This window comes from Aeribacillus sp. SP014 (assembly GCF_054055575.1).
On the sequence record NZ_JBSRXI010000001.1, the window covers coordinates 1,046,713 to 1,162,055 of the forward strand.

Below are 115,343 nucleotides of genomic sequence, written 5' to 3' on the forward strand. Positions count from 1 at the left end.
ACCGGGTGATCCCATTGGACAAAACAAGCTGGAAATTATCTCAAATTGTTCCTGACGCCCAACTTCATGTCTTTCCAAATTGCGGCCATTGGGTGCAAATCGAAAAAACAGAATTTTTTGCAGGTCAAGTAATAGAATTTTTGAATAAATAAGCGGATTTTTTACGTACTGCTTCCTGCTTTCAATATGTGCAAAAACCATTTTTTCTTTTCTTAACGTAATCAGAATTCGTTTAATTTAGCGAGGGGATGCTGATGATCACCGTTTGTAAAAAACATATTAAGAACGGAATAAACTTACTCAACACACCGCACGTACAAAAATTATCGCAGAAATATTGGGAGCATGAATGTATTTTTTGTGATGAACCAGCTCATTTTAAACTTTTTTATAGTACGCCTTACAGTACGTCCTATCGAAAATTCCTTTCCTTAAACAAAAATCATTCGTCGCTTACTGGTTAATTCTGAATTTAAAATAGAATCTTTTTGTTTTTAAGCCCGCGCCGGGTTTCGTTTGCTGGCCGCCCTCTGCCTATGGCAGTTTGGCTAGAGCATTCGAAGTCCGGCGTTTTAATTTATCTAAAAAACTCAATACAGGCTGAGCAGTTAATTTAAGTAAGAGAGAAGCTTTTATTTTTTAATAAAATTTTAATCTCCGTTCGATATATGAATTTGGAGATAAGCGAGATTCCCTTTTGCAGTGTCTCTGCAATATAACCCCAAATATACGCAGAGCGATTAGCCTCATCTATTTCCATTTCCATATGCGTTTACATCAGTTGAGATTAAGAAAATATGATGTCAAAAACGGTACAGTGCGCTTTTAACATTTGGAAAGAAAAATAAATTACAAACTCTGAATTAACTAGTGTTACTCTAATGGCTTCAAGCAACAACAGAGTTTTTAATAAATTCATAGTTTTCAATTGATTAGGTTTTCTTAACAACAACAAGATAGGCTGTAATCTTATTTTCCATAATGATTTTAAAAATCTATTTCTCAATTTGAGCCTGTCGGCTTTAAATATTTCTATAATAATTATTATAATTTCTATTGATTTTATGGGTATTTGCTGTTATATTATTAAAAAATGAAAATTAATTATCAATTATTGATAATTATCGAGTTTCAAATGAAGTAAGGGGGGATGAAAATGGAAGCCATACGAGCTGCAAGGGGTCCCCAGCTTCGTTGTAAAGGATGGCGGCAGGAAGCCCTATTGCGATTATTAGAAAATGTGCTAGAGAATGGGGAAAATCCTAAAGAGCTTGTCGTATATGCCGCATTAGGAAAAGCTGCTCGAAATAGGGGATCATATCAAGCGATTGTCGAGGCATTAAAAAATTTAGAGGAAGATGAAACTTTAGTAATTCAGTCTGGTAAACCGATTGGTATTTTCAAGACACATGCTTATGCTCCGCTAGTCGTTATGGCGAACTGTAATTTAGTAGGGAAATGGGCAAATAGCGAAAATTTCTATGAACTTCAAGAGAAAGGATTGATTGCCTGGGGAGGTTTAACGGCTGGAGCCTGGCAGTATATCGGTTCTCAAGGGGTTATTCAAGGAACTTATGAAATATTCGCCACTATTGCTCGCAAGTATTTTCACGGCAGTTTGGCTGGCCGCTTTATTTTAACGGCTGGTTTAGGAGGAATGGGAGGTGCACAGCCGCTCGCAGGTGTAATGGCCAACGCAGCCATCTTGTGTGTAGAAGTGGATGAAGATCGAATTGATAGACGAATAGAAACAGGATATTTGCAAAAGAAAACACACAGTTTGGATGAAGCGCTGCAATGGATTGACCAAGCGAAAAGAGATAAAAAGAGTTTATCTGTTGGATTGGTTGGCAATGCCGCCCAAGTGTATCCGGAAATTTTAAAACGGGGAATCATCCCTGATATTGTGACTGATCAAACTTCCGCTCACGATCTTGTTTATGGCTATATCCCGGAAAACTATACGATCGAGGAAGTACATGAAGCAAGAAAGCTAAACCCGAAAAAGCTGGCTGCTGATGCTCGCAAATCTATAGCAAAAGAAGTTCGGGCTATGCTGGAATTTAAGCGGCGCGGCGCCATTGTTTTTGATAACGGGAATAACATCCGGACACAGGCATCACAAGAAGGTGTACATGATGCGTTCGAAATTGACATTTTCACCGAAGCATTTTTACGTCCATTATTTAGTCGAGCAATTGGACCATTTCGTTGGATTGCTTTGTCGGGGGATCCAGAAGACATTTACAAAATAGATGACTATATTCTTGAACACTTTCCTGACAATGAAATTGCGACCAATTGGATTAGGCTGGCCAAAGAGTATGTTCCATTTCAAGGATTGCCGGCGCGTATCGGTTGGTTTGGTCACGGAGATCGTACAAAACTGGCAACAGCAGTCAATGAAATGGTGCAAAAAGGCCAATTGAGCGGTCCGATTGCATTTACTCGTGACCATCTCGATGCTGCATCGATGGCTCACCCGAATATTATGACGGAACGAATGAAAGATGGAAGTGATGCAATTGCTGATTGGCCGCTTCTGAACGCTATGCTGAATTGCTCTTCAATGGCGGATTTAGTCGCTATTCATTCAGGCGGAGGTGGCTATACCGGTTATATGACAAGCGCCGGTGTAACGATAGTAGCCGACGGTACTGAGCAAGCAAGCATGAGATTAAATCTTACGCTTGATAATGATACAGGACTCGGTGTTTTACGTTATGCTGATGCAGGATATGAAGAAGCATTGGATGAGGTTGAGAAAAAAGGATTGCGGAGAATTGACATAAAGTAGTGATCAGCAACAGATAAATAGATTAGGAGGAATGATGGTTGTGCGTCAATTAACGAAAGACGACGTATTGGCCGCTGTAAAAGGAGGATCAGTCTTTGCTTCCGGCGGCGGCGGTTGGGTTGATCATGGTCTGGAAATTGGCATGGCGGCCATTGCAGTAGGAAAGCCGAAGTTAGTTTCTGTCGATGAATTGCAGGATGATGACATTATTGTCACTGCAACTGCCATCGGTGCTCCAGCGGGAACAACTGATTGGCAAATGCTTGGAAAAGATTATATAAAAGCAGTGCAGCTTGTACAAGAAAACTATAATGGAAAAGTTGTCGGTTTGATGACCCCGCAAAACGGAATGTCCAGCAGCATTAATGGTTGGCTTCCAGCCGCAGCACTTGATTTGGTTGTGGTTGATGCTACTGGGGATATGCGTGCTCATCCGACTGGTAAGATGGGGGCAATGGGGCTTGCTGGACGTTTGGATTTTGAAACGGTGCAGGCCGTTGCCGGAGGAAAACCAGAAACTGGATCGTACATTGAGTTAGTAGTCAAAGGGACGCCTGCGAAAACATCAAATATTTTGCGGACAGCATCAGATATGTCTGGAGGATTTATCGCTTGCGCGCGGCATCCTATACCTGCTAGTTATGTGAAGCAGCATGCGGCTATCGGCGGCATAAGCCGAGCGTTAGAGCTTGGGTACGCGATTATGAATGCGGAACCGAAGGGTGCTGAAGCGGTAATAGAAACGATTTGTCAGACGACAAAAGGATATATTGTAGGAAGCGGAAAAGTGGTCAAAAAAGATGTCCATTACAAAGGCGCCTTTGATATCGGTACAATTTTGGTTGAAGGAGAGGGAAAAAAACTCACCCTTCATGTCATGAATGAGTATATGGCTGTAGATGACGAAAGAGGCAACAGGTTGACAACATATCCAGACGTCATTACAACACTCAATCCAAATACAGGGGAACCTGTCAGCGTTGGACATGTAGAAGAAGGAATGGACATCATTGTATTTAGCATTAACAAATCAAATATTCCATTGAGTTCTAGTGTGAAGGATCCTTTAGTTTACCCAGAGGTTGAGCAAGCATTAGGTATCAGCATTGCTGATTATGCTTTGGCAACTGATGAGAGTTAAGACAAAGCCAGCTGGAAGGTGTAGTGAATGTCGCTAAATGGTTCACAAACGTTAAAAAAAGCGTTAGACATTTTATTTGTCCTAGGAGAAGCAGAAACACCATTATCTGTCAGTGAAATTGCTCAACGAGCCTCAATTCCGGAGAGCACTGTCTATCGTTTATTGCAAACGTTAGAGAATAACGGAATTATTGAGAGGAAATCTAAAGGACAAATAACTCTTGGGTTACGCATTCTAGAATTAGCCCGCAGTCTAACGCAACAAATGGATCGTTATTTAAACGTAATTGCACGTCCGATAATGGAGAAAATTACTGAGAAAACGAATGAAACATCGATTCTAGCAGTTCGTTCAGGGATTGAAGTAATTTGTATAGAAAGTATCGCAAGCTCGCGCTTAATTCGATTTGCCATTGAGAATGGAAGATTGCTGCCTCTTCATCGGGGGGCATCTGGAAAAATTATTCTCGCATATGAAAATGAAAAAATAGTAGAACAAGTATTGCAAAAACTTTCGAGTGAACAGGAGAAGAAGCAGCTCATTTCTGAATTAGAAAAAATTAGGAAGCAAGGGTACTGTATAACGATAGGAGAAGTAGATTCGGACATTTGCGGAATTTCAGCGCCTATCTTCAATTACCAGGGACGAGTTGTAGCGAGTTTGACTGTCGCAGGGCCTGCTGAACGGATTGACTTAGAAGCAAGAGAGAACATCGTTAGTGTAATAACGGATGCTGCTCATCAAGTATCGCAAAAATTTATCGAAACAGCTACTTTTTGATCATGGTCAGGAAGAGGGAGTGCAAATGGAGCAGAAAGTGTATGATCTCGTAATTGAGGGAAATATCGTGCTCCCTGATCGGGTGCTATATAATGGTTCAGTTGCTATCAAAGATGGAAAGATCGCATCTGTTTCTAAAATCAGCCATGAACGGAGATCACATAAAGTTTTGAAAGCTCATGGAAAATATGTTCTTCCAGGAGCGATTGACGCTCATGTTCATAGCTACAGCGCTTTGACAGAAGGCTTTGCAGCCGCCACCCGCTCTGCTGCTGCAGGGGGAGTAACCACGATTATCGAAATGCCATATGATGCTGATCAACTTATATGCACAAAAGAAAGATATGCCGCAAAAAAACAAAAGCTGTCCAAAGAGGCAGTAGTGGATGTAGCGATGCTGGCAACGATTAAACCGAAAAACGGGCTTGATCAAATTCCTCTTCTTGCTGAAGAAGGAGCATGCGGCTTCAAAGTTTCTATGTTTAATACGGATTCCGTCCGTTTTCCACGCATTGATGACGGTGAGCTGTTGGAAGCTTTTTCTCTCATAGCGAAAACCGGTTGTCCAGTTGGTGTTCATGCAGAAACGGACGAAATTGTTAGAAAATATATAGAAAAATACAAACAAAAAGGAGAGACAGACCCACGCGCTCATTGCTGGAGTCGTCCGAAAGTCGCAGAGTCTACCGCGGTTTTAACGGCGTTAGAACTAGCTTACTGGACTGGAGTTCACTTACACATATATCACTGTACGTTTCCGCGCATTTTTGAGCTGGTTCAATGGTTCCGCCAACAAGGCACTAAAGTGACCGCAGAGACGTGCACTCACTATTTGATTTTATCCGAAGAAGATATGCCTTCCTTGCACGCAAGGGGAAAAATAAATCCGCCGTTGCGGACAAAGGAAGATGTGGAACAATTATGGATTCAGCTTTCACAAGGAATGATCGATTTGGTCACTTCAGATCACGCTCCTTGGACGATTGACCGAAAAAATCATGCGGATATTTTCCAAAACTCATCAGGGGCCCCGGGAGTTGAAACGCTGTTGCCGCTGCTTTACAGCGAAGGGGTTGCAAAAGGAAGAATATCTATGCTTACACTTGTCCATCTACTTAGTGAGAATCCAGCCAAGACGTTTGGTTTATCGCACTGTAAAGGAAGGATAGAGGAAGGGATGGATGCTGATTTAGTGGTATTAGATCCCAACCAAAGCTGGGTATTAAATGAGTCTGAGTTGCACTCTCATGCCGGATGGAGTCCTTATCATGGTTTTACTGTTCAAGGGAAAATTATTAACACATTTGTAAGAGGAAAGCTTGTATATGATGGAAAAGTCATCGGAAATCCGGGTGATGGCAAGTTCATCCACGCAGAGCACGATGCGGTTAAAAAATCATTGCAAAGCGATACAGTGAGGTGCTCTGTTCAATGAGAGTCAATACTGAGCGTTTGAAAGAAGATATTGAAGCTTTGGCTAATTTTGTCGACAAAAGTCAGATTGGTTGGACAAGAAGGGCCTTTACACCGTTTTACGAAGAGGCAAGGGGCTGGCTCAAGGATAAAATGAAATCATTAAATTTAGAGGTTAATGTTGATGCCGCAGCCAATGTGATTGGAACTCTTCCCGGAAAAGAAAAGCATCTTCCTGTCATCATGATCGGTTCTCATATTGATACCGTCAAAGGCGGCGGAAGATTTGACGGCATCATCGGGGTTGTCGCCGGTCTAGAGATTGTTCGTTTGCTTAAAGAAAATGGGATACAGCTGCGTCATCCGTTGCAAGTGGTTGATTTTACAGCGGAAGAACCAAGTGAGTTTGGCATTTCAACGATCGGCAGTCGAGGAATGGTGAATAATTTGCCGGAAACAATGCTGCTTAGGAAAGATTTGCAAGGAATTACTCTGCGGGAAGCATTAAAGAGATCTGGAGGAAATCCAGAGCGATTGACGTTTGAAGCGCGTAAACCGGGAGATGTAGCTCTATATTTAGAATTGCACATTGAACAAGGTCCGGTGCTTGAGCAGACAAACCATCAGCTTGGTGTTGTTCGAGGCATTGCAGGTATTCAGCGTTATCGCCTCACTGTTGAAGGGGAACCGAATCATGCTGGAACAACACCTATGAACCTAAGAAAAGATGCGCTTACTGCAGCTGCTGAGATCATTCTTTGTTTCGAACAGCTTTGCCAGGAAACCTACACGGAAGAAGTTGTAGGAACCGTTGGAAAACTCATGAATGAACCGAATGCAGCGAATGTCATACCAGGAAAGGTGACTTGCGAACTAGAGATTCGCTCGTTGGATAAAGATATTCAAGACATGATCATAACTCAGCTCCATCATGCTGCCTTGCAAATTTCAAAGCGACGCGGGGTTTCTGTTCAATTTGACTGCTTGTCACAATCAGAACCGATTCTTGTACAAAATAATGTCCGCAGTGTAATTGAGCAGGCATGCAAAGAGGTGGCACCCACGATGTTTTTATCGAGCGGTGCCGGCCATGATGCCAATCAAATAGCTCGTATTGCTCCAATCGGTATGATCTTTGTGCCGAGTAAAAACGGCAGAAGCCACTGTCCTGAAGAATGGACTGATTATGAAGATGTCGCTTTAGGTGTGCAAGCATTGTTGAAGGCGTTGCTGCTGTTTGACCAGCAGCTGGACTAAAATGCCGGTAAAAAAATGAAAAAACGAAAGTGTGGATAGGGATGGAGTACTTAAAAGACACCGTGACCTATATTTTTGAAAATTCAGATCGTTTTTTGGAGGCTTTGCAGGTTCATTTGGGGCTTAGTTTTATCGCGTTATTGATATCAATGTTAATTTGTATTCCATTGGGGATCGTATGTGCCAAAAAGCCAAAGCTTTCAGGATTGATTATGAATGTATTCAATTCTTTACGAGTTATTCCTAGCTTGGCTATTATTGTGATCATATTGCCAATCATGGGAATGGGATTTTATCCTGCATTAATCGCTTTGATCATTCTGGCATGTCCGCCGATTACGATCAATACCTTTTTAGGATTTCGAGGAATTGATTCTTCCATTATTGAAGCTGCGTCTGGTATGGGGATGGACAGCAAACAAATTTTGACCAAAATAGAAATTCCTCTCGCTCTTCCAGTCATCATTGCTGGCTGTCGAACAGCTGCAGTAGAGATTATTGCTAGCGCAACCTTAGCTGCCTTTATTGGAGGCGGAGGATTAGGAACATTCATTGTTAACGGAATGGGAATGTATAACATTCCTCTGTTGCTAGTCGGAGCATTGCCAGTTGCTTTTTTGGCTATCTGTTCCGAAGTTTGCTTCGCAGCTGTAGAGCGTTTGGTCACGCGCTATCAAAGGGATTAGAGGAAAACGTAAGTTGATTGATCTGAATACTATGTATTTTACTTTCTGTTATGAAAATAGGAGGAATTATCATGAAAAAAAGACTTATTCTTTTATTTACTTTAGTCGTTTTACTAATATCCACGGCTGCTTGCGGCGGTCAAAAAGAATCAGAAAACACAAGTGATAAAAATGAGACGACTATCAAAGTTGGATCGAAAAACTTTACAGAATCGCTTATTTTAGGAGAGATTTATTCTCTAGCTTTGGAGGAAGCTGGTTATAAAGTTGAAAGAAAATTAAATTTAGGCGGTACAATGGTTGCTCATACAGCATTGAAAGAGGGAGAAATTGATATGTATCCGGAATATACGGGTACAGGGCTAATCAATGTTTTACAAGAAAAACCTATGTCTGATCCGCAAAAAGTATATGATCTTGTATCCCAAAAATATAAAGAGAAGTTTAATCTTGTTTGGCTAGAACCAACAGATGTAAACAATTCCCAAGCTTTAGTCACGACAAAAAAAGTAGCAGAAAAGTACGGAGTAACGACTTTGTCGAAATTGGCGGAAGTCGCTCCAAAATTAAGACTGGCGGCTGTTCCAGAATTTGAAGAACGCGATGACGGTTTAAAAGGTTTGCAAAAATTTTACGGCGGGTTTCAGTTTAAATCGGTGCAATTATTTGACTACGGAATTAAATATCGCGTAATCCTTAATGATGAAGCGGATGTGACAGTTGGATTTACGACTGACGGCGATTTGACTAATGAGGAATTGGTACTGCTTGAGGACGACAAAAAGTTTTGGCCTCCATATTATGTAGCACCTGTCATTCGTGAAGAAACTTTGGAAAAAGATCCGAAAATTGAGGAAGTGCTGAATAAAGTTTCCAAACACTTGAATAATAAGGTTGTGCAAAATTTGAATGCTGAGGTTGATATTCAAAAACGTGAATACACTGAAGTAGCAAAAGAGTTCCTTGAAGAAAAAGGCATTATTAAAAAGTAATTATGCCTAAATCCGAGTGAAACCAGGAACTTTCAAAGGCGGTGGTTTCGTGTCAAACATAATCATTCAGTTTGATAAGGTGAGCAAGACGTTCCCTAAAGCCAGCAAACCTTCTGTCTATGAAACTAGCTTATCAATAGAAGAAGGAAGCTTCATCACCATTTTGGGAACATCGGGATCAGGAAAGACGACATTATTAAAAATGATAAACAGAATTCATGAGCCTTCATCAGGAAAAATTTTTGTTCAAGGAGAAGATATTACAAAAGTTCCAGTGACACAACTTAGGCGTAAAATAGGATATGTCATTCAGCAAATCGGTCTGTTTCCTCATATGACTGTCAAAGAAAATATAGCAACAGTGCCGAGAATTTTGAAATGGGATGGAGAAAAGATCAACGAGCGCGTAGACTTTCTTTTAAGGCTTGTTCATCTGCCGCCTGAGGATTTTCGTGATCGATATCCAAGACAATTGTCTGGAGGGCAGCAACAGCGAGTGGGGATTGCCAGAGCGATGGCTAGTGATCCAGATATTTTATTAATGGATGAACCTTTTGGTGCAATTGACGCCATTACCCGTTCCAGTTTACAGGATGAACTGCTGGCAATTCAAAAAAAGATGCGCAAAACGATTCTTTTTGTGACACATGATATTGAGGAAGCGCTCAAGCTAGGGGACAAAATTATTGTGATGAATGAAGGAAAAGTCCAGCAATTTGATACGCCGATTAACATCCTTATGAACCCAGCTAATGAATTTGTCAGCCAACTCGTTAAATCAGACGATGTTTTCCAATTACTTTCTTTTTTGAATGCAGAAAAAGCAATGGTTCCGTTGCAAGGGGAAATGCATGAAAAAAGTGTGGAAGTTTCAACGGAAACAAATCTTAAAACGGTTCTTTCTCTGTTGCTGAAAAAGGATATAGACAATGTGGTTGTCGTCGACAATCAAAACAAACCTGTAGGACAAATTGGTCTGGAGCAATTGAAAATAAAGGATCAGGATTCCTTATATTCGGTAAGCAGGTGAAGCCTATGGTAAATTATATTACTAATTATTATGACACTATTTTGGCGCTGTTTCTTGATCACCTTCGCTTGACGTTTGGTGCGCTGGCAATTGCCCTATTATTTGCTCTTCCAGTAGGTTATCTTTTGACTCGCTGGAAGAGTCTTTCTGTACTGGTATTGTCAATATTTGGGAATTATTTATGTTATTCCCAGCATGGCATTTTTTGCTTTGCTCATTCCTTTTTTAGGATTGGGCATGAAGCCGGCTATCTTTGCGCTTGTCGCTTACAGTCAGCTGATTTTGGTGCGTAATGTAATGGTTGGTTTTCAATCAATTGATCAAGCGATTATTGAGGCGGGTAAGGGAATGGGGCTTAATTGGTTTCATTTATTTTGGAAAATAGAGTTGCCTCTAGCGTTGCCAATTATTCTTGGCGGCGTACGGATTGCAGCTGTTGCGATTATTGGCATTGGAACGATTGCAGCATGGATAAACGCCGGCGGCTTAGGAGTTCTTTTATTTGAAGGTCTTTACCAAAATTCAACTCATAAGATTATCATTGGGACTATACTCGTTTCCACCTTAGCGCTCATAACGAACTATATTTTGTTAAGACTTGAGAACCGTTTGGCATTAAAAGCGAAAGGGCAACTATAAAACATTCATAAAAGAGAGGGTTTTTCATGGGGCAACAAACAATTATCCTCGATGGTAAGTCACTCACGATTCAACAAGTTGCTCAAGTTGCTGAACAAAAGGCTGAAGTAGAAATCAGCCAGGAGGCTATGGAACGGCTTCGTGCTGCCAGAGAGTTAGTGTTGAATTGGGATTCGGTCCATGCCCCTGTTTATGGATTTAATACAGGGGTTGGGATTAATAAAGATCGTCAGGTGCATGAAAAACAATATGAGCAATTCAATAGAAGTTTAATTTTTTCCCACTGTATTGGTGTAAAGCCGGAAGCAGATGAGAAGACGGTCAGAGCCGCGATGCTCATTCGTTTAAATACATTGTTATTAGGTTATACCGGCGTACAGCCGGAAATAGCACAAATGTACAAACGCTTTTTAAATGAGGGAATTCATCCGGTCATACCAGAAAGAGCCTCTGTTGGGGTAGCGGATTTGGGAAATCTAGCTCATATCGGATTAGCTATGATCGGCGAGGGAGAAGTCATTTATCGGGGAAAAAGAATGAATGCAAGCGAGGCGCTGAAGAAGGCGGGCATAAAATCGATAGTTCTCGGTCCGAAAGATGGCTTAGCCATTGCCAGCTCTAATGCTTTTGCTGCAGCCAAGGCATCGCTGCTGCTGAATGAAGTTAAACAATTAATCGACTTGTCCGACATTGTATTTGCTCTTTCTCTCGAAGGGTTGAACGGCAATATTTCCCCTTTAGATGAGTCTGTTTTAAGAATACGGCCTTTCCCTGGAAATTTAGCAAGTGCCGGATTAATAAAGGCTTGTCTTGAAGGAAGCTATTTGTCGTTGCAGCACTTAAATCGGCCGCTTCAGGATCCGCTAAGCTTCAGAGGAGCTTTTGCCGTGCACGGCGCTGTTAGGGATGCGATCGATTATACTGAACAAAATCTGCTCATACAATTAAATTCAAGCGATGATAATCCATGTGTTCTGGTGGATGAACAGCGGATATTGTCATGTTCCAATTACGAAGTAACGACTTGGGTGCTGGCAATTGAAATGCTTGGACAGGCTCTTGCACATTTGTCCAAAATATCTTGTTTCCGTACGATCAAATTGTCATCACCCAATTTTTCAGGACTGCCGCGCTTTTTATCTCCTGATAATGGCCAAAACGTATTGGCTTTTAGTACAATTCAAAAAACCTTTGCGGCGCTTGACGCAGAAATTCGCCATCTGTCTAATCCAATAAATGCTGATTTTATAGCGTTATCAGGGGAAATTGAAGATCATGCCAACAATTCTGTTCAAGTGGTTGACAAAACAGCAAAAATGGTTGATAACTTGTATTACATTTTGGGAATAGAAGCGATGCATGCTGCTCAGGCGATTGATTTGAGAAAAGATATAAGTCTTGGTCATGGAACGGAAGTGGCATATAAGATGATCAGGCAGGAAGTCCCTTTTTTAGATGCTGACAGAAACCTGTCAGTTGATATTGAGAAAATGTACAAGTTGTTGAAGTCAGGAGAAATTTGCCGTGCAGTAAGAGACAAATTAGGGGGAAATTTGTTGGGGCGTTATGAGGTGTCATAATGATCAAGATTAATGTACAGCGATTAATGAAACATATAAAAGATTTGAGTAAATTTGGTCACGACCCTAATGGAGGCGTGACCAGATTTCCTTTTACAGCCGAGGAACGCGAAGCTAAACAATACATAGTACACTTGATGAAACAAATAGGCTTAGAGATTTACGAAGATGAAATAGGAAATTTATTCGGAAAACGTGTAGGCACTGATTCTGCTTTGCCGTCAATTTTAATCGGCTCCCACTTGGATACTGTGAAAAATGGCGGGATGTTTGATGGTGCCCTAGGGGTATTAGCCGGTATAGAAATATTACAGACGATGATGGAGCAAGGCATTCAAACGAGGCATTCCATTTCAGTTGCGGCATTTACTGATGAAGAAGGAGTGCGATTCTCAACCGGTATGCTTGGCAGCCGGGCATTGACGGGGGAATTGCAAGAAGAAGAGCTGTTTCAGTATAAGGATGAAAATGGCATAAGCATTGCTGATGCGATGGTGCAATGTGGATATAATCCGAAATTAGTGCACCGCGCGCGACGTTGCTCTGAAGAATTCAAAGCTTTTCTCGAGCTGCATATTGAACAAGGAAAAGTGCTTGAAAGTGAACAAGCACCTGTAGGAATCGTTACTGGCATTGTAGGTGTCAAATGGTTAAAGGTAACCATTAGAGGAGAAGAGGGACATGCAGGAACGACACCAATGGCGATGCGAAAAGATCCAGTTACAGTAGCCGCCCGCTTAATTGATTTTGTGGAACAAAAAGCACAGCAGAGCGACGGATTGCGAGCAACCGTTGGAAGTATCCGCGTGTTCCCCGGGAGTATAAACGTTATTCCGCGTGAAGTGGAATTATTTTTCGATATTCGTCATCTATCTTGGGAGCTTATTTGTCAAATGGAAGATGATATCCAAATGTTTTTATCTGCATGCTGCAATACAAAAGGCATGACTTTTACAGTAGAAGCGACTCATGAGCTAAAACCGGTTAGCTGCTCTCCTGTATTAATCGAAGCGATACAAACAGCAGCGAAACGAACAGGGACAAAATTTCTGATGCTGCCAAGCGGAGCGGCTCATGATGCTATGATATTAGCTTCTTTAACAAAAATCGGAATGGTATTTGTCCGGTCAAAAGACGGCATCAGCCATAGTCCATTAGAGTGGTCGGATGCTGATGATATTGAAGCAGCCGCCAATATACTGCTGCACGCTCTTTTAGATATCGCAGAAGCTGAAAAAATGTGAAAAGATAACATGATCTATAGAGATTTTTTAACAATTTAGGTTTTTGCCGACGAGTAAATAGTTAGAATATCATTTAGGTTAAAGTTGCAAAAAATCGTATATAGATTTTCTTCTCGGCTGACGGCTTCTTCGCCTTTGGCAGTCCGCTTAAAGCCTCTGAAACCCAACGCTTAGTTCATGGAAAGAGGCCGCTCAGCAAGGAGAACAAATCATCCAGCCATGCGAAGCGGCCTGAAGAAGCTGCTCAATGCATCGCTTTATGGTGAACAGAAAAAACACATTTCTATGGAAGCGGATCTATCATTATTTCTAATAAGATTGTCGATACAACACTTGCGCTCTTGGTGATCTTCGCTTCGGTGTGCCTCGGACTCATTTAGCTTCTTTTGAGAGTCCTTAAAAAATAATTTGTTTTTTCCTCTTGTCATCATCATTCGAAACTATCTTCTTTACCACACTTGATTTATTCTAGGTGCAAAAGCCTTTAAAGCCGCCCCGGTATGGAGCGGCCATGTTGTTTTTTTGATCTTTCTCTGCGTATGAATACGTAATTTAGCATGCCAAATTTCTGCTGCAATCCAGTTCCGGCAGGTTGGTCACAGCACTTTCAACGAGAATAACAGTCAGCTTGCTGGAAACGTAAAACTTGAAAGCTAATACACAAACTGCTTAGCGGCAGGTACGGCTGTCATTGTGACTGATCACTTGCATTCGGGGGAATGCGTTCTCGGATCAGACCCGGTAAATATCGTCACAACTTGTCTGTTCTTATAAAAGTTTATGACTGCTCGGTCTTGACATTGCGGAACCGATTCAAGCCGACGCGGCGGCAAAAGCTGCCGAAATCCTCACCAGGCTCACGCTCGCGAACGAACGCCTCGAGTACAGGTCGGACGGTGTCGACCAGTTGATCGAACGGTACAGTTTCCGTGAATCGTTCGTTTAGTGCTGTGCCGAGTGAATTTCCGCCTAAAAAAATATCATACTTGCCAGGTGCACGGCCGATAAAAGCGATGTTGGCGTTGTACGGGCGCGCACAGCCGTTTGAGCACCCAGTCATGCGGACGGTGATGGTCTCGTCCGAGAGGCCAAGCTCATGAAACAGCTGCTCAAACTGTGGCAACAGATCGGGCAGAGCCCGCTCCGACTCGGCCAGCGCAAGTCCGCAGGTCGGCAGGGCTACACATGCCATTGTATTTTTTCGGACTGTTGATAGCTCATGTGGAAGCGGCACTCCCGCAGAGCGCAATCGCTCTTCAATCGCCGGTCGAAATTCGTCTGGAATGCCGCTCAGGATCACATTTTGCTGCGTGGTGAGGCGAACGGTCGGACGAAATTCGCGCACAATGTTTTGAAGTGCCGATTTCAATTTCATGGTTTCAGTATCTTTAATACGACCATATGGAACGAACAGGCCAAGGTAGCTTATCCCGTCACGCTCACGGTGCCAGCCGAGATGGTCGTGCCCGTTGTGCCATTCCAGCTTTCTTGGTGGCTCTAAAGTACGCCCAAGCCTTGTCTCAACCTCTTGCCGGAACCAATCCAGTCCTCGCCGGTCGATTAAATATTTCATGCGGGCAAAACGGCGGTTTGAGCGATCTCCGAAGTCCCGTTCGATGGTCACAATGGCTACGCAAGTATCAAGGATTGTGTCTACGACATCCTTCCTGGGCACATAGCAAAGCGGACTCGCCAGCCTCGGATAAGTTGTCTGAACGACCGCCGTTCGCCCCATACCGCCGCCTACCAGCACAGTATAGCCAGCAACGTGTCCGTTCTCGATATGTGCCACAAGTCCGATGTCATTGTCGTACACATCGATGCAGTTATCTCCTTCCGGTACCATCGCAACCTTGAACTTGCGTGGTAGGTATACATCACCGTACAGCGGCTCCTCAGTCTCTCCATCAGAAAGCTGAACCGGTTCGCCGTCAAGCCAGATTTCGTGATACGCATTCGTCTTAGGACTCAGCCGATCAGTCAGTGCAAGCAGATCCTCCCGCATCTCGGCGCGGAACGGCTCATCGCCCGGCTTTGCGCAACAGATGATGTTCCGCCCCGAATCGCCGCAGGCGCCAAGTGTTGTGATTAGTGATTCGTTCAGCCTTTTTATGGTAGCCTTCAAGTTCCCTTTCAGTATGCCGTGAAGCTGGATGGTTTGACGCGTCGTAATGCGCAGCGTCCCGTATTCCGAATATTCATCGGCCAAGCGATCGAACACCAAATATTGATCCGGATTCAACACCCCGCCTGGTATTCGGGCACGCACCATCATCGAGTAATGCTTCTCTTTGCCTTCTTTCAAAAGCTTGTGCCGCAAATCCCGGTCGTCCTGCTGGTAAACACCGTGAAACTTCAATACCTGTACATTTTCTTCCGAAAACATCGGTTTGCCATCTTGAAGAGTTTCCTTGATTGTCCCCCGTAAATAGCGGCTTTGTCGCTTAATCACTTCGATTTTTGATTCTTTTTTGTTTTGAGTAGACAAATACAATCACTCCTCCCTGAATTCTGATTTGTTTACTATGATATAAAGAAAAAGACGAAAACACACCATCCAAAAGGACGTCAATTTGACCCATCCACTACAAAACTTGTTATATTTTTCAGCCGATCTATATGGTGAGCAGTTAGGAGCAGTCATCAAGAAAGGAGGCGTCTCCATACTGGGAAATGTGTGCGGATCAGATTCAGGATTTGTGAAATCTGCGTTTGCAGGATCAGGGAGAAAATCGATCTAGAGGATACAGATTTAATTAACACGCAAAAAAATAAACGAATGGAATTTCTTTTTTTGTTGTAAAAGTCAGGATAAACATGGTTCTTACGTTCGATAACGCAGAGCTAAAAATACTTATTTGTACACTCATTTTCTCCATTAACCCCCTTCCCATCACCAAGATTGAGTAAGAACCATAAACATGTACATTTTTTACTGTTTAAGAGTGTACATGTTTACTCGTTTTCTTTTTCTCTTTAAGTGATTTTGATATGTACAATATTAATCAAGGTCGCGCATTATCCAATCTCTTTTATGCATTCTTAAACTAGCATTTCATTTCTGCCGATTCACCCCGCACCTTTAAATGTAATGAAGGGGAGAGGAATCAGGTTTTTTTATCATGATATTCTTGAAATACCTTCCTATATTGTAATAAAATGAAAATAGATTCATAGAACTTTAGTTCTATCAGGAGGTGGGATTTGGAAAAACTTAGGACTTTTGAAATGTGGTCAGGGAAATGAGAATTTCCTTTTTCAATCGGCATGATCCGGTAAGAAAGGGAATTTGCAAACCCTAAAACCTGTGAAAAATGTGCTTGCCCTCATAACAGTGTGTGCATGCTGCAGACAGCTGGCAGAAAACTATATGATTGATCAAATATCACTAAATTCAGGTAAAGAGGCATTTGGCAAATAGAACATTTGAAAGAAGAGGGCTGACTTTTATAATGAGATATTTTTGTAATTTAAGGCTTAAGCTGACCTCATGATCATGGTAGTAATTGCCGCATGACAAATATGCCCCTGTTCCATGAAGCTTGTACATATCATAGTTTGAAAAAGAGCCAATCACAAAATAAGCAATTTCTTTTATAAAATAATTTCGAATTTTTTCGATATGATAAAAATAGGACTAAATAATGATACAATGAAAGCGATTATAAAATTTGGGAGGGGAAATGAAATGAAAGCAGCAAGATGGCACAACGCTAGAGACATTCGAGTAGAGGAAGTAGAAGAACCGAAAGCAGGGAAAGGAAAAGTAAAAATTAAAGTAGAATGGGCAGGAATTTGCGGAAGCGATTTACATGAATATGCGGCAGGTCCAATTTTTGTTCCTGTTCAAGAGCCTCATCCTGTCAGTAAAGATGTGGCGCCTATTATCATGGGCCACGAATTTTCTGGTCAAGTAGTTGAAGTTGGAGAAGGCGTTACGAAAGTAAAGGTTGGGGATCCTGTCGTTGTAGAACCTATTCTTCGCTGTGGAGAATGCCCAGCTTGTAAAAAAGGTAAGTACAATCTTTGCGAATCTTTAGGATTCCACGGTTTATCCGGTGGCGGCGGCGGATTCTCTGAGTATACTGTCGTTGATGAGCATATGGTGCATAAAATGCCTGAAGGTCTTTCTTATGAACAAGGAGCATTGGTGGAGCCTGCGGCTGTAGCCTTGCATGCTGTTAGATTAAGCAAAATCAAACCTGGTGATAAAGCCGCTGTGTTTGGAACAGGTCCTATAGGTCTTCTTGTGATTGAAGCATTAAAAGCAGCTGGCGCTTCAGAAATTTATGCAGTAGAAGTTTCCAAAGAACGTTTGCAAAAAGCGAAAGAACTCGGTGCTACATCTGTCATCAATCCAATAGAGGAAGATCCGGTTCAAAAGCTTCATGAATTAACCGATGGCGGAGTCGACGTTGCGTTTGAAGTAACGGGAATACCGGCTGTTTTACAACAAGCTATTGACAGCACTGCATTTGAAGGAGAAACAGTCATCGTTAGCATATGGGAAAAAGAAGCGGGCATTCAGCCAAATAATATCGTATTAAAAGAAAGAAACGTAAAAGGAATTATTGCATACCGTGATATCTTCCCTGCTGTAATGGAATTAATGAAACGAGGCTACTTCCAAGCAGAAAAACTCGTTACGAAACGAATTAAGCTAAATGATATAGTAGCAGAAGGATTTGAAACGCTGATAAAAGAAAAAGACCAAGTGAAAATTTTGGTAAAACCAGAATAAACATTTAAACAGAGTAGGGAGAAAACGGTGCGGACAAGCTGAAGCTTCAATAGATGGATGCAATGCGAAAAACGCGTGCACCGTTTGGCAAGCAGGGAGAAAGTTGCAGGGGATTTGCCGATGCTTGAAAATATATACAAACAAATAAGTAAGGTTAAATCCCCTCTCTCTATCCAAATTTTTTCATGAGCCTTTATCATTCCATAAAAATTCCGTTGGTTCAAAAACATGTAAATACGTTAAGACATCGGTACTTGAGGGATAATTTTGCCTTCGATACGTTCAAAGATGTCATCTAAATCAGCGCCAGTTATGGTTAGTCCATGGTTTTTAAGACCAATAATAGCTTTAGAAGGCTCTTTTGAAATTCGGACAAGTTCAGCCACCGTTTTTGCAAGTTCAATTGTTCCACAAGGATAGTTAATTTCTGTAGCCTTTATGCCGTCCATCCAAGCATGAACATGTACAATCGCTCCTACCTCCGGGTGTTCTTTATAAATCATCCAGTGCTCAATAGCGTCGACAGATGCCCTTTTTGGTGTTATATTCGGGGGAACGCTTACTTTCATGGCATTTTTATCAGGATCATATCCACTTATTAAGAGAAAATCTTCACCAACTGTTTTCATATTTGCTTTGTTAATTCCGCTTGCACTCATCCAAAAGCTTTCACTGTCCCGTCTGGCACTGAGGTTTCCATAGCTTAGTCCTCCTAATCCGTAAAGTTTTTTTAAATGGCGAAGATCACGAGGTGTAAGATATTCTTCCAATGGAAATGGAGCGGGAAGTAAATTCATGCGGTCAAGCTTTTTTCCGGATTCGCTTAATGATCTCGTAATCTCATCTCCGTTCCACATCTCTTCCGGAAGATCATCATAAAAATTATTGTCAATGACTAACTGCGAAGCTGCGAGCGGTTCCAATCTTTCAAAAATTTGTTTAAAAAATGTTGCTTCTTCTCCTTTTCTATACTCCAATTTATAAAAACCTTGTTCAGGTGTAAGAAAATAAATATCTGTTGTTTCATTATCGTTATGTAAGATATACATTAAATGATTTGCTAAAGACCTGATTAAATACGGATAGGCTGATTTGTGTATGTTTTCGGATTTTTCCGATGTTTCCATAACAGAAACGACAAACGTTGCTTGGGCCTTTCTTCGGTAGGGCCGTGGTTTTTCAGGATCAATAAAATGAAACACAAGTTTTATATTTTCTTCAGGAATGTGATAAAACATATAGCCTCTTGATATAAACTCCTTTTTTATTCCTTCCGCAAGCCAATTTAAAAAGGGAGTTTGCTTGTTTCCATTCATTGTAAAAGTTTTCACGCTGTTTCCCTCCAAACTAGTGTTTTTGTATGAAAAATAGAATTTAAGGTTCTAAAACTACCTTAATGATGGAACCTTTCCTTTTGTTAATAACAGTGCTCAAGGCATCACGGTAATTTTCCAGAGGAAAACGATGTGTTACCAATGGCGATAAATCCACCTTTCCATTGCGCATTAATTCAATGGCAATTTGTAACGTTCGCATCTTCTTTTCTTGATATTCATCGGTACTGTATGCAAAGCTTCCTTTAATATCCAGCTCATTAAGCCAAACGGTTGTGCAATCGACACCGTCAATGATTCCTGCTAAACCTAATAGAACGATTTTTCCTCCATGTCTAGCAAAACGGAGCGCGTCATTTATGCTTTGCTTATTGCCGACACATTCAAAAATAAGGTCGGCTCCACCTTGTACAACCGGATCGCCAAAGATCGGCTCTAACACGCTTGCATAAAGAGATTTGGCCGTTTCGTAAATATAATTTTTATTTTTTGTAAGATAAATGATTGCATCTGCACCATAGCGGGAAGCAAGCTGTGCTTGAAAGGCGTGTTTTGCCAAAATGACAATTCGGCAGGGAATTTCAAGCGCTCTCATCGCGGCGACAACGCAAATCCCTATTGTACCGGCTCCAATGACAAGTACCGTATCATCCTTTTTCGGACGATTTCGCAAAACCGCATGCAGGGCACAGCTAAAAGGCTCTACCAACACACCATTAAAATCATTTACATTATCAGGAAGCTTCAAAACTTGACTTTTATGGGCAACAAGATAAGATCCCCAGCTTCCACCGCTGTCACGGCAAGTGCCTATTAACATCCCTGGTGAAATTTCTCCTTCGGTCATAAAATTGCAAAGATTATAATCACCCTGCCGGCAATTAGGGCAAGGGTCTGCAATTCCTCTTGTTATACATGATAATATTGGGTCAATGACTACCCGGTCACCCACTTGAATGTTTTCCACTTTTGAACCAACTTCTTCAATCGTTCCTACCACTTCATGTCCAATCGTAAATGGAAAAGACGCAAACGGAGAAGTAGTTGGACTGTCCTTTAAAAGAACAAGATTTAAGTCGCTTCCACAGATTCCTCCGTATTTTACCTTTACTTTTACCCATTCATCGTTTGGAAGTTTCGGGACTTCTACACGGCGAAATCGAAGGCAGGATAATCTGGAGTTCCAATAAAAAGATTTTGAAACTTTACCCATCATTTTGCTTAAGACATACCGAGGCATGCTGTATTCAAATTGAATGGAGTTCATTTTTGCATCACCTCCCTTACATGGAATATTTTTATTAATTAGAGTGAAAAATATACATAAAACAACGTTTTTCTTATAAGGTATGAGAAGTATGTTCTATACAAGTATGAAATGGCTTTCCAAAATAATCTTATGTTTCATTTTTCGAATTGAAGTCATTGGTATAGAAAATTTTCCTAAAACTGGCCCAGTCATTGTGGCAGCAAGCCATACAAGCAATTATGATCCTGTTATTCTTTTCAGTATCTTTAATCGAAAAATTCATTTTTTAGCAAAAAAGGAACTGTTTCAGAGACGTATGACCAATTGGCTTTTTCAAAAACTTCATGCTATTCCTGTTGATCGCCAAAGTGGAATGGTCATTCGTCCAGTCCGACGTTCCTTAAAGGTGATTGAAAATGGGGAAGTGTTTGGAATTTTCCCTGAAGGTAAAAGATGTAAAAATGGGGAAAGTGTCAATCCGAAAAAAAGGGGTAGCTTTTTCGGGTTAAAAACAGGAGCGCCTGTTCTTCCGGTTGCGATTATTTGTCTAGATGCGAAAAAGTGGATTCGAAAGCCAGTAAAAAAAGTTGTTGTTGGGCCAATGATGTATTTAGATGAACTTGAAAGTTCCATTTATACTGCATTTGCTGAGGCTGTTATGAAACTTATGATGGTGTTGCAGCAATCAAAAAAGGTTAGTCTCCCATAGCTAGAACTGATTTAGCAGGAAGAAATCAAAAATTTCCTCGAAATCTAACAGGAGGAACGGCATAGAAGCTACCATCGAAACTCAGCGAATGTGTTTGTAAATGGCTACATTTAACCATATTATTATATTAAAAAAGGGGAAAAGGGATTCTTCCTTTCCAAACAGGAGACTGCCCTATCTATCTTGCATTACACACAAAATTCTTGACGGTACCGTAAAGGACGTAAACGACATTTAGTTAGCAAATATTGATGATAACGATAACATCAAAATTTTTTTGTACTAATAAAAATAGAATGCCAAGCCATTATTAGTGTAAAAACCACTCTCCGATCAGTACTTGAAGCAAATCAGTACTCTTTTTCCACCGCTTAATCCTGTTAAGCGTAAATCCAAACAAAAGGCGGCAGATCAGAATAAAAATTGTTGCTTTGGAACAAGCCGCAAAACACTTAACGGATGGATAAATGGAAATTATATGTGGTAGCAGGAAATTAAATCAAGGGGTGTACAATAGTATAGCTTCAATATAAGCGGAGCAAATTTTCAAGCAAAAAACGGGCAACTCCATAAGGAAGCTGTCGACCGCATAAATGTATTAACTTAAGAAAACGGAAATGAAAAACGACGAATCCTTGAAAACGGGAATCGGAATCTCCTAAATCTCCGAAAACGAAATGGGAAATGCCCAAACCCTCCGAATCCACCGAAAGGAGATCCGAATCCACCAAAGCCAAATTGTCTTTCTTCTTCGTTATCTTCTTCTCGTTGGTCGCCAATAGGTACTAATAAATAGGCATGATCATTATCGGCTTTATCAATAATGCCATCATACATTTTTCCATCGTCCATTTCCAGCAAGACGTAATAATGCTTATGTCTTTTGCGAAAATCATGCTTGCTCACATGGTGATCATAATGATCCCGATAATGCATATTTTCTTCGTACGGCTCCTGAGGATTCGCATATGGAACTTGTTGAACTAGGTTATAAGCATAGTTCAAGTTATAATCATATTGCATATTGATTTCTCCTTTCCTGAAATTCGATTATATTGTATTCACCTAATTTTTCTTTGCTACAAAAAATAACATTTTATTGGATATGTCAAGCAATCATCCCTTTTGCAACATAAGACAGCTCCTTCAATCTATGTCTCATTCATTTTTTCTGCAAAGATAGTAAAGAAGTTTTTTCTTTTGTCTTTTGTTACTCATCAAAAAATTTTTTAAAGGATTGCCAGTAAACTTAGGAAAAAACAAAGATCAATTCCTTGTATTTCAAGTGATAGCCGACGATCATTGGGGATTTTTCACATTGACAGCATAAATGGAGTTGTGTGAATAGATTCCTGCAAATAGGAGAAAATTGTAATAAAATAGATAGAGAATTTACAAAAAACTTGGCAAGACAGTGCATGGGAACATCTTTCATTTGAATGTGCAAACGAGATGAATGTATCAACGGATTGGTAACCAAGCAGGAAAGTGGTTGAACCGCTTAATCGGCAAACAAGCAGTTGTTGCTTTCTAATCCATCTAGAAAACTTCCGACAACCTTCTTCTGTACAAGAAGCTTCATCGAGAAACACCCACCTCTAAACGAAGTGAATGTGGAGATGATAAAACCATGCCAAATAAAACGGTTTTGGCATAATATATAAAACTTTCATATCTTTAATAAAGGAAAGATCTTTAGTATGTATTATTTTATCGTCAATAAAATCTCAGGAAACGGAAAAGGATTAAAAGTTTGGAAAAAGACTGAAAAGTTGCTGCAAGAAAAACAGATAAATTATCAAGCGCGCTTTACCAATCGTCCAAAACATGCAGCAGAAATTGCTAAGGAGTTGTCTTCTGAAAAATGTTATGCTGTTGTAGCCGTAGGAGGAGATGGTACAATCCATGATGTTGCTAACGGGTTAATCAATTCGAATATACCTTTGGGTGTTATTCCTGCAGGATCGGGAAACGATTTTGCAAGGGCTCTTGATATACCAAAGGACTATAAAAAGGCATTAAAACGTATTTTAATGGGAAAACAAAGAAAAATTGATATTGGAAGAATTGGCAACGAATACTTCATTACTGTAATGGGGATCGGTTTTGACGGTAAAGTCGCCGAGATAAACAATGGCTCGAAATATAAAAATTGGCTGAATTTTATTAGATTAGGTAATCTTTCATATGGACTTAGCTTCTTGCATGTTTTATTAAAATATCGTCCTGTCAGCATTCAATTAATGGTTGATGGGGAGAAACTAGTTTTTTGTAATGTATGGTTAATTGCAATTGCCAATATCTCAAACTATGGCGGAGGTATTAAAATATGTCCAGATGCTTGTTATAATGATGGACTATTTGACATTTGTATAGTACACGGCATGAATAAATGGGAGCTGTTGCGCACTTTTCCAAAGGCGTTTAAAGGCAAACATATACTACATCCTGGTGTAACCATGATAACAGGAAAACAAGTGGAAGTTATCTCCGAATTACCTGTTATTGTGCAAGGAGATGGTGAGATTCTCACTAAAACTCCGATGAGTGTGACGATTCAAAGAGGTGGGTTGCTTATCATTTAAATAGTGGCCGGTCATTGTAAAGATTAATGATCTTAGTGAGAACACGAATTAGGTATTTCTGTTTAGGAAGTCATTCATCATAATTAGTATAAAATGGAAAAACAATTTAATACACATGCATTCCAAGTCTTTTCTTGTTAACTTATAAGGGATGTAAATGTCTCTCAATAAAAAGAATTTCTTAAGATAGCTTTATTATCAATTTGAAAATTGGGGAATTATAAAATCGTTATTAGACTTTAAATGCAAAAAGTTATTTACTGAATGTTTGTAAATATAATAAATTTTAATCTTTTCAACATTGCAGATATATTAGTTTTAGGCCAAAAAAACAGTCAGGATATTAAAATTTTTGGAAGATGTGGCGAGTTTCTGATATTTTTCGTACAAGTTTGTATTTTTTCTCAGAGTTCATGAGCGTTTGTACATTTGATTTCGCTAACGAACTGTTTGATGATTACAGCTTACTCATAACGCATTTTTTATGGATTTTAGTCTATTACTATATTAATCTGTGTCTCTTTTTTAATCTAACTTTATTTAGAACGAGAATATGTTCGTGGATCCAAAATAATGTTTTGCTCACTTCTCATTGTAAAATTGTTGCAATTTAAATTATTTGCCAATAAATAGTTTGAAGAGAAGGCTCTTGATCGTTCAATCAAAAAATAGGTGAAGTAAAAAAATGGTAAAACATTTTCATGGAAAAGGGCAATGAATCAATTCAGAGTTTTAACCCATTTTTTATTAGAAAATAAAGTACCTTAGTCAATTTTTAAACACTGCGATTCAAGTTGTGTCCTAGATGTTGGCAATGGAAAATTAGGATTGTTCGGTGCGAAAAACACATAAAGTTTCTCCGTTAAATATCAAGCAATACAGTATCTAGTGAAACAAAACAAGAGCTGAGACGTATGAAAATGGTGCTATACCGTATTTACATCCTTAACGATTAATCAGCCATCCGAGACGAAGGAACTAGGTGATGCACTTGAGGGGAAAATTGGAGAAGAGATTTTTCTATTTATATACTGGGGAGGCAATGGCAGCAGTAATTTTTTTCATCATTAGTTTCATTTGGAATAAAGTCTTTGCCCATTTGCATTTATATTCGCTGTACTCTTTTTGGATTTCGTTTTTTCTGTTAGAGTTTCTCTTATTTCAGGGTAGTGTGTATTGGTTTGCAAAATGGAAGCGATTAAAAAAAGAAAATACTGCCATAACTCCTGCTTATATCGTCCAGCGATTAAAAAATATAAAGAAATGGAATACACTGTTTATTATCATTTCGCCTTTCATGTTTTTTGTCGATCTAGTCAGATGGTATCCGTTGGTACCTGCAACAGGATTGTACATAGCGGGATTTATTTATGTTTTTGCCATACTTGAGTATATAAACTATTTTCATATTCAGCTTTCATATGACAATTTTTCTGATATGAAGTACCTCTTAAAGTCGAAAAAGCTGAAAAAATCGTGTTTACGTAAAGACTTTGAAAGATTAGGATAAAGTATAAGATAGCGGAAGGAAGATGATAAATGATACATATTCTGCTTGGCGCTTCACCTTCGGGGAGTTTAAAAATGGTCTTAAGGGATTTAGATGTGGAGAAAAAAGAGCGCGTCATTTCTTTTTGGGAAACATTCTCGGTAGGTCCGATCTGGAGACTGCATGAAGACATTGGAAAAGAAGCGAGATTTAATTGGATAAAAAATAATTTGACGGATGCATACAATGAGTTTCATGAGTATGAACAAAACTTTCAAAAAACAGTCAATGAAATAACAGCGATTCCAGAAGGATCACCTATTATGATATGGATTTCTGACAACGCTCATGAACAGACCGGATTGCGATTTGTTTTATATCTATTGAAGAATAAAAATAATGACATCTTCCTCATCAACACGACAAAGGTATATGGCGAGCTTTTTAAGAAACGAAAAGAAAAATATAATGTTTTGGATACAGGTGAAATTCCTCCTGAAAAGCTCCGATTCATATATGAACAAAGTAAAAATGAACCGCCTCTTTCCCAGCATGAAAGAGAGAATTTTGAAAAGGAATGGCTCGCTCTTGCAAATACTCGCGAAGTATTGCGAATTTGGCAAAACGGAACGATACACAGCGTTTCGGAAGATTATTATGATCTTTTCATAATAAACAGAGCGAAAAAGCTGCATAACGAAATGAAGACGAAGGATTTTATGAAATCAGCTAGACTAATCGGTGAAGTACTGGGGCATCTAGACCAATATGTAGGAGATGAATTCTTGGAATATCGGCTAAGAAAGCTGATTGAAAAGAGAGCTTTTGAAATGGAAGGCAGTCTGGAAGCTATGGCCTTCTATAGTGTTAAATTGCGATAGGAAAGTGGTGAAATATGATTTACGCCATTATTTTATTTATTCTTGCTGGTTTAGCTGAAATTGGCGGAGGGTACTTAGTCTGGCTATGGATACGTGAAGGAAAACACTACTTGTACGGAGTTATTGGTAGTATGATCTTGGTTCTATATGGGCTGATCCCTACTTTGCAAAACTTTCCTACATTCGGTAGAGTATATGCCGCTTATGGCGGCGTGTTTATTATTCTTTCTGTTTTGTGGGGATGGTGGGTCGATAAAAAAACTCCTGATATTTACGATTGGATCGGAGCAGGCATTTGTTTAATTGGAGTTTCAATCATGCTTTGGGGTCCAAGACATTAGACTGTCCATTCTGATAGGGATTTTTAATAGAATAGCTGCAATTAAATAATGTGCGAGTGAGTAAGCTTTCTTGGAACATATCGAGCATGAGCAAGACAAATTCCGTATAGGGAGTATGGCATCCTAATTAATTGACAGTTTTAGCGTTATGCGGAATGACTTTTTTCCGGTGATGCCGATAATGTGCGATTTTTTAATAAAGGCTTCAGCTTGCCGTTACACTTCAGAGATATTACAGGCTCTGAATAATGGCAACAAGCGTGGCAGGAAGGTGCAATCAAAATGATTTTTTTGTTTTATTTGAATAACAGATCGCTCCCATTCCCGGCCAATCCAACGAGTCTTTAAAAAATGGACGAAAATCTCCTTAATGTCAAGCGATTGCATTTTTTTTAGTATATAAAAAGATTGCTGGCGTTCTTAGGAAGCCCCTGCTGTTGAATTGGTGAAGCGAGGAATTCAATTTTTTAGAAACTTTTATAGGAAAAAAACGTTAATACATATGTAAGGAATATAAAAAAAACGGGGTGTGCTCATGATCTGGGCGTTGGTATTGATTATGTTTGGGGGAGTGTTAGCTGGTTTTTTGCATGTTTGGTTGAAAAAGCGGATATCCTTTTTCCCGTTATTGGTGATAGAAATCGTACTGTTATCTGTTCTTGCAGTCTATTTATTTATAGCATATGAATTGGGTTTTACAATTAGAGCGATGTCTAACTTTGGATACTCTTTTCTTATGTGTTTAATCACGTTTTCCCATGAATCGGGTTACGAAAAAATAAAAAATGAAGCAAACAGAGTGGAAATTGAAAAGATTGAACTCAATAAACATTCGAGTCGGGTTTGGGTTGATGCGGCATTTGCGATGACATTCATTGGTCTATCTGTCTTATATTTTGTTTTCAATTCATACGATTCTGTTTGGTCTCTTATTTTGTTATATACGAATGTTGTAATGATTTGTCAATTGTTAAAAAAAGCTGTTCTTTATCGAAACCTTGAAGTGTATTTCAGTAAAGAAACAAATTGTATTTACATATTATCGAACATCACAGCGAAACGATATCCGCTTTCAGAACTTTCGGAAGCAAAGCTCGAGTCAAATGTTGATGTACTTAAATTATTCCCATTATTTACGATGTTTTCAACAAATGAAGATTTCACGACAAGTATGGGAAAAACATTAAAGCTAGTATTTTCAGGCGAAACTGTCTATTTTAATGCTAAAAACACTTCTTGGCTTACGACCATTGAAAGCCGGGAAGAAAAGGAACTACCGTCGGAAATTGCACAAGTTGAAGTGCTTCCATTTTATCATAAAAAAAATATAAAAAGACTTCTCGGCAAAATGTACTTTGCCATTTCCGTCAAAGGAGTCGGCGCCTACACGACATTGACTGTTATCTTATCACTGCTAAAGGTTCCTATTTGGGCGATCACGATTGCGGTCATTGTTTTTTGGATATTTAATCTTTACATTTCTGATCGATTATTAAAAATTGCATTAGACGTGAAAGAGATAGATGATCCAAATGTTTTAGCTGTTGCAGACAAAGTGCTAAGTCGGGCTGGAATTTCTGATGTGAAAGTTTTTCAAACAGAGGCGAATGAATTAAACGGTTTTGCAGCTGGGGCAAACATCGGTCGATCAATGATCGTATTAACGTCGGAAACGTTAAAGCTTCCGTTGGAAGCAATCGAAGCGGTTTTTGCTCATGAAGCTGTGCATGTAAAAAAACGGGATGTCATGATCGGTCAAATTATACGTATACTTGCGCTTTTAGTAATTGTTTTATTTATTTACTGGTTATACCATTCTTTTCTACTAAGAAATGAGTCTCTTCTTTTTTACATTGTTTTTGTTCTTATTTTATTCCTTCCTCTTATCCAGTCTCTTCTTTTGCAATGGATGGAAGTGCGGGCAGATCATTTAGGGGCTATATGGCTTGACAACGGAAATGATCAAATGGCAGACGGTTTAACTGCTTTAGCTGTAAAACAAGATGAGTTGACATACAAAGCAGAACGCTACAATTTAAGTAATGAAGAAAAAAATTCATCGATTGAGCGGGATTCATGGTTTTTCAGATTTCTAGAATTTCAATTTATGATCCACCCGCCAATGTATTGGCGTATTCAATCTTTAAAGGAAACTGGAACGGAATGGAACATGAAAAAAATACGAAAGTGGTGGAAAGAGCGTTTTTACGAATCGCTTCCTGATAAAAAGAATAAAATGGAAAGCATGTGAATCATTTTTATCGTTTGAAATGCTTATTAAAAATTAAACGATACAAACATAACCCCCATACGAGAAAATGTGACGAATTTTCATATTGAGTCGGCATTTTGAGTGCCGGCTTTTTGTATTTTAAGGGTATCCGCTGATCATAATCTTTTTGTCTTCACCTTTTCCCAATGCCGGGAAAATCGTAATGGAAGACGAAAACCAATTTGGTCCGCTAGCAGTCAGAGTGAGAAATAGAAGAGTATTTGTCAATCTTCTTTTCTGCAGATTTGACCACATAATTTAGGAAAATGAATGTGTTTTTTTCTACAATAAGTAGATAACAATTATGATAATGAGATGCTACAATCAACTTAAAGATAATTCAAAATATTAAGTAAAAGAGAGGTGTTTCAGATAAATTGCAAACGCTTACTTAAAATGTGAAATACAAAAAATTTTTGATGAGGAGGTCTATAATAATATGAAACGGATTAACCCAATGAACGTAATTGACAACAGCCGCATTCATTCATTCCATATTTGGCTGATTTTCTGGTTATTTATCGTTATTATGTTTGACGGATTTGATGTTGTCATTTACGGTGCTTCTGTCCCGCTGCTTATTAAGGAATGGGGAATTTCGGATGTCACTGCCGGGGCTATTGGCAGCTATACAGTTGTCGGAACAGCAATCGGTGCTGTTTTGTTTGGATTGCTATCGGATAAAATAGGGCGAAAAAATATTATTTTGTTGACTACGTTCTTGTTTAGCTTTTTCACGCTGCTCGCAGGTTTTGCAGCAAATCCTGTCTTATTTACGATCTTTCGCGTCATTGCAGGTGTTGGTCTGGGCGGAGTTATGCCTAATGTCGTTGCAATAGCAACTGAATATTCACCGCGACGGGTTCGCACAGCAATTGTTTCATTCATTTTTTGCGGTTATTCTGCAGGAGCTATTCTAGCAGCGCTTACAAGCAGGCAGCTCCTTCCTACAGTTGGATGGGAGTCAGTATATTGGGTAGGCGGAATTCCCTTATTGTTCATTCCTTTCTTATTGAAAAGTGTTCCAGAATCCATCGACTTTCTTTTGGAAAAAGGAAAGGAAGAAGAAGCTAAAAAAATTCTTGCCAAAATTGAGCCGGGAATTAGCAGCGATGGGGAATTTGAAAAAAAGGAAAAAGTGAAAGAAGCGGGATCGCCTATTGTCAGTTTGTTTGAGGAAAAACGTGCATTCAGCACCGTTATGTTCTGGATTTCCTGCTTTAGCGCATTTGTATTGATTTATTCCATGAATACATGGCTGCCGCGCCTTATGATGGAAGTTGGCTATGATTTAAGCTCAAGCCTTGCATTTACTGCTGTCATGCAAATTGGAGCGATTGTCGGAACAGTTGTTTTCGGCCCTATAGTTGACCGGCTAGGCTTTAAAAAAGTGCTTGTTCCATTGTTTTTCTGTGGAGCCATTGCACTATCTTTAATCGGTTTTGCCAACAGTACATTCATCGCTTTTGCCCTGATTTCTGTTATTGGTGCAGCATCCGTCGGGGTTCAAAATATGGCGAACGCATTCGTTTCTCAATATTATCCTACTAATATGCGTTCAACAGCTGTAGGAAGTACAATGGCATTCGGTCGTTTAGGCGGAATAGTTGCCCCTACATTTGTCGGGATTTTACTTTCATTAAATTTACAGCCGCAATATAATTTTGCAGCTATTGCCAGTGCAGCAGTGCTTGGCGGTTTAGCAGTATTGTTCATTCAAGAGCAGCATTCAGTCTATTATAAAGAGAAAAAACAATCTGAGTTAATAAATGAAGATGTAGCCGTCGAAAAATAATTTTTGTAAAATCCCGAGGAGATGGTCTCTTCGGGATTCTTATATAAAGGGATACCTATGATTCGTACGAATCGGTTTGTTCAGTACTTTTTGGCTCATCGAAATGTGACATAGAACGGATGATAAAATGAAACAAGAGCATTATAACTATAAGCCTGCGCCGACATCGATGCCTGTGAAAGATCTTGTGTTTCAAATGTTATCGATTTGCAAAAACAGTGAAATCCGGATGCATTTGAAAAAAAATTGAAAGAGATGGAAAAAGACTTAAAAAAACTAGCAGAAATATATATCGAAAGTACAAAAAGCCTGTTAGAATCCGTGATGAATGAGGATCTTTAGCGCCAAGTCGATCTTTCCAAAATTTTTGATTCGAAAATGTCTGGATTGCAATGATTTCAAACTGCGATGGATCATGAAATCCACCATAAAGGGCAGCTTTTCGTCTATGTACGGGAAATACGGATCTTCCACGTTATGTGATGCGCAGCTGATGAAAGGAACCAGATGATTATCGAACAGAGTCACCTCGTTTCTTTCAGGACTTTGTTTGTGCGGAAAGCAAAATAAATCGATGTCCCTAGTATGACAATTAAGAAAATATAAAGCGGATAGACTCCAAGACCATCTGCTTTTCCGAGTGCAACTTGAGCAGTTCGCCAGACCCCGAATAAAAAGAAATAAACTATTTCTGCTTGCAATAAACGGATGTAAATCCTTCCTTGATTATAAAGAAGCTTTTTTTGTTCTTTTGTAGCATTGTACTGATAATAAAATGCGTCGGGAATGCGGGACAATAATGTTGTCAAGATAAATATTCCTAGTCCTGTAAAAGGTAGAACAAGAATGAAGCCTTTTCCGCCGAATCCATCCGGTTCGCCTTTGAAATTGAAATGCCGTGGTATAGTATCCGGCAAATGCCCCCAAATGAAAATGACGTAAATGAACATTGCTGAAAGCCCAATAATTGAAAGTGTCAAAAGAACATTTTCAATTTTCTTTTTTTTCTCCACAGAGAAAACCTCCGTTTTTCCATTATCGATGTTTTCATACGTATTCACCGTTTGTTTTGTTTCATTTAATCGCAGCTGCAGGATTCTATTATTCTACATCCCAAGTAACTGTAAAGCTTCCTTTCAGCTTGTCGCCTGTGACGATGATATGGTAGATGCTTTTTTCTGCCGCTTTGATTTGATATGTGCTTTCGTCGACTTCTTTTATGGCGACAACGTCACCGCCTTTGTTCAATACATGAAAACCATGTCCGCCTCCGTTATTGTTTTGAATTTTAACGGAAAACGTAATCGTTTGACCTTTTTCCGCATAAATCGGAATGGCGTGTTCTCCGTGGAAATAGTCGAAAAGTGCGATATAGCTTGAATTCCTTTTCCATTCGCGCCAATCTTTTTTTACAGTAAAATCCGTGTTTAAAATAATACACAAAATAAACGGAGCACAGATTGCAAAAATATATTTAAAAAATACGTTTTTTCGCGCCATGTATGTTCCAAAATAAAAAACTAATGAACAAAGAGCTCCGACTGTTCCGCCAACAATCACCATCATCCATCCGAAAGGCAAAAAAATGAGATATCCTGCCAAAACGTAAAAGGCAATTTTAATGGTTCCAGTGATTTTAGGAATTTTCACAGCCAGCAGGTCAATAAAAATAGAACAAATTATTCCGTATCCGTAAAAAATGCTCCAAAGAAAAGGGTTATTCAAATCTTTTGAAACTCCATACAAGTCAAAATCAGCTGCAATGAAAAAAACAGTAAAAAAAATAAACAGCGAGAATCCGGCGCCGGTTAATTTGGGTTTAACATAAGAAATAGCATTGAGGATATTTTTTTGTAAAAACACTAAGTGATCACAGCCTTATATTATTTTCTCAATATTATGTTTATTATAACATTAATTTTTCTCTGTACATTGACGTTGCGTAAAGGTTTATGATGATCTTGTCAGGAGGTGAAAGGATGGAATATACGGTAAAACAATTAGCAGAATTGACCGGAGTTACAACAAGGACATTGCGATATTACAATGAAATTGGGCTTCTTATGCCAGCGAAAATCAATTCATCCGGATATCGCATATATGGGGAAAAAGAGGTTGATAAACTGCAGCAAATTCTTTTTTATCGAGAGCTTGGAGTTGATTTAGATACAATTAAAAAAATCATCAATTCACCATCCTTCGACAGCATGAAAGCTTTAAAGGAACACCGCGAAAAGCTTCTTGCAAAACGCAGGCAGCTAGATTCATTAATCGCAAATGTGGAGAAAACAATAGCGGCAAAGGAAGGAAGGATCACGATGAGCGATAAAGAGAAATTTGAAGCTTTTAAACAAAAATTAATTGAAGAAAATGAAAGAAAATATGGGCATGAAGTTAGAGAAAAATATGGAGACGAAGTCGTCGATCGATCTAATCAAAAACTGAAAAACATGACAAAAGAGCAGTTCGAACAGCTGAAACAGCTTGAGGAAGAGGTCTTGAATACACTGAATAAAGCATTTGTAACTGGAGATCCAGCGAGCGAGCTGGCACAGAAGGCAGCTGATTTGCATCGTCAATGGCTCTGCTATTTTTGGGATCATTATACGAAGGAAGCTCATAGAGGAGTAACAGAGATGTATGTAGCAGATGAAAGATTTAAAGCGTATTATGATAAAAAACATCTTGGAGCAGCGGAATTTTTAAGGGATGCAGTTCGAATTTATACCATGAATTGAAAAGAATTTTTTACAATTCGGTCTTTGGAATGCTTTCTTTGTTGAACCATATTTTAATTCTGTGACATCAGCTACCCATTTTTCATTTGGCTTTTCCGCTGTGAATTCACGATTCAATATATTTTCTGCAACATGTTGAGGAGTAGATCGCTTATAAGATTTCTGCTTTTTTCGAATAACAGATTGTATAGCGGCAACTTTCATCAGTCTTTATGATTGAAGTTCTGACCAAGCTTTCGATTTATATTCAACGTCATTCGACGGTAACCATAGATGCCGTCAACTTTTTTTTTGCAAAATAAAAGTGAAATCCTTATGCAGTGATTTGCAATGGGGCTTTACATGGAGGAGGAGCCATGATAACCTTTTTGGTTTTGCCAAAACTGTTGAATCTGGCGCTTGGCTAAAGAATCATGGCTACAGAGGATCCATGTCAAGCCCTTGATGGATAGATCACATATATGTATATTTATTCAAAATTTTGATAAAGATATACTGCAACACTCTGTATTTTTTTCTTGCAGAAAACAGTTAACTTTCTCCTGGAGAGCTTTCATTTCTTTTACGATTTCTTCATTCTGAAGTTCTCGGGAGGAAGGCGAACGTTTTAACCGCTTATAGTAAGCAGCTCGTGAAATACCGGCGATTTCACATAATAAGATTATGCTTAGGTTTTCTTTCTCATGAAGTTCCCGGATTGCGATATACTTGTCTTCAAAACGGATTTGGTTTGTTTTCGCCTCCTTTCGATTTCCTCTAACTTTCTTAAAAATAGATTCTCCGCACGTAAGCGTTCATTTTCTCTTTCTAACTTTTTCATCTCCAGTTTCATTTTCTCTTCTGGAGATAACCTTGCTTCTTCTTTTTTTCTTCCTCGTTTGTCTTTAAGCGCTTCTTCTTTACCATTTTCATACTTCTTCACCCATTGATATACTTGTTGATAAGAAACTTCATAAGCCTCTGCTGTTTTTTTATAATCTTTTCCGTTCCCTAAACAATCAAGCACAATTTGTATCCGTTCATTCCAAGTCGTTTTTCTTCCTTTAGTCATAGAGCTTGTCTTTCCTTTCGACGTATTCTTTAAATCTCTATGGCCATTATACTTCTTAATCCATCGTTAAAGTTCCGATCTACTTGAAATACCATATGTCCTGACAATCTCGTACTGTGAGAACTCACCAGATAAATAATCTTTTACAGCTGCTTCCTTAAATTCTCTGGTATAACCTTTCCAAGAATTTGAACGTTCTAAACCCTCTATTCCAAATTCCTCAAATTTATTTATCCATTGCTTTAAAGAATATTTAGAAAATGATACCTTTTACAAAGCTCTTGAATAGTACATTCTCGGTTTTCATATGCAAGTAAAACTTCAAGTTTGAACTCTGTAGTATATTGCTTATACATAGAAAAACTCCCCCTAAGGTAAAACAGATTTTTTATATTTTAATCTGTCTACCTTAAGGGGAGCATATCATGAAAGATCAGCCTCTTTATTTTTTACTTAAAACGTATGCGCTAAATCTTTTGCTCTCGCAATTGCGTTTTGTTTAATTTCCTCTGCCTTTTCAGGTTGAGCAGCGTGTCCTTCTACAAACAAGCCTTCAAATGAAGGAACACCGAAAAATTGCATCACAACAGCCAAATAGCGGTGACCCATTTCCATTTGAGCTGCTGGACCTTCTGAATAAATGCCTCCACGCGCTTGAATATGCAGGGCTTTTTTATCAGTCAATAACCCAACAGATCCTTGTTCAGTGTATTTAAACGTTTTGCCTGCAACTGCAACTGCATCAATATATGCTTTCAAGACAGGCGGAAATGAAAAATTCCATAAAGGTGTAACAAAAACGTATTTATCCGCTTCAATAAATTGTTCACAAAGCTCTGAAAGACGTCCAACTTTCGCTTTTTCCTCGGAAGTAAGCTCATCTAAGCTTTTTCCGGATCTCAGTTTCCCCCAGCCATTTAATACATCAGCATCGATTTGGGGAATATATTCTTTATATAAATCAAGGTGAATTACTTCATGGTCAGGATTCGCTTCTTTATAGGTTTCGATAAAAGCCTTTCCTGCTGCCAAACTGTAAGATTGGGTGTCATCAAGTGGATGTGCTGTAATGTACAATACTTTTGTCAACGTAAACCTTCCTCTCTTGGTGCAATTTTAGTTTTTAGTGAAAAAATAAAATTTATAAATTTTTATTTTGAAAATATTTATTTCGAGATAATTTTATAGGAATTTGTTTTAGATTTCAAATGATTTGTTTGCAAAAAATTTATCCAAATTTAGTCAAATAATTTGTTTTCAGCTGTCTAATTTGTTTTTCACGTCTTATCGGTCAATAAACATGGCTGATCTACGAATGAGCCTTGATCAGTTATTTTTGATTTTGAACGCTTTCGTCGTGAAAACCGTTTTTCATCCATTTGTTTGGAATATAATTTATTATTCCCTGTAATGTGAAGCTTAGCTATTGCCATTTTCTCCTTAAATGATAAGACAGCATTTTCTTTACGGAAAGGCGGAGTAAATGCCCGTTTCTAAATTCTTTTCCAATAATCCCATCGTCCTTCATTTATTTCTTTTTCGATTGTTTTAATATATTTCTTTAGTTCAACGGGCATCTCGTCATTTTCCAGCTCATCCATTGTAAAAGTAATCATTTGCGCACCGCTGAAATCCATGACCTGTACAACTCTTTGCCGACCTTTAAAATATGTTAGCATAATGTGATATCTACCCATTTCGTTTCACCCTATTTTTCGTTTTTTTATGGGACCAATTGAAAGAATGTTGGATCGTTTAAACGTTCGGAAAGTTTTTCGAAAGTGGCAGTAAGCGCGAATGTATTTATCGTTAAAGTCTTTTACCGTAATCAATCTTTCAGTTATTACCCCTTGATCGGTCATGTAGATCATCTTTAAAGCAAAACCGTACTTTTTGGCATTCAGCAGCAAACCGTTCATGATTTTCACCTCACAAAAAAAGAACATTTGTTCTATTTTTATTATATGCGAATATATGTTCTGATATGAAGAAGAAAATTTTGGAACGATTCATTTTTTTGGGCATCTTTCTTTAGAATGGAATGGCAGAGATTGAAATCACATGGAGAAGGGAATGCTGTTTTTTTCGAGAAGCGTGCAAGTGGGGAAGTTAAAATCATTTTAAATAAAAAATAGCTGTCAAGCGGGCCTCTATATCGATGATTTATTGACAACACATGCTGTCTTGGAGTGCGTATGTAAAACAAATCAGCTTAACTTTAAGAAGCGAGGCGGAGTGCTGTGTTGACATAACTCATCTGCTCCAAGGAAGGGGAGAAACTAATCTTATTTATTATATAATGCGGCAAAATTTACATCCCATTAAATAGAACTGATGAAGTATCATAAGCTGCCAAAGCTTGTTCAGGTAGTGTGTTCAATAGTGATATTTAGAAATGATAGATATAGAGTGTTTCAAATTGCAAGATGTATGTTTAATAAAATCAAGATTTTTCTGCAAGCACTAGCTTCTAAAATGAAATGCATTTTTAATTGAGGCTGTACAGAAAGTCAAATCTCCATTGAAAACAAAAAATCATAAACTTTCAAAAAGATGAAAGGGGGCGTCAATAAGCCGATAAAACGGCTTATTAGACAGCCCCCCGCCATTGTCCGCACATTCCTTCATTAAATTTTTTGCAGAGCTTGTCTGACATCTTCTTTTAAATCTTCGATATGTTCTATGCCGACAGAGAAGCGCACGAAGTTTGCCGGGATTCCTGCGAGCTGCATTTGTTCTTCGTTCATTGTTCCTTCCCACATCGCTGCTGTATGTACAACGAGAGACTCGACTCCGCCAAGGCTTACAGCGTTAGGAGGAAGCTTTAATGCGGAAACAAAGCGCTGTGTTTCAGCATAACCGCCCTTAATGGAAAAGGCAATAACGGCACCAAAGCCTTTCATTTGCCGCTTAGCAAGCTCGTGCTGCGGATGGCTTGGCAGCCCCGGATAATATACCCGTTCAACTTGAGGCTGATTCTCAAGAAATTCGGCTAACGCCAAAGCGTTCGCGTTAATCCGTTCGATTCGCATAGGAAGCGTGCGCAAGCCTCTCAGCAACAGCCAACCATCCATTGGCGAAAGCACTGAACCGATGGAAATATGCGTATTCCAAATACGTTCAGCTAATTCCTCGTTTGTGCAAATTACGCCAGCTGTCAAATCATGATGGCCGCCCATGTATTTTGTTGCACTATGGACAACAACATCAACCCCAAAGTCATGTGGACGCTGATTGATAGGGGAAGCAAACGTATTATCTGCGACAACGATAATTCCATGCTGGCGGGCAAGATCACACACTGCAGCTAAATCTGTCAATACCAATGTAGGATTGGCAGGCGTCTCAACCATAATAAGTTTTGTATTCGGACGAATTGCCTTTTCAAACGCAGAAGTGTCGGATTGGTCAACGAACGTCACGTCAACACCAAATTTCGGCAGCAGCTCATCCATAATTTTCGTTGTGCTCATATAATGATTTTTTTGGGCAATCACATGATCGCCTGCTGCTACAAGCGATAAAATAGTTGTCGCTATCGCTCCCATACCAGAGCCGGTTACTAAGGCTGTTTCAGTTCCTTCAAGATCTGCTACAATTTTTTGAACCCGTTCATGCACTGGGTTTCCGTAACGTGTGTAATATCGCGGATGACGAGGTGTTCCAGCAATTTCAGAAAATTCGCTTGCACTATGTGCCTGGAATGTTGCGGAATAGTAAATAGCAGGATTGACTCCTTTTTCGTCCGTTATAGAATCGTCGCCATGGATGACAATTGTTTCATCTCTGAGTGCTTGAGGATTCCGTTGTTCTTGTTCATTTCTTTTCATTATTTATTTCTCCCTTAAATCAAAGTAATTTTATAGATATTATATATCTATTATTAAAAAAAATAAAACTAGTTTGAGAATTCATTTTTGTTCATTATATGATAAAACAGTATGAAACTTTTCGTTTTGATAAGAAAGGGGGTTTGAAAAATGAATTATACAAAACGTTTAAACGAGTATTACGCCGTGATTTTCACATCGGAAAGAACAGAAGGGGACAATGGTTATGAGGAAATGGCAAAGGAAATGGATCAATTGGTGTCCAAACAGCCCGGTTTTTTAGGAGCAGAGAGTGCAAGAAATGAGAATGGGTACGGAATTACAGTTTCATATTGGGAATCATTGGATGATATCAAACGCTGGAAAGAAAATGCTTTGCATAAAGCGGCGCAGGATAAAGGCAGGAAGGAATGGTATAAACGTTATACAATCAGAATTTGCAAAGTAGAAGAGGAAAGGGTTTTCCATATTTGATAGATACTATAGCCCAGAAGAATGGCCGCTTCCCTAAAAAACCAAGGGAAAAGCATGAGACTAGGTTCATAGTAACTTCGCAAAATGTTTTGGCATAGCGCTGGATTGGTGAGGAAAAATTGCATATTATATAATGAAGTAAAGATTGTTCACTATTTGTGAACATTAGGATTGCGCAACTTTTCATTTTAGCTTAACACTGGAGAGAGAAAAATGTTAAAAAACATAAACAGCATAATGGAAAAGATGCTTCCTTTTTTAACCCCGTCAAGTGTTGTGATCGGGATTGTATTTTCAACTATATTTGACGATTTTTCTCAGCTTGTTCCGTGGATTTTTGCTTTTATTACGTTTGCGGGCAGTTTAAATCTTAGTTTTCATGCGTTTAAGCAGGCTCTTTTGCATCCGCTGCCGATTTTCGTCGTTCTTTTGCTGCTTCATCTTTTCATCCCGCTTTGGGCGTTTGCTGTCGGCCATCTTGCTTTTCAAGAAGACAGCTTCACAATCATTGGTTTAGTTTTGGCCGTGATCATTCCAACTGGTGTTACAAGCTTTATTTGGGTATCAATCCATAAAGGAAATTTGGCTTTAGCTCTTGCTGTTATATTAATAGATACGTTTATTTCTCCTTTTGTCGTTCCTGCCAGTTTATTAGTATTGGTGGGGAGAACGGTAGAAATCGACGTATGGAATATGATGTCTGGCTTATTTTTCATGATTATCCTGCCTTCCATTTTAGGAATGCTTGTAAATGAGTGGACGAAAAAAGAATTGAAACAGCGTATTGCAGCCGTTTTAAGTCCGTTTTCGAAAATAGCCTTATCGCTTGTAGTGATCATCAACAGCGCGATAGTAGCTCCTTATTTGGCGAACCCGAATAAAAAATTAATTTTGATTGGGTTTTTCGTTTTTTTGATTGCTACAAGCGGCTACTTTTTTTCATGGATGGCCGGGCGTCTATTAAAATTTCAACAGGATGATATCATCACTTTAACGTTTACGGGCGGAATGAGGAATATTAGCGCCGGTGCAGTGCTTGCGATCACTTATTTTCCGCCGCAAGTGGCGGTACCGGTTGTCTTAGGCATGCTTTTTCAGCAGGTTTTAGCTTCTTTTTATGGACGCATGCTTGAAAAAGTTTATCACCATGCGCTTACTGAAAAAAAGTATGCGGCAAATGCAAAATGAACGCTTTTATGCAAAAAAGCATTAATAAAACGTTATGTGAGCATCCCCTTCAATTAAGGCATTTCTGCCTATATTGAAGGGGTTTTTTAAGGGCAATTTCAGGCATTGATGTGTTAATTATTTTATTCGCCAATTGGACGCAGAACCGGTAAGGAGCATCAATAATGACGTTACATGAATCAGCATTTTTTAATAGTGTTTTAGTAATATTTACAACTTTAACTATAAATTAACAAAAAATTAACTTTTTTTACAAGGAAAATAAAAGCAAATATAGAATTGCTTGGTAAGCGCGCTAATAGATCCTAAAAATAAATTACAGGAGGTATTTAAACAATGTTTCGGCTACTAGTCTCTGAAAAAGTGAACAATGAAGGACTGAAACCGTTGATAGAATCAGAAGCGGTTGAAGTTGTCCAAAAAAGTGTATCGGAAGCAGAAGATGAACTAAATCTTTTTGATGCTCTTTTGGTGAGGAGCAGCACAAAAGTAACGAAAGAGCTTTTAGGAAAGATGACCTCTTTAAAAATTATCGGAAGAGTCGGAGTCGGTGTAGATAACATTGATATTGATGAGGCAACAAAGCAAGGAGTAATTGTCATTAATGCTCCCAATGGAAATACCATTTCGGTAGCCGAGCATACACTTGCGATGATTTCTTCTTTGATGAGGCACATTCCGCAAGCGAATATTTCAGTTAAAGCAAAAGAGTGGAATCGGTCAGCATTTGTTGGATCTGAACTTTACGGGAAGATCTTAGGCATTATCGGTTTTGGGCGCATTGGTATTGAAGTTGCCAAGCGGGCTAAAGCCTTTGGAATGAAAGTGCATGTATTTGATCCAATCCTAACTCCAGAGAGAGCAAATAATTTCGGTGTCGAAATGCTTTCTTTTGATGAAGTTCTTTCAAGTGCGGACATAATTACAGTTCATGCACCCCTGAACGAAAAAACGAGAGGATTGTTAAATAAAGATACATTGGCAAAAACAAGAAAAGGGGTAAGGATTATCAATTGTGCAAGAGGCGGAATTATTGAAGAAGAAGCTCTTTTAGAAGCTCTAGAAAATGGCCATGTCGCAGGTGCAGCGCTTGATGTTTTTGAAGTCGAACCGCCTATTCATTCAAAATTGGCTGATCATCCGTCAGTAATTGCGACGCCGCATATAGGAGCCTCGACAAAAGAAGCGCAGTTTAAGGTCGCTGCACAAATTGCCGAGGAAGTTTTGCGATTTATAAAAGGCATGCCTGTTAGGTTTTCTGTCAATTTTCCGCCCGTTGCACAGGAGGAGAATATTAACAAACAATTGATTTTACATTAAGAGTGCGGCTGAAAAACAAAAATTACAATTCCTTCTTGAATGGAATTTATATTTATTGGAGGATGATAGAGTTATGTATACAGAAATTCTCAGCGACAAGCTAAATTCGTTGAAGGAAAGAGGGCAATACCGTGAATTTATTACGATTAACCGCATATGCGGCCAGTATCCTTTGGCGAAGTTGAATGGCAAGGAAGATGAGCAGCCTGTTGTTGTTTGGTGCAGCAATGATTATCTGGGAATGTCCCAGCATCCTTTAGTAATTGAAGCGATGCAAGAAGCAATCCGGTTAAATGGAGCCGGTTCAGGCGGATCGCGGAACATAGGCGGCACACACTACCAATACACTTTGCTTGAATCATCATTGGCTGACTGGCACGGTAAAGAGGCAGCACTCGTTTTTCCGACCGGATACAGTTCAAATGATGCAACATTACAATGCTTATTGCGTCTGTTCCCTAATTGCATAGTGTTTTCCGACGAGCTTAATCATGCCTCCATTATCAATGGGATACGAAGTGCAAAAGCTGACCGCGCCATATTTAGGCATAATGATGTCGAACATTTGGAGGAATTACTAGCTTCCCAGCCGCATAATCGAGCCAAAATCATCGTATTCGAGTCAATATATTCGATGGACGGCGATATCGCACCGATTAAGGAAATTGTGAATCTTGCTAAAAAATATAACGCACTAACATTTCTCGATGAAGTTCATGCTATCGGTATGTACGGTCCTCGAGGAGCAGGAATAGCTGCAGAGCTTGGAGTTGCCAATCTCATTGACATTATACAAGGAACAATGGCGAAGGCGATAGGAGTGATAGGCGGGTATATTACTGCATCGGAATTGCTGATTGATGCTGTCCGCTCCTTTGCATCCGGCTTTATTTTTACTACCTCCCTGCCGCCGGCAATTGTTGCTGCATGCTATACAAGCATCGGGTATTTGAAATCTTCTGATAAAGAGAGAAATGAACTGCATAGAAAGACTAATCAGCTAAGAAAGATGCTCGTTCAGGCAGGTATACCGGTAATGCCATCGAGTGTAACACACATTCTTCCTGTAATGATTAGGGATGCAAAAAAATGTAAGGCAGCTGCTCAAAGAATGCTTGAAAAACATAAAATCTATCTGCAGCCTATTAACCCGCCGACAGTTCCTGTTGGTACAGAACGGTTTCGAGTCAATGTTACACCGAACCACACTGAAGAGCAGATGTTGCAGCTAACCGATGCATTAAATGAAGTTTTTTGCCACTTTAATATTCCATTTGCACAATCGGCCGATGTGTTCGCATAATTGGTTAGAGATAACCTATTACAATTCTGAGATAAGAGTAGTCCATAGTTTTTTGCCACCCTTAACGTATACAACAGAATAGGAGAGGATATTTATTCATGGATCATAATTTAAAAATTGTTGCTAGAAAGGCAACCATCAATGATGTTGACATGCTGATTGATTTAAGGAAGCTGTTGCTCAATGAAGGGGCAGGCCACTATGTTTCGAAATCACCCGAAGAACAAATGGCATGGCAGAAAAGCTATCGGAAATGGCTTATTCACAATATACCTGCAAATGAAAAAATGGTAATTGCTGTAGCCCACTATGATGGCGAAACCGAAATATCGGCCTGTGCTATAGGAATCATTGATGAACGTGCGCCGATGAAAGGATGTTTAAACGGACTTGTTGGGTGGGTGCAATCGGTTGTTGTTCACCCTGAACGGCGCCGTAGAGGGTTTGCAGAATGTTTAATGAACTATATTTTGGACTGGTTTCAGGCCAATAATGTTGAAAAAGTTATCTTACAAACAACACCGATTGCAAAAAATTTATATAAAAAGCTCGGATTTATTGATTCAGGCGAAGAGCTTTTAATAAAAGAAATTTAAATGTTAAAGGGGGGCAACTGATGAACGTCTTAATTTGTGGTTTGGGATATGCAGGGACAAGATTTCTTAAAGCTTTTTCCAATATGAATAAAGATATTGTTGGAGCTAGAAAAATCAATTTTGCATATGTTAATAGAAATCCTAAACGCAGGGATATTCAATACTTTAAAGAGGTGGATGCTGCTATTGAACAATTTGAGCCTCACATTATTGTAATTAGTGTAAATGATGAGTTCCACATGGATATAATTAAAAAGTTGGAAGGATACAAAGGCTTTGTTATTTGCGAGAAGCCCTTGGCGAATACGAACGATGATTTAGAGCTGCTGGAAGCGAAACTTAAAAGTGTATCTGGATTCTGTCTTAACCTTATAGAACGTTACTCTGATGCAACCATCGTCTTGAAAAAGTTTGTTGAAGAGCATAATTTGCAGCTTATTCGGGCCAATTTTTACTGGGGAAAGAACAGAATGAATGATTATAGGCCAACTGTAGGTGTGATCAGCGAAATAATCCATCCGCTAGATCTTATCCAATGGATTTGTGCATCCAATACTGATCTGGAGTTAAAGTCTATTCAAGGCACTCGATCAGACTTCTCCGTATCAGGTTCTGACGTACTTGACAGTGCAGCCGTAACTGCATGTTTAGGAAAAGCGGCAATAACCGGGTATAGCAGCTTCGTAAATATTGTCCGAAAGAGAGAAGTCGATCTTGTATTCGCTTCTCCACAAAACCGTCTAATCTTTGCCAATATGGTGTTTGATACACCTGTATGGGATGTTGACCATCTTCGTATATGGGAAAGAACTCCTTTCGGAGAACAGGTCATAATGGACATGAAAACGAATATTGATGACTCGAAGCCTGAACTAAAAACAATACGCAAATTGGTAAGATTGGTTAATGATGTTGGCGGGTATGTAGTAAACGGAGCAGCTCCTTCACAACCGTTTGCTAGCCTTCAAACAGCTTTGAAGCTCCAAAAATTATTAAATACAATAGAACGTGATGCTCAGACAATTGGACCGATAAATTATGTTGTTGGTTCACAACGGGAAATTTACAACGATGAAAATGATTGGGAGCGTCTAGGCTAAATGAATGCAAAATTTCAATTGATAATAATTGTAAATTTATCGGTTTTTTGAACCAATTTTTTAACGGCAAAATGATGTTAAAGACAAAAAAAGAGGAGACAGATACAAGAGTTCTTTCCCCAATCATCAAATCGGCTGCTAAAATGCATTGAAATTTACTTTGGCAGAGAGGGAAATGATTATTTTCATTGTACTCCTGCTTCTTTTTTTATTGCGGTTATTTCAATTATTCTCCTTGTTTAATTAAGGATTTGATAGAGAATTTTAATTGCCAGTATCATTTCATGAGATTATTTCTATTAAACTTGGTGAAAAAACGGAATGACAGATTTTCTCATTAAGTTAAGAAATGCATGAACAGTTGGAGACAAATTTCCACTTTTCCACGCAAAGGCAGTTGAAGTAGTAATTGGGTTGTTGTAAATGTCGCGATAGACAACTTTATTTTTTAATACATGCTGGATAGAGGATGGTACAATCGCTACGCCCATTCCTGATGAAACAAGGGATAGGACTGTAGGCAATTCTTGTGTTTCTTGAACTACTTTAGGATGGAATCCCGCTTGATAGCAACTGTTTATCACAGTATCATAGTGGCTTTGATTTGCCTTCCTTCCCGTCAAAATAAATGAATCGCCCGCCAATTCTTCAAGATGAATCGGGGAAGTGCCGGAAGCTAGCCGATGATCCTCTGGCAGAGCAATCATCATTCGTTCTTGCCGAATAACCTCGAAATGAATTCCGTCATTTTTTATGTTGGCGGGTTGGCAAAGGATTCCTATATCAATTGCGCCCTCATGCAAAGCTTTTAATTGCTCTCTAGTTGTCAATTGTTGCAAATCTATATGAATATTAGGATATGCTTTACGATAGTGCTCTATAATTGTTGGAAGAATATCATAGGCTGATGAGGAAATGAATCCTATCGCTATTTCTCCGACCTCTCCACGGTTCACCCTTTTTACTGATTCGACAGCTTCCTCCAGATCTTTGAAAATTTGATTAACTTTTTCCAAAAACAATTGGCCTTCTTTCGTCAGTTCTACTTTTCTTTTCGTTCGATGGAAAAGAGGCACGCCTATTTCTTCTTCTAATTGTCGGATTTGAAGGCTTAAAGGCGGCTGTGCCATATTTAAACGGGCTGCAGCTTTCCCAAAATGCAAATCTTCAGCAACTGTTAAGAAATATTTCAAGTGGCGCAGTTCCAATTAATCTCCTCCTTTATTAATATTTATAAGATATTAGTAGTTTTATAAATATATATTAGACATATTACATTCCGTCTTGTAAAGTGAAAAATAGATAAATCTTCCGTAAAGATAATTCCGTAAAAATGGAGGCTAAGTTATCATGCAAAAAGTTTTTCTCTTGACGATCGGTATGTTCGCTCTTGGGTTTGATGCTTATGTGATAGCTGGTTTGCTTCCGGATATCGGTGCAACTTTTCATATAACTCCTTCACAAACAGGGCAAGCCGTGAGCGTCTTTACGCTTTGTTATGCACTGGCCGCTCCGGTATTTGCAACACTGCTTGCTGGAAAACCGATGCGCAATATTTTATTGTTGGCGCTCGCAGTATTCTCGATAGGCAACGGGATAAGTGCACTAGCTTCAAATTTTTCCATGCTGCTGATTGCACGGGCAATTGCAGGCATCGGCGCCGGACTTTACTCTCCGCTAGCATCAGCAGCTGCAGCATCACTAGTGCCCGAACAGAAACGCGGCAGAGCACTTGGTATGACTCTTGGCGGCATGAGCACTGGAACAGTCATGGGAGTCCCTCTTGGACTGGTGATTGCGGAACATCTGAAGTGGAATGGAACTCTTTGGGTGATCACTGCACTAGGCTTAATTGCCATGATGGGAATTGCCATCTGGTTTCCACATTTTGCAGCTTCAGCTCCACCTTCACTCCGCCAGCGCGTCGCAATGATGACAAATAGACGGGTTGCAGCAATTGTTGGCATCACTTTTATGACCAGTGTTGCCAGCTTGGGTCTTTACACATATATTGCTGTTATTTTGAATAACTTGGCGGACATTTCCAACAACACGCCATATCTTTGGGCATGGGGAATTGGCGGCGTAGTTGGCAGTTTTTCCATCGGCGCTTTGATTGACCGGACAGGCAAACCGGGTTTGCTCATGGCAGGAATTTTGGCCATAATGGCTTTGTCCATGTTCAGTGTGCCATTCGCCCTTTCATTTCCGATCCTGTCATTTCTGCCTTTTATTCTATGGGGGGCGATGGGCTGGGCATCGCAAGCCCCGCAGCAGCATGAATTGCTTCGCATACAGCCTAATCAAGGTGCAGCGGCCGTTGCTTTGAACAGTTCCGCAAATTATTTGGGCAGTGCAATAGGTTCTCTTCTTGGAGGGATAGTGATGCTGGCTGGATTGGCTCCTTCCCAACTTCCGTTTGCCGCCGGCGGCCTTGCATTAGTAACATTACTGGGACAATGGGGGATTTTATCAAGCAAAAGAAAGCATGGAAGTGAGAGAAAACAATCTATGCAACAATGACTATCTCCAGATTGAATAAACATATCATACTCATTTGTCAAATATCAAAGGGGTTGTTTATAAAATTTTATACAACGTGCCATACTAAATAATGGTGATGGTTGAATGTACGAAAAAGAAGAATTGATCCGCTTTGTCCAAGAAGCGAAAAAGTATGGGCATCAGGGGAAAGTTGCCAGTTACATACCGGCTCTTGGCAAAGCGAATCCAAATGATTTATCTATTGCAATATATATGCCTGATGGGAGAATCATTGACGCTGGGGATGTAACGGTAAAAGTGACGCTTCAAAGCATTTCAAAAATTATCGCTTTAGCTCTTGTCATTATGGATCACGGTGAAAAGGAGGTATTCAAAAAAGTTGGTATGGAGCCGACGGGCGATCCGTTTCATTCCATTGCCAAGCTTGAGGAAACACAGCCTACAAAGCCGCTGAATCCGATGATCAATGCCGGTGCACTTGCCGTAACGCATATGATTTCGGGAAGAACGGTGAAAGAACGGCTGCAGAGACTCATTCGTTTTGTCCGTAAGCTAACAGGAAATCCAACCATTTCTTATTCGCAAGAAGTCGCTCAATCCGAATTTGAAACCGCGTTTTTAAACCGCTCCTTATGTTATTTTCTTCGACAGCATAATATTATAAACGAAGATGTCGATGATCTGATGGAGCTTTACACGAAGCAATGCGCCATTGAAATGACATGCATCGATTTGGCGCGCATCGGCCTCGTTTTTGCGATGGATGGGCGCGATCCGTTTACAGAAGAGGAAATCATGCCCCTTGATGTAGCGCGTATTTGCAAAACGTTTATGGTCACCTGCGGCATGTATAATGCTTCGGGAGAATTTGCGATTAAAATCGGGATTCCGGCAAAAAGCGGCGTCTCAGGAGGCATACTCGCATCTGTTCCAAAAAGATGCGGCATCGGCATATTCGGTCCAGCATTGGATGACAAAGGCAATAGTCTGACCGGCATCAAACTGCTTGAATTTTTATCTAAAACATATTCATTAAGTATTTTCTAATATTTGAGGAGGAGACATACGATGCGTGAATTCACTGTTAAATTTCACCTTGAAGATGATATGGAAGAAATGAAAGTGCAAAAGCTGAGCCCGGATGATTTTGAAAGGGTGACAGAAGGAGAGACAAGACATTTGTTTGATCTCGATACAAACATTGGTTTTTTCGTCTTTTTTGACGCTGAGGACAGCGATGGCAATATGTCTTATCTTTCCCTTCGCTACGAGGAGGACGAGGAAGATCCGAGCGAATGCTACCGGTTTGAACTAAAAGACTTTTATGAATTTATAGCTCTTTATCTAAATGACTTAGAATTCGGTGATGAAGTGATGGCGGAGCAGGAGGAAGAGGAAATATACAGCCCCATTCAGCATCTTGCTCATCTTCTTTTCCATGTTGCTGAAGAAGGGAAAACAGTTGAAGTTTGAATACGTTGAATGAAATCCAGGGCATGCATACGAATTCAAATGCCAATTTTTCAGAAAGGCTTATTTTCAATCAACAACATCTATGTGTTTCAGAATTGCATTTTTTGTAATAAATGAAAGTACCGCGGGCGATCCAGATTGATGTTCACCGTTTCGTTAGGGCTTGGCAGGAGAAACGATTTTTGAAAAGTGCTTTTGAACTATGGATTTGGCGAAAAGGTAAGAGGCGCATAATATCGAGCGGCGTCCGATCTTTTTTATATTTCAATGTTTTTTTACCTTTTGTTCATCGTTTCGTCATATTTTTTGCCTAGTATGTGAATAAGACAAACGATGAAGAAGAGGAGGGCTTTTGCTATGGGATATTATGATGAAATAGATCAAAACAATCGTGTGGAAAGAAAAAAGAACAGTTTGTTGAAGCCGGTTCTTTCTTCTTTAATCAGCGGTGTTTTGGGCGGAGCTGTTGTATACGGTGCGTTGACCTACTTGCCATTCCAAGATCATAACAAAGCTTCAAATGAAACAGAGCATGCAGCGGTCAGTCAAAATACAAACGATCAGGAAGCATCTGTTAATGTTGCGAAGATTTCCAATCAAGGCGATATTGCAGAAATTGCTGAAAAACTTTCACCAGCGATTGTCGGCATTTCTAATTTGCAGCAGCAAAGGACAGATTGGTTTGGATCGCGCCAAGATTCTTCCAGCGAAGAAGTGGAAAGCGGAAGCGGAACAGGAATTATCTTTAAAAAGTCCGGCAATGATGTTTTTATTGTTACAAATAACCATGTTATTGAAGGGGCTTCTTCATTGGAGGTAACGCTTTCCAATGGCGATAAGGAAAAAGCAGAGGTAGTCGGTGCTGACTCATTGACAGACTTGGCCGTCATAAAAATTAATAACAATAGTGTTAACACAGTAGCTGAGTTTGGTGATTCCGATAATATACGAGTCGGCGATCAGGTCATTGCAATCGGGAATCCGCTTGGCAGCGATCTTTCTAGAACTGTAACAGAAGGGATTATCAGCGGAGTCAATCGCACAGTGACGATTACAACTTCTGAAGGAGACTGGGCGCTTGATGTCATTCAAACTGATGCAGCGATCAATCCAGGAAACAGCGGAGGCCCTTTAATTAACATGGATGGGAAAGTCATCGGCGTCAGCAGTATGAAAATCAGCCAGGAAGGTGTGGAAGGGCTCGGATTTGCTATTCCAAGCAATGATGTTGTGAAGGCGATCAATCAATTAATGGAAAAAGGAAAAATTGACCGTCCGTTTCTTGGAGTTGCATTATTAAATGTAAGCGAGCTTCCTGAGTATTTCCTTAGAGACACACTCAATTTGCCATCTGACGTTAAAGAAGGTGCGGTAGTTGGAAGAGTTCAGGCAAATTCTCCCGCCGATCATGCCGGATTGCAGGAAAAGGATGTGATCGTCGCATTGGATGGGCAAAGCATTCACAACACGAGTGAGTTAAGAAAATATTTGTACAGTGAAAAGAAATCAGGAGACTCAGTCAAAGTCAAATTATATCGGGACGGAAAAGAAAAGACCGTCACAGTTACCCTTTCAAGTCAAGACTTATCGCAAACCTGATCGGGAATAGTATTAAAAAGAAAGGGCCCGCAAAAAGTCAGTTCAATTAACTTTTTGCAAAGCCCTTTTTTCAATGGAAATCTTTTTCATCAATGTGAAAATGATCTATCTCTGATAAATGAATGATACTCGCCAATTAACAACAGCATCATTTGCTTAGAAAATTTTCATCGCTATACATAACTTGTTTACATATTTGCTTCGCTAGACGAGATATTTTTTGGTTGAGCAGATTGTACAGCTTTGCTTGAGATTGCTAAAACAAATAAACAACTAATACTAATTAAAACTCCGTCCAATATTAGCGGAGCTCCCCAGCTGCCTGTGCTGTCTCTTAAATATCCTGATACGACTGGCGACAATACGGCGCCAATTTCTGCTATCAGATTCAGCATGCCAAATGCCCCGCCTTGTTTGCCTTCCGGTGCCAATTCTGCATTTAATGCATGTGAAACCGGCTGCAATGCAAAAAAGAATAATCCTGATATAAATAAAATGATTGATGTAATAATCGGGCTGCTATTTTCCGTTTGAATATACCAAGCAAAAACAAATATTGAAACAGCTAAAAGAAAAGTTAAAAGTGCTAATACATTTCTGCGGCCGTTCGGTCTATCAGCTAACAGGTCAGAAATTTTTCCGCCAAGCGGGAACCCGATAACCCCTGCTACTGCGTTAAATGAAGCTACTGCTGCTGCGGCAACTAGTGCTCCGCCGCCAAATTCTTGGACAATTGCTGTAGACCAGAATCCATACAACCATAAATGCCATAAAATCGGCAGGAAAGATAGATAAAGGAAAAACAGGTTTTTATTCATAATCAAAGGGTGCACTTCTGATTTTTTTGTTACATAAAGATATATGATCAATATGGGGGCTAAACTAGCCAAAATAAAAGCTATGACAATCGATGAGAGCCCTAATTTTGTTGATGTGAAGTATATCGCCATGATGATAACCAAAAACACAAGTGAATAAATACTTAAGTGATATAACGATTTTCCGTAAAATTCCTTCACACCAGGTGAATTTGGATCTGCTGATTGTATCAATTTTTTATCAGGCTTCATAAATTTAAACATAAGAACAGCAACGATTAAAGTAATGGATCCCATGAATAGAAAAGGAACTCTCCAAGCCTCATTTCCCATTAGAGGAACAAAAGCTTCCAGAAGAAGAGGTGTACCGATTGTTGCCAACGTTAAGCCGATAGACAGGCCAGTAATAACAACTCCCATTCCTAAGCCCATTTTTTCCGGAGGAGTGTTGAAAGCAATATAGGATCTGTCATTTGAATAAAGGATTCCTTCACCTAATCCAAGTAATACACGGAATAAAACAAACATGACGAGTCCGCCTGATAAGCCTGTGAAAAAAGTGGCGACGGCTGCCCACAAAATACTTAATATAATAATAGGGCGGTATCCAAATTTATCTCCCAAGTTTCCTCCAGGAAATTGGTTTAACATAAATCCGGCAAAAAACAAACTGCCTATTAAGCCCCCAAATTCATGAGGATTCGGGACATCTGAAAAAAATGATATTTTATGTTCTATCATCCAAGTAACAATTGGGCCTGTCGCAGTTCTGTCGATATAAGAAACAACCCATCCTAGGAACAGCATTCCCCATATTGTATGGTACCTTTCCCATTTTTTCATTATCATTTTCACTCCTATCTAGATTTAAAATTTAACATAACCTTTAGATAGCGCTTACATAAAAGGGCAAAAAGAAATAGAAAATGCTGCTGGTTGAATATAAGATCATTGGCTGCTGGTTTTCTATATTTCGGACGATGTGCGATGAAAGGAATATAAAACTTTTTTAGCCTACATTCTTGATGATTCCATCTTGTTTTTGAACTTTCTCCGCAGCTTTAAAATTTTTGTACTTTCAACTATTCCAAATGAATTCAAATTTTAAATGCTTTTTGCTCCCGCTTTTTAAACTGTGGAATGGTTTTTTTCCTCTCTCATTTGGTTTTCTTGACTAATAGCGGGCAAATATACATCTAAAACAGCGGAACGGCCAGACTTGACAGTTTTTATTGCTTCATTCAGAGCCTCTTTCAGCTCATGAGGGTTTTCTACTTTTCTTGCATAGGCGCCACCTGCAGCTTCTGCAATTTTCGAAAGATCAGCATGAGGAGTGAAATCTACGAAAAATTGATTCGTTTCATTTGCGATACCATTCGGATGAACAGCTAAGGTTGACAGTTTCGGAGATTTCCAACCGCGATTATTATAAATTACGGTTAAAAATGGCGCGTCATATTTTTGCGATATCCAATGAACGCTCGAAGGGACGCTAAACAGATAAGATCCATCTCCAGTAAGGCTGATCACTGTTTTAGACGGGTCTGCCAGTTTTGCTCCTATCGCTGCTCCGCCGTTCCATCCAAGTCCGCCTCCGCCGCTGCCAAAAATAGAACCTGGTTTGGTCATTTGCAAATGGGTATATAATGTTTGGAAATTTGAAATGCCTTCATTGACAATAATCGTGTTTTCATCGCACACTTCCCGTATGCAGGCAGTTAAATACTCAGGCGTGATAATGTCGTCAAAAAATTGTTCAGCTTTTTTCCATTCTTCACGCTGAGCTTTATGATATTTTTCTATTTGTTTTCTCCTTTCATTTACTTGCAAGCTGTCAATGTCAGCGTTTTTAATCACTTCGTTCAACTGCCGCAAGGCCGTTTCGGCATCAGCTGCGAAAAAACGTTTTGATGGGATATACCATAATGTCATCCCTTCCTTCAGCGGATCTTCATCAATATAGTAAATCGTACAATTTGGCGATGGTTTATTATTCACTGGAATCCAAGGAACATCACTGTCAATGACCATTATAAAATCTGCTTTTTCGATTAAATCGTTTTGTGTTGAAGTATTCCACTGATATCCGCAATGAAGCGGGTGATCAGATGGAAAGTTCATATAGTTTGGCACTGACTCTAAAACAGGTATCGCAAGTTTTTCACAAAATTGAACGAGTTCTTTCACCGCTTGTTTGTTTTTGCCAATATATGACGTGACAATGAGCGGATTATTTGCTGCCAGTAAATCTTTCACTAAAGGATCTATTTCTTGCGGTGCCAGTGCACGCGCTGCAATTGGTCTCCATTGCTCAGGATGAATTTCTACTTTTTCTACTTCCTCCTCCAAAACTTCTCTAGCGCTCGTCAAATATACGGGTCCTTTCGGGCTGCTTTGAGCAATTTGCAGGGCACGATGGACAATTTGTTTTACATTTTTCCCGGTGCGAATCTCATGAGTATACTTCATGTAACCCCTTACAATTCCGGGCTGATCGGGAACATCTTGAATCCAGTGAATAAATTCGTTCCTGCTTCCCCGAAGCTCCCCTTCTTGAGTATATGGAGAAGTTCCGGCAAAAATGAGGACAGGCACCCGACCTTTCCAAGCATTGTGAATGGCAGCGCCAAGGTTTTGCGTGCCGCATTCAACATGCACTAAAACAGCTTGAGGTTTCCCGCTTACTTGAGCATATCCATGTGCAGCGCTTAAGGCAACCATTTCATGTGGACAAGTAATGATTTTCGGAAAATCAATTCCCTCTTTTTCAGCTTCGGCAAGGGCTTCAATAATGGCAGGGTGATCGCTTCCTAGATTTGAAAAAATAAAGGAAACATCAGCTTCTTGTAACGCTTCTAAAAGTGCCTTGCTTGTCGTATATCGGCTGGTCAAACAACACACACCCTTTCAACATAATTTAGATAATTAATACTAGTCAGATAATTCCGTAATCAGAATTGTACTTGAAAAGAAAAGATAGTACAATACTATAATAACTATCATAATAATAGAAAATATCTATAGAAAGGAGCTATAAAATGGAGTTCCGTCTTTTGCAATATTTTGCAATATTGAGTCAAGAGCTGCATTTTACGAAAGCTGCAGAAAAGCTGGGGATTACGCAACCAACATTAAGCCAGCAAATTCGCCTTCTTGAAAACAGTCTTGATACAGTTCTTTTTCGAAGAATGGGGAAAAAAATTGAATTAACGGAAAGCGGAGAGATTTTACTTGAACATGTGAAAAAAATTTTTTCTGAAATTGATCAAGCAAAAATTAAAATACATGAATTAAAAGGATTGAATCGCGGCCATTTAAAAATCGGATGTGTTGGCAATCATCTTCTTTATTCTTCCTTGCTTACGTTTCACTCACAGTTTCCAAATATAAAACTCTCTGTTTACGATCTAAAAACGGAAGAAACGTTAGAAAAAATAGTCAAGTCTGAGCTCGATATAGGGATTGTCTATTTACCAGTTCATCATCCGCAAGTAGAGGTTATTAAATGGTTTTCATTAGAGTTTTTTGCCATTGTATCCCTTGATCATCCTTTAGCTGAAAAAAATTTAATATATTTGGAAGAGCTTCAATCGTACCCGATCTTTTTATTGCCCGAGCAATATGTTCTTAGACAGACGATCGATTCATTTTGTAATAAAGAAGGCATTAAGTTAAACCCAATTGTGGAATTGTCGGATACGTATTCGTTGTTAAAGATGACGCTTTTACATAACGGAATTACGATCCTGCCAAAGCTTTATGTTGAAAACAGCCCGGAGTTTTCTGTCAAGCTTTTGAAAATTGCAGACGAACTTCCGCGTAAAGAGGTTGCAATTATTTATCGAAAAGGTCTTCTTTCTTCCACTGCCATTCGAACATTTATCCAGCAGCTGACAAGGAGATGACTCATTTTAATTTTTAAATAGGTAAAATATTGGATTTGCTTTCAAAGGAAGGTAGGGATAGAATCTATACGTATACATTTTTTAATAGAGGAGCGAATAACAATTGGATTTATTTTCAGTTGGTATATCTATTTCATCTGACGCCATCATTGCCTTATTAAAAATTATTGCAATCGATATTATTTTATCCGGCGATAATGCAGTTGTAATTGCAATGGCAACGAGAAATCTGCCGAAAGAACAGCAAAACAGAGCTATATTCTGGGGGACTGGAGGTGCGGTCGCATTACGGATTTTGTTTGCATCCGTTATTGTTGTCCTGTTGAAAATCCCATTTGTCAACATTGTCGGCGGATTTTTGCTGCTTTGGATTGCTTATAAAGTTTTGGTAGATGACGGAGAAGCTGCGCATGTCCAATCTCAAAGCAGTCTGCTTAAAGCTATTCAAACGATCATTCTTGCAGATGCCGTCATGAGTTTGGATAATGTGGTTGCAGTAGCAGGTGCGGCACACGGCCATATCGGCATGATTGCGGTTGGAGTTTTGATCAGTATTCCAATTATGATTTTTGGATCAAAAGCGATCGTAAAATTAATGAACAAATTTCAATGGATTGTATATGTTGGATCTGGAATTTTAGCTTGGACCGCCGGTGAGATGATCTTTAAGGATAAACATATTGAACAATGGTTTCACATCCAAAACTTGTGGATCGAATATTTACTTATCGGAATTATGACATTGATTGTGTTAGCGATCGGTTATGAGAAAAATAAGCGTGCAGAGAAAGAAAATAAATTGCAGCATAGTGCTTAGCAGGCGGCTGTTGAAACGGCGCCTGTTTTTTTATGAAAAGAAATTCCACGTTTTAATAGATTTAGTTATGTCTAAAATTTTTGTTATCGGCAAATATGCACACTTCTGTAAAATGACGGTTTCTTTTGCAACAGCTCTAATTTGCATGTAAATTCGAGGGATCGTTCTTGTGTATAAGCATTCATCGTCCAGAGAAGGTGAGTGCTTTTTTATTTTATCCACAGATATTTCAGACAATTCACAACTTATACACATTATCCATACTGTTTTTGTGGATATTATGTAACTGTTGGAGCTTAAGAAGCTGGATTTTTTCCATAAAATCCTACTATGAATGTGGATAACTATAGTAATTGTTAACAATTTGTGAAATATTTCACAAATATATTGAAGTTAAATTCAGAAAATTATATATTGAAATTGAAGAATTTAGTGAAATATTTCACAAACTTCTTCGAAAAATAAAAGTGAAAAAACAAACAAAGGAGATGGTTGAAGATGGAATGGCTGAAAGGTCCAAAAATGGCGGTTGTCTGGGCGGCTCTTAGAATTTGGCTCGGTTATCAATGGTTTGTCGCGGGAGTCGAAAAGCTGGGTGGATTTGATGCGACAGGATTTTTAAAAGGGGCGATTGCTAAAGCAACCGGAGAACATCCGGCCGTTCAAGGATGGTATGCAGCGTTCCTTGAAAACTTTGCTCTTCCGAATGTAGAACTTTTTAATTTTATTATTCCAATTGGAGAAGTGTTAGTTGGCATCGGACTGATTTTGGGATTGTTTACAACTCCTGCATTAATTGCTGGTGCGTTTATGAACTTGAATTTTATGTTAGCTGGAACAACAAGCACGAATCCGATTATGTACACTGAAGCAATCATTTTAATGGCAGTAGGCGCAGCTGCGTATTATTGGGGAGCTGACCGGTTTATCCTGCCGTATTTGAGAGATAAATTTACAAACAAAAAATTCAATCAACAAGCAAATGTTTAAATGCAGCAATCATCTTGACTTTTAAAAATTTTTGAAACATAATTTTAAAAAAAGTATATTTTCGGCGTTGAAAGGGGCCAGTAAATAGACTTTAGGCGAAAAAGAGAGTGAAACCCTATGGCTGAAAGGTTTCATCGCTGATAAGCTATTGAACCTACCCCTGGAGCTGTCAGGCTCATAACCTGACCGTATCCTTCGTTACAGGCTAAAGGGAGCACTAAACTAGTGCTAAAAAAGGTGGTACCGCGGATATAGACTCATATTCGTCCTTTTTCGAAAGGATGATATGAGTCTTTTTTATGACTGTCAAGCAATGAAGAGGTGTTTTTTAGTGAGGAAAAAGCGAGTGGTCGTAAAAATAGGAAGCAGTTCTTTAACAGATGACAACGGGGGACTCAGCAAAGAAAAGCTGCACGAGCATGTTGAAGCGATTGCTAAATTGAAGGAAGCAGGGTATGAAGTAATTTTAATTTCGTCAGGAGCGGTATCAGCAGGGTATGGAGATCTTGGATATCCTTCCAGGCCTGTGACAATTAGAGGAAAACAGGCGGCTGCGGCAGTGGGCCAAGGGCTGCTTATCCAGGCTTATACAGAAGCATTTAAAAAATACGGCATTGTATGTGCCCAGCTTTTGATGACAAGGAGCAATTTTCAGCATAAAGAGCAATATCAAAACGCATACGCCACCTTATCGGAGCTTCTAAAGCGGCAAGTGCTCCCGATCATCAATGAAAATGATTCGGTTTCGATTGAGGAATTGACGTTTGGAGACAACGATATGCTGTCAGCTCTTGTGAGCGGATTATTACATGCCGATTTTCTTATTATTTTGACGGATATTAACGGTTTATATGAAGAAGATCCTACCAAAAATCCGAATGCGAAACGATTTGATTTTTTGCCGGAAGTAACAGATGAATTAATTGAACAAACAGAGGCAACATCCGGTTCGAAAGTTGGAACAGGTGGCATGAAATCAAAGCTCATGGCGGCAAAAACGGCACTTGCCCTCGGTGTATCCGTATTTATCGGGAAAGGTAAAGGAAAAGAGAAATTAATCGAAATTTTAAATGGGAACGGTGACGGAACATATATTGGCAAAAACGATTTAAGTGCTGTTCGTAATTCAAAAGCATGGATTGCTCTTCATTCGATCATATCTGGTGATGTGGAAGTCGATGATGGAGCAGTAGCGGCTATTTTGAAGGAAGGGAAATCGCTCCTTCCTGCTGGCGTTAAGCGTGTCAGCGGCAACTTTCAATCCGGAGACGTGGTGCAAATTTTAAACAAGGAACAAAAGCTGATCGGAAAAGGCATAGTCAATTATTCATCTGAAGAATTAAAAGAAATTATGGGCATGCCGAGTCAAAAAGCGATGGAAATGACAAAGCGCATACATCCTGAAGTGGTTCACCGTGATCAATTTGTAGCGATAACGAGTAAGGAGATGATGATATGAGTGAAGTGTTGACAAAAGGGAAGCTGGCAAAAGAAGCTGCTGCCAAGCTGGTTGCAAAGACTACTGAAGAAAAAAACAACGCATTATCAATCATCGCTGAACAATTGCAAAAAGAAACGCCTTATATTTTAAAAGAAAATGAAAAAGACATTGAAAACGGGAAAGCGAATGGTTTATCCGACGCTCTAATTGACCGTCTTCTTTTAAACGAAGAACGAATTAACGGAATGATTGAATCGTTAAGACAATTGATTTATTTGCAAGATCCAGTTGGGGAAGTGCTGGAAAGCTGGACTCGTCCGAACGGTTTACAAATCGAAAAAGTTCGGGTGCCGCTCGGAGTTGTTGGGATGATTTACGAAGCCAGACCAAATGTGACAATTGATGCCTCAAGCCTTTGCTTAAAAACAGGGAATGCTGTTCTTCTTCGCGGCAGCTCATCCGCATTGCATTCAAATATGGCGATCGTAAAGGTGATACGAGAGGCGTTAGAAAAAGCGAATTTTCCTGCCGACAGTGTACAGCTTCTGGAAGATACCAGCAGGGAAACGGCAGCGGAAATGTTCAAATTAAATGATTATTTAGATGTGCTAATTCCTCGCGGAGGGAAAAATCTGATTAAAACAGTTGTTGAAAATTCATCTGTCCCTGTGTTAGAAACGGGCGCAGGCAATTGTCATGTGTTTATTGATGAATCAGCAGACAAAAAGATGGCGATTGATATAACTGTAAACGCAAAAACACAAAGACCTTCCGTCTGCAATGCAGCCGAAACTCTTCTCATCCATGAAAATTGGAATAAGGAGTATATTCGCGAGCTCATTGAAAAGCTCGAGGAGAAAAATGTGGAGTTGCGAGTCGATCAAGCATTGTACAATGAATTCCCGCATTTGAAATTAGCGACAGAAGAAGATTGGGAAACGGAATATTTAGATTATACAATGGCAGTGAAACTTGTTTCGAATGTAGATGAAGCAATCGAGCATATTAATCGTTACGGAACAAACCATTCTGAGGCAATTATCACAGAAAATGCCGCAAATGTAGAAAAGTTTTTCAAATTAGTTGATTCCGCAGCTCTTTACCACAACGCATCGACGCGCTTTACAGACGGATTTGAATTTGGGTTTGGCGCAGAAATCGGGATCAGCACGCAAAAGCTCCATGCCAGAGGACCGATGGGACTCCCTGCACTGACTTCTACAAAATATATTATTAAAGGAAGCGGACAGATTAGAGAATAAGAAATGAAAAAAAATGGAAGCAGACATCTTGATTCGTTCGGATGTCTTCTTCCAATTTTTTATGCTTCCTTCAATCTGCTTTCTTCGTCTGTCATGAAACCGTTTCGTTTTGTATACAGTGTGTACATATCCTTTGAAATTTCAAAGATGTTGTATAAGTTTTTGTTTTCAATATGGGGAAGCTGACGAGATTCATCGGCAAGGGAGACATATGGAAGCTTCTGCGCGGCTTTCATGGAACGTTCATTGTCTTTCCGTATTTTCATAAAGATCGTTTGAATTCCAAATTCATAAAAAATCTCTTGAAAAAAAGCGTCCTTAGCAAGCTGATTATATCCTTTACCATGGTACGGCTTGCCGAGCCAAGTTCCGAGAAATCCCGTTTGGTCAAAAATATCATACAAGCTGATTGTTCCAATAGGAGAGCCCCATTCATCCAAAATGGTGCGGGAAATTAATTCCCCTCGTTCCTCTGCTTCAATCAACTGTTTTGTTATAAACATGTATTCTTCAATCGACGTTGCTTTATGACGAACATAAGGGAAGACCTCTGGATGAACCATAAGTTCGAACAACTCTTGACAATCCGCTAGATCACGTTTTTTTAACATGCTCATCCTCCTCTATCAACGAGGGCGGTTACCACGAAATCTAACGGATCCCACCCTCGAAATTTTTATTTATCAAGTAAAAATTTCGGGGTGGGAATCGAACCCACTAGAACCGGTCAAAGACCGGTGGCGCACCATTTGCCTTCCCTTAAAAACAAGTAAATTTAATTGTCAGCATTTCTTCTAGTATCATACTTGATTTCTATGGAAAAGAAAACAAAAATTTTGTAAAAAGATTATTAAGAAAATTTTACTTTTTTCTTACTACTTTAAGAGTTTCTATAAGCAGTGAATAGGGCAAAATTACAATATTTTCTTTGACAATATTTTTTCCTTTGCTTTGATGCAATAACAGAGAGGACCGCATTTCCTGACTGAAGCAGATTTGCCTGATGCCAGCAAAATATTTAGAAATCATAATAAGAACGGTTGAATTTTGCTTCATAGTTTTATAGCATCAACGGCTAGAAAAGTCAGCAAAATGTTCCTTACAAGCTGAAAAATCTATTGTTACAGTATTCATACACTTTCATGCTTAAAACTTCCATTTATTTATTTTTTCTATGGTACTATAAATATGAGGTGTCTGTACATGTTTATTGTAAAAATAGAAGTTCAACCTAAAAAGAAAAATCGTTTTAATATTTACGTCGATAGAGGAAACGGTGAAATATTTGCTTTTAGCGTCGGGGAAGATGTTTTAATTAAGCACGGGCTAAGAAAAGGGATGGAGCTTGATGAGCTGGATATAGATGCGATTTTGCACGAGGATCAAATAAAAGCAGCATTCAACAAAGCTTTAACTTTTCTTGGCTATCGGATGAGATCGGAAAAAGAGGTCCGTGACTATCTTGTAAGTCAAGGTATAGATGAGAGTGTTATTGAACGTGTAATGGTTGAGCTTCAATTAAAAAATTATGTAAATGACAAGGAGTTTGCGGAAGCCTTTGTAAGAACGCAAATGAAAACCACTTTGAAAGGGCCCGGCATAATAAAAGCAGAACTGGGACAAAAAGGGATTGAGAGCGATTTGATAGAAGCAGCTCTTGATCTTTTCACGAAAGAAAGACAAATAGAAGCAGCGTATAAATTAGCTGAAAAGCAATTGGGAAAAAAAGCGAACATATCTATGTCGCAGCTAAAGCAAAAAATAGAGCAGGCAATGTTTAGGAAAGGTTTTTCATCCGAAGTGATTCAAGCTGTTTTAGAGATGCTGCCTTTACATGAACGTCATGACCAAGAATGGGAAGCATTATTAATACAAGGCGAAAAAGGGAAAAAAAAGTATTCCCATCTAGATATGTACACATATCGTCAAAAGCTTGCGCAATTTTTATATCGAAAAGGTTTTTCGCAAGAACTTATTCAGCAATATTTGCAAAAACACTTAGAGAAAAGCGAGGAATAGGAATGGAAAAACGGTACAGTGAAATGACGGAATACGAGCTAAAAAATGAAATTGCCCGATTAAAAGAAAAAGCGCGCAAAGCGGAACAGCACGGAATGATCAACGAATATGCTGTCCTGGAAAGGAAAATTGCTATGGCAAAAGCATATATGTTGAATCCTGACGATTTTCCGCCAGGTGAGACGTATGAAATCGATGGAGCTCCTGGTGAATATTTCAAAGTTGAATATTTAAAAGGAGTTTTCGCTTGGGGGTATCGATTATCATCTCCTTTAAAGGAGGAAGCACTGCCGATATCGATGTTGATTAAAAAAAGTAATATAAATGAGAAATAAGTTGAGAACGAAAAATGAAGGAAGTTGGGGAAAAGAGTGGCCGCTGATTTCTTTCAATCGTTTTTTTCTTCCTGTTCGTGGCTATGCTTCATCGCGCCTAACTTTACATTATGGTTATCAAACTGAATACTCTCTCAATTGACCTTGAAAGGATACGGATTTCGTTTTTAGCTTGAAATCTTTTGTTAACAAATAGTATCAAAAAAAACCATATATTTAATAAGGCGAATAATGGAAATTTGTTTACTCAAGCAATGTTGAAGCTAAATATTTTCTTTATTAAATTTAATCGAGGAAATCATAGTTGAGTTTTGAATCTAGGCGATTATTTTTAAAAATTAAAAAAGGTCTGTATAAACAAGATCATGCCAAATAATGGCATGATCTCGTATTATTTATTTATGAACGTTTTCGCATTTCGTTTTCCAAAATGATTAAGCTTTGGGTTTGCTGGGTTTCCCCGTTTACTTGACGGAATGAATGTTTCGGTTTTCCCCAAGCTCCTAAAAATTCGTTTTTCTGCTTTTTTGATAAGGATGATCGGTTAGTGTCCATTAGTAAACACCTCTTGAAAGGTCAATGGTTATGAAAAATTTTTATCCCGTTCTCCTGAAGCTTTCATCCTCTCTTGAGGGTGTGTGTTAATGGTTCCGTTCGCACGACGTGACGCGAATTCCGCTTTAGCACGTGGCTCACCGTCAAATTTTTCATGCTTCGGAAATCCTTTTGCTTTATTGCGCATCGCAGATCCTCCAAGGAGAAAAAAATTTGCGCTATTGGACGCGCATAAATAGTATTTGCTTATTAGAAGCCAATATAAAAGAAAATTAAGGAAATGTCATAATCAATCAATTAGCGGTTTAAGTTTTTTCTTCATTCTTTTTTTACTGAAAATCCAACCTGTGTACGAACGAACAATGTTGAGGTCTTTATCGAGCTGTGCAACTGCTACAAAGGGATAATGACCTTTGCTGAAATAACGCAAGTCAATCAAACGGATTTCGGTATAATCAAGCTGCTCTTTTATTTGCCAATGGAAAACAGGGGAAAAATGCAAAAATGCTGAAATATTCCGGTCTTTTTTTGCGGCTTCCATTGCAGGGTGATTCGGCAGCTCTTTGCGCTCAAATTGGTCGACGATTTGAATTTCGGTAAAATTTGAATATGCAACGTAATAATGTTCTTTTGTCACAATGACGAGCTGCCACTTGCGGAATTTCATTGTTGGGTTAAATATGACGTTTTCAACATTTTTCCATCTGTTTAAGATTTTTTTCTTAATCGATCTTTGCATTAGAAGTCTAACGACATAATATAAAGCGATTATGCAATAAATAATTAAAAAGGTATAGCCCCCATGGGCGCCGGAAAGCCAAATGCCAATGCCGACAATATGAGCGATGAAGATAAACGAATCAAACGTATTAATTGTGCCCAGCGCAATCCACTTTTCAGAAAAAGGTCTGAGAGCTTGAGTGCCGTAGCCGTTGAAAATGTCGACAACAACATGAAGAACAACAGCTAATAACGTCCAAATCCATACATGGATGAGGCTGCTGCTTGGCATTAGAAAATGAATTGCTCCAGTGATTAACAGCGACCATAATAAAACTGCGGGAATTGAATGAGTTATTCCGCGATGATTTTTTAAATAAGCTGCATTATTTTTAAATTTAAGAACCGTATCAAGATCTGGTGCTTGTGAACCGATAATCGTGCCAACAAGAACTGCCTCGCTTGTCAGAAAGGAACCGCCGACAGCCGGATCCAAAGTTGCTAAACCTCCCAATGCGATTCCCATGACGAAATGTGTACCTGTATCCAAAGCCATCCTCCTTAGCTGAAAAAACAATCGTTATGATGATATTTGAATTTTTTCCATTGAACGCAAAAAACATAAATTCATTTTTTCTTTCATGCAAAAAAAAAATAATGTACGATAAATTCATAAGTTCTTTTTAGTGTAACATATTTTGAAGTGCATAATGGAGGAAATATTGAAAAATGGGTCAATCACTGCAAAAAATTGAGAATTTCGATATTAAAACATTTCAGGAGGACCTGATCGGCTGGTATATACGGGAAAAAAGAGATTTGCCTTGGAGAAAGGACCAAGATCCATACAAAGTATGGGTATCTGAAATAATGCTTCAGCAAACACGGGTGGAAACGGTTATACCGTACTTTAACAATTTTATTAAAAAATTCCCGAATGTTGAGGCGCTGGCAAATGCGGATGAAGAAGAGGTTTTAAAGGCATGGGAAGGCCTAGGCTATTATTCGCGCGCCCGAAATTTGCACAGTGCAGTGAAAGAGGTAGCAGCAAAATACGGAGGAAAACTTCCGGATGACCCGAAGCAGCTTGGAAAATTAAAAGGAATTGGGCCTTATACGAAAGGAGCAATATTAAGCATTGCTTATAACAAGCCTGAGCCTGCTGTTGACGGCAATGTGATGAGAGTGCTGTCAAGAATTTTACTGATTGAAGAAGATATAGCAAAGCCAAAAACAAGAAGAATATTTGAAGAAGCGGCTGCAAATCTTATTTCAAAAGAACGTCCTTCCGATTTTAATCAAGCATTAATGGAATTGGGAGCAATGGTTTGTACGCCGACTTCTCCGTCCTGTTTGCTTTGTCCTGTACAGGAGCATTGTCTTGCCTTTTCAGAAGGATTACAGGAAAAGCTGCCAGTAAAAACACGAAGCAAATCAACAAAGCAAGTTTCGATTGCTTGCGCGGTTTTAGTGCAAAACAACGATTTATATATTCATAAAAGACCTGACACAGGACTGCTTGCGAATTTGTGGGAATTTCCAAATTGCGAAGTTCGCACAAACAGAATTCCTAAAAGGATATATCTAGAAAATTTTTTGCGGGAAGAATACGGTGTTGAAGCGGAATTAAGCGAGCTAAAAGGAACGATTCAGCATGTTTTTTCCCATTTGACATGGAATATTAATGTTTATTTCGGCAAAGTTTGTAGCGATGAATCAATGAAAGAGCTTGAAAAAGTTTTCATCAAGGATATTGATCGATATGCTTTTCCTGTACCTCATCAAAAAATATTTGCTCTTTATAAGGAAAAAGCTGGCATACAAGTGGAGCCGTAATTCCATTGGGAAGTGAATGAAAATGCAATCGGCATGTACCGATTGCATCCATTATGCCTCTAAAAATTGGTTTAATCAGTCTTTGTTAATACCGCCGCGCGCTTCAATTTCTTCTATAATTTCACGGTGAATAGTATGACCTTCTATATTCAGGTAAGGCATAATTTGTTGAAAGGCGCGGTGATAATACTGAAGCTCTTCACTGCTCCAAGCTTGCTTCGAGATCATGGAGAGCTCTGTCATATCACGTATAGGCAATTTACAAAAACTCCTTTTTATATGTTTTTCTATATCTATTCTTTGTTACGATAGAAATAACTATTCAATACATAAGGAGATGTAAAATATGAATGAAAAAGTAGCGCTTGTCACAGGATCTTCAAGAGGAATCGGCAAAGCTATTGCCTTGAGGCTTGCTGAAAAAGGGTATCACATCGTCATTAATTATGCTCGCAGCAAATCGAAGGCGATCGAAACCGCGGAAGAAATTGAACGTCTTGGTGTGAAAACGCTTGTGGTGAAGGCAAACGTCGGAAAACCTGAAAAAATAAAGGAAATGTTTGCAGAAATTGACAAAACGTTTGGACGGCTTGATATTTTAGTAAACAATGCAGCATCTGGAGTTTTACGCCCTCTAATGGAAATTGAAGAATCCCATTGGGATTGGACGATGGATATTAATGCAAAAGCACTTCTTTTTTGTGCGCAGGAAGCAGCAAAATTGATGGAAAAACACGGCGGCGGACACATCGTGAGCATCAGCTCTTTAGGGTCTATTCGCTATTTAAAAAATTACACGACAGTAGGGGTTTCTAAAGCAGCTCTTGAAGCTTTAACTAGATATTTAGCAGTTGAATTAGCACCGAAAAATATTGTAGTAAATGCGGTTTCCGGCGCAGCTGTCGATACGGATGCATTGACACATTTTCCGAACAGGGAGGAAATTTTAAACGAAGCAAAAGAAAAGACTCCTGCTGGAAGAATGATTGAAAAAGAGGATATCGTAAATGCAGTTGAATTTTTGCTCTCTGAAAAAGCTTTCATGATAAGAGGGCAAACTTTGATCGTAGATGGAGGCATTTCCTTATTGCTGTAACTGCAAATTTTTTTGGATAAGTTTTTTCCCTCCTGGACATGATATATGACGTGGAGGTGAAAAATGATGGCAAAACAACAGCAAAACAAAACAAATGCTCAACAAGTGAGAAAGCAAAACCAACAATCAGCTCAAGGATTTGGAACAGAATTTGCTGCTGAAACAGATGCACAACAAGTAAGACAACAAAATCAACAATCTGAACAAAATAAACAACAAAATTCTTAACTATTAATTTTGAATGTTTCTTTTAAAAGAGCCAGGCAAAAAGCGGAGAACGTTTCAGCTCTCCGCTTTCTTTCATTAAAGGAAAAAAACATAGATGATGATCGCCAAAATGATCCGATAAATAGCAAATGGTGTAAGTTTAATGCGGTTGATCAGCTGCAAAAAGAATCTTATGGCCAAAAGCGCGAAAATAAACGCACTGATGAATCCGGCGATAAAAAACGGCAGGACGTCGATCGTGAAATGCTCCCAATTTTTAATAAGAGAAAGACCGCTCGCCCCCGCCATTATCGGCACAGCCATAATAAACGTAAAATCGGAAGCTGCACGATGGCTTAAACCGGCTAAAACCCCGCCGGAAATCGTTGAACCGGAACGCGAAAAACCAGGCCAAAGGGAAATGCATTGGATGAGGCCGATGGTTAGCGCTTGTTTGTATGTAATTTGATCAACCGTTTCTGCTTTCGGTTTTCTTGGACCAAATAGGTCTGCTGCAATCATTAATAATGCCCCTAACACAAGGCCGACTAATACTCTATGAGCGGAAAACAAGTACGTATCAATATAGTCTTCAAATAAAAAACCTAAGACGGCAGCAGGAAGAAGTCCTGTGATGACAAGGCCAAGCGTTAATCTTTGACCGTTTGGATGCTGCATTTTCTTAATCTGTAATAAATCGAAAAAGCGATCTTTAAATACGATCACCGCTGCTAATATTGATCCAAGCTGAATGACGACTTTAAAAGAGTTGGCGACAGGCTCTGAATATAATTCTTTAGATTTTAGAAGAATGTCATCAACAAGAATCATATGTCCAGTAGAAGAAACAGGGGCAAATTCCGTTAACCCTTCAACAATGCCTAAAATGACAGCTGTGATGATTTCCCACACGATATAGTAACTTCCTTTCTCTCTTAAAAAATCAAAGTTTGTAATGATTCAATCTTGTCAGATTGTACATAATGAATGAATGGAGAGTCAATAATAATTTTGACCTAAGCGTTCATACGACAAAACTTCTTAATTGTCTACATAACTTGTCAAAGGAATCAAGTGAAATAGTTAGAATATGTATCCATAAACATTTTATTAGGGAGGGATTCATTTGAATACATATAACCGCTTTGATCTGCTAGTTGGCGAACAGCTTGAAACGATGGATAAGCTTGTATCGCTTCAATCTAAAATAGAGCATTATCAACAAATGGAATTGGAATTTTTGAGACAAAATGATGATAAGAAATTGCGTTCTGTGCAAAAAGAAATTGAAAAAATGAAAAATGAGTTGATAGACATTCAAAAAACGTTTGAAAAGCAAACGGAAGAAGTTATTAAAATGTACCAAATCGAAATGTATGACTCGAGTCAGCCATTTTAGCGGCATGGCTCTTTTATTTTCTTTTTGAATATCAAACGTTATAATAAAGAAAAATGATTTTTTCGGATTTGAAGTGAACTGTTCATTAGAAAGTAGGGAACAAAATGGCGCTGCCAAAGGAAGGAGATATCATTCAAATACACAGTTATAAACATAATGGATGCATTCATCGTGTTTGGGAGGAAACGACCGTTTTAAAAGGATCGCAAAACTGTATTATTGGCGGCAACGATCGAACAACGGTTACCGAAGCTGACGGCAGAACTTGGATTACAAGGGAGCCGGCGATTTGTTATTTTCATGCACGTCATTGGTTTAATGTAATTGGAATGATTCGTGGTGACGGCATTTATTATTATTGCAACATCAGTTCTCCTTTTGTTTGGGATAATGAGGCATTAAAGTATATTGATTATGATTTGGATATTAAAGTGTTCCCGGATATGACCTATACACTGTTAGATGAAGATGAATATGAACGGCATAAGAAATCAATGAAATATCCGCAAGTCATTGACCGTATCTTAAAGAATAATGTGAACAAATTAATTTATTGGATACGCGGTAGAAAAGGTCCGTTTTCCCCTGAATTTATCGATCAGTGGTATGAAAGATATTTAACATATTTATGATGGAAAAGTCTGTTGGAGTATCAACAGACTTTTCGCTTTGCATTGATCTGAAAGGAGAGAAATGGTTGGGTTCGATTAAACGCTATTTTCAATTTGTAAAACCATATAAAAAACAAATTTTTTTAACGATTTTCATCGGGATTATAAAGTTTGGCATTCCTTTGTTAATTCCGCTCGTATTGAAATATATCGTCGACAATATTTTAAACGGATCATTATCAAATGACGTAAAGATAGAGATGCTTCTTTTTTTAATGGGCATCATGTTATTTATATTCCTCGTCATACGGCCGCCGATCGAGTATTATCGGCAATATTTTGCGCAATGGACGGGAAGCAAAATTTTATATGATATTCGCGATCAACTGTTTACTCATCTTCAGCGGCTGAGCTTAAGATATTATTCAAACAATCGTGCGGGAGAAATTATTTCGCGGGTGATTAATGATGTTGAACAAACAAAGACGTTTGTTATTACGGGCCTTATGAATCTATGGCTTGACCTTTTTACTATTATATTTGCCATTGGGATTATGTTTACGATGGATGTCACGTTGACCATTGTATCGATTATGTTGCTTCCTATATACGGATTGTCAGTTAAATATTTTTACGGCAGGCTTCGTCATTTGACAAGAGTTAGGTCGCAGGCGCTGGCAGAGGTGCAGGGGCATTTGCATGAGAGGGTCAGCGGAATGGCTGTCATTCAAAGCTTTGCGAATGAAGAGCATGAACAAAAAGAATTTGATCGTGAAAATCGCAATTTTCTTGAAAGGGCGATTGATCATACAAAATGGAACGCCAAAACGTTTGCTGTTGTTAACACCGTTACTGACCTAGCGCCTCTTTTCGTCATTTTTTACGGGGCTTATGAAGTGATACAAGGGAATTTAACGATCGGGACGATGGTTGCCTTTACAGCCTATATTGATCGGTTGTACAATCCTCTTCGCCGTTTGATTAATTCATCAACTACTTTAACACAGGCTTTCGCTTCAATGGACAGAGTATTTGAGTTTCTTGACGAACCTTACGATATTGTTGATAAACAGGATGCAATAGCAGCAGACAAACTTTCGGGGGAAATTATTTTTGACAAAGTATCCTTTCGCTATCATGACAACGAAGAATTTGTACTAAAGGATATTCATTTAACGATTCAAAAAGGGGAGACGGTCGCTTTTGTAGGGATGAGCGGAGGGGGAAAATCCACCCTTGTGAGTCTTGTTCCGAGGTTTTGGGATGTAACGGAAGGAAAAATTTTGTTGGACGGCATTGACGTTAGAGATTATAAAGTGCAAAGCGTCAGGGAGCAGATCGGCATAGTTTTGCAGGATCCTTTTTTATTCAGTGAATCGATAAAAACGAATATTTTAATTGGCAAACCAAATGCAACGGATGAAGAGGTCATAAAAGCGGCCAAAGCAGCTAACGCTCACGAGTTTATTATGAGTTTGCCTGATGGCTATGATACGAAAGTGGGCGAAAGAGGCGTGAAGTTATCCGGCGGTCAAAAACAGCGAATTGCAATTGCCCGAGTATTTTTAAAAAATCCGCCGATTTTCATTTTGGATGAGGCTACGTCTGCTTTGGATTTAGAAAGTGAACAATTTATCCAAGAAGCCCTTGATAAACTGGCAAAAAACCGTACGACCTTAATTGTTGCCCATCGTCTGTCTACAATTACTCATGCAGATAAAATTGTACTAATTGAAAACGGGAAAATTGTTGAAACCGGAACTCATGAAGAACTAATGAAAAAGCGTGGACATTACTATAAACTATTTCAAATTCAGCAATTGGGTGAATGGTAAAAAATACCGCAGCAAAATGGGTAATTAGCCATTTGCTTTGAAATCCATAATATACTTTAATTTTAGCAAGACTTTTGCCAGTCAAGTTTTTCATAAATTTTTGATTCAATCCCTTTTGAAAAAACGATTTTGGTAGAATAAAAGAAAAGACTAAATTCGTATAAGAACGGAGGTTGTCATGGCGGCGGAAAAGCAGTTAATTGAAAAAAACTTTTATCAAACATTATTAAAAGAAAATGAAACGAAACATCCGATCCAACTGCTTGGGGAGCTTTTTCAAGAAGAACAAAAAAAGGTCGCATATGATCTGTCTTATGTACGATATGCTCAAGGAGAAGTATATTTCCACCACAAAGATTATGAAGCGGCAATTTTTAAATGGGAAAATATAGAGAATGAGCTGGCGCCATGGGCGAGAAAAAATATCGGAGATGCATATTTTGAATTAGGATTATTTTCATCTGCGGAAGAAATGTACCGTTCCATTGAAACGGATTCAAAAGTTCTTAAAGCAGAAGCATCGCTAAAGCTGTTTTCGCTTCACCGACTTCAAGGAGAAAAAGAAAAGGCATATGAGGCGATTCGTGATGCGGTATCGATCAACCCTGACCATGGTCAAGCATCCACCATAGCTATTCAATTTTATGAAGAACAGGAAGATTGGGACAAAGCTGTCCATCTTACGGTTGAAGAATTAATTCGGACTGAAAAAGCGGAATGGTTTCAGCGTTTGATCAATTATGTTGAACAAGGTTTTGTCAAAGAAAAAGAGCCGGATTATTTCTTTAAAGCATTAACGGTTTTATACAGAACCGACGTAGAGCAATTCGAGAAGCTTGCTGTTTCGCTGTGGCGATGCTATAAACACGATCAAAAATATTTTATTCCATGGTTAAAGACGATAAACAATCTAATTTTCAATGTGAAAGTGGACGAATTTCAGCATTGGGATGAAATATCGCGCTTTTATGAAGAATCCTATAATAAGCTTCTTGGCGGATCATATTTACTAAAAGAGCTTCAAGATATTATGCCGGACATTTTAGCCAATTGGCTGAAACTATCGACAGGAAAACAACTATCGACCGCTGCAGCAGCTGTCGTTGCATGGAGTGAAATTTACCGTTCAAGCTTAGATGAGAAAGTGATTGAAGAAGCGGAGCACGTTTTGGCATCAGGTAGTCATGATCGTGCTGATGGTCATGAAGCCAAAAAACGGCTATTTGCGAAGCTGGCCGATTGGGCGGAAATAAATCAAGTAAATCTTGGGCAGAAATATCATTGGATATTAAAAAAGATTTTTGAACAGAACGAACATTATTTGCTCATTGTTGGAGAAAGCGGTTTTGCCCGATCGCTGCTTGGCCATTCTCTTCCAAGCATTCCTTCATCAAAAATTACTATTTACTGCCATGAAGACCGGACAGACATAAAGCAAATAAATAATGAAAGCATAACAGATGTATTCGCTGAAGAAGATGCGGCAGTTCGTGAAGATGGAACAATTGTTGCGGTATGTGCGCCTAATGATTTGTTAAACGATCATAAGCTAAGTTTAATAGAAGTACCTGACATAGAGCATGTTGATCAAGAGGAGCTAAAGGAATATATACAACTGGCTGATGGGTTGGTATATGTCCATCCAGAGCATCAACCTGCTTCAGTTGAGAAAATGGTAGAAAGCCTGGCATCGATTGCTTTAAAAAAGGAGCTTCCAATTTACTTTTTGCTTGAAGATAGCGGCATGCTTCATAATCATTTTAAAGAACAAATACTTGACTTTTTCCCGGAAGCTGAATTTTTCCCATTCCCTTCAAGAAATGAAGGAGAGAAGCGGAAACAGTCCTTCGCTGAATTTATTCATTCACGTTTTCCGTTTCATCAAGATAACAAAACGGAGAAGCTGTTGTTTTTCTTGAAAAAAGCTATTAAATATGCTTATAGCAAACGGATGGAATTAGAGCAGCATTTAGAAGAAAACATCGATAAAAATAAAGAAATCGTGTCTCGATTAAAAGGATTAATACACAGCCTTGGCGATATGGAAAATGAAAAAGCTAAGGAATTGAGGCAGTCACTCCGCTCCACATTGGAAGAAATAAAAAAGGATCTTCTTGATGAGTTAAGGACTATTTTGCGATCTGCATCGAAATTCATAACGGAAAACAGCGATTTCAGCCATTTACACATAGAATTGAACAAAAAAATGAACGATCAGGTGAAGGCGCATTTTGCTGAAACGCTGCTTCCAAAAATGTCGCAAAAAATGGGAGAATGGGTTTCATTTGCTGAAAGCGAGCTAAAACAATGCCAAGTCTATTTAGATGAAATGTGTGAATCGTTTAATTCATTGTACGGTCATGACCGTGTGAAGCTTATGTCTGATTTCAAAGTAGTGGATGATTGGCGGCGGGATATTGATCGTCTGACAACAGTGGTGAACATCGAAGAAGAAAATATTATGAACCGCTTTAAGCCTGCACAAGTTATATTAAAAGGAGCAGGAAAGCTGTTTTCGTCCATTGGGAAAAACAAGCTGTTTATCGCACAGCAATACAAAAAATACATTGAAACTGAAACATTCGATGATGCGATTCAATCGATGATCCGAAAATTTTTTGCTCAATTCGACTTATTTGAAAAAGGAATTGAACGAGATGTGAAAATGTTTTTCCGTGAACCTGTTCACAACCTTGAACAAATTGTGCAAGAAGGAGAGCAGCAAATTCGGACAGATCAACAACAATTGGACAGCTTGAAAACAAACCCAGAGATTTATTATGATCCGCTGACAGTTTTTGAATTAAACTTAAGACAATGTGAAATATTGAATGAATACCATTCCTTAAACAATAAAGCGGTCGAAACGAATATAAATAAGTTTTCTAGCGGAGATTAAAGCAATGCTTAGCACATTTTTAGATTAGGGGCTGTCCATAAAGTCAAATCCCCATTGAAAAACAAAAAAATCATAAACATCGATATATCAACGTTTCTAAAACATTAAAGGGGGCGTCAATAAGCCGAAAAAACGACTTATTAGACAGCTCCTATTTATTTTATTAGTAGAAGTGAAACGCAGGTCGAGACTGTCTGAGAGCTTTGAGCTCAAAAAGCTGACCGTGATTCTAAAGGAGCCTCCTTGTGATAACATCCAACAAAGCTTTGAGTTGGAAAGCTGAGAAAATACAGCTGTTCCAAATGATATAAAACTTGCCTGCGCTTGGATGATATAAGACGATTTCAATTTAACAAGATGAAGCGGTTTGGAAACAGCATTTCGGCGGGGAGCAGTTGGATGATCATGAAGACAAATTAAAACGCAGCCTTTATCTGCAAAGCTGCGTCCATGAAATTCCAGTTATCATTTGCAGCGGATAAAAATGAAATAAGATTTATTTCCAAGGCAGAAAAGCTCCCGATACTTTTCTGAGAGAAGAGAGGTCTTTCAGCTTCTCAAATAAATTAAATGATTGTCTTAAAAAGCTCTTAAAAAAGATGAAAGACTACAGAATTCATGAATGAAATTCTGTAGTCTTTTACAATTTTTTGCTTTTTTCATCGCCTTCTGAAGGCTGTAATATACGGAGATGAACTTGTTTACTCTTCATCCTCCACATGAATTTTATTTTCTTTTTTATGGAAATGTTGAAAGCTGTTAATCAATGTATCTAAATGCTCCAATTGATCGTGATAATCAACGATGGCGGAGACTAAAGATAGTATTTGGTAAAACGAATCGGAATCTTCCGCTTCTTTTTCAAATTTCAAAAACGCTTGAATGAATTCTTTTCGATTAAATTTGTCATAGGGAAGCAGGTCTTCAGCGTGATTATTTTTAATTTTTTTTGTTATTTTTAACAGCGCCTGCTCATGCAAAATTAATAAAAAGTCAAGCTCTGATATAAGCATTTCATGGAGCTTTCTAGGTATTTGCCGAAGTTCGTTTTCCAAGCAATGAATTTGGCGCAATGTGTAAAATGCCCTGTTCGTTGTGATAATCATCTGTCTATACAGGACAAGTTTTCTTGATTTTGGCAATACCTTCGCTTTAGAATAAGTTCGCTCTTCTTTGTAAAGCAAAAATAAATGATCAAGTTTTATCAGCTGATCTTTGATTTTGTCTATTTCCTCTTTAAGAGGGGCAAACTCAGATTTATTTCGAATATTGATCCGAATCCATTTCATAATCTCATGGGAAATTTCGGTGATTTTATGGTAAAGCTTTGTTTCGTATTTTGGCGGCATAAATATCAAATTAACAAAAAAAGCTGATAAAACCCCAAGTAAAATCGTTAAAAACCGTATGGTAGCAAACTGTACAAAATCGTCACCTGTTGTTTCAAGTATCGCAATAACCGTTACTAAAGCAATTGCAATTGTGTTTTCAATCTTTAATTTTAAACAAATAGCAATGGTAATCACTGCTGTAAGACCAATAATAAACGGGTTTGTTCCGAAAGAAATCCCGAATAAAACTGCGACAACAGCGCCGATTATATTTGCCTGAACTTGTTCAATTACGGTTAAATATGATCTATATATTGACGGCTGTATCGCAAAGATAGCTGCAATCCCTGCAAATGCTGGAGATGGAAAATGAAGCATCTCTGCCAGCATTAATGCCAGTGTAATTGCAATACCTGTTTTTAAGATACGGGCTCCAAGTTTCATGTTGAATAAAAATTTTTCCTTCCTTTCATCAAAAAGGTTGTAAGCTATTCAGACTATACATTGTTTAACACGAATATTCAAGGTTATTTTAAGAGAAAGGAAAAAATTAACACTCTTGTAATATGATATGATCCTTTAATATAGACAGACCAAATAGTTACGTTGTGATCGAGCGAACTTTTGCACTTTTTTCGTACAACTGAAGAGGCGGCAGTTTTACATCACCTCCATCGTTTCCAAAAGAAATAAACAACCTGAGTCCATAAATATCGGGCTCAGGCTGCTTAAAGATTTACTTTTTCATTCTGCCTGCTTGTGCAGTAGGCGCTTTAGTAAGACTCATTTTTTGTCATGTGAAAGCTGTTTAAACGATTGTTCGACTGCCGAAATGGTTTTTTTAATGTCCTCTTCTGTATGAGCGATTGTAATAAACCAGGCCTCATATTTAGACGGCGCCAAATTAATGCCTTGATGAAGCATCAGTTTAAAAAATTTAGCAAACATTTCTCCGTCTGTTTTTTCGGCTTGCTCATAATTCGTCACCTTTTCGCGTGTAAAATATACTGTTAATGCACCTTTTAAACGGTTGATGGTGATCGGTATATTATATGATCTTCCAGCGTTTAAAATGCCTTCTTCAAGCATCCTGCCGAGCTTATCAAGATAGTCATAAACTCCTTCTTCGCTCAGCACTTCCAAACAAGCAATTCCTGCTAAGATCGATGCAGGGTTTCCTGCCATCGTCCCTGCCTGATAAGCCGGTCCTAATGGCGCCACCTGCTCCATAATTTCTTTACGGCCGCCGTAAGCTCCGATCGGAAGGCCTCCGCCGATAATTTTTCCAAGTGCGGTTAAATCAGGCTCTACATGAAGCAGATTTTGGGCACCGCCGTACATAAATCGAAACGCTGTAATAACTTCGTCAAAAATAAGCAGCGCGCCTGCTTTGTGAGTAAGCTGTTTGACTGTTTCTAAAAATCCTTCCTTAGGTTCCACAATACCAAAGTTTCCGACAATTGGTTCAACTAAAACGGCTGCAACTTCATTTCCCCATCTATGAATAGCTTGTTCAAACGCCTCCACATCATTAAAAGGTACAGTGATAACTTCTTGAGCAATGCTTTTTGGTACCCCTGCGGAATCAGGCGTTCCAAGGGTAGATGGACCTGATCCTGCTGCGACAAGCACCAAATCGGAATGTCCATGGTAGCACCCGGCAAATTTAATGATTTTATCCCTTCCTGTGTATGCACGGGCAACTCGAATTGTTGTCATTACTGCTTCTGTTCCAGAATTGACGAAGCGGACCTTTTCTAGAGAAGGGATAGCTTCTTTTAACATTTTTGCAAATTTGATTTCATGAGGCGTCGGTGTTCCATATAGGACGCCTGTCTCGGCAGCGTGCTTGATTGCTTTTGTAATATGAGGGTGTGCATGGCCGGTGATGATCGGGCCATATGCTGCTAAGTAATCGATATATTTGTTGCCATCAACATCCCAAAAATAGGCGCCCTGCGCCCGCTCCATTACAACAGGTGCTCCTCCGCCGACAGCTTTATAAGAACGGGACGGGCTATTTACCCCTCCTACAATATGTTCGAGCGCTTCTTTATGCAGCTGTTCTGATTTTGTAAAATTCATTGTTTCACCTTCTTTTTTACTTAACTGTACAGCCAAAAATATTCAAGCATCCTCGTTTATTCTAGCACTTTTCATAAAAAAGAAAAAAGGTGCATGCAAATTGTTAATTTCAAATAATTCGAGTAAACTAATGTTTGTGATTGATCGATGGAGGTTACAGCTATGAATGTCATTGAAGTAGAGAATTTGCGCAAAGAATTTAAGAGCTATTCAAGCCGCTCTGGATTAAAGGGGGCTTTTCGCGATTTATTCACTAGAAACTATAAAATCAACAGAGCTGTTAATGATATTTCCTTTACAGTGAAACAGGGAGAAATGGTGGGTTATATAGGTGAAAACGGCGCAGGAAAATCGACAACGATCAAAATGCTAACAGGGATTTTAACACCGACATCAGGGAAGGTCCTGGTGAACAATATGAATCCTCATAAGGAACGGGAAAAGTTTGTCCGGACAATCGGTGTTGTATTCGGACAGCGTTCACAGCTTTGGTGGGATATTGCTGTTCAAGAGTCATTCAGGCTTTTAAAAAAGGTATATAAAGTGTCCGATCAAGATTATAACGAACATATGGATCATGTCATTAAAACGCTGGATATCGGCCCTTTGTTAGATAAGCCGGTGCGAAAGCTGTCATTAGGGCAGCGGATGAGATGCGAGCTTGCCGCAGCATTAATTCATAATCCTCCTCTTTTATTTTTGGATGAGCCGACGATCGGCTTGGACGTTTTAGTCAAGCTGAAAATTCGTGAATTTTTGAAAGAGATAAATGCAAAATACAAAACAACGATTTTGCTGACGACACATGATATTGCGGATATAGAAGCATTGTGTGAACGCGTCATAATGCTTGATGAAGGAAAAATTATATATGACGGCTCTTTGGACCATTTGCGCGGGAATTGGGGAAAAGGGAAGCAAATTGAATTTCAATTTGCCTCTTCTGTTGATGAATCCCTTTTATTGCAATTAACGAATGGTTTTCACGTGCAATGGATGAAGGGAGATAAAAGCAATGTTTGGATCGCGCAAATTGCGAATCATGAGGAAATGCCGGAAATCATTAGCCGCGTCATGAAGGCTCAAACTATCGTGGATCTAAGCATTAAAGAAATATCAACGGAGGAGATTATACGCAACATTTATGAAAAAGGTGATGCGAACAGTAACTTAGAAAAGGTGATCATGAATGTCTAAATATTTGGAAATGATCCGCATCCGTTTTTTAATGATGCTCGCTTACAGGACAAACTATTATTCTGGAATTCTCATATACAGCATTAATATCGGTGCTTACTACTTTTTATGGACAGCCATTTATGGGGGAAAAGAAAGCATTCAAGGTTTAGATGCAGCGCAAATGGTGACATACGTGGCAATTTCATGGATGGCAAGAGCATTTTATTTTAACAACATCGACAGGGAAATCGCAATGGAAATTAGAGAAGGAAAAGTGGCAGTGGAGCTGATTCGTCCCTACAATTATCTTGGCATGAAAACGATGCAGGCGTTTGGAGAAGGCGTTTTTCGCCTTTTCTTTTTTTCCATGCCTGGAATGGTGATTGTAAGCTTTATTTTTCCGCTCGAATTACCGCTTGATTGGCAGGCGTGGTCTTTTTTTGCCATTTCCATATTTTTTAGTTTTGTTATTAATACAGAAATTAATTTATTGACAGGAATCTCAGCTTTTTTCTTATTTAACAACGACGGACTAATGAGAGCGAAACGCGTCATCATTGACTTGTTTTCCGGACTACTGCTCCCCATTAGCTTCTACCCAGTTTGGGCTCAAGAAATAATGGAATATTTGCCTTTTCAAGCAATCAGTTATATTCCAAGCATGATCTTTACAAAAGGATTCCAAGAAGCTGAAATTACAGACGCTATTCTTTTTCAATTGTTTTGGTCCATTTTATTGATCATTCCAATTTGTGCTATGTGGGCGGTTGCGAAAAGAAAAATGATTATTCAAGGGGGGTGAAAAGATGTTTTATGTGTCAATGTTTTTTCAATATATCGCTCAATATTTAAAAACAAGGATGGAATACAGAGCGGATATGATTGTAGAGATATTGTCTGATCTATTGTTTCAGGCAGTAAATTTAGTTTTCATTCTCGTCGTATTTGGACATACAGAATCGCTTGGCGGCTGGCAAAGAGATGAAATTATTTTCATTTATGGCTTTTTCTTAGTTCCTTATGCTTTATTCAGCACCTTTTTTAACATTTGGGATTTTAATGAACGATATATTGTAAACGGTGAAATGGATCGCATTTTAACGAGACCGATCCACAGTTTGTTTCAGGTGATATTGGAGAGAATGGAGCTTGAATCGCTTTTTGGCGTTATTACAGGGCTTGTTGTCATGGGGTATGCAGCAGCCCGGCTGAATCTTACTTTTCATTGGTATGACATTTTTATTTTTATTCTATTTGTATTTGGCGGCACCCTTGTCTGCGGCAGTATTTTTGTTGCGCTTGCATCGATTGGGTTTTGGTCGGATGCAAAAACATCGATTATGCCAATGATGTATAACATTGGAAACTACGGCCGCTATCCAGTAAATATTTACAACGATGTGATACGTTTTATTTTAACGTGGATTTTGCCGTTTGCCTTTGTGGGAGTTTATCCGGCTTCCTATTTTTTACGAAAAACGGATTGGTATATTTACGCTTTTTTAACTCCTGTGATAGGCCTTCTGTTTTTTATTTTGTCGGTTATTATTTGGAATATTGGAGTGAAGCGATATCGAGGGGCAGGAAGCTGATCATAGTTTCCTTTCGTTAAGCGATAAAATTCAAAGAGGCTGTTGACATCAGTTTGGTTGACGAACAAGTTTCCTTTAGCTAGTGATAAAATTCAATAAGGCTGAATAACATGTACAAACAATAATTTTCGGGGGAAATTATGGCGATTGTCGTAGGAACAGGGATAATGTTCTGTTTGGTTATGAGCATTCGAACGATGTTTTCTGCTGTGAAAAGAGGTACGTTCCTTACGTTTGAAACTGTATATTTAATTGCTTTAGTATATGCCTCTTTTTTGTTAGGATTTGGTGTGATTTATTTAATTTTAACTCAATACGGCTTTCCGATTTTAGCTGAATCTGGGCGGCCTCTTTATGGGACGTATTTAGAAAATTTAACCACCTGCTTATACTTTAGTGCAGTTACGCTGTTTTCTGTAGGCTATGGGGATATCACTCCTTTCGGCATTGGAAGGTGGATTGCAATTGTACAGGCGATGATTGGCTACATATTGCCTACGGTTGTTGTTGCCAAAACAATGATTGATATTGAGAAGAAACAATAGTTGTAACATGAAGCGAAATTCGGTACGCTGAAGATAAAATGAACAACTGGAGGGATTAGATATGGCAGCTGAAGTGGGAAAGCCTGCACCAGATTTTGAGCTGACTGCTGACACTGGAGAAAAAGTAAAACTTTCTGATTTTAAAGGAAAATATGTAGTGCTGTATTTTTACCCGAAAGATATGACTCCGGGATGCACAACGGAAGCGTGCGATTTTCGCGATAAATATGAAAGCTTTCAAGAGCTTGATGCCGTCATTTTAGGAGTAAGCCCTGATCCGCAGGAACGACATCAAAAATTTAAAGAGAAGCACGGGCTCCCTTTTTTGCTTCTCGTTGATGAAGATCATAAAGTTGCGGAACAATACGGAGTATGGAAATTAAAGAAAAACTTTGGAAAAGAATACATGGGAATCGAACGATCTACTTTTATTATAGACAAACAAGGAATATTAGTGAAAGAATGGCGAAAAGTAAAAGTGAAAGGACATGTTGAAGAAGCTCTCACATTTATTCAAAATAGAGAAGAATGACAGCAAATGATTTGCTCTGTTCACCCTATGTTGTCAAGGCGGGCATTTGTGCCCGCTTTTTCCCGTGCAAAAGCGAAAATCTTTTTCTTAAATTGGTGCATTTTTTCAATGGATAGATAAAATGTTCTACTAAATTAAACGCTCCCATTGACAAAAGTCTTATAATCAATGTACACTAATTATAAATATTATAAAGTAATAATGATACAAAATAAGAATGTTTTCAAGAAATGAGGTGCATGGCGATGTCAGACAATACGTTAAAGGAAGCTCTTGAAATTTTAAAACAAACGGGAGTCCGCATCACTCCGCAGCGTCATGCGATTTTGGAGTATTTAGTTAATTCAATGAATCATCCAACTGCTGATGATATATATAAAGCGTTAGAAGGTAAGTTTCCAAACATGAGTGTTGCAACTGTTTATAACAACCTTCGGGTATTTCGTGAAGTTGGACTGGTAAAAGAATTAACGTATGGCGATGCATCTAGTCGATTCGATTTTGTGACAACGGAGCATTATCATGTCATTTGCGAGGAATGCGGAAAAATCGTTGATTTCCATTATCCAGGTTTAGACGAGGTGGAGGATCTTGCAGAGCATGTAACGAACTTTAAAGTTAGCCACCACCGAATGGAAATATACGGGAAATGCCCTGCATGTCAGCAAAAAGAAAAAAATATGCACTGAGAAAGCTGGTAGGAAAACAAACTATCAGCTTTCTCTTTTCCTTGATTTACGATTGTACTTTTCGTCGAATTCTTTGCCTTCAAGCTCTTTATCAAGAGTCAAAGGCTCTCTGCAATACATGCACATATCCACACGACCGAGCATTTTTGTCACTTTCCCGCATGAAGGACATACTACTTGAACAGCTCTCGTCGATAGCATCCCGATCCAGAAATAGACGACAGTACTTCCGATGATGGATAATAAACCAAGCAGCATGAAAATGGTCATGACCCATACATGTTCTCTGAAAAAGATGCCTATGTACATAATGATAAAACCAACAAATACTAAACTTAAGGCAAAAGTGCGGATTTTATTTATTTTGCTTGTATATTTTTTAGCCATTGTACAAACCTCCTGAACACTACTATAGCATATTTTCACTTTTTTTTCGTCACAGAACGGCCAATTGCTAACTGTATTTCGTTTTTTATTTATAGAAGCTTTTGTTTAATGTGTTTTATTCAGACAGCGGATGAATAAATGATTTGCAGAGAATCTATATACACTTAAAGAAAGGACTCGCCATCCAGATACATTAGCTGTATTATTTAATAGAAAAAGAATGCTGCTTCTCTGCAATCCGATTATTTGGCCTTTGCTTTGCTGCTGTTGTTTATACAAACCTCCGATAAACCTTTGATTATAAAATATTATGGATTACTTAATGAAAAGGCAGCACTCAATATAGCAACAAATTTTTTAGGCAGTAGCCGGAGAATTATCGACTGATGTTTAAATAATGGAAAAATATTGTTTGACTGGAACGAGTATCTTTCCGATCTGAATCGAGCGTTAAAATACATTACCATTTCGGGGCGGAAAAGTTACCATCGTCGAAGATAATCAGGAACTCAACCAGAAGAGAGAAAGTGGAAAAATTCAGTTGAATTTGCAAAATTAATTAGACAGTGTTGGCTAAAGGAAAAGCATTGTTGATGCAAAACGATATCTTTGAAGCATATAATCATATTGTTGCTGCACTGCATCACTTGTAAAGACCGGAAGTGATCGGTTTCTGGCTGCTATATGTGCTCAAGTAAACCAAGCTGTATAAATAATTAAATTAATTGAATATGATAAAGGGCAGTATAAAAACGTTTCAAATTATTTTTATACTGCGTTTGGCTGTTTAATCCGTTCAAAAGCTGATTTCTGTGCGGCTCAAAAAATGTTTTTTCCGAGTTATTTGAACATCTTAAAGTCAGACTGTATTTTGCGGATTAAGTGTGCTGCTGGAATATTTAATTTAATCGAGCGGATTCAGTTGTTTAGAAATCAAAGGGAACAGGCGTTGGCAGTTTTTATTGATATTTTTTAAAAAAAGTGTTGACACTAAAATTTCATGATGATATATTATAAAGCGTCGCTGTTGAAAAGATGAATAATCTTCGAAACAGCAAAATAATCTATAAATGTAAGTTTAAAAATTTTATTCCGGTTGTTGACATAACTTCATTTATCTGCTAGAATAAAAAACCTGATCGGAAATGATCTTTGAAAACTGAACAAAACGAAAAGCGTGCCTGTTGATTCTAAAAGAGCATTTGGTGACAAACTTTTTTTGGAGAGTTTGATCCTGGCTCAGGACGAACGCTGGCGGCGTGCCTAATACATGCAAGTCGAGCGGACCGAAGGGAGCTTGCTCCTTTAGGTTAGCGGCGGACGGGTGAGTAACACGTGGGCAACCTGCCCTGCAGACTGGGATAACTTCGGGAAACCGGAGCTAATACCGGATAACACCGAAAACCGCATGGTTTTCGGTTGAAAGGCGGCATTAGCTGTCACTGCAGGATGGGCCCGCGGCGCATTAGCTAGTTGGTGAGGTAACGGCTCACCAAGGCGACGATGCGTAGCCGACCTGAGAGGGTGACCGGCCACACTGGGACTGAGACACGGCCCAGACTCCTACGGGAGGCAGCAGTAGGGAATCTTCCGCAATGGACGAAAGTCTGACGGAGCAACGCCGCGTGAGCGAAGAAGGTCTTCGGATCGTAAAGCTCTGTTGTCAGGGAAGAACAAGTGCCGTTCGAACAGGGCGGTACCTTGACGGTACCTGACGAGGAAGCCACGGCTAACTACGTGCCAGCAGCCGCGGTAATACGTAGGTGGCAAGCGTTGTCCGGAATTATTGGGCGTAAAGCGCGCGCAGGCGGTTCCTTAAGTCTGATGTGAAATCTCGCGGCTCAACCGCGAGCGGCCATTGGAAACTGGGGAACTTGAGTGCAGGAGAGGGGAGCGGAATTCCACGTGTAGCGGTGAAATGCGTAGAGATGTGGAGGAACACCAGTGGCGAAGGCGGCTCTCTGGCCTGTAACTGACGCTGAGGCGCGAAAGCGTGGGGAGCGAACAGGATTAGATACCCTGGTAGTCCACGCCGTAAACGATGAGTGCTAAGTGTTAGAGGGTATCCACCCTTTAGTGCTGCAGCAAACGCATTAAGCACTCCGCCTGGGGAGTACGGCCGCAAGGCTGAAACTCAAAGGAATTGACGGGGACCCGCACAAGCGGTGGAGCATGTGGTTTAATTCGAAGCAACGCGAAGAACCTTACCAGGTCTTGACATCCCCTGACAACCCTAGAGATAGGGCGTTCCCCTTTCGGGGACAGGGTGACAGGTGGTGCATGGTTGTCGTCAGCTCGTGTCGTGAGATGTTGGGTTAAGTCCCGCAACGAGCGCAACCCTTGACCTTAGTTGCCAGCATTCAGTTGGGCACTCTAAGGTGACTGCCGGCTAAAAGTCGGAGGAAGGTGGGGATGACGTCAAATCATCATGCCCCTTATGACCTGGGCTACACACGTGCTACAATGGGTGGTACAAAGGGCAGCGAAACCGCGAGGTGGAGCGAATCCCAAAAAACCACTCTCAGTTCGGATTGCAGGCTGCAACTCGCCTGCATGAAGCCGGAATCGCTAGTAATCGCGGATCAGCATGCCGCGGTGAATACGTTCCCGGGTCTTGTACACACCGCCCGTCACACCACGAGAGTTTGTAACACCCGAAGTCGGTGGGGTAACCCTTACGGGAGCCAGCCGCCGAAGGTGGGACAAATGATTGGGGTGAAGTCGTAACAAGGTAGCCGTATCGGAAGGTGCGGCTGGATCACCTCCTTTCTAAGGATATATACATTGAAATAGGGTACGCTTTTCCGTTTTGTTTAGTTTTGAAGGATCATATCCTTCTTGATTGTTCTTTGAAAACTGGATAACGGAAAGACATTCACGAATAGATCGCTCATGTTAGGAAGAAACGGTTAAGTTAGAAAGGGCGCACGGTGGATGCCTTGGCACTAGGAGCCGATGAAGGACGGGACAAACACCGAAATGCTTCGGGGAGCTGTAAGTAAGCGTCGATCCGGAGATGTCCGAATGGGGGAACCCACTGCCCGTAATGGGGCAGTATCCATACCTGAATCCATAGGGTATGGAGGGCAACCCGGGGAACTGAAACATCTAAGTACCCGGAGGAAGAGAAAGCAACAGCGATTCCCTGAGTAGCGGCGAGCGAAACGGGAACAGCCCAAACCAAGAGGCGTGCCTCTTGGGGTTGTAGGACACTCGATTAAGGAGTGACAAAGGAACGGGGTAGACGAAGAGGTCTGGAAAGGCCCGTCAGAGAAGGTAACAACCCTGTAGTCGAAACTCCGTTCCCTCCCGAGTGGATCCTGAGTACGGCGGGACACGTGAAATCCCGTCGGAAGCAGGGAGGACCATCTCCCAAGGCTAAATACTCCCTAGTGACCGATAGTGAACCAGTACCGTGAGGGAAAGGTGAAAAGCACCCCGGGAGGGGAGTGAAAGAGAACCTGAAACCGTGTGCCTACAAGTAGTCAGAGCCCATTAACGGGTGATGGCGTGCCTTTTGTAGAATGAACCGGCGAGTTGCGATTTCGTGCAAGGTTAAGCCGAAAGGCGGAGCCGCAGCGAAAGCGAGTCTGAAGAGGGCGAAATAGTACGAGGTCGCAGACCCGAAACCAGGTGATCTACCCATGTCCAGGGTGAAGGCAAGGTAACACTTGCTGGAGGCCCGAACCCACGCACGTTGAAAAGTGCGGGGATGAGGTGTGGGTAGGGGTGAAATGCCAATCGAACTTGGAGATAGCTGGTTCTCTCCGAAATAGCTTTAGGGCTAGCCTCAAGGGAAGAGTCTTGGAGGTAGAGCACTGATTGGACGAGGGGCCCCCATCGGGTTACCGAATTCAGTCAAACTCCGAATGCCAATGACTTATCCTTGGGAGTCAGACTGCGAGTGATAAGATCCGTGGTCAAAAGGGAAACAGCCCAGACCGCCAGCTAAGGTCCCAAAGTATACGTTAAGTGGAAAAGGATGTGGAGCTGCTTAGACAACCAGGATGTTGGCTTAGAAGCAGCCACCATTTAAAGAGTGCGTAATAGCTCACTGGTCGAGTGGCTCTGCGCCGAAAATGTACCGGGGCTAAACGTATCACCGAAGCTGCGGGTTGACACCGTTGGTGTCAGCGGTAGGAGAGCGTTCTAAGGGCATCGAAGCCGGACCGGAAGGACCGGTGGAGCGCTTAGAAGTGAGAATGCCGGTATGAGTAGCGAAAGAGGGGTGAGAATCCCCTCCGCCGAAAGCCTAAGGTTTCCTGAGGAAGGCTCGTCCGCTCAGGGTTAGTCGGGACCTAAGCCGAGGCCGAAAGGCGTAGGTGATGGACAACAGGTTGATATTCCTGTACCACCTCCTCACCGTTTGAGCAATGGGGGGACGCAGGAGGATAGGGTAAGCGCGCGGCTGGATGTGCGCGTCCAAGCAGTTAGGCTGGCAAGCAGGCAAATCCGCTTGCCGGAAGGCTGAGCTGTGATGGCGAGGGAAAGGAAGTACCGAAGTTCCCGATTCCACACTGCCAAGAAAAGCCTCTAGCGAGGTGAGAGGTGCCCGTACCGCAAACCGACACAGGTAGGCGAGGAGAGAATCCTAAGGTGAGCGAGAGAACTCTCGTTAAGGAACTCGGCAAAATGACCCCGTAACTTCGGGAGAAGGGGTGCTCATCAAGGTGATAAGCCATGATGAGCCGCAGTGAAAAGGCCCAGGCGACTGTTTAGCAAAAACACAGGTCTCTGCGAAACCGTAAGGTGAAGTATAGGGGCTGACGCCTGCCCGGTGCTGGAAGGTTAAGGGGAGCGCTTAGCGAAAAGCGAAGGTGCGAACCGAAGCCCCAGTAAACGGCGGCCGTAACTATAACGGTCCTAAGGTAGCGAAATTCCTTGTCGGGTAAGTTCCGACCCGCACGAAAGGCGTAACGATCTGGGCACTGTCTCAACGAGAGACTCGGTGAAATTATAGTACCTGTGAAGATGCAGGTTACCCGCGACAGGACGGAAAGACCCCGTGGAGCTTTACTGCAGCCTGATATTGAATGTGGGTACAGCTTGTACAGGATAGGTAGGAGCCAGAGACGCGTGAGCGCCAGCTTGCGCTGAGGCGACGGTGGGATACTACCCTGGCTGTACTGACATTCTAACCCGCGCCCCTGATCGGGGCGGGAGACAGTGTCAGGTGGGCAGTTTGACTGGGGCGGTCGCCTCCTAAAAGGTAACGGAGGCGCCCAAAGGTTCCCTCAGAATGGTTGGAAATCATTCGGAGAGTGCAAAGGCAGAAGGGAGCTTGACTGCGAGACCTACAAGTCGAGCAGGGACGAAAGTCGGGCTTAGTGATCCGGTGGTTCCGCATGGAAGGGCCATCGCTCAACGGATAAAAGCTACCCCGGGGATAACAGGCTGATCTCCCCCAAGAGTCCACATCGACGGGGAGGTTTGGCACCTCGATGTCGGCTCATCGCATCCTGGGGCTGTAGTCGGTCCCAAGGGTTGGGCTGTTCGCCCATTAAAGCGGTACGCGAGCTGGGTTCAGAACGTCGTGAGACAGTTCGGTCCCTATCCGTCGCGGGCGCAGGAAATTTGAGAGGAGCTGTCCTTAGTACGAGAGGACCGGGATGGACGCACCGCTGGTGTACCAGTTGTCCCGCCAGGGGCATCGCTGGGTAGCTATGTGCGGAAGGGATAAGCGCTGAAAGCATCTAAGCGTGAAGCCCCCCTCAAGATGAGATTTCCCATCGCTAAACGCGAGTAAGATCCCTTGAAGATGACGAGGTAGATAGGTCCGAGGTGGAAGCGTGGTGACACGTGGAGCTGACGGATACTAATCGATCGAGGACTTAACCAAGAAAGAGCATCTATTCGTGAAGGAACCGTTATCTAGTTTTGAAAGATCATGTTTAAAAAGGAATTGACAACTACGGTCAAAAAGTTATAATAGTAGTTGTCTATCCACTGAATGGAACAAATGAATACAATAATTTGCTTGGTGGCAATGGCGAAGAGGTCACACCCGTTCCCATCCCGAACACGGAAGTTAAGCTCTTCAGCGCCGATGGTAGTGAGGGTCTATCCCTTGTGAGAGTAGGACGCTGCCAGGCAATCACTTTACAATAGAAAAGAAGTTGTAAGTTTATTTCTTTCAATTTGATTCAGCCTATAGAAAATGAGGCATTCTACATAATAGTAATATCAGCTAGTCTTCTTTTACATTCCGCAGTAGCTCAGTGGTAGAGCATTCGGCTGTTAACCGAACGGTCGCAGGTTCGAATCCTGCCTGCGGAGCCATTTGGAGAGCTGTCCGAGTGGTCGAAGGAGCACGATTGGAAATCGTGTAGACGGTCAACGCCGTCTCAAGGGTTCGAATCCCTTGCTCTCCGCCAGAATGAAATTTTTGGCCCGTTGGTCAAGTGGTTAAGACACCGCCCTTTCACGGCGGTAACACGGGTTCGAATCCCGTACGGGTCACCATGGAGGATTAGCTCAGCTGGGAGAGCACTTGCCTTACAAGCAAGGGGTCGGCGGTTCGATCCCGTCATCCTCCACCATGTACATAGTAAATAAAATGAATATTAATGAATTTCGGCGCTAGGGCCACAGCATGTTATGATATGTATACATAATTTTTGTGTGAAGAGTGTTTATTGTTTTATCGGCGCGGGGTGGAGCAGTCCGGTAGCTCGTCGGGCTCATAACCCGAAGGTCGCAGGTTCAAATCCTGCCCCCGCAACCAATGGTCCCGTAGTGTAGCGGTTAACATGCCTGCCTGTCACGCAGGAGATCGCGGGTTCGATTCCCGTCGGGACCGCCATAAAAGGCTCGGTAGCTCAGTCGGTAGAGCAAAGGACTGAAAATCCTTGTGTCGGCGGTTCGATTCCGTCCCGAGCCACCATTATATGTATACATATGCCGGTGTAGCTCAATTGGTAGAGCAACTGACTTGTAATCAGTAGGTTGGGGGTTCGATTCCTCTCGCCGGCATTTTTTACAATCGGAGGGGTAGCGAAGTGGCTAAACGCGGCGGACTGTAAATCCGCTCCCTTAGGGTTCGGCGGTTCGAATCCGTCCCCCTCCACCATGATAGGGGCATAGTTTAACGGTAGAACAGAGGTCTCCAAAACCTCCGGTGTGGGTTCGATTCCTACTGCCCCTGCCATTTATAAGATGGCGACTGTGGCGAAGTGGTTAACGCACCAGATTGTGGCTCTGGCATTCGTGGGTTCGATTCCCATCAGTCGCCCCATATTAATATCATTGGGCTATAGCCAAGCGGTAAGGCAACGGACTTTGACTCCGTGATGCGCTGGTTCGAATCCAGCTAGCCCAGCCACCTTTTAAATTTAAGTGCGGAAGTAGTTCAGTGGTAGAACACCACCTTGCCAAGGTGGGGGTCGCGGGTTCGAATCCCGTCTTCCGCTCCAATAATGGCGGCATAGCCAAGTGGTAAGGCAGAGGTCTGCAAAACCTTTATCCCCGGTTCGAATCCGGGTGCCGCCTCCATTACAAGCCGGGGTGGCGGAATTGGCAGACGCACAGGACTTAAAATCCTGCGGTAGGTGACTACCGTACCGGTTCAAGTCCGGTCCTCGGCACCAGTGAGGAATTGCATCAATATCATTACGCCGATGTGGCGGAACTGGCAGACGCGCACGACTCAAAATCGTGTTCCCTTGCGGGAGTGTGGGTTCGACTCCCACCATCGGCATCATTAGTATCCGATATCTCACGATCAAAAATCGTGGAAGCTTTAAAACGACTGCAAACGCAGTCGTTTTTCATTTTTTGGAAAACCGGAAGAATCCGATAGAATTCGAAAAAATTTTGCACGGCTATTTTGTATGGTAGAGCTCCTCCATTGCAACGTCTACCTGCCGGGATTCTTTTTGCTCCATCTCGTCCAAAATGTGTGAATACGTCTGCAATGTTGTCACAATGTCCTTATGACCAAGATGTCGAGAAACGTATTTAATATTCACCCCTTTATATAGGAGCATTGATGCGTGAGTGTGGCGAAGGCCATAACAAGTAATTGGCTTAATCCCGATCGTACCGCCTTTGTTTTTTGTCATGTAGACACCTCATTTTTTAGTCTATTATTACTATAATAATCTGTGTCTACTTTTAGTCTAACATTACTTGTTACCTATTCTCTTCATCATACTCCAAAAATAGGTCTTGTAAATCTCCATTAATTGGTTCATTATTATTGTTAATTGTCACTTTAAACTCAATATCCTCTTCTCCTATTGATACTACCCCATCTAACACCCCTAAAATATTAGATACAGCATCCACTTCTACTTGTTCGATTATTTTAAATAATATTTCTTTATTTTTATCTGATAGTTCTGAATAAAACATCAACGCTTCTTTCCAATAAGGGTCTGTAACTTCATTAATATCAGTATTATTGAATATATCTCGATAAAAATTACGATTTTCTTTTATAATTGACTGATGTAAAAGTTTAACAAACTCTTCTTTATTCATATATCTCATCTCCTTCTCATCTCTGGATACAATTGTTTATTTAATTCAATTAATTTTCGAAGTTGAGAATTAGGAATGTCTGGATATACTCTTCTTAACTCCATTATATCTCTTGCTAATAATTGTCTTACACTCTCAATTCCTTTTGAACTTCTCAAAACTATTCCCCTAGGACCTTTTCTTGTATGTCCAGCTTTTGGTATTAATATTGCTGGTGCATTATTTGGATCATAATTTCGAATGAATTTTTTCATAATTGCTTTTTGTCCAACATGATGTGCATCTAACCTCGGTACACCTTTTATTTCTTTATATAATCCTACATCATACTTACTAAATTTACCCGTACCCTTACCGTCCACCTCATCCCCAGTTTTGCCAATCATGTTAATCGCAGTTTCTTTTACTTCTTCCTTAGCCTTGCTCATCCATGCGCGGGACGCTGGACCAATTCCCGCCAAGGCTAGCTGCCATTGGACAGACGAAACGCTGGTAAGACGGTCATCCCATTGCTTATTAAAATATCGCAGCGTTTTGGTAATCGGCGCTTTCACGACTTGGAGGTACGCCGCTTGAAAGACAGACATCATTTTATCATAGCGGAGAACATATTTCATTTGCGGGACCAATTTCGAAACATCCGCTGCTATCCCGGCCGCTTTCGCTCCTTTGATCCCCGCTTTTCCAGCGATTCCTGCCCCTTTGGCTGGAGGAATGACGGACAACAATAACATTTCCTCCCGCAACCAGGCGGTCCCATCCGGATATCCGTTCTCCAGTAATCGGGTCGTATTCTCCAAACAACCGCTGCAAGTCATACCAGCAAAGAAGCTTCAGACCGAATTCTTTTATGTTGTCGGCGAGCGTTTGGTCTGCCTGTCTGATGGACGCGGCCGTCTGATACAGCAGTTCCTCCGCTTCATTCAGCTTTTCTCCATAGCGGTCGAGCCAATGAATCAGTTCGTCTGTAAGCTCGCGGATGGCGGCGGAACCGATGCCGGGAATCTCCATGGCTAAAAAGAGGGAATCTCCTAGGAAAGCAAGGTCCGCGCGCATTGTATAGGGCATTGCTCTATATAGTTTATTCGAAGCGCTCCTTGAGGAATAAACAATCCGCTTGAACTTTTTGTTCAAGCGGATTGTTTATTTATCGTTGTATTAGGGAATCTTGCTTCACACACTATAACAAAATTACTTTACCGTAATACTAGGAGGATATATTGATAATATTTCAATTACATCATTAGAAGTTAAAAATACATAATGTTCTACCTCTCTTGACTCGTATATACCGCAACTTTCTTTATGAAACCATTTCAAGTATTCTGAGTTTTTAACTTTAAATAAAGACCAATCACTATAAAAATCTGTACCGTAATATTGATCTAAATAATTTAGCGTTTCTAATAACGAACCTTCATCAGTATTTCTATACGATAATACTCCTTCTTTAAAATTCACTACAACTTTTTTTTCACCATTTTCATCACTAAATTCTAAAATAACACCATCTTTACCATCCAAAAGCATATCATTATAAATTGTTGAAGGTATATCATCTAGCGGTATCCATCTTTTCCATTGTTCCATAAAACTTCCTCCATATTTGTTTTCTAGTAACGAAACTTTATTCTCTTCTTGCCATCTTGAATTTCAAGTGTAGGACGGCCATCACTACTTCTCTTTCTAACAATAACTGTTCTTCCATCCTTTAAAATACCGACTTTGAGGTCAGGCGTATCCTTAGTAATTTTAGGTCCCAACGAGTGAAAGTCATTCATTGCTTCACTAAATCCACCAGATAACTCATACTGAATAGTTCTTCCTTTTGTTGCTCTTCCAGGCTTAGCAACTTTAATTAAATCATCAACTGTTTTGCCAGTACCCTTAGTGCTAAGTTCAATGCCATCGTTGCCTGCTTTACCTTCGCCTAGATTTAACCCCGTCTTCTCACTCAGATAAGCTCGAACTTTATTCTCCAATCCATTGGTGTTCTCGTCCGGAACTTTAACGTTCCCAATCCCTTCCATGGCAAATCCCATTTGCCGGTCAGGGATTGAATTTTTCAGATTGGTCAGGCTATGTCAATTGTTGGGGTGCACTGGATGTGAAATGCTTGATACAGCTGTTCTAAGTTAGACCTTGCATTACTTTGCGTCATCCACTTCTTAAAAACTTTTTACATAATAAGCTTTCTTTAATATGATTTTTTGTATTTACGAATTTAAGAAATAACCGGTGCAAAGTTCAACACCACCATTATCGAAAAAAATCCCCTCATAAGTAAACAGTAAATTGATGCATATTTACTGTCTCCTTATAGGGGGATGCTGTCAAAATTCGGCTACTTTTTCCTTTTCGTTCAAATAACCGGATAATAAAAGCCTTTGCTGTCATTATATATTTTGTCTATTATTGTTTTTCATCAACAGGCGTGACGGCGTCGTGCAGATATGTTTCTAATTCTTTGCGATAACGGTTTTGCTCCTCTTCTGTCCACTCCAAGTTTTTCGCCATATATTGAATAACGGATTCCTTCCATTGGTGAACTGAATGAATTTCAAAAAATAACGATCCCGTTCTCCGGATAAAGAAGTCCTCCGGTTTTACGACCATCTCTTCTTCTAAGGCATATTGAAGCTGGGCTAAAACATCAATCGGTAATTGAAACTCATCTCTTACTTTCTTTAATTCAACTGCCAGTTCAAACACCCGGTCTACATTCGTTCCATATAATCGGACCAATCTTTCCGATTGTTTTCTGCTAAATCCCAATTTTTCTCCCTGTTCAACTTTTTTAGTTACGAACGATTCAAAATTTGTTGAACCTCCGAAATCTCCTCCCGAAATCGGCAGGTTTTTCGTTCTGCAAGGGGAAAATGCTTCGTTTTCTTCCTCTTTTAATAATTTGGCAACAAGATCAACGATCGTTTCTGCCATTTTACGGTATCCTGTTAATTTTCCGCCGGCAATGGTAATAATACCTGAATCAGACGTCCAAATTTCATCTTTGCGTGATATTTCAGAAGGACTTTTTCCTTCTTCATGGATTAATGGTCTGAGCCCGGCCCAGCTTGATTCAATATCTTCCACGGTGATATGGACCGTTGGGAACATATAATTAATGGCCTTAATAAGATAATCTCGATCTTCAACAGTCATTTTAGGATGTGCAATATCCCCATCATAGAAAGTATCTGTTGTGCCAACGTAAGTTTTTCCATCACGCGGAATGGCAAACACCATTCGTCCATCAGGTGTATCAAAATAGATCGCTTGTTTTAATGGGAATCGGCTTTGGTCAAAAACAAGGTGAATTCCTTTTGACAAAATCAAATGTTTTCCTTTTAAAGAGTGATCTTTTTCCCGTAACGTATCGACCCAAGGGCCTGTTGCATTTATAATTTTCTTTGCGAACACTTGATATGATTCTCCTGTTAATTGATCAACAACTTTTACACCTACGGCTTTGCCTTGTTCATAAATAAATTCGTCTACCTTTGCATAGTTAATCGCTTTTGCACCGCATTCGACTGCCTTTTTCATAACTTCAATTGTCAAGCGGGCATCGTCAGTTCGATATTCGACATAATATCCTCCGCCTAATAATCCATCTTGCTTTAATAAAGGTTCTTTATCAATAGTTTGCTTTGCATTCAACATCGTTCTTCGTTCGCTTTTCTTCACGTCAGCAAGGTAATCGTAAATTTTCAGTCCAATGGATGTGCTCCATTTACCGAATGTTCCTCCTTTATAAATCGGAAGAAGCATCCATTCAGGTGTAGTTACATGCGGGCCATTTTCATAGACGATCGCGCGTTCTTTCCCAACTTCAGCGACTAACTTCACTTCCAGCTGTTTTAAATAACGGAGGCCTCCGTGCACAAGCTTCGTGGAACGGCTTGAGGTTCCTGCGGCAAAATCCTGCATCTCAAATAAAACTGTTTTCATTCCACGTGTTGTTGCATCAAGTGCAATTCCTGCACCTGTAATACCACCGCCAATAATGATTACATCAAACTGTTTTCCATCGACGTCTTTTAATATTTCTTGTCTTTGATAAGCAAATACATTTTTGTTCATTTGTTATTCCTCCTGTGATCCGTCAAAAGTCCTAAAAAAAGAGACCACATACACACTACGCTTCTTCTACAGACGTAATGCTATGTGGTCTCTCCTTGTCTCCAACCGAATATTAACTTTGAATGTATTATAGCATATTCTTCATCTTCTGAAAATTCTTTTGTATGCGAATTTAAAATTCAAAGCTTTTCCCCATAATGAACTTTTCTTTATTCAGTTGATGAAGAATCAGTGTTTGAAAACGCTATTGACACCATCGCACAAGCCATTTTTTCTTCATTCAATTGATGAAGATGGCTTGCGTCTTTCATGTCTTCTACAGCGTTTCTGAAACTGAATGTCTAAAACTGCCGCCAAAACCTAAAGCATCGAAAAATTGGGTAGCCATTCAAAATAAATTATGACTGTTCAAATTCTTTCCATAATTGCTTATTGGATGTTGTCACGGCTGCAGCACCAGCTTGTAAAGCATTGTTGACATCGTCAATACTGCGGATAAATCCACCAGCAAAGATCGGGATTTGAATTCGTTGATGAATTTCAGCAATAATGTTCGGCATGGCGCCAGGTAAAACCTCAATCACATCGGGTTTTGTTTTTTCTAATAAGGAATAGCTTTTTTCTAAAGCGTTTGAGTCAATGAGAAAAACTCGTTGAATAGCCAATACGCCTTTTTGTTTCGCTTTCAAAACGACACTTGCTTTTGTCGAAAGCAGTCCATAGGGCTTGAAGGACTGGCATAAATATTCGGTTGCGTATTCATCATTTTTAAGACCATGTATTAAATCAACATGCAATAACAAGTTTTTACAATGCTGCTTAGAAATATTGACGATATTTTTCAACTGGGCAATATGGACATCTAATAACACACCATATGCATAGGAACTCTGAAGAAAAATTTCAAAATCCTTCATATTGCGAATCGCTGGAATAATTTTTTGATCTTTATATTCCATTGTTCGTTCCACCTTTTTTATTATTGGCAAAAAATCAGTGTGAATTCAGCTTTCAAACTTAATTGAAACAGAGAAGAGGTCTTTGCTTCAAGTCTCTAGAAAAAAAGAAATCCACAACAAAACACCCCTTCATCCAAACGACTAAAGGGAATTGATGTGGATCTCCTTCTCTCCGCTACAATTTATTAACTTATTAATATTGTACCATAAACAAAAGCGCTGTCAAAGCAATGAGAACATCCACGCATGATCGTTTACAGGGTGAAAAAAATTTTTTAATCGTGAGATTCATAACTACTATCTATTTCAAAAAATTTTCCAGTAATCCTGTTAACAAGTATATTAAAATGGAAAAAGGAGGGGATTTCATGTTCATTAAATTAACAGTTTACAAAAAGAACGGTCTTCATGTCCGGATGGCAGCAGCTTTTATTTCGCTGCTTCAAAATCTCATACAAAATAAAGAGATATTAAAAAAGACGTACGTTCTCTATCAGGATAAAAAAGTTCAAGTGAATAATCTATTATCTTTAGTGTCCTTAAAGATTGGACAAGGAGAGGAATTTATCCTGCATTTTGAAGAAAAAATAGACGATCAAATCGTCCAGCAGATAAAAGATTTTTTTGAACAAACGGATCTTGAAGATTCCCAGCAAGCAGAAACAGATCGACTTCTCATGGAAAATTCCATTACCCTTCATGAGGCCATATCTGCTTTACCGAATGGAATCGTCGTTGTGAATAGCGACAATATCATCACTTATGTCAATGCAGCTGCAGCAAAACTTTTGGAAAAAGATCCTCATGAGCTTATCAATCAACGCGCTGACGAAGTGATTCCCCATTCAAGATTGCATGAAGTACTGAAGACAGGAAAAATGGAATTATCCAAAAAGCAAGAAATCAACCATCATACATTGTTAACAACCCGTTCGCCAATTATTTTTAATGGAAAAACGATTGGGGCTGTTGCTATTTTTCAAGATATATCTACCATTGAGAAAATCAGTAAAGAATTGAATGAAGTAAAAGAGCTGCAGCAGCGACTAAATCTTGTTTTAAAATCTGTCTCAGATTTAATCGGATTAACAGATAAAAATGGAAATTTTATATACAAAAATGATGAAATGGATGTTTTGTTAAAAAAATTAAACAGTGTCCCAAACATTCAATCAATAATCGGGCAACATGAATGGGAAAATATTAAAAGCACTCAAAATCAGATTATGAAACTAATTCAAGTAAACCAACAATCTAGTTATATTACAAAAATAAATCCTATTTTCGTTGACGATGAATTTCGCGGAACAGTTGCCACCATGACTCCATTCGATGATATTAAAAAGCTCCTCGAAAAAATTGATCTAATGGAGCAAAGAACGAAATATTTGGAAATGGAGCTGTCCAAACATCAAGGATTTGATGAAGCATTTCATAAGATCATAGGAAACAGTGAGACATTAAAAGATTCCTTAACAATCGCCGCAAAGGTTGCAAAAACAAATTCGACAGTGATTATTACAGGAGAAAGCGGAACAGGGAAAGAACTTGTTGCTAAGGCCATTCATGAAGCAAGCGACAGAAAGAATAACCTATTTATTCGAGTGAATTGTGCAGCCATCCCTCCTCAATTAATGGAGAGCGAATTATTTGGTTATGAAAAGGGAGCCTTTACAGGAGCGTATAAAACACATCGAGGAAAATTTGAACTCGCTAATAAAGGTACGATTTTTTTAGATGAAATCGGTGATTTAAGTTTGGATTTACAAGCAAAAATTTTACGTGTACTGCAGGAAAGGGAAGTGGAAAGAATTGGCGGATATGCGCCCATTCAGCTTGATGTTAGGGTAATTGCCGCGACTCACCGTGATCTCAAAAAAATGGTAGATGAGGGCAGTTTTCGCGAGGATCTTTATTATCGGTTGAATGTTGTACCAATTCATCTGCCGCCTTTAAGGGCAAGAAAAGAAGATATTCCGCTTTTGGTGGAGGCGTTTCGAAAACAATTGAATGCTAGATTGGTGGAAAAAATATCAAAGGGTATGAAAAAGGATTTATGGAAGCATTGTGCAGTTACCATTGGCCAGGAAATATTAGAGAATTACAAAATGTAATTGAACGGTTATTTAATCTCGCAGATGAAGAAATTTTGCGATGCAAGGATTTACCTTACTACATCTCGAACCCTCAATGTCAAGAAAATAAAAAAATAATGCAGAAACAGAGTATCAATTTTGGCAACGAAGTGCTGACCTTCAAAGAATATGAAAAACAAATTTTTTCGTTTGCTTGTCAATATTACCCAAGCTATAACCAATTAGCGAAAGCGCTTGGGATCACTCATAAAACGGCAGCTAAAAAAATAAGAGAATATGGATTGGAGCATTTAGTTGGGAAAAAGTATCAAATGGATTGATATTTTTTCCCAATGAACTCGCCATAAAAATATGAAAACGCATCCGTAAAGCGCTTTCGTTGTTGGCATCATTTTTGCATTAATAAAAAGTGCAAAGTTAAGAGGAGCATTCCTGTAATGAAGAAATTTGAGGTTTGAAACAAAAAGAGCCCTCTTGGTATAGTACAGGGTGTCAATGCATTGACCCCGAATTAATAAGTTACCAAGGAGGACTCAATAATGAATTATACTCAAAATCGAAAAATCTCGCAAATCACACCATCAACATTAATAATCGGCATTGATATTGCCAAAGACAAACACGTGGCACGGGCACAAGACGATCGAGGAATTGAATTTGGAAAACGCTTGATCTTTGAAAATCGCATACATGGTTTCCAAATGCTTTTAGATTGGGTGAATCGACACCAACAAGAAAATGATAAGAACCATGTGATTTTTGGGGTTGAACCAACCGGACCTTACTGGTTAAATCTCGCTTATTTTCTTACCGCAAAGGGCTATGACTTTGTGCTAGTCAATCCGATGCATGTAAAGAAAAGCAAAGAGCTTGATGACAACTCTCCAACAAAAAACGATACAAAAGACGCCAGAGTGATTGCACAGCTGATAAAAGACGGCCGATACTCCGTACCAAATCTCTTAGACGGTATTTACGCGGAACTAAGAGAAGGCGTCAAAATAAGAGATCAGCTCACTCAACAGCTTGCCATCACAGAAGGACGTATTCAAAATTTGATTCAACGTTATTTTCCGGAGTTTTTCGATGTTTTCGGAGATTGGAAAGGAAAAGCAGCTCTTTGCACGCTAAAACTGTTTCCATTTCCTTCTCAAATGAAAGAAATGACACCTGAAGAGGTTCTCTCAAAATGGAAGCCATTTGTACAACGAGCAGTTGGAATGAAGCGAGCAACGAAACTAGTAGAAACGGCCAAAAAGAGCATTGGAATTCAAATCGGGATTCAGTTTGCCAAACGTGAAATGGAATATCTGATTGACCAATATGAGCTTTATCAAACGCAGTTGGAAGAGTTGGATCAGGAGCTAGAAGCTCTTGTAGAAACGATCCCAGGTGCTAAGCAAATGATGAATATTCCTGGGTTAGGTGTTACAACAGTCACTCTATTCTTCGCTGAAGTGGGTGATCTCACAAAGTACAGTCATCCTCAGCAATTAGTTAATCTGGCAGGCCTTTCATTACGTGAGCATAGTTCTGGAACATTTAAAGGACAAACCAGAATAACGAAACGGGGACGAAGCAGGCTGCGTAAAGCTATGTACTTAGCGATTCGGCCACTCGTTGCCCATAATCCAACTTTTAAAGCTTTACATCAATACTATACAAAACGATCTGAAAGGCCTTTAAAAAAGCAACAGTCCCTCATTGCTTTGTGTTGTAAGCTATTACGTGTCTTATTTGTCATTGGTCAAAAACAGTGTGAATTTGATGGTTCAAAATTATTGCGAGGGTTACCTCAAATTACCTTACAAGTTGCTTAAACCGATTTATTAACCAACATATTAACTAAATTACGATCGAATACTTCAAGTATTTCTAAAGACAAACACCAATAGTGCCGAGTCGGAGTTTATTTTTACCATACGGGCTTATGACCCAGCCGAGGAGCTTATCCGACCTCCACCTCATGGATACGCAGGACGAAGGAATGTATGGATCTCAATCCGGTGATACATGGGAGGGTTAGCGACCGTGAGATGAGTGGAGATTTTGCGCACGGTCATAACTGTTATTACCAAACAATACCAGTTTGGTTGATAGGATGTCCCCCCAACTGTAAGGAATTTAAAGAAATTCAATTTATCACCATGATTTTCGGTGGATCAACTATTAGGTGTCAATGAAATTTAGAGAAGACGGGAGTATTCGGGAGAAAATTAAAGTATATAGAGGGAGGTATGTCTATGAAAAAATTAATCAATGATCCTAATCAAGTAGTTGAAGACATGTTAGCAGGGATGGTGGCGGCTCATTCTAATCGAATGAAGAGATTGCCAAATACAAACGTAATCGTAAGAAAAGATGCACCTATTCAAGGAAAAGTTGGCTTGGTTAGCGGTGGAGGAAGCGGTCATGAGCCTTCACATGCTGGTTATGTAGGTAAAGGAATGCTAGACGGAGCGGTATGTGGAGAAGTGTTCACTTCCCCAACCCCAGATCAAATTTTTGAGGCGATTCAAGCGGTTGATAGCGGAAATGGGGTGTTATTGATTATTAAAAATTACACTGGCGACATTATGAATTTTGAAATGGCTGCCGAAATGGCTGAAGCAGAAGGAATCAACGTAGCAAAAGTGGTTGTGAATGATGATGTAGCTGTGGAGGATAGTACATATACGACAGGCCGGCGGGGAATAGCAGGTACGGTTTTTGTTCATAAAATTGCCGGTGCATTAGCGGAAAAGGGTGCAACGCTAAAAGAAGTAGAAGCAGTAGCTAAGAAAGTTGTGGAAAATGTGCGGTCAATGGGAATGGCCTTAACTCCATGCACTGTTCCAGCAGCAGGAAAACCTGGCTTCGAGCTCGGAGAAAATGAAATCGAAATTGGAATGGGGATTCACGGAGAACCTGGCATTGAAAAAACACAAATCCAGCCAGCGGATGAAATCGCACAAATACTTCTTGAAAAAATTTTAGATGACTTAAAACTTGAGGAAAACGACAAGGTTGCGGTCATGATTAACGGTCTAGGTGCAACACCATTAATGGAATTATATATTATGAACAAAAAAGTCTCTGAGGTCCTAAAGGATAAGAACATTTATATACATGAAACGTTTGTTGGCGAATTTATGACATCGCTTGAAATGGCTGGCTGCTCTATTTCGTTATTAAAATTAGACGATCAACTCATTGAGTTGTTAGACGCACAAGCGGATACAATCGCATTCAAAAAATAGCAATCTCGCTTTCTTGCAGTCTGTCTATAGAAGGAATATGAGGAGAGATGATCAATGACATTTGACGTTGAACAGGCTAAAAAATGGATCATAACTTTTAACGATAAAATTCAGGAAAATAAGGAGTATTTAACGGAGCTGGATCAAGCAATTGGCGATGGAGACCATGGATTAAATATGGCACGAGGATTTCAGGAAACCGTCAAGAAAATTACAGAAGGCAAATATGATGATCTTGGTTCTTTGTTTAAAGATGTTGGTATGACTTTAATTGCTAAAGTAGGCGGAGCTTCAGGTCCGTTATATGGAACAGCTTTCATGAAAGCTTCTCTTGCTTTAAAGGGTAAAAAAGAAGTTGATATAAAGGCTTTAGTTGAGGCATTAGCAGCATCATTGGATGGGTTAAAAGTTAGGGGAAAGGCACAAGTAGGAGATAAAACGATGATCGATGTTTGGGAGCCAGTCATTGAGTATATGAAAAATCGTGAAACGATTCATTCTAAAGAGCTTACTGATTTATCTAAAGAGAAGATGGACGACACAAAAGAGCTTGAGGCAAAGAAAGGCCGTGCGGCTTATTTAGGAAAGCGTTCTATTGGTCATATTGATCCTGGGGCAGCTTCATCGTATTTATTGTTTGCTTCCTTAGCTGAATTGCTCGAAGAAGGAGAGGTGGCCCAATGAAATATGTAAGTCTTGTCTTAATTTCACACAGCTATGAAATTGTAAGCGGCCTAAAAAAGCTTCTGAATCAAGTTCAACCTGAAGTATCTGTAGCCATCGCTGGAGGGGTTGAAGGAGATATCGGAACAAATGCATTAGACATTAAGGAAGCAATTGAATCAGTCTATTCTGAGAAAGGCGTTGTCGTTTTGTTTGATTTAGGGAGTGCACTCATTAATGCTGAAATGGCTATTGAGATGCTAGAGAACAATGAAAACATTATAATAGCCGATGCTCCTCTCGTAGAAGGAGCTTATGCAGCGGTCGTTGAGGCTGGTTTGGGAAGCTCGATTGAAGAGGTCGTTCGAGCTGGCGAGAGTGCAAAGGAACTTGTCAAAATCAATGACTAGCGAGAAAAATTAGGAGTGAACTCAATGATCGAAAAAGAGATTACAGTGACCATTGAAAATGGTCTGCATGCCAGACCAGCAGCAGATTTTGTGAAAAAAGTAAACCAGTATAAAAGCAAGGTTGAGTTAATGATCGGCGACAGAAGGATTAACGCGAAAAGTATTCTTCAGCTTATGAGCGTTGCCATAATGGAGGGACAGACGATCAAAGTGATGACTGATGGAGAAGATGAGAAAGACGCATTAGCGTTTATTGATTTTTTTCTCCAATCAGGTAAAGAATCGTAATCAAGCCTTTGCTTTTGAATTGTTACAAAAATTCATATTAGGTTCATGGGTCCCATTTCCTAGAACTTACTTCAAAACAAATAATATCATAATTCAAAAAAAAGTGATTGACAACGCTTTCTTTTTGTAATAATCTGAAATCAAGTTAATATTTGTGATGGAGAAATGGAGATCCACAGTAATTCCCTGTATGCAGCCTGCATACTAAGGGGGGAATTTGCTGCGGATCTTTTTTATTGACCAAAATTGTAGTCTTTTCGCAAGAGATAACAAATATATGAAAAAGGAGGAAACTTTGATGTCTGCATTTTTAGGTGAGTTAATTGGCACGATGATTTTGATTGTTTTTGGGGGTGGAGTTGTCGGCGGTGTTGTACTTAAAAAATCAAAAGCTGAAAATTCAGGCTGGATTGTTATTACGATGGGATGGGGTCTTGCCGTAGCGATGGCGGTATATGCTGTAGGTCAATTTAGCGGAGCCCATCTTAATCCAGCTGTAACCATCGGATTAGCTGCAATCGGTTCTTTCCCATGGAGTGATGTACCGACCTATATTATTGCCCAAATGATTGGTGCATGTATCGGTGCTGTGATCGTTTATTTGCACTATTTGCCCCACTGGAAAGCGACCGATGACCAAGGTGCAAAATTAGCCGTATTCTCAACAGATCCTGCAATCAAAAATCCCGCAGCGAATCTTTTAAGTGAAGTCATTGGTACATTCATTTTGTTGCTTGGATTGTTGGCACTTGGAGCGAATAAATTTGCAGAAGGAATGAACCCGTTCATCGTTGGATTTCTCATCGTTGCAATAGGTCTCTCCTTAGGCGGAACTACGGGTTACGCCATCAATCCTGCCCGTGATTTAGGTCCGAGAATTGCTCATTTTATTCTGCCGATTCCAGGTAAAGGAAGCTCTAACTGGGGTTATGCTTGGATTCCTGTTGTAGGGCCGATTATTGGGGGAACGTATGGAGCGTTATTTTATAAATGGGCTTTTGAAGGAGTCAGTACCTCTGCTTTTTGGATTTTCACAATTGTTGTAGCAGCTATCGTTGTGGCAGCGCTAGTAAGCAATAAAGAACAAAGCTTGAATGTCTATAAGAAAACGAAAGCAACACTTTAAGTTTATAATTTTAATAAAAAAATGAGGTGAAGAAAATGGAAACATATGTTTTAGCTCTAGACCAAGGAACGACAAGTTCACGTGCGATCATTTTTAATAAAAAAGGGGAAATCGTTCATATTTCACAAAAAGAATTTGCGCAATATTTTCCTAAACCAGGCTGGGTAGAGCATAATGCCAATGAAATTTGGGGTTCCATCTTATCCGTCATCGCCACTTCCTTGTCTGAGTCAGGAATAAAACCTGAGCAAATTGCAGGCATCGGAATTACGAACCAACGCGAAACAACGGTTGTTTGGGATAAAAACACAGGTCAGCCGATATATAATGCCATTGTTTGGCAATCACGGCAAACGGCAGATATTTGTGAGGAGTTAAAGGCGAAGGGATTAAATGATACATTTCGTGAAAAGACAGGTCTGTTAATTGATGCATACTTTTCAGGAACAAAAGTCAAATGGATATTAGATCATGTTGAAGGGGCTAGAGAAAAAGCGGAAAGAGGAGAGCTATTATTCGGAACAATTGATACTTGGTTAATTTGGAAGCTCTCGGGTGGAAAGGCGCATGTGACGGATTATTCAAATGCTTCAAGAACATTAATGTTCAATATTCATGAGCTGAAATGGGATGATGAACTGTTAGAAATTTTAACTGTGCCTAAATCCATGCTTCCGGAAGTACGTCCATCTTCAGAAATTTATGCACATACAGTTCCGTATCATTTCTTTGGGCAGGAAGTTCCGATTTCTGGAGCGGCTGGGGATCAGCAAGCAGCACTATTCGGTCAGGCTTGTTTTGAAGAAGGCATGGCGAAAAATACGTACGGTACGGGCTGCTTTATGCTTATGAACACGGGCGAAAAAGCTGTTGCTTCTAACCACGGACTATTAACAACGATTGCTTGGGGATTAAACGGAAAAGTGGAATATGCTTTAGAAGGAAGTATTTTTGTTGCAGGATCTGCCATTCAATGGTTAAGAGATGGACTTCGTATGTTAAAAAATGCTGCTGATAGCGAACAATATGCAGAACGTGTAGAATCCACAGACGGTGTATATGTAGTACCGGCGTTTGTCGGATTAGGAACACCGTATTGGGACAGCGATGTTAGAGGAGCTATATTTGGTTTGACACGGGGAACGCAGAAAGAACACTTTGTTCGTGCAACTTTAGAGTCTCTTGCCTATCAAACAAAAGATGTGCTGACTGCTATGGAAGCGGATTCGGGTATTTCCTTGAAAACCTTGCGTGTAGATGGCGGGGCAGTAAAAAATAATTTTCTAATGCAATTTCAAAGCGATTTGTTAGGTGTCCCTGTTGAACGTCCTGTTGTCAATGAAACTACTGCTCTTGGAGCGGCTTATTTAGCCGGCTTGGCGGTTGGATATTGGAAAGATCAATCAGAGATCGCGACACAATGGAACATTGACCGTACATTCGAGCCATCTATGAATGAAGAAAAACGTAACAAATTATATGAAGGCTGGCAAAAAGCTGTAAAAGCTGCGATGGCTTTTAAATAAAGGTTCTCAGTCAATTGTTGGGGTGCACTTGATGTGAAGTGCATCTCTTTTATATGTATGGAAGGTAGATCAGTGAGCATATTCCTTATTTCTGAGACGATCAAAGTTGCGGAAAAACCATAAAAAATTTTTTCTCGGTATAAGTTATTCATCTCAAAGTGTATTCAGCTTACTCTAACTTACGGATATAATTTTATATGAAGTATAGTATAGTTATTCTAAATTCTTTAGTATACTTCAATGAAAAAGGAATCCAAAGTTAGAAAGATGATATTTAATGTTCAAATTGGTAAGAATGCTAAAATTGCGAGATCTAGAATTGTTTCGTATAGATAATCAAGATAATGAAACTATCTGTATGCTGTTGATTTTAGATTACAGAAGACCAAGTGTTTTGGATGATTTTCCAATTTTAAAGGAAATAGAGGATGAAAATTCATTTGAAGGCGCGGAGAATTATATCCACACTGTAATAATTTCAGAGGAAAAATTAGAAGAAAATATTGTCGGTCGAATTATTGAAGTAATTGAAGGATTAGTGGAGCATAAGCCAAATTGTGACAATAACTATTCATTTTATATTAGTAAATTTCCTGATCATTTTGAGGCTGGTGCACATTTAATAGAATATATTAAACCTATTTTAAATAAGATGAATTTTGGAATTGATCTAACATATATCACTGATAAACATTTCAATTATTTAACTCAAGAATAATTTTTTCATTAAAAGTAAAAGCGGTATCAAAAATGGAGATCTACTTTTAACTTCTGCTGAACTCGGGGGAACGATAGTAAGGAATCCGGAGAAGTAAAGGCAGAGCGATAACCCCGCCTTCTTGTACTAAAATTTAAGTTCGGCATTGGATGTATCAAGGATTCCTGCTGAATGTAGGAATCCCTTTTTGACACGATTCCGCACTAGAAAATCTGATTAAGTATTTCTCAAAGTATCCCTTGTGAAATAGTTGAACATGAGAAAATAAATTTGATGGCTAAAAAAGGATAAAACATGTGGTAAAATAGTGAAAATTAAAAATTAGAGGAGCGTTGTTTGTGATAAATTATAATGGCCGCAAGTTTGTTTCAATTGAAAATACAGATAATGGAGAAGTTTCTTCAGAAACGCTTTTTGAATATAAACAAGAAGGAAATATAATCTCAGCAACGTATAGCGGTGGAGAAATTATAAAAGGATTCTTAATTGGGATAGTAAAAGAAGATGGATGCTTAGAGTTTAGGTATAACCATGTGAATATCAAAAACGAGATTAGGGGCGGAAAATGTACTTCTACTCCAAAAATCTTACCAGATGGGCGAATTAGACTGTATGAGAATTGGAAATGGCTCGATGATAAGGAAACGGAAGGAAATTCAATTATTGAAGAAGTTGTTGAAAATAATACTTGAGTTGAAGAATAAAGATTGCTGCGCTGCTGGTAGTATAGTGATGAAAAAGAAAAAAAGAATTTAAAGTAGGTGCAACAGCTTTGGTGGAGGAGCAATAATGATTAGCATACAAAAAGATTCGGATGCTGCAATTATCTTGTTCACGAAATTTATGGAATCAATCAACATATGAAACATGTTTGTCAATCATTATCTGAAATTCGACTTTGATGTCTTCTGTTCGAATATGTTAGAACAGGAAACTCCTTTTGATTATTCTCAAGAGGAAGATGCTTACTTTAATTTTATGGAGAACATAGGTTTTACAAACGCTTTGGTCATGATTAAAAGTTTGTTATCGGAGATTAAGGATGGATATAAAAACATATTTGTCGCCGGATTCAGTGCAGGAGCAACTGTTGCATGGCTATGTAGTGAAGAACGACTTGTTGATGGAATTATTGGGGATTATGGTTCCGTATTAGAAATTATATGGAAATATCGCCTCAATGCCCGGATTGCTGTTCTTTCCAGAAGAAGAAAAATTGTTTAATGTTGATGAGTTAATTTTAGCTTTAGAAAACAAGCATAATGTTGAGGTTCATAAGTTGAATGGACAACATGGATTCAGCGACCCATTCTCTTTAAAATATAACGAAGCATCAGCAAAAAAAGCTTTTTACCAGATGTTGTTTTTTCTTTGGAAACATTTAGACGTATTTAACTCCGATGAAAAGCGGACTAACTTCTTTATCTGTGGTGAAGCTCCTTCATGATTGACTAATTGGCAGGCTAGCTGGAGAAGGCAAGGTTTAGTTTCAAAACAATGACGATATTTTTTCTGGTATGAATTTTGAAACAAACGCAGTAATCACATCACCCAAGTGTGAAAAAAGTCGTCGACCTCCAATCGTGTAAAAATCCCTGGAGATCGACGACAGCTGTTTTTTGAAGGAAACAGCAGAATAATGGGCCATTGCTAAATTTTTCTATGTTCGTTATAATTAAAACCAACATCCGCCATTATTTAGAAAACATACTAACATCAACGTTTTTTGGGGTTTTTATCTTAACTATAAGGAATTGAAACTTGTATTTTTTCTTTCATTTTTCGATGTTTCAAAATCGTTTTTATCTTAACTATAAGGAATTGAAACTCTGGATACACACCATCAACAACAGCTCCAGCTAAGTTTTTATCTTAACTATAAGGAATTGAAACCAATCTTTCCTAATGTCCCATTGAAAACACTCAGGTCTCCGTTTTTATCTTAACTATAAGGAATTGAAACTAAAGTTCAGCAATCGCCCTCACATTCACACTTACTTGTTTTTATCTTAACTATAAGGAATTGAAACGCCATATCTTGAAGCTTCAGTGCTCGCTTTTTGCGGTTTTTAAGTACAAGGAATCAAAACTGATCGAGCATTAGTTCACTTGAAAGCGGAAGCAGCTGCACCCGCTCTGTGAGCAATAGTTTCTCAATTATAAAGATCAACGAATAAACATATGCAGTGCCATTTATTTTTGCCTCTTGCCTCTGTTGCATCACTTTTCTACCTATTAGCCCCGTAATGAATTTGGACACCCGATTTTATAATCGTATCTTATAAAAGGGGGAAGTCTTAAGACAGCCGATATCAATTCCTGTTTGCATACCATGCGGGCGTTTTTCAACTTAATTGCAAATTCCTTGTAAACACCCTTTCCTATCATTCATTCACAAATAAAAACAGCTTTCCTAAATACATGATCCCTCCAAATTTGAAATACCTTTACTTCACGAAAATCAATCATATTCTTTAGCAGACAATAAATTTGGCGAACGATGAATGGATAAGAGAAAAAGTTATTCAGAGAGATTTCAGGTGAAAGACAAAATAAAAGCTTGTAAGTATGAAAAGCAATGCCGTATGATAGCAATAAGTTAGGCAATTTTTTCAATTTTTGGAGGTATTCTATGAAAATTGCATTTATTCTTTTTGATCGAATGACAGCTCTTGATTTTGTAGGTTTTTATGATGCGGTAACACGCTTGAAAACAATGGGTTTTAATGAAGAATTAAGCTGGACCTTGTGTGGAATGAAAGATGAAATAAGTGATGATCGGGGAATTACAGTTAAGATTCAAGAAGTGGCTCCTGATTTATCTCAGTATGATTTGTTATTTGTCCCCGGGGGGTTCGGTACTCGAGAATTATTGCATGATTCTGAATTTATCGAATGGTTAAAAACGGGCAGCAATGCGACGTATAAAGTGTCCGTTTGTACAGGTTCCATACTTTTTGGCGCTGCTGGTTTTCTTGATGGAAAGAAAGCGACGACCCATCCAAACGAGTATGATTTACTTCGATCTTATTGTTCAGAAGTTATAGAAGATCGAATTGTGAAGGACGGTTATGTTATTACTGGCGGCGGGGTCGCAACATCTGTGGATCTCGGTTTATTTATTTGTGAGCTGCTTGCAGGCAGAGAAGCTGTTCTTCGCATTCAAAAACAAATGGACTACCCATATTACAAAGTTAGGCAATATAATTTAGACTAAGCTCTTCTATAAGAAGCTTTCTTTTTTGTTGTTATTTATTTTCAGAATTGTTATGATACTGCTTTCTCGTTGAATACATAAATGCTGCAAATTACGCATCATCACCGGTTTTGCTTAATCACTAATTAGGCGAAGAGTTTCGGAACGATGCCTGTTTAACAGGGGTGATTTTATAGGGATTAGTATAAAATTATTTCAAACGAAAGCGTCTCAATAAATTTAGACGGGGTTTGCATCAACCAAAAGCATAAACTAGGCGAAAACCGCATTGAAATTCCGTAATTTTTGCACCAGATTGGAAGCAGATTACTCGGACTTATGCAAGATAAAACTTTCCGTACTTATGGAACTCTAAATACCGCCAACTGGATAAGCGTGGAAAAATAAAATGAAAGCTCTCTGCTCCTCTTTGAGATTCACCTTTTCAAAGAGGAGTATTTGTTTTGATAGTATTCTTTCTTAACTAGCAGGTTGCTCTCTGATGTCAGTCTATATAGACACAATGAGTAGATAATTGTATAGTAAATCTATCGATCATGTCTATAATGAAATAGCAAAAGGTTTCTGCCAATGTGAAGATTTTTTACAAAGAATTTTTTAATCGTTGCGCTACATGTAAACACTGTACATGACTAACTTTGATCGTTTGGAAATGAATCGATGCTCTGGCAAAGCTTCAGCAATCGCAGCTCATATAGTTGAATGGAATCATGATTAAAATGCTAATTTTTGTTTTTTTCTAATGGGCTTTATATCGCTTATTATCATTACTACTCGACACTAAGTTTAGGCCAATGATCCGAATTTTTTATTTGCGGCTGATGAAAAGAAGTAATTTTAAGTTGACAATATAAACTGTAATCATTATTATTACACTTAGGAGGAAGGTTCAATATGAATAGCGATTTTTCGATTGCCGTTCACTGCGTTGCGTATCTGGCTGAAAAGCAAAATCAGCGAGTAACCAGTGAAGACATTTCTCAAAGTGTTTCTGTCCACCCAGTAAGATTAAGAAAAATCTTAAGCATATTAAGAAAAGAAAATATAATTGCTTCTAAAGAAGGGGCAAAGGGCGGATTTTCGTTAAACGCTCAGCCTGAACAAATTACGTTAGACAAAATTTTTAGAATCACTAGTGAGGAAACGCTTGTGCCGAAATGTCCCGATTCCAATGACAACTGTATAATAGGCAAACATCTGTCAGATGTACTCATTCGTATTTTTCATAATGCAGAAGAACATTTTTTAAACTATTTAAAAGGTGTGACGGTCCAAGATATCATTAATGAAATTCATAATAATAGCTCAAAAAGTTCGTTTCATGCCTGAAACAAAATAGTTTGTTGCGGCAAAAATTTTTTTTAAATAAAACTGTAATCAAAAACGTTTCAGTTTAAGGAGGTGAATGATAATGAAGAAAAAACGAGTAGTCGTCGGAATGTCTGGAGGAGTGGATTCCTCTGTAGCTGCTTATCTTCTTAAAAAAGAAGGGTACGACGTCATCGGGGTATTTATGAAAAACTGGGATGATACGAATGATGATGGTGTATGTACGGCAGCTGAGGATTATGAAGATGTTAAACGAGTTGCCAACCAACTCGGGATTCCTTACTATGGCGTCAACTTTGAAAAAGAATATTGGGATCGTGTATTTACGTATTTCATGGATGAGCTGAAGCGAGGCCGAACACCGAATCCAGATGTAATATGCAATACTGAAATTAAATTTAAAGCGTTTGTTGACTATGCTCTTTCACTTGATGCGGATTATATCGCAACGGGTCATTACGCAAGAATCAACAGAGAAAATGGCCAAATCACCTTGCTGCGTGGAAAAGATGCGAATAAAGATCAAACGTATTTTCTTAGCCAGCTAACATCGGACCATTTGTCTAAAGTTCTGTTCCCGCTGGGTGAGTTAACGAAGGGTGAGGTGCGAAAAATCGCCCAAGAATTGAACCTTATTACCGCCAATAAAAAAGATAGTACCGGAATCTGTTTTATTGGAGAACGAAATTTCAAAAACTTTTTAAAGAATTTTTTGCCGGCACAGCCTGGAGAAATTCGTTCGCTTGATGGAGAAGTGCTCGGTACTCATGATGGTTTAATGTATTACACAATCGGCCAACGAAAAGGGCTTGGCATCGGCGGCAAAGGAACAGGAGAACCTTGGTATGTCGTCGATAAAGATTTAGACAACAATGTTTTACTTGTTGCTCAAGGCAAAGACCATCCGGCATTGTTCTCTACTGGACTGATTGCATCAAACCTGAACTTGATAAATGGGGATGTTCGTCTTAGTACGTTTGCATGTACAGCTAAATTCCGCTACCGTCAAGAGGATCAAAAGGTGCGTGTCCATATTCGTCCGGATGGAACGGTGTTTGTAGAATTTGAAAAACCAGTTAAGGCTGTGACACCAGGGCAAGTAGCGGTATTTTATGAAGGTGAGATTTGTCTTGGCAGCGCCATTATTGACAAAGTGATAAAAGACGATGCTGCTATTGCCGCGGCTGCATCATAAAAAGTTCGTTACAGATATAATATATGTTTTTGTACAAATTATAAATATTGTTCATATCTGTAAAACAAATTATTTTAAACAGGGCCTTTCCTTTATATACGGCCCACCTTTTCTTAAGGAGTGGTAAAAACAATGGAAAAATTTAAAAATCATAAAGGGTATTCACGCATGTATCAAGAGAACAAACTGACTTTAGGGCTGTTCTTTCCGATTGAATCGTATATGGGAGACGTCCCTGAGATGAATATCGAAAAGCAAATGAAGCTGGCAAAACGAGCAGAAGAGCTGAATTTCGCTTCATTGTTTGTGAGAGATGTGCCGCTGCGCGATCCAAATTTCGGAGATGTTGGACAAATGTATGATCCGTTTACGTATTTAGGGTATGTTGCGGCTCACACCGATAAGATTGCTTTAGCAACTGGAAGCATTATTTTAACGCTGCGTCACCCACTTCATGTGGCAAAAGCGGCAGCTTCTGTAGACAGATTATCTGGTGAAAGACTCATTCTCGGCGTCGCAACTGGTGACCGTCCAATCGAGTTTCCAGCATTTTCTGTGAATCCAGAAGAACGGAGCGAATTATTCCGAGAATCAGTAGCTGCTATAAGAAAGGTTTGGCGTGACCATTTTCCGACGATTAACACGACACGAGTGCATATGACAAGTGGAGATATGCTGCCAAAACCAAAATTGTCAGATATACCATTAATGGTAACAGGTCACAGTGGACAATCTCCTGAATGGATTGCTGAACATAGTGATGGATGGATATACTATCCGCGTGGAATTAAGTTTCAAAAAGCATTAATCGATAATTGGCGTTCGCTAACAGAAGAATTTAAGCCATTTTCCCAATCTCTTTACATTGACTTAACGGAAGATCCAAATCATGTACCAATTCCGATACATCTTGGATTCCGTACGGGACGAAATTTCGTAATCGAATTTCTTGGAGCTTTACAGGATGCAGGTGTGAACCATGTCATCATCAACTTAAAATATGGACAGCGTCCAGTCGAAGAAGTGATTGAAGAATTAGGCGAGTATGTGCTTCCGCATTTCCCTGCTTTAACATGATAAGAAAATTTAAAAACCATCAATATGAGAAAGGATGGATATGATGAAAGTTTTGGTCATTGGAGCCAACGGGCAAGTAGGACAACAAGTAGTAAATATGCTTCATGCGCATGAACAGCATTCTGTTCGTGCAATGGTTCGAAAGCAAGAGCAATTGGAGGATTTTCAGAAAAAAGGAATTGAAGCGGTGCTCGCTGATTTGGAAGGCACTGTCGATGAAATTGCCGAAGCGGCCAAAGGCTGCGATGCGATCGTATTTTCAGCTGGTTCAGGTGGACACACAGGGGCTGATAAAACATTGCTGATAGATTTAGACGGCGCTGTAAAAGCCATGGAGGCTGCTGAAAAAATCGGAATTGAACGTTTTGTTATCGTGAGCTCATTCCAAGCCCATAATCGTCAGAACTGGCCGGAAAACCTTAAGCCATATTATGTCGCCAAACATTATGCCGACCGTGTGTTGATGAATAGCGGCCTAAATTATACGATTATTCGTCCTGGTTATCTAAAGAATGAAAAAGGTACAGGACTGGTTACCGCAGCCGAAAACTTACCTGTCGGTTACATTCCTCGGGAGGATGTAGCAAGAACGATTGTTCAAGCTCTTGATGAACCAAATACGTATAGAAAAGCATTCGATTTAATGTCAGGAGATAAAGAAATTAGCGAAGCGTTGAAATCACTGTAATGTACCGTTCAACGGAAAAGGAAGGGAGAAATTAGAAAATGGCTTACCCTTTTTACGCAATGGATTTTGCTTTCTATAATTCAATGGGTATTTATAGTTTTGAAGCTCGATGTGAAATGTTAAAGGAAATTGGCTATGACGCAACCCATTTATCCGTCTGGCACGGAGAGCGATGGAGAGATGTAGAAAAGCTCAAAAACGTTAAGGAGAAATATGGGCTGGACGTCGCAGGCGTGTACGTTGTGTTAGATCTTTCACTAGGCGAGGACCATCCAAGAAATGCAGGCATTTTAAAGATGCTGGAGATTATGGAAGGGTGCAGCACGGTTGAGCTGGCGATTCAATCTGTCGGAGAGCATATCCGCCCTTCAGATCCAAAAGGGGACGACATCGCAGTAAAATGGCTGGAAAAAGCATTGAAGATTGCCGAACGAAGAAATATTAACATTTTGCTTTACACGCATCTATCCTTCTGGATTGAACGCCATGAAGATGCAGTGAGACTATGCAAACGCCTGAACCATCCTAATCTTGGAATTGTCTTTTGCGGCTACCATTGGTATGCGGCAGATGGAACAAATCTAAAAGGAACGATTCAAGCGGTAGCTCCTTACTTAAAACAAGTAAACATGTCCGGCAGCAGCCGAAATCCGCACGGTTTTGGCGGAGTGGCAACAATCGAGCCTTTGGATGTTGGAGAGTTAGATAATTTTGCGTTGCTTGGACAGTTAAAAAAGATCGGTTATAACGGAATGATCGGCTACTTAGGTTGGAGTGAAGGCGGCGACGCTTATAGTAAGCTGAGACGTTCACTCAATGCGTTCCGTGATATGGAGCGTAGAGTTGAGGCACACCCGCACTGGGCGGATTTAAAATTAACTCCATAATGAAAAATATTGAGGTGCTAGTCGAACAATAATAAGTTCAACTAGCACCTCGTGCATTCAGCTAATGTACTGCGGTATTCACCGAAGTACATTTTTTTATTGAAGCTTTTAAGATCCTTTATTTTTCAAGAACTGCCTTTTCATTTACAGCCGTTTTTTTCACATACATCGTTACGCCGATGATGATAAGAATAAGAAGCAGCTGCGGCACTACTGTTTCAATCGTCGGATAGAAACCGATTGGTTCAATATAAGGAACATTCGGCAATGAATGTGTTGGCAGCGTGTTTGCTATCTGCATGGCATGAATACTGATTCCGAGCATTTTGAATGATAATACATAAATAAGCAGCGTTGCGCCCATAAAGAACGGCCGGACGGGAATCGCTGAACTAAAGCGGATGATAATAAACCCGAGGATCACTAAGATCGCCATGGCGATAGCGATTCCTAAAATTAACTGGCTGATTTCCATCGACGGAGCCATTCCGGCATAGAAAATAATCGTTTCGGCACCTTCGCGAAAAATTGAGAGAAAACTTAGCAAGGCCATGGAAAACAAGCTTCCTTTTGCCAATGCGTGTCCGAGATGCTCTTTAATATATTGATTCCAGTGGGCGATATTTGACTTTTTGTGAAGCCAAGCGCCAACCGTCAGCATCATTACAACAGCAGTGATGCCGACGATTCCTTCGATCGATTCGCGGCTTCCGGCAACAGTTATTTTGGAGAAAAACATGTTCATGACAACAGCTAGAATAGCACTAGAAATGATGCCGCACAAAACGCCGATCCAAATCCAACCTTGTTTGTCGGCATGATTCGTTTTCTTCAAAAATGAAAGCAAACCGGCGATGATTAAAAGAGCTTCAAATCCCTCACGCAGTAAAATAAGCATAGCATCTATATACGTATAGCTTGTTTTGGCTTCGATGAGCTGAAGGGAATCATACAATTCACTAATCATCGTTTGAGCTTTTTCTACGTTTTTATTGTCAGACTGCAATAAACTGATTGCGGAGGGAATTTCAGTTTCCATGCGATTGTATAGGGAGTAGTCTTTTGTCCGAACCTCCCCTTCAACTACCGGCCATATAAGCAATATTTTGTTTAAATGTTCTGATGCCTCGGATGGGTTATGATCTTTTAGCGACTGTACGCTTTTTTCCAATAAATCTGTTACATCACTTAATGTGTATTCATTTCCAGCGGATTTTCCCGCATTTTTCCCGCTTAAAAAATTTTCAACAGAAGCTGTCAGATCCTTGAGGCTCTTTAAAGCCTTCTCTTGATCAGGCGGAGTTTGCGTCAGTGAAATTCTTAACAAAGCAAGCTGTGTTTCAATTTCGCCATACGAAACAACGCTTTCGGTACGAACAATGTTCTCGTTTGCCGTCCAAGTGGAAAGTAATTGCTGATATTTCATGGCCGCCTGATCAAAATTATTGTTTTGAATCATTTTTTCGATTTCATCAATAAATTGATACATCTGTTTTAGCTTTTCTTTTTCTTTTTGCGGATCTGTCGGATTTTGTTCTTCTTCGTACGAAGTAAGCGCTTTTGATAAAGCGGACAAATTTTCACTTATTTTCGTTGCATCTTTTTCAGATTGAGCCAGGGCGTTTTTCGCATTTTTTAACTGTTTATCGACTTCAGCTGTTTTTTTGCTATCAACAGCTTTTACTTCGTTCCATTGCTGTGAGAATTGTTCTAAATTGTCCTGTACGACATCCCAGTTCGCTTCCTTTGTTTTCATGATGGCATCGCCTATCAAAACATATAAATCATCAAGGTTCTCTGCGGCTACGGCTTTATTTGAGAAAATACCCATTGTGAAAAGAATTGCGAAGGCAATAAGCCCTAATTTTTTATACATCAGCTTCAACTCCTATGAAAGAGAGAAAGGGATTATGAAAATAACGTTTCTCCAATATATCCGCCTTTTTTTACTCCAGGAAGACAGGCAAATACGGCACTTCCTCGATGGACGATATATTCGTTTAATTCATCCATTTGCGAAAGCCGCTTTTGAATTGGGATAAATTGCTTGCTTATGCTGCGCTGAAAGCTGATAAACAATAATCCGGCATCAAATGTTCCAGTTTTTGCATCTATTCCATCCGCATATGAAAAAGAACGGCGCA

101 protein-coding genes, 16 tRNA genes, 3 rRNA genes, 5 pseudogenes, 1 CRISPR repeat array and 1 other annotated feature (2 of these 127 only partly in view) are annotated in these 115,343 nt (G+C 39.6%); of the genes and pseudogenes, 91 read left to right on the forward strand and 34 right to left on the reverse strand.

Annotation, left to right across the window (positions count from 1 at the left end; translation table 11 throughout):
• The 13 genes from ACVIJU_RS05190 to ACVIJU_RS05250 form a co-directional block, all read left to right on the forward strand.
• Positions 1 to 152: the 3' end of an alpha/beta fold hydrolase gene (locus tag ACVIJU_RS05190; RefSeq protein WP_327873245.1), read on the forward strand. 667 nt of this gene lie to the left of the window's left edge; the window shows 152 of its 819 coding nt (coding positions 668-819); its start codon lies off the left edge, out of view; the stop codon is at positions 150 to 152.
• A gap of 1,004 nt (positions 153 to 1,156) precedes the next feature.
• Positions 1,157 to 2,797, forward strand: a complete 1,641-nt coding sequence (locus ACVIJU_RS05195) for a urocanate hydratase (RefSeq protein ID WP_144598164.1) — start codon at positions 1,157 to 1,159, stop codon at positions 2,795 to 2,797.
• A gap of 31 nt (positions 2,798 to 2,828) precedes the next feature.
• On the forward strand, positions 2,829 to 3,938 hold the full coding sequence (locus ACVIJU_RS05200) for a DUF917 domain-containing protein (protein WP_339230151.1): 1,110 nt from the start codon (positions 2,829 to 2,831) through the stop codon (positions 3,936 to 3,938).
• Between the two features lie 27 nt (positions 3,939 to 3,965).
• Positions 3,966 to 4,718 carry an IclR family transcriptional regulator gene (locus ACVIJU_RS05205; RefSeq protein ID WP_327848678.1) on the forward strand — a complete coding sequence of 251 codons (753 nt, stop codon included), beginning with the start codon at positions 3,966 to 3,968 and terminating at the stop codon, positions 4,716 to 4,718.
• A 25-nt stretch (positions 4,719 to 4,743) separates the two neighbouring features.
• Entirely contained in the window at positions 4,744 to 6,153 is a 1,410-nt protein-coding gene (locus ACVIJU_RS05210) for a dihydroorotase (protein ID WP_339230153.1), read from the forward strand.
• Positions 6,150 to 7,388 carry an allantoate amidohydrolase gene (locus ACVIJU_RS05215; RefSeq protein WP_456687355.1) on the forward strand — a complete coding sequence of 413 codons (1,239 nt, stop codon included), beginning with the start codon at positions 6,150 to 6,152 and terminating at the stop codon, positions 7,386 to 7,388. The genes ACVIJU_RS05210 and ACVIJU_RS05215 overlap by 4 nt, the downstream gene beginning before the upstream one ends.
• 41 nt (positions 7,389 to 7,429) lie before the next feature.
• On the forward strand, positions 7,430 to 8,074 hold the full coding sequence (locus ACVIJU_RS05220) for an ABC transporter permease (RefSeq protein WP_130157397.1): 645 nt from the start codon (positions 7,430 to 7,432) through the stop codon (positions 8,072 to 8,074).
• A 71-nt stretch (positions 8,075 to 8,145) separates the two neighbouring features.
• Complete coding sequence (locus ACVIJU_RS05225; protein ID WP_144598160.1) at positions 8,146 to 9,066, forward strand: ABC transporter substrate-binding protein; 921 nt, start codon at positions 8,146 to 8,148, stop codon at positions 9,064 to 9,066.
• Positions 9,067 to 9,115: 49 nt separating this feature from the next.
• Positions 9,116 to 10,096, forward strand: coding sequence for an ABC transporter ATP-binding protein (locus tag ACVIJU_RS05230; protein ID WP_327856725.1), 981 nt, complete (start codon positions 9,116 to 9,118; stop codon positions 10,094 to 10,096).
• A 5-nt stretch (positions 10,097 to 10,101) separates the two neighbouring features.
• Entirely contained in the window at positions 10,102 to 10,389 is a 288-nt protein-coding gene (locus ACVIJU_RS05235; RefSeq protein ID WP_456687959.1) for a hypothetical protein, read from the forward strand.
• The gene (locus tag ACVIJU_RS05240; protein WP_456687356.1) at positions 10,292 to 10,735 is read left to right on the forward strand and encodes an ABC transporter permease; all 444 of its coding nucleotides are present in this window, start codon (positions 10,292 to 10,294) and stop codon (positions 10,733 to 10,735) included. Before ACVIJU_RS05235 ends, ACVIJU_RS05240 begins: the two co-directional genes overlap by 98 nt.
• A 26-nt stretch (positions 10,736 to 10,761) precedes the next feature.
• A complete protein-coding gene (locus tag ACVIJU_RS05245) occupies positions 10,762 to 12,315 on the forward strand; it encodes an HAL/PAL/TAL family ammonia-lyase (RefSeq protein WP_456687357.1) in 1,554 nt (517 codons plus the stop codon).
• Positions 12,315 to 13,559: an allantoate amidohydrolase gene (locus tag ACVIJU_RS05250; RefSeq protein ID WP_456687358.1), complete on the forward strand. Its 1,245-nt coding sequence runs from the start codon at positions 12,315 to 12,317 to the stop codon at positions 13,557 to 13,559. Before ACVIJU_RS05245 ends, ACVIJU_RS05250 begins: the two co-directional genes overlap by 1 nt.
• 778 nt (positions 13,560 to 14,337) lie before the next feature.
• Here the strand turns inward: ACVIJU_RS05250 and ACVIJU_RS05255 are convergent.
• Positions 14,338 to 16,047, reverse strand: a complete 1,710-nt coding sequence (locus tag ACVIJU_RS05255) for an NADPH-dependent assimilatory sulfite reductase hemoprotein subunit (protein WP_456687359.1) — start codon at positions 16,045 to 16,047, stop codon at positions 14,338 to 14,340.
• A 1,200-nt stretch (positions 16,048 to 17,247) separates the two neighbouring features.
• On the opposite strand from ACVIJU_RS05255, the gene ACVIJU_RS05260 reads away from it, so the two are divergent.
• Positions 17,248 to 18,300: a 2,3-butanediol dehydrogenase gene (locus ACVIJU_RS05260; protein ID WP_456687360.1), complete on the forward strand. Its 1,053-nt coding sequence runs from the start codon at positions 17,248 to 17,250 to the stop codon at positions 18,298 to 18,300.
• A 239-nt stretch (positions 18,301 to 18,539) separates the two neighbouring features.
• On the opposite strand, the gene ACVIJU_RS05265 is transcribed toward ACVIJU_RS05260, so the two are convergent.
• Entirely contained in the window at positions 18,540 to 19,631 is a 1,092-nt protein-coding gene (locus tag ACVIJU_RS05265; RefSeq protein WP_456687361.1) for a class II aldolase/adducin family protein, read from the reverse strand.
• Positions 19,632 to 19,674: 43 nt separating this feature from the next.
• Entirely contained in the window at positions 19,675 to 20,901 is a 1,227-nt protein-coding gene (locus tag ACVIJU_RS05270; protein WP_066247371.1) for a zinc-dependent alcohol dehydrogenase, read from the reverse strand.
• A gap of 91 nt (positions 20,902 to 20,992) precedes the next feature.
• Between ACVIJU_RS05270 and ACVIJU_RS05275 the strand changes: the two genes are divergently transcribed.
• Positions 20,993 to 21,592: a lysophospholipid acyltransferase family protein gene (locus ACVIJU_RS05275; protein ID WP_456687362.1), complete on the forward strand. Its 600-nt coding sequence runs from the start codon at positions 20,993 to 20,995 to the stop codon at positions 21,590 to 21,592.
• A 603-nt stretch (positions 21,593 to 22,195) separates the two neighbouring features.
• Here the strand turns inward: ACVIJU_RS05275 and ACVIJU_RS05280 are convergent.
• A complete protein-coding gene (locus ACVIJU_RS05280; protein WP_456687363.1) occupies positions 22,196 to 22,615 on the reverse strand; it encodes a hypothetical protein in 420 nt (139 codons plus the stop codon).
• A gap of 677 nt (positions 22,616 to 23,292) precedes the next feature.
• On the opposite strand from ACVIJU_RS05280, the gene ACVIJU_RS05285 reads away from it, so the two are divergent.
• The 7 genes from ACVIJU_RS05285 (at position 23,293) to ACVIJU_RS05315 (ending at position 31,438) form a co-directional block, all read left to right on the forward strand.
• Positions 23,293 to 24,177 (forward strand): diacylglycerol/lipid kinase family protein, encoded by an 885-nt coding sequence (locus ACVIJU_RS05285; RefSeq protein ID WP_456687364.1) that lies wholly within the window; start codon positions 23,293 to 23,295, stop codon positions 24,175 to 24,177.
• Positions 24,178 to 25,168: 991 nt separating this feature from the next.
• Positions 25,169 to 25,687, forward strand: coding sequence for a general stress protein (locus ACVIJU_RS05290; protein ID WP_094244531.1), 519 nt, complete (start codon positions 25,169 to 25,171; stop codon positions 25,685 to 25,687).
• A gap of 29 nt (positions 25,688 to 25,716) precedes the next feature.
• Positions 25,717 to 26,547: a DUF1835 domain-containing protein gene (locus ACVIJU_RS05295; RefSeq protein WP_456687365.1), complete on the forward strand. Its 831-nt coding sequence runs from the start codon at positions 25,717 to 25,719 to the stop codon at positions 26,545 to 26,547.
• Between the two features lie 14 nt (positions 26,548 to 26,561).
• On the forward strand, positions 26,562 to 26,888 hold the full coding sequence (locus tag ACVIJU_RS05300) for a YnfA family protein (protein ID WP_044895977.1): 327 nt from the start codon (positions 26,562 to 26,564) through the stop codon (positions 26,886 to 26,888).
• 535 nt (positions 26,889 to 27,423) lie between these two features.
• Positions 27,424 to 29,139 carry a M48 family metallopeptidase gene (locus tag ACVIJU_RS05305; RefSeq protein ID WP_456687366.1) on the forward strand — a complete coding sequence of 572 codons (1,716 nt, stop codon included), beginning with the start codon at positions 27,424 to 27,426 and terminating at the stop codon, positions 29,137 to 29,139.
• Between the two features lie 460 nt (positions 29,140 to 29,599).
• Positions 29,600 to 30,955 carry an MFS transporter gene (locus ACVIJU_RS05310; RefSeq protein WP_063388360.1) on the forward strand — a complete coding sequence of 452 codons (1,356 nt, stop codon included), beginning with the start codon at positions 29,600 to 29,602 and terminating at the stop codon, positions 30,953 to 30,955.
• Positions 30,956 to 31,363: 408 nt separating this feature from the next.
• Positions 31,364 to 31,438 (forward strand): DinB family protein, encoded by a 75-nt coding sequence (locus tag ACVIJU_RS05315; RefSeq protein ID WP_456687919.1) that lies wholly within the window; start codon positions 31,364 to 31,366, stop codon positions 31,436 to 31,438.
• A 41-nt stretch (positions 31,439 to 31,479) separates the two neighbouring features.
• Here the strand turns inward: ACVIJU_RS05315 and ACVIJU_RS05320 are convergent, their stop codons facing one another.
• Positions 31,480 to 31,968 (reverse strand): DUF1648 domain-containing protein, encoded by a 489-nt coding sequence (locus tag ACVIJU_RS05320; RefSeq protein ID WP_446651505.1) that lies wholly within the window; start codon positions 31,966 to 31,968, stop codon positions 31,480 to 31,482.
• Between the two features lie 88 nt (positions 31,969 to 32,056).
• A complete protein-coding gene (locus tag ACVIJU_RS05325; RefSeq protein WP_456687367.1) occupies positions 32,057 to 32,680 on the reverse strand; it encodes a hypothetical protein in 624 nt (207 codons plus the stop codon).
• A 254-nt stretch (positions 32,681 to 32,934) separates the two neighbouring features.
• Here ACVIJU_RS05325 and ACVIJU_RS05330 point away from each other — a divergent pair, with 254 nt between their 5' ends.
• Positions 32,935 to 33,693 carry a MerR family transcriptional regulator gene (locus ACVIJU_RS05330; RefSeq protein WP_456687368.1) on the forward strand — a complete coding sequence of 253 codons (759 nt, stop codon included), beginning with the start codon at positions 32,935 to 32,937 and terminating at the stop codon, positions 33,691 to 33,693.
• A 27-nt stretch (positions 33,694 to 33,720) separates the two neighbouring features.
• On the opposite strand, the pseudogene ACVIJU_RS05335 reads toward ACVIJU_RS05330, so the two are convergent.
• The 6 genes and pseudogenes from ACVIJU_RS05335 to ACVIJU_RS05360 form a co-directional block, all read right to left on the reverse strand.
• Positions 33,721 to 33,971 (reverse strand): annotated as a pseudogene (locus ACVIJU_RS05335) (IS3 family transposase); the annotation flags it as partial.
• A 389-nt stretch (positions 33,972 to 34,360) separates the two neighbouring features.
• Complete coding sequence (locus ACVIJU_RS05340) at positions 34,361 to 34,744, reverse strand: helix-turn-helix domain-containing protein (RefSeq protein ID WP_456687369.1); 384 nt, start codon at positions 34,742 to 34,744, stop codon at positions 34,361 to 34,363.
• Between the two features lie 453 nt (positions 34,745 to 35,197).
• Positions 35,198 to 35,833, reverse strand: coding sequence for an FMN-dependent NADH-azoreductase (locus tag ACVIJU_RS05345; protein WP_063386284.1), 636 nt, complete (start codon positions 35,831 to 35,833; stop codon positions 35,198 to 35,200).
• A 404-nt stretch (positions 35,834 to 36,237) separates the two neighbouring features.
• Positions 36,238 to 36,441 (reverse strand): hypothetical protein, encoded by a 204-nt coding sequence (locus ACVIJU_RS05350; RefSeq protein ID WP_063386282.1) that lies wholly within the window; start codon positions 36,439 to 36,441, stop codon positions 36,238 to 36,240.
• 6 nt (positions 36,442 to 36,447) lie between these two features.
• On the reverse strand, positions 36,448 to 36,663 hold the full coding sequence (locus ACVIJU_RS05355; RefSeq protein WP_063386281.1) for a hypothetical protein: 216 nt from the start codon (positions 36,661 to 36,663) through the stop codon (positions 36,448 to 36,450).
• Positions 36,664 to 37,371: 708 nt separating this feature from the next.
• Positions 37,372 to 38,574, reverse strand: a complete 1,203-nt coding sequence (locus tag ACVIJU_RS05360; RefSeq protein ID WP_375338759.1) for a trans-sulfuration enzyme family protein — start codon at positions 38,572 to 38,574, stop codon at positions 37,372 to 37,374.
• Positions 38,575 to 38,724: 150 nt separating this feature from the next.
• Here ACVIJU_RS05360 and ACVIJU_RS05365 point away from each other — a divergent pair, with 150 nt between their 5' ends.
• The 6 genes and pseudogenes from ACVIJU_RS05365 (at position 38,725) to ACVIJU_RS05390 (ending at position 44,555) form a co-directional block, all read left to right on the forward strand.
• Complete coding sequence (locus ACVIJU_RS05365) at positions 38,725 to 39,048, forward strand: antibiotic biosynthesis monooxygenase family protein (protein WP_063386279.1); 324 nt, start codon at positions 38,725 to 38,727, stop codon at positions 39,046 to 39,048.
• Positions 39,049 to 39,261: 213 nt separating this feature from the next.
• Positions 39,262 to 40,236: a bile acid:sodium symporter family protein gene (locus tag ACVIJU_RS05370; protein ID WP_063386278.1), complete on the forward strand. Its 975-nt coding sequence runs from the start codon at positions 39,262 to 39,264 to the stop codon at positions 40,234 to 40,236.
• 336 nt (positions 40,237 to 40,572) lie between these two features.
• Positions 40,573 to 41,526, forward strand: a pseudogene (gene serA / locus ACVIJU_RS05375) (phosphoglycerate dehydrogenase); the annotation flags it as partial.
• A 103-nt stretch (positions 41,527 to 41,629) separates the two neighbouring features.
• On the forward strand, positions 41,630 to 42,859 hold the full coding sequence (hemA, locus tag ACVIJU_RS05380) for a 5-aminolevulinate synthase (protein ID WP_144598213.1): 1,230 nt from the start codon (positions 41,630 to 41,632) through the stop codon (positions 42,857 to 42,859).
• Positions 42,860 to 42,957: 98 nt separating this feature from the next.
• Positions 42,958 to 43,455, forward strand: coding sequence for a GNAT family N-acetyltransferase (locus tag ACVIJU_RS05385; RefSeq protein WP_094244543.1), 498 nt, complete (start codon positions 42,958 to 42,960; stop codon positions 43,453 to 43,455).
• 20 nt (positions 43,456 to 43,475) lie between these two features.
• On the forward strand, positions 43,476 to 44,555 hold the full coding sequence (locus ACVIJU_RS05390; protein WP_094244544.1) for a Gfo/Idh/MocA family protein: 1,080 nt from the start codon (positions 43,476 to 43,478) through the stop codon (positions 44,553 to 44,555).
• Positions 44,556 to 44,854: 299 nt separating this feature from the next.
• On the opposite strand, the gene ACVIJU_RS05395 is transcribed toward ACVIJU_RS05390, so the two are convergent.
• Entirely contained in the window at positions 44,855 to 45,763 is a 909-nt protein-coding gene (locus ACVIJU_RS05395; protein ID WP_144598212.1) for a LysR family transcriptional regulator, read from the reverse strand.
• 142 nt (positions 45,764 to 45,905) lie between these two features.
• On the opposite strand from ACVIJU_RS05395, the gene ACVIJU_RS05400 reads away from it, so the two are divergent.
• From ACVIJU_RS05400 to ACVIJU_RS05415, 4 genes are all read left to right on the forward strand, one after another.
• A complete protein-coding gene (locus ACVIJU_RS05400; RefSeq protein WP_063386276.1) occupies positions 45,906 to 47,078 on the forward strand; it encodes an MFS transporter in 1,173 nt (390 codons plus the stop codon).
• A 105-nt stretch (positions 47,079 to 47,183) separates the two neighbouring features.
• A complete protein-coding gene (gene glsA, locus ACVIJU_RS05405) occupies positions 47,184 to 48,107 on the forward strand; it encodes a glutaminase A (protein WP_456687370.1) in 924 nt (307 codons plus the stop codon).
• 21 nt (positions 48,108 to 48,128) lie between these two features.
• Positions 48,129 to 48,533 (forward strand): hypothetical protein, encoded by a 405-nt coding sequence (locus ACVIJU_RS05410; RefSeq protein ID WP_063386274.1) that lies wholly within the window; start codon positions 48,129 to 48,131, stop codon positions 48,531 to 48,533.
• A gap of 357 nt (positions 48,534 to 48,890) precedes the next feature.
• Positions 48,891 to 50,132 carry a S1C family serine protease gene (locus ACVIJU_RS05415; protein ID WP_082830192.1) on the forward strand — a complete coding sequence of 414 codons (1,242 nt, stop codon included), beginning with the start codon at positions 48,891 to 48,893 and terminating at the stop codon, positions 50,130 to 50,132.
• Positions 50,133 to 50,320: 188 nt separating this feature from the next.
• Here the strand turns inward: ACVIJU_RS05415 and ACVIJU_RS05420 are convergent, their stop codons facing one another.
• Entirely contained in the window at positions 50,321 to 51,793 is a 1,473-nt protein-coding gene (locus tag ACVIJU_RS05420) for an MFS transporter (protein WP_456687371.1), read from the reverse strand.
• Between the two features lie 285 nt (positions 51,794 to 52,078).
• Positions 52,079 to 53,842, reverse strand: a complete 1,764-nt coding sequence (locus ACVIJU_RS05425) for a thiamine pyrophosphate-requiring protein (protein ID WP_063386272.1) — start codon at positions 53,840 to 53,842, stop codon at positions 52,079 to 52,081.
• A gap of 146 nt (positions 53,843 to 53,988) precedes the next feature.
• On the opposite strand from ACVIJU_RS05425, the gene ACVIJU_RS05430 reads away from it, so the two are divergent.
• From ACVIJU_RS05430 to ACVIJU_RS05450, 5 genes are all read left to right on the forward strand, one after another.
• A complete protein-coding gene (locus tag ACVIJU_RS05430; RefSeq protein ID WP_063386271.1) occupies positions 53,989 to 54,855 on the forward strand; it encodes a LysR family transcriptional regulator in 867 nt (288 codons plus the stop codon).
• A gap of 124 nt (positions 54,856 to 54,979) precedes the next feature.
• On the forward strand, positions 54,980 to 55,672 hold the full coding sequence (locus tag ACVIJU_RS05435) for a TerC family protein (protein WP_063386365.1): 693 nt from the start codon (positions 54,980 to 54,982) through the stop codon (positions 55,670 to 55,672).
• A 498-nt stretch (positions 55,673 to 56,170) separates the two neighbouring features.
• Positions 56,171 to 56,662 carry a DoxX family protein gene (locus ACVIJU_RS05440; protein WP_066247308.1) on the forward strand — a complete coding sequence of 164 codons (492 nt, stop codon included), beginning with the start codon at positions 56,171 to 56,173 and terminating at the stop codon, positions 56,660 to 56,662.
• Positions 56,663 to 56,720: 58 nt separating this feature from the next.
• Positions 56,721 to 56,936 (forward strand) — a binding site (T-box leader).
• 57 nt (positions 56,937 to 56,993) lie between these two features.
• The gene (proB, locus tag ACVIJU_RS05445) at positions 56,994 to 58,121 is read left to right on the forward strand and encodes a glutamate 5-kinase (RefSeq protein WP_066247304.1); all 1,128 of its coding nucleotides are present in this window, start codon (positions 56,994 to 56,996) and stop codon (positions 58,119 to 58,121) included.
• Positions 58,118 to 59,365, forward strand: a complete 1,248-nt coding sequence (locus ACVIJU_RS05450; RefSeq protein ID WP_063386268.1) for a glutamate-5-semialdehyde dehydrogenase — start codon at positions 58,118 to 58,120, stop codon at positions 59,363 to 59,365. The genes proB and ACVIJU_RS05450 overlap by 4 nt, the downstream gene beginning before the upstream one ends.
• A 59-nt stretch (positions 59,366 to 59,424) precedes the next feature.
• Here the strand turns inward: ACVIJU_RS05450 and ACVIJU_RS05455 are convergent, their stop codons facing one another.
• Positions 59,425 to 59,976: a GNAT family N-acetyltransferase gene (locus tag ACVIJU_RS05455; RefSeq protein ID WP_063386267.1), complete on the reverse strand. Its 552-nt coding sequence runs from the start codon at positions 59,974 to 59,976 to the stop codon at positions 59,425 to 59,427.
• Between the two features lie 592 nt (positions 59,977 to 60,568).
• Here ACVIJU_RS05455 and recX point away from each other — a divergent pair.
• Together recX and ACVIJU_RS05465 are read left to right on the forward strand one after the other, a co-directional pair.
• Positions 60,569 to 61,384, forward strand: a complete 816-nt coding sequence (recX, locus tag ACVIJU_RS05460) for a recombination regulator RecX (protein ID WP_063386266.1) — start codon at positions 60,569 to 60,571, stop codon at positions 61,382 to 61,384.
• Between the two features lie 2 nt (positions 61,385 to 61,386).
• A complete protein-coding gene (locus ACVIJU_RS05465; protein ID WP_063386265.1) occupies positions 61,387 to 61,719 on the forward strand; it encodes a YfhH family protein in 333 nt (110 codons plus the stop codon).
• Between the two features lie 399 nt (positions 61,720 to 62,118).
• On the opposite strand, the gene ACVIJU_RS05470 is transcribed toward ACVIJU_RS05465, so the two are convergent.
• The 3 genes from ACVIJU_RS05470 to ACVIJU_RS05480 all read right to left on the reverse strand — a co-directional run bounded on the left by ACVIJU_RS05470 (position 62,119) and on the right by ACVIJU_RS05480 (position 63,544).
• On the reverse strand, positions 62,119 to 62,274 hold the full coding sequence (locus ACVIJU_RS05470; RefSeq protein WP_082829369.1) for a YpzG family protein: 156 nt from the start codon (positions 62,272 to 62,274) through the stop codon (positions 62,119 to 62,121).
• A 28-nt stretch (positions 62,275 to 62,302) separates the two neighbouring features.
• Positions 62,303 to 62,461, reverse strand: a complete 159-nt coding sequence (locus ACVIJU_RS05475) for a small, acid-soluble spore protein K (protein ID WP_063386264.1) — start codon at positions 62,459 to 62,461, stop codon at positions 62,303 to 62,305.
• A gap of 102 nt (positions 62,462 to 62,563) precedes the next feature.
• A complete protein-coding gene (locus ACVIJU_RS05480) occupies positions 62,564 to 63,544 on the reverse strand; it encodes a metal-dependent hydrolase (protein ID WP_327848068.1) in 981 nt (326 codons plus the stop codon).
• Positions 63,545 to 63,723: 179 nt separating this feature from the next.
• On the opposite strand from ACVIJU_RS05480, the gene mutY reads away from it, so the two are divergent.
• Complete coding sequence (gene mutY / locus ACVIJU_RS05485; RefSeq protein ID WP_063386263.1) at positions 63,724 to 64,830, forward strand: A/G-specific adenine glycosylase; 1,107 nt, start codon at positions 63,724 to 63,726, stop codon at positions 64,828 to 64,830.
• Between the two features lie 75 nt (positions 64,831 to 64,905).
• Here mutY and ACVIJU_RS05490 read toward each other — a convergent pair whose 3' ends face one another.
• A complete protein-coding gene (locus ACVIJU_RS05490; protein ID WP_339195822.1) occupies positions 64,906 to 65,073 on the reverse strand; it encodes a cytosolic protein in 168 nt (55 codons plus the stop codon).
• Between the two features lie 103 nt (positions 65,074 to 65,176).
• On the opposite strand from ACVIJU_RS05490, the gene fabL reads away from it, so the two are divergent.
• Together fabL and ACVIJU_RS05500 are read left to right on the forward strand one after the other, a co-directional pair.
• The gene (fabL, locus tag ACVIJU_RS05495) at positions 65,177 to 65,926 is read left to right on the forward strand and encodes an enoyl-[acyl-carrier-protein] reductase FabL (protein ID WP_063386261.1); all 750 of its coding nucleotides are present in this window, start codon (positions 65,177 to 65,179) and stop codon (positions 65,924 to 65,926) included.
• 84 nt (positions 65,927 to 66,010) lie between these two features.
• Positions 66,011 to 66,154, forward strand: a pseudogene (locus tag ACVIJU_RS05500) (gamma-type small acid-soluble spore protein); the annotation flags it as partial.
• Between the two features lie 75 nt (positions 66,155 to 66,229).
• Here ACVIJU_RS05500 and ACVIJU_RS05505 read toward each other — a convergent pair.
• A complete protein-coding gene (locus ACVIJU_RS05505) occupies positions 66,230 to 67,045 on the reverse strand; it encodes an undecaprenyl-diphosphate phosphatase (RefSeq protein ID WP_063386260.1) in 816 nt (271 codons plus the stop codon).
• A gap of 214 nt (positions 67,046 to 67,259) precedes the next feature.
• Here ACVIJU_RS05505 and ACVIJU_RS05510 point away from each other — a divergent pair, with 214 nt between their 5' ends.
• The 4 genes from ACVIJU_RS05510 (at position 67,260) to ACVIJU_RS05525 (ending at position 72,877) form a co-directional block, all read left to right on the forward strand.
• Positions 67,260 to 67,532 carry a YgaB family protein gene (locus ACVIJU_RS05510; protein WP_232515610.1) on the forward strand — a complete coding sequence of 91 codons (273 nt, stop codon included), beginning with the start codon at positions 67,260 to 67,262 and terminating at the stop codon, positions 67,530 to 67,532.
• 104 nt (positions 67,533 to 67,636) lie between these two features.
• A complete protein-coding gene (ntdP, locus tag ACVIJU_RS05515; RefSeq protein ID WP_063386259.1) occupies positions 67,637 to 68,164 on the forward strand; it encodes a nucleoside tri-diphosphate phosphatase in 528 nt (175 codons plus the stop codon).
• 65 nt (positions 68,165 to 68,229) lie between these two features.
• Complete coding sequence (locus ACVIJU_RS05520) at positions 68,230 to 69,978, forward strand: ABC transporter ATP-binding protein (RefSeq protein ID WP_066247284.1); 1,749 nt, start codon at positions 68,230 to 68,232, stop codon at positions 69,976 to 69,978.
• A gap of 178 nt (positions 69,979 to 70,156) precedes the next feature.
• Positions 70,157 to 72,877 carry a tetratricopeptide repeat protein gene (locus tag ACVIJU_RS05525; RefSeq protein ID WP_117017366.1) on the forward strand — a complete coding sequence of 907 codons (2,721 nt, stop codon included), beginning with the start codon at positions 70,157 to 70,159 and terminating at the stop codon, positions 72,875 to 72,877.
• A gap of 701 nt (positions 72,878 to 73,578) precedes the next feature.
• Here the strand turns inward: ACVIJU_RS05525 and ACVIJU_RS05530 are convergent.
• Both ACVIJU_RS05530 and ACVIJU_RS05535 read right to left on the reverse strand, forming a co-directional pair.
• Entirely contained in the window at positions 73,579 to 74,652 is a 1,074-nt protein-coding gene (locus ACVIJU_RS05530; protein WP_063386256.1) for an FUSC family protein, read from the reverse strand.
• A 339-nt stretch (positions 74,653 to 74,991) separates the two neighbouring features.
• On the reverse strand, positions 74,992 to 76,293 hold the full coding sequence (locus ACVIJU_RS05535) for a glutamate-1-semialdehyde 2,1-aminomutase (protein ID WP_130158649.1): 1,302 nt from the start codon (positions 76,291 to 76,293) through the stop codon (positions 74,992 to 74,994).
• A 162-nt stretch (positions 76,294 to 76,455) separates the two neighbouring features.
• Between ACVIJU_RS05535 and ACVIJU_RS05540 the strand changes: the two genes are divergently transcribed.
• From ACVIJU_RS05540 to perR, 6 genes are all read left to right on the forward strand, one after another.
• Positions 76,456 to 77,490: an ABC transporter ATP-binding protein gene (locus ACVIJU_RS05540; protein WP_094244558.1), complete on the forward strand. Its 1,035-nt coding sequence runs from the start codon at positions 76,456 to 76,458 to the stop codon at positions 77,488 to 77,490.
• Positions 77,483 to 78,274 (forward strand): ABC transporter permease, encoded by a 792-nt coding sequence (locus ACVIJU_RS05545; RefSeq protein WP_063386254.1) that lies wholly within the window; start codon positions 77,483 to 77,485, stop codon positions 78,272 to 78,274. The genes ACVIJU_RS05540 and ACVIJU_RS05545 overlap by 8 nt, the downstream gene beginning before the upstream one ends.
• Before the next feature lie 4 nt (positions 78,275 to 78,278).
• Positions 78,279 to 79,064, forward strand: coding sequence for an ABC transporter permease (locus tag ACVIJU_RS05550; protein WP_063386253.1), 786 nt, complete (start codon positions 78,279 to 78,281; stop codon positions 79,062 to 79,064).
• Positions 79,065 to 79,204: 140 nt separating this feature from the next.
• A complete protein-coding gene (locus ACVIJU_RS05555) occupies positions 79,205 to 79,609 on the forward strand; it encodes an ion channel (protein WP_063386252.1) in 405 nt (134 codons plus the stop codon).
• A gap of 61 nt (positions 79,610 to 79,670) precedes the next feature.
• A complete protein-coding gene (gene bcp, locus ACVIJU_RS05560; RefSeq protein ID WP_063386251.1) occupies positions 79,671 to 80,141 on the forward strand; it encodes a thioredoxin-dependent thiol peroxidase in 471 nt (156 codons plus the stop codon).
• Between the two features lie 245 nt (positions 80,142 to 80,386).
• The gene (gene perR, locus ACVIJU_RS05565; RefSeq protein ID WP_186439264.1) at positions 80,387 to 80,830 is read left to right on the forward strand and encodes a peroxide-responsive transcriptional repressor PerR; all 444 of its coding nucleotides are present in this window, start codon (positions 80,387 to 80,389) and stop codon (positions 80,828 to 80,830) included.
• A 24-nt stretch (positions 80,831 to 80,854) separates the two neighbouring features.
• Here the strand turns inward: perR and ACVIJU_RS05570 are convergent, their stop codons facing one another.
• Complete coding sequence (locus ACVIJU_RS05570; protein ID WP_063386249.1) at positions 80,855 to 81,217, reverse strand: YgzB family protein; 363 nt, start codon at positions 81,215 to 81,217, stop codon at positions 80,855 to 80,857.
• Between the two features lie 1,216 nt (positions 81,218 to 82,433).
• Between ACVIJU_RS05570 and ACVIJU_RS05575 the strand changes: the two genes are divergently transcribed.
• The 19 genes from ACVIJU_RS05575 (at position 82,434) to ACVIJU_RS05665 (ending at position 88,913) form a co-directional block, all read left to right on the forward strand.
• Positions 82,434 to 83,986 (forward strand): 16S ribosomal RNA (locus ACVIJU_RS05575).
• Positions 83,987 to 84,124: 138 nt separating this feature from the next.
• Positions 84,125 to 87,056 (forward strand): 23S ribosomal RNA (locus ACVIJU_RS05580).
• A gap of 137 nt (positions 87,057 to 87,193) precedes the next feature.
• Positions 87,194 to 87,309, forward strand: a 5S ribosomal RNA gene (gene rrf / locus ACVIJU_RS05585).
• Together the 16S, 23S and 5S rRNA genes with 16 tRNA genes alongside form the textbook arrangement of a ribosomal RNA operon.
• Positions 87,310 to 87,421: 112 nt before the next feature.
• Positions 87,422 to 87,496 (forward strand) — tRNA-Asn (locus ACVIJU_RS05590).
• Between the two features lie 3 nt (positions 87,497 to 87,499).
• Positions 87,500 to 87,591, forward strand: a tRNA-Ser gene (locus ACVIJU_RS05595).
• Positions 87,592 to 87,604: 13 nt separating this feature from the next.
• Positions 87,605 to 87,679 (forward strand) — tRNA-Glu (locus tag ACVIJU_RS05600).
• Position 87,680: 1 nt separating this feature from the next.
• Positions 87,681 to 87,756 (forward strand) — tRNA-Val (locus tag ACVIJU_RS05605).
• 108 nt (positions 87,757 to 87,864) lie between these two features.
• Positions 87,865 to 87,941 (forward strand) — tRNA-Met (locus ACVIJU_RS05610).
• A 2-nt stretch (positions 87,942 to 87,943) separates the two neighbouring features.
• Positions 87,944 to 88,019, forward strand: a tRNA-Asp gene (locus ACVIJU_RS05615).
• A 5-nt stretch (positions 88,020 to 88,024) separates the two neighbouring features.
• Positions 88,025 to 88,100, forward strand: a tRNA-Phe gene (locus tag ACVIJU_RS05620).
• A gap of 16 nt (positions 88,101 to 88,116) precedes the next feature.
• Positions 88,117 to 88,189: transfer RNA gene (locus tag ACVIJU_RS05625), tRNA-Thr, on the forward strand.
• Between the two features lie 12 nt (positions 88,190 to 88,201).
• Positions 88,202 to 88,286: transfer RNA gene (locus ACVIJU_RS05630), tRNA-Tyr, on the forward strand.
• A 4-nt stretch (positions 88,287 to 88,290) separates the two neighbouring features.
• Positions 88,291 to 88,364 (forward strand) — tRNA-Trp (locus ACVIJU_RS05635).
• 11 nt (positions 88,365 to 88,375) lie between these two features.
• A tRNA-His gene (locus ACVIJU_RS05640) sits at positions 88,376 to 88,451 on the forward strand.
• 12 nt (positions 88,452 to 88,463) lie between these two features.
• Positions 88,464 to 88,538, forward strand: a tRNA-Gln gene (locus ACVIJU_RS05645).
• A 16-nt stretch (positions 88,539 to 88,554) separates the two neighbouring features.
• Positions 88,555 to 88,629: transfer RNA gene (locus ACVIJU_RS05650), tRNA-Gly, on the forward strand.
• 5 nt (positions 88,630 to 88,634) lie between these two features.
• Positions 88,635 to 88,708: transfer RNA gene (locus ACVIJU_RS05655), tRNA-Cys, on the forward strand.
• A 6-nt stretch (positions 88,709 to 88,714) separates the two neighbouring features.
• Positions 88,715 to 88,803 (forward strand) — tRNA-Leu (locus tag ACVIJU_RS05660).
• A 26-nt stretch (positions 88,804 to 88,829) separates the two neighbouring features.
• A tRNA-Leu gene (locus tag ACVIJU_RS05665) sits at positions 88,830 to 88,913 on the forward strand.
• Positions 88,914 to 89,037: 124 nt separating this feature from the next.
• On the opposite strand, the pseudogene ACVIJU_RS05670 reads toward ACVIJU_RS05665, so the two are convergent.
• The 7 genes and pseudogenes from ACVIJU_RS05670 to ACVIJU_RS05700 form a co-directional block, all read right to left on the reverse strand.
• Positions 89,038 to 89,247 (reverse strand): annotated as a pseudogene (locus ACVIJU_RS05670) (tyrosine-type recombinase/integrase); the annotation flags it as partial.
• Positions 89,248 to 89,347: 100 nt separating this feature from the next.
• Positions 89,348 to 89,698 carry a hypothetical protein gene (locus ACVIJU_RS05675; protein ID WP_029761977.1) on the reverse strand — a complete coding sequence of 117 codons (351 nt, stop codon included), beginning with the start codon at positions 89,696 to 89,698 and terminating at the stop codon, positions 89,348 to 89,350.
• Between the two features lie 5 nt (positions 89,699 to 89,703).
• Positions 89,704 to 90,715 (reverse strand): annotated as a pseudogene (locus ACVIJU_RS05680) (pre-toxin TG domain-containing protein); the annotation flags it as partial.
• Between the two features lie 174 nt (positions 90,716 to 90,889).
• Positions 90,890 to 91,288 (reverse strand): hypothetical protein, encoded by a 399-nt coding sequence (locus ACVIJU_RS05685; RefSeq protein WP_094244560.1) that lies wholly within the window; start codon positions 91,286 to 91,288, stop codon positions 90,890 to 90,892.
• Between the two features lie 23 nt (positions 91,289 to 91,311).
• Positions 91,312 to 91,728 carry a hypothetical protein gene (locus ACVIJU_RS05690; protein WP_094244561.1) on the reverse strand — a complete coding sequence of 139 codons (417 nt, stop codon included), beginning with the start codon at positions 91,726 to 91,728 and terminating at the stop codon, positions 91,312 to 91,314.
• 382 nt (positions 91,729 to 92,110) lie between these two features.
• The gene (locus ACVIJU_RS05695; protein ID WP_094244562.1) at positions 92,111 to 93,781 is read right to left on the reverse strand and encodes a glycerol-3-phosphate dehydrogenase/oxidase; all 1,671 of its coding nucleotides are present in this window, start codon (positions 93,779 to 93,781) and stop codon (positions 92,111 to 92,113) included.
• Between the two features lie 398 nt (positions 93,782 to 94,179).
• Positions 94,180 to 94,740 carry a glycerol-3-phosphate responsive antiterminator gene (locus tag ACVIJU_RS05700; protein WP_063387204.1) on the reverse strand — a complete coding sequence of 187 codons (561 nt, stop codon included), beginning with the start codon at positions 94,738 to 94,740 and terminating at the stop codon, positions 94,180 to 94,182.
• 368 nt (positions 94,741 to 95,108) lie between these two features.
• Here ACVIJU_RS05700 and ACVIJU_RS05705 point away from each other — a divergent pair, with 368 nt between their 5' ends.
• From ACVIJU_RS05705 to ACVIJU_RS05765, 13 genes are all read left to right on the forward strand, one after another.
• Positions 95,109 to 96,854: a sigma 54-interacting transcriptional regulator gene (locus tag ACVIJU_RS05705; protein WP_456687372.1), complete on the forward strand. Its 1,746-nt coding sequence runs from the start codon at positions 95,109 to 95,111 to the stop codon at positions 96,852 to 96,854.
• Complete coding sequence (locus ACVIJU_RS05710) at positions 96,797 to 97,156, forward strand: AAA-type ATPase lid domain-containing protein (RefSeq protein ID WP_456687373.1); 360 nt, start codon at positions 96,797 to 96,799, stop codon at positions 97,154 to 97,156. Before ACVIJU_RS05705 ends, ACVIJU_RS05710 begins: the two co-directional genes overlap by 58 nt.
• Before the next feature lie 219 nt (positions 97,157 to 97,375).
• Positions 97,376 to 98,656: an IS110 family RNA-guided transposase gene (locus ACVIJU_RS05715; RefSeq protein ID WP_456687374.1), complete on the forward strand. Its 1,281-nt coding sequence runs from the start codon at positions 97,376 to 97,378 to the stop codon at positions 98,654 to 98,656.
• 423 nt (positions 98,657 to 99,079) lie between these two features.
• Positions 99,080 to 100,075, forward strand: a complete 996-nt coding sequence (gene dhaK, locus ACVIJU_RS05720) for a dihydroxyacetone kinase subunit DhaK (protein WP_117017387.1) — start codon at positions 99,080 to 99,082, stop codon at positions 100,073 to 100,075.
• Positions 100,076 to 100,129: 54 nt separating this feature from the next.
• Complete coding sequence (gene dhaL / locus ACVIJU_RS05725; RefSeq protein ID WP_117017386.1) at positions 100,130 to 100,759, forward strand: dihydroxyacetone kinase subunit DhaL; 630 nt, start codon at positions 100,130 to 100,132, stop codon at positions 100,757 to 100,759.
• Complete coding sequence (gene dhaM, locus ACVIJU_RS05730) at positions 100,756 to 101,148, forward strand: dihydroxyacetone kinase phosphoryl donor subunit DhaM (RefSeq protein WP_063387208.1); 393 nt, start codon at positions 100,756 to 100,758, stop codon at positions 101,146 to 101,148. Before dhaL ends, dhaM begins: the two co-directional genes overlap by 4 nt.
• A 24-nt stretch (positions 101,149 to 101,172) precedes the next feature.
• Complete coding sequence (locus tag ACVIJU_RS05735) at positions 101,173 to 101,436, forward strand: HPr family phosphocarrier protein (protein WP_066250986.1); 264 nt, start codon at positions 101,173 to 101,175, stop codon at positions 101,434 to 101,436.
• 298 nt (positions 101,437 to 101,734) lie between these two features.
• A complete protein-coding gene (locus ACVIJU_RS05740) occupies positions 101,735 to 102,562 on the forward strand; it encodes an MIP/aquaporin family protein (protein ID WP_117017385.1) in 828 nt (275 codons plus the stop codon).
• Between the two features lie 35 nt (positions 102,563 to 102,597).
• Complete coding sequence (gene glpK / locus ACVIJU_RS05745; protein ID WP_117017384.1) at positions 102,598 to 104,088, forward strand: glycerol kinase GlpK; 1,491 nt, start codon at positions 102,598 to 102,600, stop codon at positions 104,086 to 104,088.
• Positions 104,089 to 104,365: 277 nt separating this feature from the next.
• On the forward strand, positions 104,366 to 104,806 hold the full coding sequence (locus ACVIJU_RS05750; RefSeq protein WP_063387212.1) for a hypothetical protein: 441 nt from the start codon (positions 104,366 to 104,368) through the stop codon (positions 104,804 to 104,806).
• A gap of 338 nt (positions 104,807 to 105,144) precedes the next feature.
• Complete coding sequence (locus ACVIJU_RS05755; RefSeq protein ID WP_201108580.1) at positions 105,145 to 105,498, forward strand: n-acetylglutamate synthase; 354 nt, start codon at positions 105,145 to 105,147, stop codon at positions 105,496 to 105,498.
• 226 nt (positions 105,499 to 105,724) lie between these two features.
• The gene (locus ACVIJU_RS05760) at positions 105,725 to 106,030 is read left to right on the forward strand and encodes a hypothetical protein (RefSeq protein ID WP_456687375.1); all 306 of its coding nucleotides are present in this window, start codon (positions 105,725 to 105,727) and stop codon (positions 106,028 to 106,030) included.
• Positions 106,023 to 106,253, forward strand: coding sequence for a hypothetical protein (locus tag ACVIJU_RS05765; RefSeq protein ID WP_456687376.1), 231 nt, complete (start codon positions 106,023 to 106,025; stop codon positions 106,251 to 106,253). The genes ACVIJU_RS05760 and ACVIJU_RS05765 overlap by 8 nt, the downstream gene beginning before the upstream one ends.
• 284 nt (positions 106,254 to 106,537) lie before the next feature.
• Positions 106,538 to 106,836: direct repeats of the CRISPR family, unit length 30 nt; unit sequence GTTTTTATCTTAACTATAAGGAATTGAAAC.
• Between the two features lie 53 nt (positions 106,837 to 106,889).
• Here ACVIJU_RS05765 and ACVIJU_RS05770 read toward each other — a convergent pair.
• Positions 106,890 to 107,027, reverse strand: coding sequence for a hypothetical protein (locus ACVIJU_RS05770; protein ID WP_158640159.1), 138 nt, complete (start codon positions 107,025 to 107,027; stop codon positions 106,890 to 106,892).
• 411 nt (positions 107,028 to 107,438) lie between these two features.
• Between ACVIJU_RS05770 and ACVIJU_RS05775 the strand changes: the two genes are divergently transcribed.
• The 6 genes from ACVIJU_RS05775 (at position 107,439) to ACVIJU_RS05800 (ending at position 113,199) form a co-directional block, all read left to right on the forward strand.
• Complete coding sequence (locus ACVIJU_RS05775) at positions 107,439 to 108,023, forward strand: DJ-1/PfpI family protein (protein WP_063387214.1); 585 nt, start codon at positions 107,439 to 107,441, stop codon at positions 108,021 to 108,023.
• Between the two features lie 894 nt (positions 108,024 to 108,917).
• A complete protein-coding gene (locus tag ACVIJU_RS05780) occupies positions 108,918 to 109,352 on the forward strand; it encodes an RrF2 family transcriptional regulator (RefSeq protein WP_063387215.1) in 435 nt (144 codons plus the stop codon).
• Positions 109,353 to 109,434: 82 nt separating this feature from the next.
• Positions 109,435 to 110,547: a tRNA 2-thiouridine(34) synthase MnmA gene (gene mnmA, locus ACVIJU_RS05785; RefSeq protein ID WP_082829590.1), complete on the forward strand. Its 1,113-nt coding sequence runs from the start codon at positions 109,435 to 109,437 to the stop codon at positions 110,545 to 110,547.
• A 132-nt stretch (positions 110,548 to 110,679) separates the two neighbouring features.
• Positions 110,680 to 111,624 carry an LLM class oxidoreductase gene (locus tag ACVIJU_RS05790; protein ID WP_063387217.1) on the forward strand — a complete coding sequence of 315 codons (945 nt, stop codon included), beginning with the start codon at positions 110,680 to 110,682 and terminating at the stop codon, positions 111,622 to 111,624.
• Between the two features lie 43 nt (positions 111,625 to 111,667).
• A complete protein-coding gene (locus ACVIJU_RS05795) occupies positions 111,668 to 112,312 on the forward strand; it encodes an SDR family oxidoreductase (protein ID WP_063387218.1) in 645 nt (214 codons plus the stop codon).
• A 38-nt stretch (positions 112,313 to 112,350) separates the two neighbouring features.
• Positions 112,351 to 113,199 carry a sugar phosphate isomerase/epimerase family protein gene (locus ACVIJU_RS05800; RefSeq protein ID WP_063387219.1) on the forward strand — a complete coding sequence of 283 codons (849 nt, stop codon included), beginning with the start codon at positions 112,351 to 112,353 and terminating at the stop codon, positions 113,197 to 113,199.
• A gap of 118 nt (positions 113,200 to 113,317) precedes the next feature.
• Here ACVIJU_RS05800 and ACVIJU_RS05805 read toward each other — a convergent pair whose 3' ends face one another.
• Both ACVIJU_RS05805 and efeB read right to left on the reverse strand, forming a co-directional pair.
• Positions 113,318 to 115,075, reverse strand: a complete 1,758-nt coding sequence (locus ACVIJU_RS05805; RefSeq protein WP_456687377.1) for an FTR1 family protein — start codon at positions 115,073 to 115,075, stop codon at positions 113,318 to 113,320.
• Positions 115,076 to 115,107: 32 nt separating this feature from the next.
• Positions 115,108 to 115,343, reverse strand: partial view of an iron uptake transporter deferrochelatase/peroxidase subunit gene (gene efeB, locus ACVIJU_RS05810; RefSeq protein ID WP_456687378.1) — the final stretch only. 1,063 nt of this gene lie beyond the right edge of the window; 236 of the gene's 1,299 nt are visible here — the last part of the coding sequence; its start codon lies off the right edge, out of view; the stop codon is at positions 115,108 to 115,110.

Excerpts from the sequence above, each read along its gene's own strand:
- ACVIJU_RS05410 (WP_063386274.1), top strand. The coding sequence starts at position 48,129 with ATGCGTGAATTCACTGTTAAATTTCACCTTGAAGATGATATGGAAGAA.
- ACVIJU_RS05790 (WP_063387217.1), top strand. The coding sequence starts at position 110,680 with ATGGAAAAATTTAAAAATCATAAAGGGTATTCACGCATGTATCAAGAG.
- glsA (WP_456687370.1), top strand. The coding sequence starts at position 47,184 with ATGTACGAAAAAGAAGAATTGATCCGCTTTGTCCAAGAAGCGAAAAAG.
- ACVIJU_RS05420 (WP_456687371.1), bottom strand. The coding sequence starts at position 51,793 with ATGAAAAAATGGGAAAGGTACCATACAATATGGGGAATGCTGTTCCTA.
- ACVIJU_RS05470 (WP_082829369.1), bottom strand. The coding sequence starts at position 62,274 with ATGGACACTAACCGATCATCCTTATCAAAAAAGCAGAAAAACGAATTT.
- ACVIJU_RS05330 (WP_456687368.1), top strand. The coding sequence starts at position 32,935 with ATGGAATATACGGTAAAACAATTAGCAGAATTGACCGGAGTTACAACA.
- ACVIJU_RS05710 (WP_456687373.1), top strand. The coding sequence starts at position 96,797 with ATGGAAGCATTGTGCAGTTACCATTGGCCAGGAAATATTAGAGAATTA.
- ACVIJU_RS05700 (WP_063387204.1), bottom strand. The coding sequence starts at position 94,740 with ATGGAATATAAAGATCAAAAAATTATTCCAGCGATTCGCAATATGAAG.
- ACVIJU_RS05545 (WP_063386254.1), top strand. The coding sequence starts at position 77,483 with ATGTCTAAATATTTGGAAATGATCCGCATCCGTTTTTTAATGATGCTC.
- ACVIJU_RS05770 (WP_158640159.1), bottom strand. The coding sequence starts at position 107,027 with ATGCAACAGAGGCAAGAGGCAAAAATAAATGGCACTGCATATGTTTAT.
- ACVIJU_RS05360 (WP_375338759.1), bottom strand. The coding sequence starts at position 38,574 with ATGAAAAGAAATGAACAAGAACAACGGAATCCTCAAGCACTCAGAGAT.
- ACVIJU_RS05205 (WP_327848678.1), top strand. The coding sequence starts at position 3,966 with ATGTCGCTAAATGGTTCACAAACGTTAAAAAAAGCGTTAGACATTTTA.
- ACVIJU_RS05805 (WP_456687377.1), bottom strand. The coding sequence starts at position 115,075 with ATGTATAAAAAATTAGGGCTTATTGCCTTCGCAATTCTTTTCACAATG.
- ACVIJU_RS05705 (WP_456687372.1), top strand. The coding sequence starts at position 95,109 with ATGTTCATTAAATTAACAGTTTACAAAAAGAACGGTCTTCATGTCCGG.
- ACVIJU_RS05475 (WP_063386264.1), bottom strand. The coding sequence starts at position 62,461 with ATGCGCAATAAAGCAAAAGGATTTCCGAAGCATGAAAAATTTGACGGT.
- ACVIJU_RS05555 (WP_063386252.1), top strand. The coding sequence starts at position 79,205 with ATGGCGATTGTCGTAGGAACAGGGATAATGTTCTGTTTGGTTATGAGC.
- ACVIJU_RS05250 (WP_456687358.1), top strand. The coding sequence starts at position 12,315 with ATGATCAAGATTAATGTACAGCGATTAATGAAACATATAAAAGATTTG.
- ACVIJU_RS05215 (WP_456687355.1), top strand. The coding sequence starts at position 6,150 with ATGAGAGTCAATACTGAGCGTTTGAAAGAAGATATTGAAGCTTTGGCT.
- ACVIJU_RS05340 (WP_456687369.1), bottom strand. The coding sequence starts at position 34,744 with ATGACTAAAGGAAGAAAAACGACTTGGAATGAACGGATACAAATTGTG.
- ACVIJU_RS05235 (WP_456687959.1), top strand. The coding sequence starts at position 10,102 with ATGGTAAATTATATTACTAATTATTATGACACTATTTTGGCGCTGTTT.
- ACVIJU_RS05400 (WP_063386276.1), top strand. The coding sequence starts at position 45,906 with ATGCAAAAAGTTTTTCTCTTGACGATCGGTATGTTCGCTCTTGGGTTT.
- ACVIJU_RS05775 (WP_063387214.1), top strand. The coding sequence starts at position 107,439 with ATGAAAATTGCATTTATTCTTTTTGATCGAATGACAGCTCTTGATTTT.
- ACVIJU_RS05195 (WP_144598164.1), top strand. The coding sequence starts at position 1,157 with ATGGAAGCCATACGAGCTGCAAGGGGTCCCCAGCTTCGTTGTAAAGGA.
- ACVIJU_RS05550 (WP_063386253.1), top strand. The coding sequence starts at position 78,279 with ATGTTTTATGTGTCAATGTTTTTTCAATATATCGCTCAATATTTAAAA.
- hemA (WP_144598213.1), top strand. The coding sequence starts at position 41,630 with ATGTATACAGAAATTCTCAGCGACAAGCTAAATTCGTTGAAGGAAAGA.
- glpK (WP_117017384.1), top strand. The coding sequence starts at position 102,598 with ATGGAAACATATGTTTTAGCTCTAGACCAAGGAACGACAAGTTCACGT.
- ACVIJU_RS05305 (WP_456687366.1), top strand. The coding sequence starts at position 27,424 with ATGATCTGGGCGTTGGTATTGATTATGTTTGGGGGAGTGTTAGCTGGT.
- ACVIJU_RS05310 (WP_063388360.1), top strand. The coding sequence starts at position 29,600 with ATGAAACGGATTAACCCAATGAACGTAATTGACAACAGCCGCATTCAT.
- ACVIJU_RS05490 (WP_339195822.1), bottom strand. The coding sequence starts at position 65,073 with ATGACAGAGCTCTCCATGATCTCGAAGCAAGCTTGGAGCAGTGAAGAG.
- ACVIJU_RS05240 (WP_456687356.1), top strand. The coding sequence starts at position 10,292 with ATGGCATTTTTTGCTTTGCTCATTCCTTTTTTAGGATTGGGCATGAAG.
- ACVIJU_RS05535 (WP_130158649.1), bottom strand. The coding sequence starts at position 76,293 with ATGAATTTTACAAAATCAGAACAGCTGCATAAAGAAGCGCTCGAACAT.
- ACVIJU_RS05285 (WP_456687364.1), top strand. The coding sequence starts at position 23,293 with ATGTATTATTTTATCGTCAATAAAATCTCAGGAAACGGAAAAGGATTA.
- ACVIJU_RS05695 (WP_094244562.1), bottom strand. The coding sequence starts at position 93,781 with ATGAACAAAAATGTATTTGCTTATCAAAGACAAGAAATATTAAAAGAC.
- ACVIJU_RS05280 (WP_456687363.1), bottom strand. The coding sequence starts at position 22,615 with ATGCAATATGATTATAACTTGAACTATGCTTATAACCTAGTTCAACAA.
- ACVIJU_RS05780 (WP_063387215.1), top strand. The coding sequence starts at position 108,918 with ATGAATAGCGATTTTTCGATTGCCGTTCACTGCGTTGCGTATCTGGCT.
- perR (WP_186439264.1), top strand. The coding sequence starts at position 80,387 with ATGTCAGACAATACGTTAAAGGAAGCTCTTGAAATTTTAAAACAAACG.
- ACVIJU_RS05350 (WP_063386282.1), bottom strand. The coding sequence starts at position 36,441 with ATGGGTAGATATCACATTATGCTAACATATTTTAAAGGTCGGCAAAGA.
- ACVIJU_RS05690 (WP_094244561.1), bottom strand. The coding sequence starts at position 91,728 with ATGGAAGGGATTGGGAACGTTAAAGTTCCGGACGAGAACACCAATGGA.
- ACVIJU_RS05465 (WP_063386265.1), top strand. The coding sequence starts at position 61,387 with ATGGAAAAACGGTACAGTGAAATGACGGAATACGAGCTAAAAAATGAA.
- ACVIJU_RS05760 (WP_456687375.1), top strand. The coding sequence starts at position 105,725 with ATGTTAGAACAGGAAACTCCTTTTGATTATTCTCAAGAGGAAGATGCT.
- ACVIJU_RS05455 (WP_063386267.1), bottom strand. The coding sequence starts at position 59,976 with ATGTTAAAAAAACGTGATCTAGCGGATTGTCAAGAGTTGTTCGAACTT.
- ACVIJU_RS05295 (WP_456687365.1), top strand. The coding sequence starts at position 25,717 with ATGATACATATTCTGCTTGGCGCTTCACCTTCGGGGAGTTTAAAAATG.
- ACVIJU_RS05735 (WP_066250986.1), top strand. The coding sequence starts at position 101,173 with ATGATCGAAAAAGAGATTACAGTGACCATTGAAAATGGTCTGCATGCC.
- ACVIJU_RS05225 (WP_144598160.1), top strand. The coding sequence starts at position 8,146 with ATGAAAAAAAGACTTATTCTTTTATTTACTTTAGTCGTTTTACTAATA.
- ACVIJU_RS05525 (WP_117017366.1), top strand. The coding sequence starts at position 70,157 with ATGGCGGCGGAAAAGCAGTTAATTGAAAAAAACTTTTATCAAACATTA.
- ACVIJU_RS05795 (WP_063387218.1), top strand. The coding sequence starts at position 111,668 with ATGAAAGTTTTGGTCATTGGAGCCAACGGGCAAGTAGGACAACAAGTA.
- ACVIJU_RS05370 (WP_063386278.1), top strand. The coding sequence starts at position 39,262 with ATGTTAAAAAACATAAACAGCATAATGGAAAAGATGCTTCCTTTTTTA.
- ACVIJU_RS05450 (WP_063386268.1), top strand. The coding sequence starts at position 58,118 with ATGAGTGAAGTGTTGACAAAAGGGAAGCTGGCAAAAGAAGCTGCTGCC.
- ACVIJU_RS05210 (WP_339230153.1), top strand. The coding sequence starts at position 4,744 with ATGGAGCAGAAAGTGTATGATCTCGTAATTGAGGGAAATATCGTGCTC.
- ACVIJU_RS05570 (WP_063386249.1), bottom strand. The coding sequence starts at position 81,217 with ATGGCTAAAAAATATACAAGCAAAATAAATAAAATCCGCACTTTTGCC.
- ACVIJU_RS05740 (WP_117017385.1), top strand. The coding sequence starts at position 101,735 with ATGTCTGCATTTTTAGGTGAGTTAATTGGCACGATGATTTTGATTGTT.
- ACVIJU_RS05675 (WP_029761977.1), bottom strand. The coding sequence starts at position 89,698 with ATGAATAAAGAAGAGTTTGTTAAACTTTTACATCAGTCAATTATAAAA.
- ACVIJU_RS05220 (WP_130157397.1), top strand. The coding sequence starts at position 7,430 with ATGGAGTACTTAAAAGACACCGTGACCTATATTTTTGAAAATTCAGAT.
- ACVIJU_RS05415 (WP_082830192.1), top strand. The coding sequence starts at position 48,891 with ATGGGATATTATGATGAAATAGATCAAAACAATCGTGTGGAAAGAAAA.
- ACVIJU_RS05685 (WP_094244560.1), bottom strand. The coding sequence starts at position 91,288 with ATGGAACAATGGAAAAGATGGATACCGCTAGATGATATACCTTCAACA.
- ACVIJU_RS05200 (WP_339230151.1), top strand. The coding sequence starts at position 2,829 with ATGATGGTTGTGCGTCAATTAACGAAAGACGACGTATTGGCCGCTGTA.
- bcp (WP_063386251.1), top strand. The coding sequence starts at position 79,671 with ATGGCAGCTGAAGTGGGAAAGCCTGCACCAGATTTTGAGCTGACTGCT.
- mutY (WP_063386263.1), top strand. The coding sequence starts at position 63,724 with ATGGGTCAATCACTGCAAAAAATTGAGAATTTCGATATTAAAACATTT.
- ACVIJU_RS05540 (WP_094244558.1), top strand. The coding sequence starts at position 76,456 with ATGAATGTCATTGAAGTAGAGAATTTGCGCAAAGAATTTAAGAGCTAT.
- ACVIJU_RS05365 (WP_063386279.1), top strand. The coding sequence starts at position 38,725 with ATGAATTATACAAAACGTTTAAACGAGTATTACGCCGTGATTTTCACA.
- ntdP (WP_063386259.1), top strand. The coding sequence starts at position 67,637 with ATGGCGCTGCCAAAGGAAGGAGATATCATTCAAATACACAGTTATAAA.
- ACVIJU_RS05430 (WP_063386271.1), top strand. The coding sequence starts at position 53,989 with ATGGAGTTCCGTCTTTTGCAATATTTTGCAATATTGAGTCAAGAGCTG.
- ACVIJU_RS05275 (WP_456687362.1), top strand. The coding sequence starts at position 20,993 with ATGTTCTATACAAGTATGAAATGGCTTTCCAAAATAATCTTATGTTTC.
- mnmA (WP_082829590.1), top strand. The coding sequence starts at position 109,435 with ATGAAGAAAAAACGAGTAGTCGTCGGAATGTCTGGAGGAGTGGATTCC.
- ACVIJU_RS05390 (WP_094244544.1), top strand. The coding sequence starts at position 43,476 with ATGAACGTCTTAATTTGTGGTTTGGGATATGCAGGGACAAGATTTCTT.
- dhaK (WP_117017387.1), top strand. The coding sequence starts at position 99,080 with ATGAAAAAATTAATCAATGATCCTAATCAAGTAGTTGAAGACATGTTA.
- recX (WP_063386266.1), top strand. The coding sequence starts at position 60,569 with ATGTTTATTGTAAAAATAGAAGTTCAACCTAAAAAGAAAAATCGTTTT.
- ACVIJU_RS05715 (WP_456687374.1), top strand. The coding sequence starts at position 97,376 with ATGAATTATACTCAAAATCGAAAAATCTCGCAAATCACACCATCAACA.
- ACVIJU_RS05355 (WP_063386281.1), bottom strand. The coding sequence starts at position 36,663 with ATGAACGGTTTGCTGCTGAATGCCAAAAAGTACGGTTTTGCTTTAAAG.
- ACVIJU_RS05385 (WP_094244543.1), top strand. The coding sequence starts at position 42,958 with ATGGATCATAATTTAAAAATTGTTGCTAGAAAGGCAACCATCAATGAT.
- ACVIJU_RS05800 (WP_063387219.1), top strand. The coding sequence starts at position 112,351 with ATGGCTTACCCTTTTTACGCAATGGATTTTGCTTTCTATAATTCAATG.
- ACVIJU_RS05270 (WP_066247371.1), bottom strand. The coding sequence starts at position 20,901 with ATGAACTCCATTCAATTTGAATACAGCATGCCTCGGTATGTCTTAAGC.
- ACVIJU_RS05245 (WP_456687357.1), top strand. The coding sequence starts at position 10,762 with ATGGGGCAACAAACAATTATCCTCGATGGTAAGTCACTCACGATTCAA.
- ACVIJU_RS05750 (WP_063387212.1), top strand. The coding sequence starts at position 104,366 with ATGTTCAAATTGGTAAGAATGCTAAAATTGCGAGATCTAGAATTGTTT.
- fabL (WP_063386261.1), top strand. The coding sequence starts at position 65,177 with ATGAATGAAAAAGTAGCGCTTGTCACAGGATCTTCAAGAGGAATCGGC.
- dhaL (WP_117017386.1), top strand. The coding sequence starts at position 100,130 with ATGACATTTGACGTTGAACAGGCTAAAAAATGGATCATAACTTTTAAC.
- ACVIJU_RS05260 (WP_456687360.1), top strand. The coding sequence starts at position 17,248 with ATGAAAGCAGCAAGATGGCACAACGCTAGAGACATTCGAGTAGAGGAA.
- ACVIJU_RS05300 (WP_044895977.1), top strand. The coding sequence starts at position 26,562 with ATGATTTACGCCATTATTTTATTTATTCTTGCTGGTTTAGCTGAAATT.
- ACVIJU_RS05440 (WP_066247308.1), top strand. The coding sequence starts at position 56,171 with ATGGAATGGCTGAAAGGTCCAAAAATGGCGGTTGTCTGGGCGGCTCTT.
- ACVIJU_RS05530 (WP_063386256.1), bottom strand. The coding sequence starts at position 74,652 with ATGAAACTTGGAGCCCGTATCTTAAAAACAGGTATTGCAATTACACTG.
- dhaM (WP_063387208.1), top strand. The coding sequence starts at position 100,756 with ATGAAATATGTAAGTCTTGTCTTAATTTCACACAGCTATGAAATTGTA.